Origin of the sequence: Albibacterium profundi (genome assembly GCF_042159835.1) — a bacterium.
Taxonomy (GTDB): domain Bacteria; phylum Bacteroidota; class Bacteroidia; order Sphingobacteriales; family Sphingobacteriaceae; genus Albibacterium; species Albibacterium profundi.
On the sequence record NZ_JBBVGT010000002.1, the window covers coordinates 922,745 to 1,038,087 of the forward strand.

Genomic DNA, 115,343 nt, shown 5'->3' on the forward strand with positions numbered 1-115,343 from the left:
TCAATACGAGACTTTTTTCCCAAATAATTAGCCTAACGCTTCAACGTTTTTACAAAGCGTATATCATAATTTTCAATGTCGATAATGTATTGATTTTGGATGAGGAACTCAAATAACGGCCTTGCCTCTGGCGAGACAGGCATGTTTGCTGTCGTAATCACTTCATCATTCTTTCTGTTCAAATAAGGATAGGCATAGAGCTTAACGTTCTTACTGAACATTCCACTGACGTATGCCAATAACTCGTCTGTATAATTATCTCCGTATAACTTGGAATTGAAAATATTTCGAAGATTCGAAATATTGCTTGAGATACCTACGCTTCTCGGTTTAAATCTAGACAGAAACTCAGCAAGAAAATTATTACGTGAAAAGTTCGATACAATAATGTGATTTCCAGTTGCACACAAATCTTCCGCCCGTTTGGCAAAATAATTTAAATCTTCATGACTCAAATGCAATTGATCTTCCAGGGCATTGGACATCAACACCTCAATCATAACGACTAGATTTGATTCCTTTGTTTTGGTATTCTTTCTAAACTCCTCCACAGCCAAGTTAAAGAGATCAAAATTGGGATTGGACTGTTGTCGATATTTCGTCCGTAAGATCATAATATCCTTTTTATAAAGGAAATCCTTGGCTTGCAGTACATGACCGTCCGGATCAAAGATCGCTGCACTGGAGAAATTCTTCGCTACCAAATATAAATTAAGCAGGCGTTCATTAGTATCGCGGAAAATCGTTCCTTTCACTTTAACCAAATCAATTTCGACAGATCCTGGAGAGAGATTATCAACCAACGATTCAATCATCACCTGCGGATCGTTCCTATAGTAATAGGATGCATACACCAGGTTTACTCCCAAAATACCGAGCACCGACTGTTGTAGACTTGAGTCGCTATCAAGCAGACGGACATGGAAGATAATTTCATTAGGCTTACCACCGGGTTCTACCTGAAAACGAATTCCAATCCATCCATGTGGGTCATTTGTTTTACTAAAGTTAAGGGTCGTCACCGTATTGGCAAAGGCAAAAAGGCTCCTATCAGCGTATTTAGGTCCTTTTAATCTTTCGGTTAGTAAGCGATATTCATGATCAAGCATCTTTTCGAGTCGCGATTGACTAACATAGCGCTTGGAACGCTCTACTCCGTAAATCGAGTCACTAAAAGCCATATCATAAGCCGACATAGATTTAGCGATGGTTCCTGAAGCTGCTCCTGCGGTAAAAAAATTGCGCGCTACCTCCTGACCTGCACCAATCTCTGCAAAGGTCCCATAAATCTCACCGTTTAGATTTATTCTCAAAGCCTTGCGCTTCGTCTCAAAGATTTCTCTTGCCATGTGGCAAAAATAATAATTTAAAAAGATCTCTAGCCTATCAGCTCCAAATGTTTAAGAGCATAAAACAGTGCGGACGCATGCAGGGATTGTCCGAACTTGTTTTCGAAAAGAAACTCCTTAAGCTCATCTGGTGATGCCAAAAGGACATCAATCTCCTCCTGAGAATCCAAAGCTTGTTCTTGCTTCTTCACGCCGCCTCGTGCTAAGAATGTGGTAGTTATATTATTACTCGTAGCAGGGTTCGGATAAAGCTGACAAAGTTCCTCGAAAGACTCAAATTCATAGCCGGTTTCTTCCAACATTTCCCGCACAGCAGCCTCCTGTGCCGTCTCTCCTTCATCAATAACCCCTCCTGGTATTTCCAAGAACACTTCACCAGCTCCGTGTCTATACTGCTTCACTAGAATAAACTGGCCTTCATTCGTCAGAGCAACAACATTAGCCCAATCTGGATATTCTAACACGTAATATTCCGGCACAATATGCCCGTTCGGCATTTGACATACATCCTTTCTTAAGACAGCCCAAGGAGCCTTTACCAAATAGTTAGATTCTAAAACCTTCCAGCTTAACTCACTCATAATCTGCTAATACATTTATTTAAACTGTCTCGCCAGTGGGGAACATCGAGCTTAAAGTTCTTTTTTAGCTTTGCTTTATCCAATACCGAATATTTGGGTCGTTCTGCCTTTGTAGGATAAGCAGCAGAAAGCACCGGATGTAGTTTCACATTCATATTTGAAGCAGTAAAAATAGCATGTGCGAAATCATACCATGAAGCCACTCCTTCATTGCTATAATGATAAATACCGTAAACTGGTTCATCCATGAGAGCTATTTTTACGATTGCATCTGCAAGATCCATAGCATAGGTCGGTGTACCCGTCTGATCATAAACCACCGACAGCTCTCCACGGTCCTTAGCCACTCGTATCATGGTTTTAAGGAAGTTATTCCCATACTCTGAATATAACCAACTAGTGCGAAGGATAACAAACTTCTCCATCGTATGCGTAATCGCTTCTTCTCCGGCCAATTTTGTTTTCCCATAGGCGCCGATCGGGTTGGGCGCATCACTCTCTTTACGAGGAGTTGGCGAATATCCATCAAACACAAAATCGGTTGAAATATGAATCAGAAGAATATTATATTCTAAACACAATTGAGCTATCAGTTCAGGTGCTTGTGCGTTAACTGCAGCCGCTCTCAAGGGCTCATCTTCTGCTGCGTCAACCGCCGTATAGGCTGCACAGTTAATGATAACATCCGGTCGTTCGCGACTAAAAACAGTACGAAGCTGGTCTTCCTCAAGCACGTTTGCATCCTGCGAATTACAGTAGATGATTTCCAATCCGCCGGTATCTGCAGCTTGAATACATTGACCTAATTGGCCGCTCCCTCCTAATACTATCGCTTTTTTCATATCGTTTTAAACAATGGCAAGTTCATATCTTTATCAGTAAGGACACGCTTTTCATCTACAATCCCCCAGTCGATACCTAAGTCCGGATCATCATAAAAAATGCCGACTTCAGCATCTTTTCGATAAAAATTATCACATTTATAAAAGAATTCGGCCGTATCACTCAAAACAGCAAAGCCGTGAAAGAAACCCCTCGGAATATAGAGCTGAAACCTATTCGCTGCATTTAGTCGCACCGTATAACTCTGGCCGTAGCTTTTACTATCCTTTCGACCATCCACAATCACATCCAACACCTCACCGCTTAACACGCGGACTAACTTCGCCTGGGCGTGTTCCGCTGCCTGGGCGTGTAAACCACGAATGACTCCGTATGATGAATAGGATTGATTATCCTGAACAAAATGAGCAGCTTGCCCCGTCAAATCGTGAAATGTACGCTCATTGAAACTTTCGTAAAAATAACCGCGTTCATCTTTTATAACGTTTGGCTCAATAAGAAATACTCCTTCAAGCGGATTTTCTATTATCTTCATAGGTTAAGCAATTGTTTTTGTTGTTTTAATAACCCGATCAATCGAATCGTTTCTTTCGCTTCTTTAACATCATGCACTCGTAAAATATTCGCAGATTGCAGTAAGAGTACTGTGTTCAATACGATCGTACCGCTCAAGGCATCATTTGCAGAAACATTTAATGCATTGTATATCATAGATTTGCGGGATACTGCTCCCAATAATGGGAGCCGGAAACCCTTCAATTCTTTAAATCGACCGATAAGTTCATAATTCTGTTCGATGGTTTTTGCGAAACCCGGCCCCGGATCTAAAATAATGTCGTGCACCCCGTGCCTCCTCAATTTCGGAATTCGTTCTGCAAAATAATCAGAAATATCTGAAATAAGATCATCATAATCCGTCAATGATTGCATCGTCTGAGGGTTTCCTCTCATGTGCATCAAGATATAAGGAACTTGTAGCCGTCCAGCGGTCGCAAACATTTCTTCATCGAGACTTCCTCCTGAAATATCGTTTATGATATGAGCCCCATTTACAATGGCTTCGGCAGCGACTTTCGCACGGAACGTATCAACCGAAATAATACTGGTCGGATGCAACTCCTTCAATCGTACAATAAATGGAATAAGACGCGCAAGCTCTTCATCTTCACTTACGTACTTTGCATTGGGCCTCGATGAATACGCTCCTATATCTAATATATCGGCCCCTTCTGATAGAAGCTTAGTAGCATGTTCAAGTGCCTTATCGCTGTTTGAATATTTGCCTCCATCGTAAAATGAGTCTGGAGTTACATTCACAATCCCCATAATTTTTGGACTGCTGAGATCCAGTAAGGTTTGACCCGAACGAATTGTTTTGAAACTTGAACTAAGCACCTAATTAATTTTTTATGTGTTCGCTAAATTACATATATTCCGGTAATTTTGTGAAAACAGGAAGCGTCATCGATATCAAAATGAAAGATACTACAAAAGAATACTATTCAGTAATAAATCATTGCAAAGAGTTGTTCTTAAAGAAAGCGAAAGATTATGGTACCTCTTGGAGAATTATGCGACTCACATCGATTACTGATCAGCTATTTATCAAAGCACAACGGATACGCACAATTGAAACCGAAGGCATGGCAAAAGTAGACGAAGATGTCCAATCGGAGTTTATCGCAATTGTTAATTACTGCGTCATTGCTCTGTTACAGGTAGAAATGCAGGACGATGAACCTACTGAAGTCTCATTAGAAGATCTTGAAAGCAAATACGATCTTAAAGTTAAGGAAACATTCGACCTGATGACGGCCAAAAACCACGATTACGGTGAGGCATGGCGAGATATGCGGATCAGTTCATTAACTGACCTTATCTTGATGAAGATTTATCGCACCAAACAAATAGAGGATAACCAAGGCAAAACGCTCGTATCTGAAGGTGTTGCAGCAAACTACCAAGATATGCTCAACTACGCTGTGTTCGCGCTCATTCGGATGGGAATTAATTAGTTATAAATGGCAAAAAATCACATCTCCTATCAAGCGATTTGGATTGTTCGGATCATCGTAGCCGCAGTATTTATTTTTTCAGGTGTCGTTAAAGCTAATGACCCCATTGGTTTTGGATATAAACTTGAAGAGTATTTTACCGTATTCGGACTGCCGTTTTTGAACGACTATAAAGTTGCTTTCGCTATTTTTATCTGCAGTTTAGAAATCATATTAGGTTCCTTGCTGATCTTTGGCTTCTGGCGAAAAAAAGTTGTCTGGGGACTTTTACTATTGACAATTTTCTTCACCTTCCTCACCTTTTATTCTGCTTATTTTGAAGTCGTCACCTCTTGCGGATGTTTTGGAGACGCTATTCCGCTTACGCCTTGGCAATCGTTTATTAAGGATTGTATCCTATTGCTCCTTATAAGCTTCCTTGTCTACCACCAACGGAAAATCACTCCGCTGATCAGTGATTCCTACACTCGCTCAATTTTAACAGCCTGCATCATTGTGATTTCTGTAGGTCTGGGTGTTTATACCTACAACTTCCTGCCTATAGTTGATTTCCTACCATACAAAGTTGGCAATCATCTACCATCGCTTATGACCGTTCCAGAAGGGGAGTCTCTGGACGAGTATGAAACTATCTATACCCTCGAAAACGAGCGTTCCGGCGAAGTCAAAAAAATGACGGACAAAGAATACTTAAGCGAAGAAATTTGGAAGGATGAAGAGTGGAAGATTATAGGTGACCCCGAAACCCGTCTTGTAAAAGAAGGATATCAGGTTCCCATCAGTGATTTAATCATTAATGATCATGAAGGGATTAATCGTACTGATGATATAGTTGCCAACCCGGATAATATTTTATTGATCGTAGCATATGATATTAATAAAGCAAATCAGCCTGCTTTGCTGAAAATGAATAAACTGGCGAAAGACCTTGCACGCGACTACCGGTTACATACGGTTCTGTTAACCGCTAGCACACTTGCCGATGTTGAAAGCGCAATCGGTGACAGTACTTTATACGCCGAGGCTCTATTTGCAGATGCGGTACCCTTGAAAACGATGGTTCGTTCCAACCCAGGCCTTGTCTTATTAAGAGATGGTGTGGTAATCAAGAAATGGCATTTTCATTTAATGCCCGATGCTGAACAACTTTCTTCTAAATACCTTTCTCCGGAATAATGAATAACGCAATACATCTTCCCATCTTTATCATTGGCTTTATGGGTAGTGGCAAGACTACATTGGGCAAAAAGCTATCGCGTCTAGCCGATGTGCCGTTTATTGATTTGGACCAACGAATTGTGGAAACATCGGGTATGTCTATCAGTGATTATTTTGAACTACACGGCGAAAACGCGTTTCGAGACTTGGAGGAAAAAACACTCAAATCAATCGCTCCCGACGCAGGTGCTTTTATCTCAACCGGCGGCGGAGCTCCTTGCTATCGTGATAATATCGACTGGATGAATCGTCACGGTCTAACCCTTTACCTGGATCTAAACCCAAAAGTTATTTTGAGTCGGCTAATCACTTCCGATAGGAGCACGCGACCTCTATTATCCAATATGGATGACAAGCAATTATTAAGCTATATCCACGACAAACTCGAAGAACGGTCGACTTTTTACAAAAAAGCGCGGATTCACATTAACCCACTGAAATTGTCACCGAAAAACATGTTGGAATTGCTCGTTAAAGAAACACAATCGATGTAATAATTTCTTTACCAGCTTGATCGTTGAGCTTTTTCATAATCTGAGTTTTCATCATCATAAGTTCGTTTTTTATAACGGATGATTCGAGTCCAACAAACAGTTTTTTATTAGAAATATAAAGACGGGTGGTTCGATTCGCTATCGCCGTACCCATCAGTTCAGGCCATGCAGCGACAATGGATGTCTCATCAAACTTCTGCCTCAATCGATACACTTCGAGCATCTGATCAATGGCTTCCTTTAATGTCTTATCATTGTTTCGTTTGTTCATACCTTAACCGACTTTCTTAAGCGTGCCCTTCTCAATCTCAAAAGTACGCAAATCAACCGAGATACTCTCGAACAGCTCCTCAATTCTTTCTTTGTTGGTGTGGGTTATAAAGATCTGGCCAAACTCATCCTCTGATATCATGATTAACAGTCGCTTAATTCTCAGCATATCAATCTTATCAAAAATATCATCGAGTAGAAGTAAAGGTTTAAACCCTTTTTCTTGCGTAAGAAAGGTGTATTGCGCAAGTTTCAGCGCAATGACAAACGATTTCTGCTGACCTTGCGATCCAAATTTTTTCAAAGGCATGCCATTTACGCTAAATATCAGATCATCTTTATGAATACCCGTGGTCGTCCTTTCCAATAGCATATCCTTTTCGAGCGACTTGCTCAATAGGTTTTCAAATGAATCGGTATTCAACTGAGACTCATAGTGAAGCCCTGCATCCTCGGCATCGTTCGTCAAAAATGAATAATGCCTATCAAATAATTTGATAAACAACTTCATAAATCGCTTCCGCTCTTTATGAATCCGCTCACCGAGATCAATAAGTTGCTCATTATAGATCGTTAATAGCGCCTCGTCAAGCCTCACACCCCGTGCCTGTTTTAATAGACTATTCCGGTTTTGTAGTACTTTATTATAGGTAATCAGCAAGTCAAGATAAGCCGAGTTCGTTTGTGAAATTACATTGTCGACAAACTTTCTACGCTCTTCACTTCCTTCCATAATTAGCGACGAATCGTTCGGTGTAACCATCACCAAAGGAAATAAACCGATGTGATCTGCTAGACGAGTGTAATCTTTCTTATTACGTTGGAACTTTTTCTTTTGATTTCTCTTCAGACTGCATACAATCACATCCTCCTGATCGTTTTTTTCAAAGCGCCCCTGAATCATAAAAAATTCCTGTCCTTGCTTGACTTGCTGAGAGTCAATCGGGTTAAAATAACTCTTACATAAAGAAAGATAATGCACGGCATCAAGCAAATTCGTCTTCCCTGCACCATTATGCCCGTAAAAAACGTTCACCGTGGGTGAGAATTCGGCTATCAATTCATCGTAATTTTTAAAATTCAAAAGGGAAAGTTCCGTTAGCCACATAGCTAACAAAGATATGTTTTTAATTAATTTCCAAGACCGACAAGCACAAAAACAACTGATTCACCCGGTTACGAGGAATAAACTTCTCTAAAGCCCTTGTATCTCCAAGCTAAAAACGTATTTTTGCAGTCCGAATTATTTTTAAAGATGTCAGCAAAAGCAAAAAACAAAATAACGACTGCTTCTTCGGCTCACGGCGGGGAAAGAAGCTTTATACAAGAAAACCAAAAAAGCTTAGGTTTTATCGCAGGAGGAATTGTCGTCCTAGTTTTATTATATATAGGCTATCAAAACTTCTATTTGGCTCCACGTGCTGAAAAAGCAAGCAACGAAATTTTCAAAGCCGAAGCATACGCACAAATCGATTCACTTCAGAAGCTAGCAATTTCCGGTGACGGTTCATACCCGGGTTTTGAGCAAATAGCAAAAGAATACTCCAATACACCTTCGGCTAATATAGCCAATGCGTACCTTGGCGGCTTGTATTTACGTCAAGGTTCTTATCAAGAAGCAGTTGATGCGTTAGAGAAATATACGTCAACTGGTAGTCCAATTCTTGATCCTCTTGTTATTGGTCTGTTAGGCGATGCTTACTCTGAGCTTGAAGACTATAAAAAGGCAGCTGAACAATACAAGAAAGCAGCTGAGTTAAAGTCGAATGATTTTACATCTCCTTTGTTTTTAAAGAAGTTGGGCTTAGTTAATGAAGCTCAAAACGACTTTAAGGGAGCCTTAGAAGCTTACAAGAAGATTAAAAACGAATACCCAAGAAGTTACGAAGCTTCTGTGGCAGACGCCTATATAGCACGTGCAGAAGCACAGTTATAAACAAGATCCTATAGTCCATGGCAACTTATCTGAAAAGCCTATCTGATTTTTCACATCTTGAAGTCGCTTCAGCAGAGAACCTGAAGGTTGGAATTGTTGTCGCTCAATGGAATGTTGCCATTACAGGCGCATTATATGACGGTGCTTACCAATTGCTTCTAGATAAGAAAGTCGCACCCGAAAACATCAAAACCATTCAAGTGCCTGGAAGCTTTGAATTAATCTCCGGTGCAGACATGCTACTCAGCGACACATCTCTCGATGCTGTGATTTGCCTAGGTTGCGTAATTCAAGGAGAAACGCGTCATTTCGACTTTATTTGTGATGCCGTTGCCAATGGCATAGCCAATGTTTCAATTAAGTATAACAAACCGGTCATATTTGGTGTATTGACCACCGATAACCAGCAGCAGGCAGAAGATCGTTCAGGCGGAAAACATGGGAATAAGGGAGAAGAAGCTGCAATTACGGCAATTCAAATGGCGCATATTCAAGCTAGCCTGACAAAATAATAAAAACACATTCTAAATATAATCGTTTATCTTTGGGTTAAAGGATATTATAATCAGTGATGTTCAATCACCGAAAAACTTTAATATCATGATTTACACAAGAAAATTATATCTCACCGCATTTTTATTTACGCTAACGCTAGGTTTATACCCCACGATCGCTTCAGCGCAAACAAACCCAAATACGGCTGTAAACAGTCTTTCTCGGGGCTTGGGAGATAAAAGTACCGCGGAAGAGGCTAGATACCTTATATTTAGCTACCATTCAGACAATAAAGAGTCTGAGACCAGCTATTTATACGATTGGGAAAGTGGCAATTGCCGCTTCGAAGGACAAACTAAAGACCTAAAAGACCTGGTTGTTCTTTTCAATACTGACGCGGCTGGCGGCCAAGTATTCGTCGACGAAAATTCAGTCACAGACGAAAGCTTATTAAAAGATGTTCGGCAGTCCTTCGAAGATGATTCGTATTTTCTGTTCATCCCCATCCTCATTGCTAAGCAGGAAATCAATACAGTCGAGTTGGAACCTGAAATCGTTGATTCTAAGAAATTCCATGTATTAAGGGTCACTAGCCCTGATTCTAAGTACAAATCAAGTAAGATCTACGTCGACTTCCAAGACGGAACAATTTACAAGTGGAATACCTATGACAGTAAGAACCGACTAAGTCACGAGTTGCTCGTCTCCCAAACAAAAGATTTAGGCGGAGGCTTAATTTTACCAACACAGTTTACCGACAAATCAACCGGAGAAACCTTTGGATATCCAATTGCCGCCGCCCTGTTGAATATAGAACCCCAGAAATTTAAAAAACCTTAATGATGAACTGGATAGCTTTAGAGGACATTAATCAGTTAGAACAAATCAAGACAAGCAGCACACCGTCTATAATATTTAAACATAGTACACGCTGCCCGGTCAGCGGCATGGCTAAAAGAAACTTTCAGTTGGAAGCTCCGCTACTCCCCGAGGAAGTTGATGTTTACTACCTGGATCTCATTAAATACCGCGATATATCCAGTCACATTGCTGAACACTGGAACATCAGACACGAGTCGCCCCAAGTACTGCTTATCCAGAACGGTCAGTGTAGCTACCATGCTTCGCACAGCGATATCGAATTGGCAGAGCTCGTAAAAAATATCAGCGTGACAAGCGGTTAAGGATCAACCCATTGGGTCGTTCCCCGAATCATCAAACACTCATCTTCGACACGTTCCCTTGGTGCACCAAGAATGATCCCGCAGTGGCCCCGCTGGAACGGCCGTTTGACTACGAGCATAGCGGGGTCACTGCCCGGCCACCGCGGAGACGTGTCGAACAAGCCCTATACAAGGTCCATCTCAGAGCAAGATATCATTTGCTGAAGTTCTGTAAGAATTGTTTCGCATCATAATGGATTTATACCAGATTCAATCCGCATTTCATGCGGATTTTACGCTCAAAATGCGGATTTGATGGGTATGGAGCAAGGCCAGATTCTACCTCAAAGTGAAGTAAGGCATTTGCATGTTATTTATCGGTAAAGCGTGTTGTTAAAATTGATTATGAGACTCTGACCTTAAGAAAACTTTTCGTTAAGAAGCTTCTCAAAGGCGAACATCTCGTCACGGTACTTAGCGGCTTCCAGGAAGTCCATTGTTTTAGCAGCCTTTTGCATTTTTTTCTTGGATTCGTCGAGTGCCTTTTGCAATTGGTCTTTACTCATGTATTGTACCACCGGGTCAGCAGCAATATTCACTTCTTCCGGGCCAGCATATGCCTTAGGAATACCCATAAAGTCGGCTACCGAGGTCTGTTCGATAATTGCTTCACGGGTCTTGCCAACGGTTCGCGGCGTAATTCCATGAGCCTCATTATAGTCGACTTGCTTCTGGCGGCGGCGGTTTGTTTCATCAATCGTGATCTGCATGCTTTTGGTAATTGTATCGGCATACATGATAACACGACCTTTCTCGTTCCTCGCTGCGCGACCAATCGTCTGTATCAGTGACCGTTCCGATCGCAAAAAGCCCTCCTTATCTGCATCTAAAATAGCCACCAACGTAACTTCAGGCAAATCCAAGCCTTCTCGCAACAGGTTAATACCCACCAACACATCGAACTCGCCCAAGCGTAAACCTCTTAATATCTCTACCCGTTCCAAGGTCTTGATTTCCGAGTGGATGTAGCGGACTTTGATGTTTAATCTGGCCATGTATTTCGTCAGCTCTTCCGCCATTCGTTTGGTTAAGGTAGTAACCAAGATTCTTCCACCCTCCTTAACAGTTTTGTCGACTTCATCCAGCAGATCATCGACCTGATTGATAACAGGTCGTATATCAATCACGGGATCAAGCAAACCAGTCGGCCGAATTACCTGCTCAACCACCACACCTTCAGTTTGTTGCAGTTCATAATCGCCCGGCGTAGCGCTCACATAGATAGTCTGAGGTGCCAATGCTTCAAATTCAGCAAAATTAAGTGGGCGATTATCTAGTGCTGCGGGCAAGCGAAAGCCATATTCGACGAGTGAAAGCTTCCGTGACCGGTCGCCACCATACATGGCGCGGATTTGTGGAACTGTCACGTGGCTTTCGTCAATGACCATGAGGTAATCATCTGGAAAATAATCCAGTAAGCAGAACGGTCGCATTCCCGGCTGGCGTCCGTCAAAGAAACGAGAGTAGTTTTCAATCCCGCTACAATAGCCAAGCTCACGCATCATCTCCAAGTCATAATTTACCCGCTCCTCTAGGCGCTTGGCTTCCATAGTACGCTTATCGTTCAACAATTGCTCCTTTCTAAGTTCAAGCTCCTCTTGAATATTCCAGATAGCGTCTAAAAAGCGGTCTCTTGGTGTAACAAACAGGTTAGCGGGATAAAGAGCCATGTGAGAAACCTTTTCGATGGTTTTACCCGTAGCCGGATCAATTACGCTTAATTCATCAATTTCATCGCCAAAAAAGGACACCCGGTAGGCATCGTCCAGATAGGCGGGATAGATATCGACCACATCACCTTTCACCCTAAAAGTACCCCGCTTAAAGTCCATCGTCGTACGCGTATATAAGATCTCAACCAGCTTATGTAGAAAAGCATTCCTTGAAATCACAGTCCCTTTGGCGAAGCGGAAAACCATTTTTGAAAAATCCTCAGGATTACCCATACCGTAGATACAAGAAATAGACGACACCACAACGATGTCACGCCGTCCGGACATTAATGCAGAGGTGGTTTTCAGTCGCAGTTTCTCTATTTCATCATTGATGGCAAGGTCCTTTTCTATATATGTATTCGTCGTGGCTATAAAAGCTTCTGGCTGATAATAATCGTAGTATGACACGAAATAGTTCACAGAGTTTTCTGGGAAAAATTGCTTGAACTCCCCGTAGAGCTGTGCAGCCAACGTTTTGTTATGGCTTAAGATGAGCGTTGGCCGCTGAGTCTGCTGAATCACATTAGCCACTGTAAAGGTCTTTCCAGAACCCGTTACCCCCAAAAGATTTTGATAGTGTTCGCCAGCTTTCACTCCTTCAACAAGTTGTCTAATTGCTTCCGGCTGATCACCGGTCGGTTGATATTGCGAGGTAAGTTGAAAATCCATGTACTGCAAAAACTTAAAGAAGTGAAAATTGTTTGTAAAACAAAGATAATAATTCAACCAACAATCGATTTTCTAATGGTAAACATTTTAACGAATCAGAACAGCATCGCCAACCATTATATTGCGGAACTTAGAAACATTGAAGTGCAATCCGACAGGATGAGGTTCAGAAGAAATCTGGAACGGCTCGGTGAAATTTTCGGCTATGAGATCAGCAAAGGATTCGATTATGAAGAGGCCAGTATTTCTACCCCGCTGGGAGAGGCGCAAACTGAGTTAATGAGTAGTCAGCCCGTTTTGGCCACGATCATACGAGCCGGACTTCCACTGCATCAGGGTTTGTTGAATGTATTTGACCAGGCTGACTCAGGATTTATAGCAGCCTATCGAAAGACAAAAAAAAGCGGCGAATTCGAAATTTATAAAGAATATGAAATTACCCCCGATTTGAACAATCGCGTCGTGATCCTTTCAGACCCTATGATTGCTACCGGTCGGAGTATTGTATTAGTCTGCAAGGATCTAGCGGCACAATTCAAAATAAAACAGCTCCACATTGTTGCCGCTATAGCCAGTGAAGAAGGGCTGGAACATGTAAAAGCTTTCGTTCCGGATTGTAAATTGTGGGTTGGCGCAGTTGACGACGAACTAACTAGCAAAGCCTATATCGTCCCGGGACTGGGCGATGCTGGAGATTTGGCATTTGGCAGTAAGGCAGGTGAAGACGGTCATAGCAAATAGTCAGTCTTACTTTTTTAAAACTGGTTGCTGGCCAGTAAAACCAATGTACAGGCATTGGTGGCTTCAATTCCATTCTCCTCAGCCAGTTTATATAACTCGTCATTCTCCGCACCGGGATTAAAAATCAAGCGTTTCGGTTTCGTATCAAGTATATAATCGTAATACTCCTTTTGCTTTTTCTTCCCAATATAAAGTGTAATTGTATGAATATCGTTATAAATATTGTTTGGCTTTTCAATCTGCACACCCGCTGCCTCTCCTTTTTTAATCCCGATATTTACAATTTTATTACCAGTGTAAACCAGCCTCGTCGCAGCTTTATGTGCGTATCGGTCAGGATTGGGGGTGGCACCAATGATCATCGTTTTTTTCATGTCTCCTCCTTTTTACCAATAACAAATAATATGTGCTTATGGTTTTTTCAGAGCTTTGGCACAATTTATCCCGTCAATAGCAGCGGAGACGATTCCGCCAGCGTAGCCGGCTCCTTCGCCACAAGGAAAAAGACCCTCGACATCAGGGTGTTGCAAAGTATCCGTGTCACGGAGAATTCTGACGGGTGAAGAGGTGCGGGATTCTACGCCTATCAAAATTGCTTCATTTGTGAAATATCCCCTCATTTTTTCACCAAACTTCGGTAAGGCTCTTTTGAGAGCAGTGGCCACAAAATCGGGTAATACTTCGTCCAGCTTTACCGAGACAGTGCCTGGTTTATAGGAATTGACCGGGAGGCTGCCCGATACCCTATTTTCGACAAAGTCCACCATACGCTGAGCCGGCGCAACCTGTCGCCCCCCACCCAACCGAAATGCGCGCTGCTCTACCTCCCTTTGGAAGTCCAACAAGGAAAAAACATCCCCTTTTTGATGCGGAACGTCTTGCAGACCGACTTGAACGACCGTACCAGAATTAGCAAAGCTATTATTCCGCTTAGAAGGCGACCAGCCGTTCACGACAATCTCGCCTTCTTCCGTGGCACAAGGAGCTACAATGCCTCCCGGGCACATACAAAAAGAAAAGACGCCTCTTTCTCCAACTTGCTGAACCAGACTGTAATAAGCTGGTGGTAAAAATTCACTCCGCACATCGCAATGATACTGAGCCTTATCAACCAATGCTTGTGGATGCTCAATACGCACACCGAGAGCAAAAGGTTTGGCTTCCAATGCCCAATTATGTTTGCGGAAAATTTCGAAAATATCTCGTGCAGAATGCCCGGTCGCAAGAATAACTGAATCCGCTAAAAGCTGTTCTCCCGATGCTAACCTGACGCCCTTCACCTTACCAAAAGCAGTTTCTATATCAGTTACTTTGGTGTCGAAATGAATTTCCCCTCCAGCTGTTAGGATGGACTCTCTGATCTTCTCGATGATATGAGGCAATTTGTTCGTTCCTATATGAGGTCTTGCGTCTACCAAAATATCAGACGGGGCACCGTGTGCGACAAAAAGTTCGAGAACACGGTTTACGTCGCCTCGTTTATTGGAACGGGTGTATAGTTTTCCATCTGAGTACGTGCCTGCACCCCCTTCGCCAAAGCAATAATTAGATTCGGAATTGACAAGACCCTCTCTGTTTAATAAAGCAAGATCCCTGCGGCGATCTTTTACGTTCTTACCACGCTCAAGAATAATGGGTTTGAAACCGTCCTCGATACATTGCAAGGCTGCAAACAAGCCTGCCGGCCCAGCACCGATAATAATTACGGGCCGCCCTTGTGACACATTTTCCGATTTCCACTGGTAAGTCTGTTCCTCAAGCTCTTCGTCGATTGAGACAACAAGTCGAACACGGAACACCACTTTCTTGCTTCTTGCATCAATCGACCGCTTTCGTATTTTCGCGGTTTTGATGCGTTCAAGGGAGATATTTAATTTTTTAGAAGCTTCTTTTTTTATAAATAGATCGTCAGAAATTTTTTCTGGGATGATTGCTAATTCAATTTCTTTTTGCATATTGTGTCATGTATTCTTACATGGATACGTAAAGGTATAATTTTTGAAGCCGACTGAAATAAACACAACAAACTAAATTTATTTTTTCAAACTTGAATATTATGAGAAAGTTATTATTCGGACTTATTGGCTTATTGGTCATCTCCACGCTAAGTTCTTGTGGATATAATACAATGGTAGAACTTGACGAAAATGTTAAAGCCAAATGGGCTCAAGTTGAAAATGCTTACCAAAGAAGAGCCGACCTCATTCCTAACCTGGTAAACACAGTGAAAGGAGCAGCCGAGTTCGAACAAGAAACATTAACCCAAGTTGTTGAAGCTAGAGCTAAAGCAACCTCCATTCAAGTTGATGCTGATAATCTAACTCCGGAAGCAGTTGCGCAATTCCAACAAGCGCAAGGCGCTCTTTCACAGTCTCTCGGGCGCCTTCTAGCAACGGTAGAAGCCTACCCGGACATCAAAGCAAATCAGAACTTTTTACAACTACAAGCTCAATTGGAGGGAACAGAAAATCGAATTTCAGTAGAAAGACGTGCATTCATTGAAGCTACGCAACAATACAATGCGACCGTACGCAAGTTCCCTAATAATATTACGGCTGGAATTTTCGGCTTTAAGCAAAAGGGTTCATTTACTGCTGAAGCAGGCGCCGATCAAGCACCTGAGGTTCAATTTTAGATATAATGAAACTATTTAATACAGAGGAAGAAGAACGTTTAACACACGCGATCAATCTGGCTGAAAATCGTACATCTGGAGAAATCCGACTATGCGTTGAGAAAAAGTGTGCAGGAGATGTCATTGAACAAGCTACCAAGCGCTTCAGACAACTGGACATGCATAAGACGGCGCTAAAGAACGGAATTCTGATCTTTCTTGCCTTAGACGATCATAAATTTGCGATTATTGGTGACGCCGGAATCGATCAGAAGGTGCCAGAAAACTTTTGGCAGGAAACGAAAGACTTAATGGTCGATTATTTCAAGAAAGATCTTTATGTTGATGGCTTGGTTGCCGGCATTGATCGTGCAGGCAAACAGCTCAAGACTTTTTTCCCCCGTTCGGATGATGATATAAATGAATTACCTGATGACATTGCCTATTTTTAGATTCCTTAGTACCCTCTTTCTTATAACCTTCATTACAAGTTTTGGTTACGGTCAGGATTTCCCAAGTAAGCCGAACCGGCTTGTGAATGATTATACCAATACGCTTAGTTCTGCTCAAGTTCAGCAGTTAGAAAGCAAGTTGGTAGCCTTCAATGATACGACCACTACACAGATTGCGGTCGTATTGATCAACTCACTTGGAGATTACGATGTTGCAGATTACGGTGTACGTCTAGCACAGAAATGGGGCATCGGTGGCGCTGAAAATGACAATGGGATCCTTCTTTTGGCATCGCTGGGTGATCGTAGAGTCACGATCCAAACCGGATATGGGGTCGAGGGTGCAGTGCCGGATGCTATTGCCTACCAAATTATCAACAATGAAATTAAACCAGCTTTTTCTAGACAGGACTATTACACGGGTTTGGATAGGGCGACCGACGCTTTGATTTCCTATACAAAGGGAGAGTATAAAGCGAAGCCAAAAAAGAAACGCGAAGAAAGTTCAGGAGTTCCCTTTATCGTAATCATCGTTGTTATCTTTGTTATTCTTAGTATATTCTCAAAAGGTGGCGGTGGCCGCGGTGGTGGCAAGGTCATCGGCGGCCGTGGAAGCTCGGATCTTCTCTGGTGGACCTTGTTAAGTGGCATGGGTAGAGGCGGCCGTGGTGGCGGCTTTGGCGGCGGGGGAGGTTTCGGAGGCGGCGGTGGCTTCGGAGGTGGAGGTTTCGGAGGATTTGGCGGTGGAAGTTTTGGCGGTGGAGGTGCAAGCGGAAGCTGGTAAATTTGTAGAGCTATGCTGAAAAGAGATTCCATTACTGCTCAAATGCAGCAGTTAAACCAAGTATTGGCGAGGGTTAAGCGACTCATTATTGAAGACAATGAAGCTGAAGCGAAGCTAATGATTGAAGACAAACTATCGGACTACTTCAAGCTTCGAATTGACCAATTGATGTCGATCGACGAAGATACTTTTGCTTACGAGATCAAGAAACTGCAATTTCAGCCAGAAGAGTTGGACACACTAGCTTACTTCATTGATGAGTATGCCGGCCTGCAAGACGAATTGACAGAGCAGTTAAAAATGTACCGATACTACATTGAGCTTGTGGACTTCCTTGAAAAGGAGCATCAATATGTATCCTTTGAACATACTTCCCGAAGAGCGTTACTCAAAAACCAACTAAACGACTTATAAGAAATACTCTGTTAGGCGAATGGAACATTTTTCAATTCGCCTAACAATAAAGGTATCTGGGTTAGCAAGACCGTTGGAAGGACGACTGCATGTCCTTCTAACCGAAGCCTATCGCCGGCGCGTCCGTGAAGAAAACAGCCTAAAATGCAAGCTTCACGTGGCGAATAACCCTGTGCAATAAATGAAGTAAGCATCCCTGTTAATGCATCACCCATTCCTGCAATTGCCATCGCCGGATTACCTGTTGGATTAATCAACACCTCTCCTTTTTCCGTGATAATAAATGTGTATCGATTTTTAAGAACGATTGTAATCTTAAACTTTTGAGCATTCCTTCTAGCTAGTTGCAGACGTTGCCACCAGTTTTCAGACGGTCCAAAAAGTCGGTCAAACTCCTTCATATGCGGTGTTAACACTGTATCCGCAGGAAGCGCATTTAACAACGTATCTTCCTTCGAAAGATAATTCAGGCCGTCGGCATCAATAATTAAGGGCGCATTCGCCTTTTTAAAAAGATCCGAAAGAAACGAAGCCCGGCGACCGAGACCAGGACCAAAAGCAATCGCTGAATATTTCACTCCTTCAAATAGCTCCTCAGAGCTTCCCAGCATAGCTTCGGGGAGACGCGCATACAAAGCGTGTCGCTCCTCCTCGGGCAAACAAACTGTAGCCAAACCAACTCCTGTGCGCAAGCACGCTTCTGTGGCAATCAGCGCCGCTCCGACTTTTCCGGCAGAACCTGCGTAAATTAAAGCATGACCATAGTTTCCTTTGTGGCTGAAGCTTTTTCGTTTATTATAAATTTCTTCAATATCGGCACTATCAATAAGATAATAATCGGATGGTAGTTCTGCTAAAAATGCTTCCCGCAAACCGATATCAACAACATGAAAGTTTTCCATGTACTTGGCCGATTCAGGAAAAAAGAAGTTCAACTTAGGCCGTTGAAAGCTAATAACCTCATGGGCATAAAGAACCGTTCCATCATCATCAAGCTCGCCTTCACAGCGAAAACCAGTTGGCAAATCGACCGCCACCACACGTTTGCATTGTTGATTGATCATTTTTATAATCTCGGCGAGGGCTCTATCCAAAGGCCGATTGATTCCAACACCCAATATACTATCAATTAGAACCGACTCCGTCAGGCGTAAACCCAAACCGTCAAAATCCTGTAAGGACGTTCTTTCTAATTGGTGGATTGAAATTTGCCTTTCTTTAACCCGTTGCATATTGTAGGCAAAATCATCGCTCTGACGATGTCCCGTTGGTATAATGACGATATTGATATCGTCGTAGCCATCACATTGCAGGAGCAGCGATATGGCTAGTCCATCACCGCCGTTGTTGCCCGTTCCACAAAGGATGATAATCGGAGTATTTTTATCAGGGACCAAGCCTCTAAACACGCCTACAAAGGCCGAAGCAGCTCTGTCCATCAATTCATGAGAGCTTATATTTTCCGACACCAAGCAGTCACTGTCAGCTAATTTGACCTGAGAAGCACTTATTATTTTTCGCATTCTTGAATGTACGAAAAAGTCCTATTTTTTCATAAATTTGCATAAGGGTCAAAAGCTTGATGTTTTTGGCTATTAACTATTTACCAGAAAAATTGATTATGTCGAATGTAAAAGAAACGGATCTGATTGGTATTGGAAAAAAATATCAATTAGAAACGAGTTACGGAGATCACGTGGTAATTGTAATACATGATGACGGTCGTCGTGAAATCTATGAATTTGATGAAGTTGAAAGCGAATCGAAATGTGTATTGACTCTGAACGATGAAGAAGCGCGCCAAGTTGCAGGTATCATCGGCGGTCTATCATACAAACCTAAGGCTCTAGAAACCATTGAGGTGGCCTTAGACGATTTAATCATCGAATGGTATAAGGTTCCGAATGAAGCCAAAGCAATTAACAAGACCATTGGTGATTTAGAAGTTCGGAAAATGACAGGGGCATCCATCATTGCCGCGATAGAAGAGGATGAAACAACCATAAACCCAGGGCCAGATTTTGTTATTAATCCGAATACAACTCTAATTGTTGCCGGTAAGAGAAATCATATCAAACTATTAAAACAAATACTATTAGATAAATAAGTAAAGACACTCAAAACGGAACATGAATACGCTCATTTTAGAAATTGGAATTGCAGTTGGTTTGGTAGCCTTGGTGGGCCTGATATCAAACAAACTTCGAGTATCGGTAATTCCTTTTTTTATTTTGATTGGGATGATCCTTGGGCCGAACGCGCCTGATCTAGGAATAATTGACCTCCAGTTCAAGGAAAGCATGCCCTTTATTGAATTCATGGGTCGCTTAGGCGTGTTATTCCTATTATTCTACTTAGGACTGGAGTTTTCTGTTGGGCGACTCATTAAGTCAGGTAAATCAATTGTTACCGGAGGCACCATCTATGTATGTATCAACTTCGTCACCGGTCTACTGGTTGGATGGATGATGGGTTTACCTTTCGCCGAAATCATGGTGATTTGTGGTATCATGACGAGTTCATCCACAGCAATTGTGGCCAAAGTGCTAACAGATTTACGGCGAACGGCAAATCCGGAAACTGAAATCATCATGGGAATGATCATGTTTGATGATCTTTTTATTGCCATGCACATTTCCTTCCTTTCCGGCTTGGTGCTCAGCGGCGGAGGCTCTGTCTGGCAAGTGATCGGAACCTGCCTACTTGCTCTTGGCTTCATCCTTCTTTTCCTAATCCTAGGAAGAAAAGTAGTACCGGCTATCGACAAGCTGCTCTCAGTGAATTCATCTGAAATATTTATCCTTATCATCTTTGCTTTATTATTTATAACGGCGGGATTCTCAGAAAGCATTCATGTGGCTGAAGCTATTGGTGCTTTAATGGCCGGGCTTGTTTTGGCCGACTCTAAATATATTAAGCGTATTGAAGGTATGGTATTACCGTATAAGGATTATTTCGGCGCCATGTTCTTCTTTAGCTTCGGCCTCTCTATAGACCCGACCACGTTAGGCGGTGCAGTACAGTGGGCAGCAATAGCCGCCGGCCTAACGATCATTGCCAACCTTGCATCCGGCTACTTTGCGACAAAGATCTCTAAGATGAAGAAACGTCTCTCGTTTGATATTGGCTTCACCCTATCGGCCCGGGGAGAATTCTCCATCATTATGGCAAATATAGGGAAAGCAGGAGGGCTCAATCCGATTATCCAATCGTTTGTGGTGGTGTATGTTCTTATATTAAGTATCGTTGCACCGATACTCACGAAGGAATCAAGAACCATTTGGAAGCAAACCCTGGGGCGGAACGAGGTTGACAAAACCGTCCAACCAACGAAGACCCTTCAAGATCTTGAGCAAAAGGGGGAAAGAAGAAGTTAACTCCCCTTTACATAAACCCGAGCTCCAAACGAGCTTCGTCGCTCATCATACTTCTATCCCAAGCCGGGTCAAAAGTAAGCTCAACCAATGCATTTTCTACCTTGTCAACGCTTTCTATCTTTTCTTGAACCTCGTTGATGATCCCATCGGCAACCGGGCAGTTTGGTGCAGTCAATGTCATAATAACTTTTGCTGTACCATCCTCTTTGGTAATGATTTCATAAACCAATCCCAGCTCAACGATATTAACGGGTATTTCCGGATCAAAGACACTTTCTAAAGCTTCTTTAATCTGATCCGCTACCCCTAATTTATCTAATACAATCATACTATTTGAATTTAATTAATCATTTCACTATTTATTCCTAACTCCGCGGCTATGAAACGTGCTGTTTCACTTCGTTTACTTTTCGCTAGCTTCTCAGGTGTCCCTGAGAATACGAGCTGACCGCCTCGCATTCCTCCCTCAGGACCCATATCAATCACATAGTCTGCAACTTTAACGACGTCCATATTATGCTCAATCACCAAAACCGTATTCCCCCGATCTACAAGTCTATTGAGAACCCCCAGCAACACACTTACATCTTCAAAATGCAAACCCGTCGTCGGTTCATCTAGAATATAGAACGTTTTGCCGGTATCTTTTTTTGACAGTTCGGTAGCTAACTTAACCCGTTGTGCTTCCCCACCCGATAAAGATACGGAAGACTGTCCCAATGTAAGGTAACCCAAGCCGACATCATTTAACGTTTTAACCTTGCGGTAAATAGCAGGTATAGGTTCAAAAAACTCCATCGCGTCGGATACGCGCATGTCCAATACGTCACTAATCGATTTCCCTCGATATCTTACTTCCAAGGTCTCTCTGTTATAGCGCTTACCTTGACAGGTTTCGCATGGGACCTGGACATCCGGCAGGAAGTTCATCTCGATCACCTTCATTCCGGCCCCTTTACAGGTTTCACAACGTCCGCCCTTCACATTAAAAGAGAAACGACCGGGTTTGTAACCTCTAATTTTAGCTTCTGGTAATTGTACAAATAAATTACGAATATCCGAAAAAACACCCGTGTAAGTGGACGGATTCGATCTGGGCGTGCGACCGATAGGAGACTGGTCAATTTCAATTACTTTATCCACATGCTCCAAACCTTGAATACTTCCGTAAGGAAGCGGTATCTTCTTGGCTCTAAAGATGTATTTATTTAGAATGGGATAGAGGGTCTCTGTAATCAAACTCGATTTTCCACTACCCGACACGCCCGTAACTGCGATAAAAGTCCCTAAAGGAAAGCTTACGGTTACGTTTTTCAAATTGTTTCCTTTAGCATTCTCCAGCGTCAGATAATTCCCGTTACCTTCTCTACGCTCTGCTGGCACGACGATCGACCGACGTTCTGTGAGATAATCTGCCGTTAGTGTGCGACTGTGCTCAATAACTTGCGGGACACCTTGGGCAACCACTTCACCGCCATGAGAGCCAGCTGCAGGTCCCATATCAATCACATAATCGGCCGCGAGAATCATATCTTTATCGTGTTCCACAACGAGAACACTATTACCTAAATCGCGTAACTCCTTTAATGCATTGATTAGGCGTTCATTGTCCCTTTGATGAAGACCGATACTTGGTTCATCTAAAATGTACAGTACATTCACCAATTGCGACCCGATCTGTGTTGCAAGACGTATACGCTGTGCTTCCCCTCCTGAAAGTGTCTTAGCGGTACGATTTAACGTTAAATAGTCGAGCCCTACATCAAGCAAGAAGCCTAGCCGAGAACGGATTTCCTTTAAAATCTCGACGGCAATCACTTTCTGTCGGTCATTCAACCGGTTCTCTAGCCCCTGGAACCATTCAGCTAATCCAGCAATGTCCATCTCCGCTAACTGTGCAATATTCTTATCGTCCACTTTAAAGTGCAGGGCTTCCTTCTTTAGTCGCGCGCCCTGACAAACGGGACATGTCTTCAGCGAACGGAAGTCATCGAAGTCGCCCGCCCCACCTTTCTGCTCATGCTGCTCCTCCCATTGTTTAATCAGCCCTTCGAACGTAATTTTATAGTTCTTTACATTCCACTTATTATAGGAAACAGGTACGCTTATTATATCAGGTGCACCGTGAAAAATCAGATCTAGATGTTCTTCTGATAGATCCTTGATTGGCGTTGTTAATGAAAAACCATATTGTTTACCCAGTGCCTTTAATTGTTGGAAGGTCCAATTGTCTTTGTATTCACCGATAGGCAAGATACCGCCGCGCATAATGCTCAGCGTATCATCAGGGATAACGCTTTCCCGATCCAATTGAAATACGTAACCTAATCCGTCACAGTTACTACATGCGCCATAGGGAGAGTTGAACGAAAATGTATTTGGCTGTGGCTCATCATAGGAAATCCCCGAATCGGGATCCATTAGAAAACGACTAAAGAAAAATTCATCGTTAGCAGCATTGCTGATCTTAATAACCCCGCGTGCATGTTTCATCGCTTGCTGGACGGAACTTATAAGCCGCTTCTTATCTTTGTTGCTTACAAGAAGTCGGTCAATCACCACTTCAATATCGTGAGTCTTATAACGGTCAACCTGCATTTTTGGCTTTAAATCCAATAATTCACCGTCGACCCGCACCTTTACAAATCCTTGTTTTCTAATTTGCTCAAAAAGCTCTCTATAATGTCCTTTTCTTCCTTTTACAACCGGGGCAAGGATATTTATTGCTTGATCATCAAATTGGTCTAAAATCTTTTCTATGATTTGATCCTCTGACAAGCGAGCCATCTTCTTACCTGATGCATAAGAGAAGGCCTCGCTTGCACGAGCGTACAGGAGACGAAGAAAATCATAAACCTCTGTAATGGTACCAACCGTTGATCGCGGGTTCTTGCTCGTAGTCTTTTGCTCAATGGCAATTACAGGACTTAGACCCGATATTTTATCGACATCAGGACGTTCTAGGCCACCTAAAAATTGACGGCTGTAGGCACTGAATGTTTCAAGGTACCGACGTTGGCCCTCAGCATAAATAGTATCGAATGCCAGGGAAGATTTTCCACTTCCACTTAACCCTGTTATAACGACTAGCTTGTTACGCGGAAAGCTGACATCAATATTTTTTAGATTATGAACCCGTGCACCATAAACTTCAATTTCATTTTGCTCCTCTAAATCAGGAATAGTATTATTAACCATATAAGACGCTCATTGATTTCGATCTTTATAAGTCAGATCAATTAAGCAAAAATACGGATAATAAAACGAAATTTTATGGTTGTTACAAGCGCGAGTTGGTGTCCGAATCGTCTAGGTTATCGGCAAGCATGCCTCTTCCACTCGCAGGTCTATATCCGTAGAGTTCAGGATGCTCTATAATTTCCTTCATGGATATAAGCTTATAAACATATACACGCGTCTCAGGGTTTAGAGAAAGCTGATAATAGTTGTCTTTTCTCTGCGTTTTCAACGATCTCAACAAGTTTCCTTCGCCAACGTTATAAGCTGCTGCTACCAAGGTCCAGTCGTCAAACATCCTATACAATGTTTTGATGTATTTTGCGGCCGCCTCAGTTGACTTTACAATATTCTGACGTTCATCAACATCATTGTCTACTCGTAAGCCGAAGGCACGAGCGGTCGCCGGCATAAATTGCCAATAACCGGAAGCTCCTTTATGCGAAGTACCGGATCTTAAACCGCTTTCTACAAGAGGCACATATTTAAAATCTTCTGGGATTCCATGTTTAGCCAAAATAGGTTCAATGACCGGGAACCACTGCTTAGATAAACGATGTAGTTTATGAGTATGAAGATTTGAATAGGAAAATTTATCAAGATTTCTCTTCAATCGTTTCGCCACTTCTTTATGCTCCAATGGGACTGCTTCGTTAGCGAAATTTAAGGAAGAAAGGTACGCTGCTCTTTTCTCGACCTCGATTGCTTCACGATGTCTTTCAACAAACTCCTCAGCATCTATTTGTGCAATTATTTCATCTTTTTCAGATATCGGTGTGCTAGAGATAAACAACTTTGAGCCTATCAACATTACAACCGCTAATGCACATGTGAACATGTGTTTTTTAATCATTTTTTACCTCTCCTGTTGGTTTTGTAAAAATGTGGCGGCAAATGTACAAACTATTTACCTAACTACCAAATAGTTATGAAAAATACGTTTCTATAAGCTTTAAACTATGATTTTCGCTGTGAGCTTTTGTAGGTAAGATAAAACTCTGAATATCGACTAAATTTGAAAAAAATGCTCTACCTTTGCTGATTCATTTATGGGTAATAATATGCCATTCGATAAAAAGTGGAATAGCCGAGACGGCAAATCTAGTAAAGGGGATAAAAAAGGAGGGAGCTCTAACTTCCATAAAAAAGAAGATCGATATAAACGCAATGACGACCCTTCGAACAAAAAACGAGAAGAGCGATCTTTTAAAAAGCGAGAACGTTTTAATCCCGCTGAAAAAAAATCTCCATCAGAGCGATACTCTGGAGAGCAACGCTATCAGAAAGTCGAATCCAACAAAAAGAAACGCCCTCGAACAAAGAATTTCGACAAACCCGAAGGCCCAACATATCAATCTGATCGAATCACAGATGGCTTAATTCGCCTGAATCGTTACATTGCTAATGCGGGGGTTTGTTCGAGAAGGAAGGCAGATGAATTAATTGAGGCCGGCGTTATTACAATCAACGGCGAAGTTGTCACATCTTTGGGAACGAAAGTAAATCCAATGAAGGATGAGGTTCGCTATAATGGTGAACGTCTAAAGAGGGAGAAGCTGGTTTACGTACTCTTGAATAAACCGAAGGACTATATCACGACGACTGATGACCCTCAGGAACGCAAAACGGTCATGCAATTGGTTCAGAAAGCCAGTAAGGAGCGTATTTATCCTATCGGAAGGCTCGACCGCAATACAACAGGACTCTTGCTAATGACGAACGACGGTGAATTGGCCGAAAAGCTTTCTCATCCTCGTAACAACATCACGAAAATCTATCATGTAGAACTTAACAAATCCCTTTCGCAGGGTGATTTCAATAAGATAGAATATGGGCTTGAACTAGAAGACGGCTTTATTAAACCAGATTCTGTTAGTTACATCCAAGGCGCCGGGAAAAATGAAGTCGGCATCCAAATTCATAGTGGGAAGAATCGGATTGTACGACGAATTTTCGAACATCTTCAATATGATGTGATTAAACTCGACCGCGTAATTTATGCTAACTTAACAAAAAAGGATCTTCCACGAGGACGCTGGCGCCATCTTGAGGAAAAAGAGGTTATCCAGTTAAAGCACTTTATTAAATAACTCGCAAGAGACGCAGCTCAAGCTTCTGAATCTCCTGAATCATTCGTCTTTTATAGGCGTCGCTTTCGTTATAAATAGCGGGAATAAGTGCTTTATAATATTCAATGCCCTGTTGTAATTGTGACTTAAATTTAATAAAGTACTTACTTCTCTTGTCGGAAATATCGCTAAGGTGCTGACTCACGTCCTTTTGAAGATATTCGATATATAACTTCAATTCATTGATGAATATATTTGGTCTTATGGCGTTCAGGAGTAAATTTTGCTTACCATAAATATGATTGACCATCTGTTGCAAAGAATACCTTCCAGAAAAATAAGCGATATTAGGTCCGGGACATATAGACACCGCTCGATCTTCACGTGGCTTTAACATATCATTCTTAATATAAACGGAAGTCGCTAACCCTTCACACAAGCACGCTTTTTCTGCAATACGGTCGTATTCCTTTTTATATTCCTCTGCGGACACATTCCGACCTTCTAGTTCTTTTATTTTCAGGCTTTGGTATTCTCTAGACGCAGTACAAATTGGTTTTTCTGTAAATTCCGTATTAGAAACCAGAAACTTTTTCTTGCAGGGGCTTCCTGGTCTGCCTCTTTTAATTCGTTCCAAGCGCAGAGCCTCTGATGAAGAGCCTTTGAAATTATTAAAGGGAACGCCAAGAGGTGAAGAACCGCTTATATAAAAATCAGACTGCTTAGCAACGACTAGTCTGTCCAGGGTATCTTCGTCGACATTTGTAGCTTCCGGAACCAACAAGAATGGACTCCCCCATCCGGTTCCATCAAGATTATAGTAGTCCATTAAAAAACTGTTCTCTTCCGCTGTCCCAATTCCGCCCTGAACGGTCACCTTCATCTCGGGAACTGTAGTAATCTTTCGATTTTTTGACAGAAGAGCTTGTTGATAAATATCAAAAACCACATCAGATAATTCAGCACGCTTTTGTTTGAACTCTTCCAAAATTGGCCCTAATAAAAACCCTTCAGTAGCGAAGGCATGACCTCCACAGTTTAAACCTGATTCAATTCTGAATTCTGATACCCATAATCCCTTTTTTGCAAGAAACTTAGCTTGGATCAAGGCCGAACGAAAGTCACTGACCTTGAGTATAAGTTTTTTTCGTATATCTCCATTCTGATTTGGATAGAAATCATCATAGGCTTCGAGAGAACTATACAGTCGTGGGTTCATTCCTGCTGACAGTACCAAAGCGGACGACAGTTCTGACTCGGCGAAACCCCTTGCTGCCGCAACGGCATCTGTAAACTGATCGCCTAACGAATTACCGTTACGATCGTAGTTCACTTTATCTACTTTCGACATAATGTTGACATCAATTGCCCCACAGCGGAGTCGGTGTCTCAAAGAATCTTGCGTTGTGGATCTAGCCTGTGCATCATTTACAGTCAACATACTCGAGTACACTTTCTTTAACTCTGACCGTTCGGGTAGCAACTCAAAATACTTGGTGATTTCTGAACCTTCAACAAAATCGGATTTCCGAAGCTTATCGAAATTCGAATCAACAATTCTACGAATTAAATTCAGATACGCTGTGATTCTTCTGGTTCGGAAATCTGGCTCACGGTTACTAATAGGCAAAAACGGTTCGTCATATTTTTTCGAATAAAACTCACGCATCCGCTCAAGAAGAATATCGTCGACGATAGAAACTACCGATGAAATTCCATAATGTGCAACCTTAACAGGTGTATCAATAGAGAATGCTAAACCCAGTACAGGAATATGAAAAGAGTGACTCATAATAAACCATTACTTAATATAGCTGTAAAGTGAATGATTATTATGCGTTTAAAACATAACGAATGTCACATTAGAATGTAACTGTACTAACTATTCGTTCAAAAGCTCGTTGATAGTTTGTTCAAATTGAGTAATATAGTCGACATAAGCCTGACCTGTCGCTGGCCCGTTAAAGCCAGTATGGATTGAATGGACTTCTCCCTCTTTATTGATAATAATAGTGGAAGGAAACGCATTAAAGCTTTCCATGGCCGGCAAGCTCTCAAGAACTTGTTTATTCGTATAGCCTGTCAAAAGAACAGGATAGGTCATATCAAAACGATCAATTAAATTGCTGACTGCTTTTTTCGCCTTTTCAATTTCAGCATATCGTTCGTAAGCAAGTGCTATAACCTCAACTCCTCTGTCTCGGTATTTTTTATAAAAAGAGCTTAAATAAGCAGTTTCATCCATACAATTCGGACACCAAGAACCTAAAAACTGAAGAACTACTACTTTATCTTGATAACGTTCATCATCTAAGGAAACCAAATTTCCTTCAGTATCCTGAAATTCAAAAGATAGCGTATTATAACCCTCTTTCAATTTTGTAAGCGAGTAAGCATCTGCTAATTCGGCGTCGGGATCTCTTTCTGCTTCCCATGTTGAATGGCTGCTCGGCCCAGAATAAAGATCGCCCGTCATCACGTTCCCGTCAACCGTCGCCATGAACATAGACGGACTCATCCCGCCGTATGCAGACAATCGAAGAACATCTCCATCGAGTTCTCCGCTTAAAAACCGGTAATCGCCGTAATTTGTTAGAAATGTGCCATAGACCATGCTGCTGTCTTGTTCAAACTCCCCAATCGCCAACGTTGTATCGTTGCTATTCGCTTTGGAAAAAATGACCGACCAACGTCCTGAGACATCCGCACTAGAAGGCTTTGGTTCCTTCACAAAGCGCCAATCGGACTCATGTGTAGCTTTAAAGGGCATACGTTGGGTTAGATTCGGCAACTTCCTCAGCCAAATACCTTCTAAACCATCATTATTTAATTGTGCTCGAATCTCTGTTTCGTATAATGGCGTCTTGAAAAACACTGAATCATCTCGAACCTCTACTTCATTAATATTGAGTCGCTCCTTGCCGTTGATAAATGCGATCTGTTTAACACCAGCTGAGTCATAAATTTCAAAATTAAACGGGATTTCAATGGTCGAGTCCGTTTGAAACGTCCCTCTCCATATTCCGTTTTGCAAGTCGACTGGTTGACGGCCACATCCGATGACCGCTATACATATTATAAGAAAAGCTACTGGTGAAATATATCTCATTGTTACGAATTGTTTCGGTAAATATAGTTATTTAAGTATTTCCCTCGCAATCACTAAGCGTTGTATTTCAGATGTCCCTTCATATATCTGCGTGATTTTTGCATCTCTCATTAAGCGTTCGACATGATATTCCTTCACATAGCCATAGCCTCCGTGGATTTGTACGGCTTCTACGGTCACATTCATGGCCACCTCAGACGCCTTGAGCTTCGCCATGGATGAAGCCTCCCCATAAGGCAAGCCTTGGTCCTTAAGCCAAGCTGCTTTAAAGCACAGGAGTCGCGCTGCTTCGATCTCTGTAGCCATATCTGCTAATTTAAAACTAATGGCCTGTAGATCAGCGATAGGTCTACCGAAGGCCGTTCTTTCTTTAGCGTATTTCAAAGCAAGTTCATACGCGCCGGATGCTATCCCTAAAGCTTGCGCTGCGATACCAATTCTTCCTCCTTCCAATGTCTTCATTGCAAATTTGAACCCAAATCCATCCTCGCCAATCCGGTTTTCTACCGGTACTTTAACATCTGCAAAGTGTAGCGAGTGCGTGTCTGAGCCTCTAATCCCCATCTTATTCTCTTTTGGCCCGATATTAAAGCCTGGGGTATCCCGATCAATAATAAAGGCGTTGACGCCTTTGACACCGAGTTCAGGATGTGTCTGTGCCATGACAAGATATACCGAAGCTGAATTGCCATTAGTAATCCAATTTTTTGTGCCATTTAATAGGTAATGATCACCTTTATCTATAGCAGTTGTACGTTGGGACGAGGCGTCCGATCCTGCTTCCGGCTCCGAAAGGCAAAATGCGCCGATTACCTTGCCAGATGCGAGTGGTTTGAGATATTTTTCTTTTTGTTCTTCTGTCCCAAACTTTTGTAACCCGTAACATACCAATGAATTATTCACAGAGACGACCACTGACGCACTTGCATCTATCTTGGACAATTCTTCCATAACAAGAACGTAGGATACCGCGTCCATACCTCCACCGTGATATTTGGGATCAACCATCATACCCAGGAATCCGAGCTCGCCTAACTTTTTTACTTGTGCAGCAGGAAAGGTTTGATTTTCATCCCGATCGATAACGCCGGGCTTTAGTTCAGTTTGAGCAAATTCACGAGCAGCATCTCGAATCATTTTCTGCTCTTCGGTTAATTCGAACATCATGACAGCATTTTTTTTAAATTTACAAAAAAATGCTATGCACGCATAAATTATTTGATTAATCGATTATTCTCGTCAGGGAAAATAAGCAAAGGCTTATAATTACGACCTTCCTCCATCGTCATTTGTGCATATGAGATAATAATTACAACATCTCCCACCTGAGCTAGGCGTGCCGCTGCACCGTTCAGGCATATTACCCCCGAACCTCGTTCGCCTTTAATAACATAGGTTTCAAATCGTGCACCGTTGTTGTTATTGACAATCTGAACCTTCTCATTGGGAATAATATTAGCAGCATCAATTAGATCTTCATCGATTGTGATACTGCCGACATAATTCAACTCCGCCTGAGTAACACGCGCACGATGAATTTTTGATTTCATTACCTCGATAACCATGGTGCAAATTTACGAAAAAATAAATACAGGATAAATTTACTTTCAGTCGGGCTGGTCAATAAACATATTGTCTATCAGTCGAACCCCTTCTACCCAAGCTGCGACGAGAGCAACCAACTTAATATCATTCTGGGGCCGATCTACAGGCTGCAGGGTTTCACGGTCACAAATCTCGAAATACTCTAATTCTACCCCATCGGCATTCTCTAAAAATGAAATGGCTTCCTGTTTCAGCTTGGAATAAAACTCAGCCCCACCGCGAACTTTCTCTGATACACTGCGTAGGGCAGCAGACAAAGCCAAAGCTTGCTTCTTACCGTTGTCCGTCAAGCGAACATTCCTTGAGCTCATAGCCAAACCGTTGGGTTCGCGAACGGTAGGACAAAGCTTTAATTCAACTGGTAGATTGAATAGCTCGACCATTTTTGCTATAACCACATACTGTTGATAATCCTTCTGTCCAAAACTGGCAAAATGAGGTTCCACTGCATCAAAAAGCTTTTTGACAATCTGCGTGACCCCTTGGAAATGACCCGGTCTGAATGCTCCTTCCAATATTGTATCCATGCCGTCAAGGTCAATATGCCATTGTTCGGGTTCTGAATACATTTCTTCCACGTTTGGCAGAAACAGCACATCACAATCGATCTTTTCTAACAGTGAAATGTCCTGCTCAATAGGTCGAGGATATTTTAACAAATCATCGTCGTTATTAAATTGAGTGGGGTTCACAAAGATACTGCAGACTAACACATCGCTATCCTCTTTGGTGAATTTCATCAATGATAAGTGCCCTTCATGCAAGGCACCCATCGTCGTCACTAAACCAATTCGTTTGCCTTGGCTACGAAGCTTATCCAGATGTTCTTTTAGATCTCTTTTTGTGTTAAATACAAGCACGATTAACGTTTTAGAAAATACCGCCAAAAGTGGTAAATTCTATTGGTAAAGCAAAGCCTTTTTCGTAATTCGTTGATAAATTGACAGATAATGCTTATCTTTGCAGACCGTTCAGCATAAGACTCGATTACAAAAAGACACAAAATACAAATAAATTATTGGAGATGGCAAAAACAAAGATATTGTTCATTACGCACGAGATGGCGCCTTTCCTCGAACTAAGCAAGATTTCAGAAATAACCCGACAACTGCCTCAGGCGATGCAAGAAAAAGGCTTTGAGATTCGGATTCTTATGCCTCGCTTCGGCACGATCAATGAACGTCGAAACCGACTTCATGAAGTTATTCGCTTATCGGGGATGAACATTGTGGTAGACAACAATGACAACCCTTTAATCATCAAAGTAGCGTCAATTCCGGCCGCTAGGATGCAAGTTTATTTCTTAGATAACGACGAGTACTTTCATCGTAAACAAGTTTTTAGAGACAAAAGCAACAAATTCTTTGCCGATAACGATGAAAGGGCAATCTTCTTCTGTAAGGGGGCATTAGAAACGGTTAAAAAATTAGGCTGGGCACCGGATGTAGTTCACTGTCATGGATGGATGAGTGCATTGATTCCTGCTTATTTAAAAACCAGCTATAAAGACGATCCTACATACAAAGATTCGAAGGTAATCTATTCGCTCTATAATGACCATTTCCCCGAATCACTCGGTGAGGACTTTGGTAAAAAAGCGCTTATCTCCTCGATGAAGGAGGAACACATAACGCCTTATGGCAAAGGAGACCACCTTGACCTGTACCAAGGGGCAATTTCTTATTCTGATGCAGTCGTTATTGCAGAAGACAATGTCAGCGAAGATCTGTTAAAATTTGTTAAAAAAGCAGATATTCCTCTTACTAACGCTGAAAATGATGAAGATTTCGAAAATTATTGCAACCTTTACGAGCAATTTGCAAGCGAAGAGCTTGAAACTGCATAATTGTTGGTTAGTTTTCAATTTTAACATATGAAATATTACTTCCGAGACTTATTAACACTGTTGATAAGTCTCTTTATTTTAGGAGGTTGCGACAACCCCTCAAAAGTCGGATTAGATGTAGATCCAGGCGACCAGATTCAAGGATCTTTAATCGACACGCTCGCAATCGAGGCTTCAACTGTTAAATTAGATAGCGTTTTTACGAAAGGACTGGCACAGCTACCATTGGGATACTTGAACGATCCGATTATTGGTGAAAGTAGTGCAAGCATCCAATTCGCATTACAAAATCTTTCTAAGGGTGACTCCCGGATCCCTTTAGACGCAACGATTGACTCCGCAGTCATGATTATCAATTACGGTAAGGATTTCTTTGGAGACTCCCTAAACTCTAGCACCACCATTGAGGTAAAGCAATTAAGTAACCCTTACGAAGTTGGCAAGAACTATCCAACAAACGCCACCTGGGAGGTTGATCCCATTATCTGGGGAAGTAAAACAATTGACAAGTTTGCATATACGGATAGTATCGATGTTAATTCCGTAATCGACGGTAAAGACACCACCGTGACGGTTGTTCCACAACTTCGCGTTCGTTTGGAAAATGAGAAAATTGCTGAACTATTTGACGGCAATATTGATTCTGCTATATTCAATGATCATGAATTTTACCATAGTCGCGTGAGAGGATTCCAAATGAGCATAAATAAAGAGTCTCAACAAGGTATCGGAGGGATTGTCCATTTGGCAATCAGCAGTGAGGGTGGAAACGGTTTGATGGTTTATTACAAAACACCTGACACGACTCTTCAGAAAAGTAAATTCTACACGATATCACCAACCAATGCGGCTGCCTCGGTAAATCATATTTACACAGCCGAAGTTCAGGAGCAATTAGACAATCCGGACAACAGCTATGAAACGGTTTATACACAAGGTATAGGCGGCCTCCGTGTGAAACTATCACTCCCTACGATCTCGTCACTCCAAGATAGAGGTTTAATTATCAATAAGGCTGAATTGGTCATCTTTACAGATGAGGAGACAGCCGGTTCTGCTTTCAACAAACAAGCACCTCGCCTTACTTTATATCGTGAAGATATAGCCAACCAGCGAACACCGATTCCAGACGGAGACACGCGTGATCAAATTCGTGATCCACGTAGTTTTGGCTTGGCGTTTGGCGGAACGTATAATTCAGAAAAAAAACAATACTCATTTATCTTAACGTCGTTTATACAGGATATTTTGTTAGGAAAAATAAGCAATTCGGAGTTTTACATAGAACCCGCTGCCAATATCTACGCGGATGTTGTCCCCTACCAAGCCAATATTTATTCAGCTTCGAGAGCTATTTTAGGGACTCATGAAAACCCTAATTATAAGATGAAGCTAAATATCTACTATACTAAGACAATCGATTGATTAGGGTTAATCAATCGATTGTGTAGTTAGCATAAATTTTCTGTTATTTTTTAAAAAGCTTCATTGAAAGTCGGATTTTTTTCCGACTTTCGACTTTATTAAAAAAATAATAGACAGAATTTATGTGTGGAATTGTTGGATATATAGGTAAACAGCAGGCGTGGCCAATTATATTAAAAGGATTAAAACGTCTAGAGTATCGAGGCTACGATAGTGCCGGAATTGCTTTCGTTTCTTCGAACGGGATTACTTCTTATAAGAAGGCGGGAAAAGTATCGGTATTGGAAGAGTTTGCGGATGGAAAAGATCAAACCGGCACTGTAGGCATTGGACATACGCGCTGGGCGACTCATGGCGAACCCTCAGACAAAAACGCACATCCACATTTTTCTGGTACTGGTCGGCTAGCTTTAGTACATAATGGAATTATAGAGAATTATGCAGTCATCAAGGAGACATTAATTAACGGTGGGCATTCCTTTTTAAGTGATACCGACACCGAGGTTCTTGTCCACCTTATCGAAGACATTCAACAAGCAGAGCAGTGTGACCTCACGGAAGCAGTGCGACTAACCCTGACTCAGGTTGTTGGTGCATATGCTATCGTAGTAATTGATAAAGAACATCCCAACCAGCTAGTTGCTGCACGGAAAGGCAGTCCAATGGTAATAGGCGTCGGCGACGATGAATACATTATCGGGTCGGATGCATCCCCCATTATTGAGTATACAAAAGACATTATCTATCTTAAAGACGAGGAGATCGCTACCATTACGCCGGATAGCATTGAGATTAGAACTGTCGACAACGAGATACAGACACCCTTTGTACATCGCCTGGAGTTAAAATTAGAAATGCTCGAAAAAGCAGGTTACGACCATTTTATGTTAAAGGAAATCTATGAGCAGCCCCGTTCTATACGTGATTGTTTGCGTGGGAGGATTTCTCCATCGGAAGGAACTGTTCAACTAGGTGGTCTAAAGGATTATGATGAAAAGCTGAAAAATGCAAATCGTATCATCATTATCGCATGTGGTACATCATGGCATGCCGGATTAGTAGGTGAATATCTAATAGAAAACTATGCTCGTATCCCCGTTGAAGTTGAATATGCGTCGGAGTTCCGCTATCGAAATCCCGTTGTTTCTGAAAAAGACATTGTAATCGCCATATCGCAATCAGGTGAAACTGCCGACACGATGGCGGCTATTGAACTTGCAAAATCAAAAGGGGCCCTAATTCTGGGAATTTGCAACGTTGTGGGCTCTTCGATAACCCGACTGACCGATGGCGGCGCCTATACCCATGCTGGTCCGGAGATCGGGGTCGCTTCGACAAAGGCATTTACGGCCCAGGTTACTGTTATTAGTCTGATGGCCTTTTATATGGCTCAACTAAGAGAAACCACAAGCCCTACGGTACTAAAAGAATTGATAACAGAACTTGATTCTATTCCAACATTAGTTGAAAAGTGCCTAGCGACTGAAGAGGCAACCAAATACATTGCTGAAGAAATAAAGGATGCAGTGAGCTGCCTATTTTTAGGCCGGGGAACAGGCTTCCCCGTGGCTCTTGAGGGAGCACTTAAACTTAAAGAGATATCTTATATTCATGCAGAAGGCTATCCTGCAGCAGAAATGAAACACGGGCCGATCGCCCTTATCGATGATGAACTTCCTGTTGTAGTCGTAGCTACTAAAACCTCATCTTATAAAAAAGTACTCAGCAACATTCAGGAGGTGAAGGCGCGGAAAGGGAAAGTAATCGCCATTATTACTGAGGGCGATGAGAAGATAAAGAAAGAAGCTGATTTTGTTATTGAAATACCCGATGCGCATGAAAGCTATCTACCTTTACTAGCCACGGTGCCACTTCAACTCTTATCCTATCATGTTGCTCTTTTACGTGATTGCAATGTTGACCAACCTCGTAACCTTGCTAAATCCGTCACTGTTGAATAAAAATCGTATGTTTGAAGCAATTCAATCACATTTTACATGAATATAAAAGTAGGATTTGGCTTTGATGTACATCAATTAAAAGAGAACCATCCATTTATACTCGGAGGTGTCGAACTTGATCACCATTCGGGTACCTTTGGCCATTCAGATGCCGACGTATTAGCACACGCCATTTGTGACGCCATACTCGGCGCCGCTAATTTAGAAGACATAGGCTATCACTTCCCCAATACCGACCCCCAGTGGAAAGGCGTTAATAGTCTAATTTTACTGGAAAAATGCATGGAGCTTCTAGATGGAAAGGGATGGAAACTAGGCAATATCGACGCGATGCTATGTATTGAGGCTCCGAAAATCAAACCTTATATCCCCGAGATGAAAAAAAATATAGCTGCAGCTGCGAAAATCAGTGTAGAAGACATTTCCATTAAAGCTACAACCAATGAAACTATGGGATTTATTGGCCGTGAAGAAGGTGTTGTTGCCTATGCAGTGTGCTTAATTTCGAGGTGATTCCACCTTGTCTAAATCAGTGATGCTGTCACATCCACAACACGACTTACACGCGCCGCTTTTCTTCCCAGGTTTAATGCTGAAATACAACATTCTCCCTAAGTAAAAAAGAGCACCCGTAAAAATAGCTATCACTAAAATTAACTGAATGTCCATAAATACAAAGCTAAGCTTTAAGACAGACATTCACGAAAAAAAATAACAATTACACGAAAAAAACAATGAATCCTGACAAATTTTTCCAATGTGAATACCTATCTTTGCGAAAAATTTCGAGTATCTATTACCGATAAAATGCAGAAAATCAGAAATATAGCAATTATTGCTCACGTTGACCACGGTAAAACCACCCTTGTTGACAAATTATTACACTCAAGCAACCTCTTTCGTGAAGGGGAGGAATCCGGAGACCTTATTCTTGACAACAATGACTTGGAACGTGAACGAGGCATCACCATTGTATCGAAAAACGTATCCATCCAATATAAAGATGTTAAGATCAACATTATCGACACCCCTGGTCACGCTGACTTTGGAGGTGAAGTCGAACGTGTACTTAAAATGGCTGACGGGGTAATCCTGTTAGTGGACGCGTTTGAAGGCCCTATGCCACAAACTCGTTTCGTAACACAAAAGGCGTTGGGGCTTGGTTTAAAACCCATTGTTGTAGTAAATAAAGTTGACAAAGAAAACTGTCGTCCGGATGAAGTATACGAGTCCGTATGGGAGTTATTTTTCAACCTAGACGCCAATGATGAACAGCTAGAATTTCCGGTTCTTTATGGTTCCTCGAAGCAAGGGTGGATGTCTACCGACTGGAAAAAACCTAGTGACAGCTTCGAACCTCTCTTAGACGCTATCTTAGAACATATTCCACCAGCACCTACCAACGAAGGCACCTTACAAATGCAGATTACATCGCTTGACTATTCATCTTTTGTTGGCCGAATTGCGATTGGTCGTGTTGCACGCGGTGTGATTAAGGAAAATCAGCCTATCTCATTGGTGAAACGAGATGGCAAGATTATCAAATCACGTGTAAAAGAACTACATACATTCGTTGGTTTAGGGAAAATGAAAGTCGCTGAAGTTAAAGCGGGCGACATTTGCGCGGTTGTCGGAATCGACGGGTTTGATATAGGTGATACCATTGCCGATTTTGAGAATCCAGAACAATTGGAGGTGATTCATATCGACGAACCGACTATGAACATGTTGTTCACGATTAATAACTCACCTTTCTTTGGTAAAGAAGGAAAATTTGTAACCTCTCGCCACTTGCATGAGCGACTGTATAAAGAGATGGAGAAGAATCTAGCGCTTAAAGTTGTCCCTACCGATTCAGCTGATGCGTTCTTGGTTTATGGACGAGGTATTCTTCACCTTTCGGTTCTAATTGAAACGATGCGTCGCGAGGGATACGAACTACAAGTAGGTCAACCACAAGTGATTTTGAAGGAGATTGACGGGCAAAAATGTGAGCCAGTTGAAATACTTATTGTAGACGTACCTGCCGATGTCTCTGGTAAAGTTATTGAACTTGTTACCCAACGTAAAGGTGAGCTCCTCATCATGGAGAGTAAGGGGACTTTACAGCACTTAGAATTTGAAATTCCTTCTCGCGGCATTATCGGTCTACGAAATAACATATTAACGGCTACCGCTGGTGAAGCTGTTATGGCACACCGTTTTAAGAGCTACGAACCTTGGAAGGGCACAATTCCTGGTCGTCTGAGCGGAGTACTTGTTTCAATGGAAAAAGGTCAAACAACCGCTTACTCAATCGACAAACTTCAAGATCGTGGTCGTTTCTTCGTTGATCCAGGAGTAGATGTCTATGAAGGCCAAATCGTCGGCGAACATATTCGTGAGAATGACTTAGTTGTTAATATTGTAAAAGGAAAGCAATTAACGAACATGCGTGCATCCGGAAGTGATGACAATACGCGTATCGCACCAGCAATTAAATTCTCATTAGAAGAATCTATGGAATATATTCAAGGCGATGAATATATCGAGGTGACACCAAAAAATATTCGTTTACGTAAGATTTTCTTAAAAGAAGCAGATCGCAAAGTAAACGCAAAGAAATTCCAGTAGATACGCATAAGGAAAACAATAAACTTTATGAGTTTTTAACTAGAAAAGCTACTCAGGCGAGTAGCTTTTCTAGTTTCAATAGGTAATAAAATATATTCCTTATAAAATCCTGACTGTGGCTCTATTGCTGCTAAAGTGCAGTTGACTGACGAATACCCACGCCCAAGCTGGCCGCATCGCGATATCCAGCAAAAACATGATTATATGCCCGGCCAATAAAAGCGTTCCACCAATCGGAGTAATCAACCATGTTGCCGGCAGAATTGCGAATCTGAAGACTGCCTTGATCCGAGCCATCAGCTCCGATCAGACGAATTCTGTAGTCGATTCTAGCAGAACCCGACGATTGCTCGACAGTCTTGTTTACTGTTACCGGCTCCCAACCAGTCGCTTCTCCAAACGCTACTGGTTCACCAAGATCAAACCACTCACTTTTCGCGCCAGTCTCATTGTCCGTCGTATATTGCCACTGATACTGAATTGTCAAATCAGTCGGCACACCCGCAGACTCATACATCAAATTAATAAACCTGACCCAGGCTGTAGTTGCTGTATTTTCGGTCGTCACCGACGGCATCGGCATAGGGTGGGGCAGAATTACCGGTGGTTCATCAAAATCATGAATAAAAAGAGCTTGTTTACCAGGGAGCAAATTCACATCCTTATCGTACGCTAATGTCATGTCAGTTACTGCACCTCTGTATAACTTGAGGTTAACACTTCCTGTTTCTGTCGCAAAAAACTTATTCACCGCGCCACTCGGCAAGAAATTAAACGTATTGAGCGGAGTCGTTTCATTAGTTAGCAATTTGCCATTCAGCTCTACCTTGTTGATACTATTTGCAGTACCAGAGGCCAGGGGCACCATGTAAAATAACTGGATTTGAGTCGTCTCATCGCTGATTGGCTCTGCATCCAACTCCACAACATGCTTTTCACATGAAGATTGTACTGCTAGAACCATCACAATGGCTAATATTTTAAATATTTTTTTCATCTCGTCTTAGTTTTGAATATGTCATCGATTAATTAGGCATATCTCCCGGATAAGCAAACCATGGAATAGAAGTCTGGTAATTCGGAGCTGTCCCTGAAATGGGCTTCAATCCTTCCAAAGACTCCAAGTTCCACATATACTCAGAATTATAGCGTGGCCTCAGACGATAACTCGGTGAGCCCTCATTAAAAACATTATATGTCGATTTCCTATTTTGAACCTGTGCTGGTCCCATATATAAACCTTTATACACCTTGGTTGGATCACTATCCCATTTCTGGTCAATTTGCGCCTGAATCCAACCGTTCCCGTTACTTGGGTAATCACCAGTATACTCAATATCATAATGATACTTACGCATGTCTACCCATGCTTCTGGAGCCCCCCATGGATACAGTGCAACCCACTTCTGCATCATAATATGGGACAATGAAAAATCAGTCAATCCCGCTACATATGGGCCATTCAAATATTCGGTAGCCAAGGCGTCAAACACCCCTTTAGTAATCTTATCACCACCGGTTGGACTGCCTTCTTTACCTGGTGTAATGTATCTTGATGTAAACTCCATGTCCGCGCGAACACCGTTCTGAAAGGCAGCAAATGCCTGTCCTGGTTGATCCAATTTCCAATACGCTTCTGCTAAACAGAACTGAATTTCTGCATACGTAGTTAGAATGTAAGGGGCGTTATCTCTGTAGAGCCATCTACCAGCACCATCATGCTCCGTACCACTCCAAGTAGGCGTTACATTCCTTCCATAATAAGAAGGGGCAGTACCTATTGGGCCTGAACGACTTGTAAATGAACCTCCGTAGTAATCATACGCTTTTACACTATCTGCATTATCCAAATTTTCGTAGTCAGGATTGCTAGCTGTCGCCAGCTTCACGGTCACCCGAGGATCAAAGTGCCCGGAAACGTCTTTTAAAGTATCCGTTATTATCTGACTATCAGCAGGTTTAAATGGATATCGGTCATTGTTTTCCTGACGAATTTTATCTCCGGTTTGCTCATCGTACTGAGGCACAGTACCTGTAAACACCTGTACTGCATAATCATGTTGAAAATAGAGTAAACTCAAATTACCACGGGCAGTACCCCAGAAATTATTGTACCCACTATAAGGAGCCCCTTGCGAGCCACCTTCAATGCTAATTGTTGCATCATCGGCTGAAGACTGGAAAGATTTTCCAGCGGCAGTAATCAATTCTTGTGCATAGGCCGAGCTAAAATCATCTTTATTGGTTAATGAGGCTAAATTACGCACGATCACCGCGTAAGCAAACTTAATCCATTGATCTTTATTCCCTCCGTACATAAAATCATTGTCAGTAATCTTAGAGCCATATACGGTCTCATCTGATCTTTCCAACATCTCAATGGCTTCATAAGCCCAAGCCCTTACCTGTGGGTAAATATTTTCCTGATAATCATAATCATGAGAAAGCAATCCAGGAACAAAAGCATCTTCCATCGGCACCTCACCATGCACTTTTGTCAATAGGTCCCAACTAAAAGCTTTCAGAGCCAACCCCATCCCTGCTAAGGTCCATTCTTCTTTTTCGACAGACTGATTGATCATATTCTCTAGGTTCATGCCTTGCAACCAATAAACCACGCGCCAAATCTCCCCACCTGCATCACTACCCGTATTATAATAATGATTAGCGAAATTGACGTAACTGGTCGTTCCCATCATCTGTGTCATCGGGCCCAAAGCCCGGATATCCCAATAAACTCCTTGCAACTGCTGAATATTATTGGCTAAGTAAAGATAGCTTTCTACTTCATCAGGAGCATCTATATTCTTGTTCACATCCAAGTATTTCTCACATCCACTCAGGAGTAGAAATAATGGAATCGCATATAATAATATCTTTTTCATCGCTTTCATTTTTAATTCAGGGTTAAACTAATACCAAATAAGATTCCGCGTGGATTTGGAATTGACCAGATATCCATTCCCTCCCCACCGGTACCTCCCGCAGCAGCAGAAACGGTGTTTCCAACTGCGTCGATACCAGAATAATTAGTCCAAGTCAGCAAGTCGTTACCCACTACAAACACATCAAAGTTGGATGCAATTTTAGTCCAGCTCAAAGCAGATGCCGGGAAACGATACGAAAGACGCAACTCTCTCAGTCTTAGATAATGAACATCTGTTTCAAGCCAATCTTCATTACTTCCGGCAAAAATGGTCGCTCCATAATCTCTAAAATCGGTGATAATGTTATTTTTGGTTGGATTATCCGTGTTTTCCAATCCGTCTCTTAGCACACCATTGAAAATAAAAGGTCCGCTTTCACGACGCTCCACAGACTCCCAACTGGTTCCGGAGGACATCATTTGTCCTTTCGTTCCGTTTAGCACCGTTGCGCCAAAGCGTCCAGCAAACAGAGCGGATGCACGGAAGTTTTTATAGCTCAGCGAAGTACGTATACCAAAGCGCAAAAGAGGCTCCCTGTCTCCGATGACCGACCAAACATTATCTGTCAACGGGAGCCCCGTAGACGGGCTAATCAAGATATCTCCAGCATCATTTCTCATATAGGCCATACCGGTCAATGTAGTGATCGGGTGGCCAACCATAATACCGTTACGAATATTGCCATAGTTCCAAGTATACGGGTTATAATATTCGGTTACATTATCTGGCAGATATACGACTTCAGACTTGCCATGAGACGCATTAACTCCCACATTCCAGGTAAGGCCATTGTCAAGTCTAATGATATCTCCGTCTAAAGCAGCTTCCCATCCCCACGTTTTAAATGTACCCACATTCATATTGTTTAGAACAAAACCAGTGGCATAACTTAAGCGAAAGCCTTTAACAATCTGATCGGCATTTTTTGTACCAAAATAGGTAAAACTACCGTTCAGGCGATTGTTGAAGAGCTGAAAGTCTAGCCCCACTTCGTGTGCAGTGGTCATCTCGGGGCGAAGATTTGGGTTTGGTCCTGTAAATCCGTACTTAAATCCTCCTCCAGTCAGATTAGTGGGCTCCAATTGCGGATCGATCTCCAACGGTCCTGCATCCTTACCCACCTGCGCCACCGATCCACGGAGCTTGATGTAGTTTATATCTTCCACGGATTTGAAAAAATCCAAATCAGACAGTATAATCGATCCTTCAATAGATGGATAGAAGTATCGATTATTATTTACCGGCAATGTAGAGGACCAGTCATTACGTCCTCTTAATGTAATAAAGGCTAGATTGTCGTATCCAAACTGAAATTGGCCCGATAAAGCCTGAATTCTCCGCTTCGTGTTCCGCTGAGAAGCAACCTGCGTGCTCACTTCCGTATTATTTATCGACTGGAAGTCGGCTACAATAAAATCACTACCATGGCTAGCAAGCCTTGTCACTCCATTTTCCATCTGGTGATATCCCAGCTGACCGGAAAAAGAAAGTTTACCGTCCATGAATGTATTATCATATCCTGCTAGTAAGTTGATGGTTGGATCCGAGAAATTAGACTCTACAAGGTTATATTGACCCAAGCCGGCGTTTCTGGCTGCATAGTACGGATGTCTCGACGTCTCAAAATTTTGCATGCCGACATCCCATCCCACCTGTGCCCTGAAAAAGGTATTTTCGATGGGCGTCAAATTGAATGCTATATTACTGATAAAGCGATCCGACTTATCGAAGAACTTGTTTTTATACAATCCGTACAACGGGTTCAGTAAATCCTCATCCAAGTAATAGTCTGGCACCTTCATATAAATCCCGTCCTCAGTCAGGTAATTAGACATGTCGTCTACTACCGGCCATAACATAGCGCGATAAAGAGGACCGTCCGTCCCTCTCATTACTTTGTGGTTGGAAGTATTGGTATATTGCATAGAACCCTCAAATTTCAACCAATCGGTTATTTGAGACTGTCCAGCCAAACTCAGGTTTGTACGCTCATAGTCCGTAGTTTTGATCACCCCTTCTTGCCCTAGAAACGAGAAACCTGCACGGATGGTCGACTTGTCTGACCCTCCTTCCACAGACACATTGTGCCTGTTCGTGAACCCTGTCTGAAGAACCGCCGCGAAGTTATCATAGGTTTTTACACCTTCTGGATACAAGCCACCAAACTTAGAATTATACCAATAATTCGTGGTGCCATAGTAACCATTAGCATATTTTGTCTGCAACTCGGGGTATCCATAAGCTTTATCAAACTTAAAAGAGTTACTGTACTGCACTCGGCCAGCACCAGGACGCCCTTTTTTAGTGGTAATAATAATTGCACCGTTTGAAGCATCGGAACCATAAAGAGCCGCAGCGGCCGCACCTTTCAAAACCGTTATCGATGCAATATCTTCCGGGTTAAAGTCATTACCACGTGAAGAATAATCCATATTCCGTACAGAATACGTATCGACACCCGCGCCAGCCATACCTGTCAATGGATCGAATGTACTATTGTTCATTGGCACCCCATCAACGACATATAAAGGTTGGTTGTTTCCAGAGATCGAAGTGATATTGCGAAGCACAACTGTGTTAGAAGAACCTGGCGTACCACTCGTAGAGGTGACATTCAAGCCCGGCACTCGTCCCGCCAAGGCGGTAACAAATGATTCCCGACCGGATTCACTGATAGTTGCCCCATCTATCTGCTGTACAGAAGAGCCCACTGCACGTGCCGCTCTTTTCATACCGAACTCCGCGGTAACCACTACCTCGCTCAAATCACTAACGCCTTCTCTCATCGTTACCGTTATCTTTGACCGCGAGCCAACAGGCACAGATTGGTCTTCATAGCCGACCGCCGTAAAAACGAGCGCATCACTATTACTAGCGGTGATCGTAAAGTTTCCATTATCGTCCGTAGATGTACTGGTCGTCGTACCCACCACCGTGACGGTTACACCCGAGAAACGAGCATTTTCTTCATTGTACACCGTACCGGTGATTGTTCTTGTTTGTGCGAACGCATTAAATGCACAAAATAAAAACAAAACCGGCAGCAGTGTAGCCATTAGTCTTTGTTTTTTCATATTTCATAATTTTAGTTTACAATTAACTACTATAGCGGGGTTCCGTCGGTCTACACGGAGTAGAACTATTAGCTGGCTCTACATTGCCACTAAGATAAAATGCTTTGTTTTTTCATATCATCGGTTTTGGTTGTAATTTCTTTCAAACGCACTAGTGGTATCTCAGGTATACAATAGATCAGAATCACTGAATAACGTTTATCATTATTGGTTAGACAATAATAATAATAAAATATGAATATTGCGCATGTTTGTGCGTGTTTTTTTCAGAAAGTGCAGAAACCAAAAACACTTAAGGAAAAGCAATCGTAGCGACATCATATTATTCTGCAGCTATGAGATTATCATGAAATATGGTTCTCGCTAACTATTGTTTCCCATCCGGCGCTGGCAAACCAGGCTTACTAGTCAAAAACAACATGATCCATGTAATCGCACCATTAATAACAATCAATTCAAAACTCATCCCATACCCAGCATATTTCTCTAAACCCAATTTTAAAAGATAAAGTAAAATAGGGGACAGGATACATATATATGGCACAAGAGAGTCTGTTACCGAACGCTTTGTAAACATACCGAAAACAAACAATCCAAGTAGAGGACCGTAGGTATAACCAGCTGCGATAAAGATCGCCGTAACTACAGATTCATCATTAATAATTCTAAAACCCATGATCACCAATAGCATCACAACTGAAAAACCGACATGAACCAATGTTCTTGTCCGTACGAGCGAGGGGGCGTTGGGATCTTCCTTTTTATGAAAATTTAAGAAATCGACACAAAACGAAGTCGTCAAGGCGGTCAGCGCTGAATCCGTTGTAGCAAACGTAGCCGCCGTCAATCCCATCATGAAGATAATTCCAGGCAAAATCGGCAAATAATTTAAAGCAATCTCAGGAAATAAATAATCTGGAGTTGGTAAAGCAGAAACATCCAAACCATTCTGTGTAGCGTAAAAATATAACATCGCACCAACCGAAAGGAAAAAGATGTTAATGAGCACAAACACCACTGTAAAGGAGAGCATATTCTTTTGGGCCTCGCCGATGGTCTTCATACTGATATTTTTCTGCATCATATCCTGATCCAGTCCAAACATCGCTAATGTCACGAATATTCCACCTAGGAACTGTTTAAAGAAATTCCGTGTATCCCCTGTAAAATCATCCCAAAAGAAAATTTGGGAATAACTGCTTTCCTTAATTTTATCGAATGTCTCGATCATGTTTAAGTCCATGCTATCCGCAATGAAATAAATCGACAAGATAACCGATAACAGCAAAAAGAAAGTTTGCATCAGGTCGGTTATAATAATCGTTTTAAGGCCTCCCTTATGCGTATAAACCCAAATAAGAATCAGACATATTGCAATCGTAACCGCAAAAGGCACATTCCATGCGTCAAAAATAAAACGTTGGAGAATAATTGCTACCAAGTATAAACGAAAGGCAGACCCAATTGTACGGGATACTAAAAAGATCATCGCACCGCTTTTGTAACTCAGATAACCAAATCGCTGCTCCAGATAGGTGTAAATCGACACCAGATTCATTTTATAATATAGGGGTAGAAGCACAAAAGCTACTATTACGTAACCAACAGCGTTCCCCAGTATAAATTGAAAATAACTAAAACTTCCTGTCCCTACAGCGCCGGGAACCGAGATAAAAGTCACTCCTGAAAGAGCTGTACCAATCATCCCGAAGGCAACAACATACCACTTGGAATTTTTGTTAGCACTAAAAAACGCACTATTATCCGATTTTTTTCTGGATGTAATGTAAGATACACCAACAAGAATTGTAAAATATCCGATTAAAAAGCTTAATAATGTAATTGGAGTCATTCCTTAGTATCTTTACGATCTACAATTATCAATCGAAGCTCTCACACTTCCATGTTTTTCCAGCAACTCGGCTGCACGATCTTCCGTCACGCCAGTTTCGTCCATAATAATCTTAACACCGCGTGCAACCAACTTATTATTGCTCAATTGCATGTCAACCATCTTATTGCCTTTCACCCGTCCAAGCTGAATCATCGCGGTAGTCGAGATCATATTGAGAACCAATTTTTGTGCGGTACCAGCCTTCATCCTCGTAGACCCGGTTACAAACTCAGGACCTACAACCACCTCCACTGGAAATTTCGACGCCGCAGCTACCGGTGAATCTAAATTACATACCACACAACCTGTAACTAGTCCAGCGTCATTTGCTGCATTCAATGCACCGATAACATAAGGCGTAGTACCAGAAGCAGCAATTCCTACGAGCACATCCTTTTCATTAATTGAATACTCCTGCAAATCCTTCCATCCTTGCAGTTGATCGTCTTCAGCAAACTCAACGGCCTTCCTAATGGCAGAGTCGCCACCAGCGATATGACCAATCACCCAATCATAGGGAACACCAAACGTAGGCGGACACTCCGACGCATCCAAAATGCCAAGACGGCCGCTGGTTCCGGCTCCGATATAAAAAAGTCTGCCACCATTCTTCATTTTTTCGACAATAGCGCCTGTTAGTGCCTCGATTTGCGGAATACTCTTCTTCACGGCACCAGGTACACTTTGGTCCTCATGATTGATATTCGTCAACACCTCATGGATACTCATCTGCTCCAGATGATTATAATTCGATTCTTTTTCAGTTACGCGATTCATTTAGCAATTTATCTATTGTGACGGATTGGTATCCATCATTTTTCAATAATTCAATTATTTTGGGGAGTTCATGATAGAATTTGTCCGTTCTTCTCGGATCCGTGCCAGCATGAATCAAAATAATTGTACCATTTAACCCATTTTTATTATTCTTTTTATAATCTTTAATTGACTCAAAAATTGTCTTATTATTTACATAACGGTCGCCCATTTCGGGCCAAGTGTAGTCTGCGGGTGTTCGAATACCCGGCGTAAAATTAACAAGATCCAATCCCATCCCCGCTGCCCAATGCGCTATTGAGTCATTATACCACTCATAAGGAGGCAGAAAAAATCTACTTTTCGACTTGTCGATATTCCATTTCTTAAGCAAGTTATAATTTTCAATAATATCTTTCTTAAATTCCTCTTGCGAAATTAATAATGAATCCCGATTCTCCCACGGTGCATACAATAAATGTTGGTCGGAATGCGCACCCACATAATGGCCCTCGTTCACTAATTCACCCACAACATCCTGGTTTTCAACAACTCTCAAATAGTTACCGGTAAAGAAGAATGACGCCTTTTGATTCTCACTATTAAGAACCTCTGCAATATAAGCGGCTCCTTCACCAAACTCATCCGCTGAAAATATCAACGCGACTTTCTTTTCTGAAATATCTCCTCGTATAAAGGCTCCATGAGAGTCGCGCTTATTCTTGTTCGCCGATTTATTCATTAGCTCTTCGTTCTCCATCGCGGCCAACAGATAAACCAAAGAGGCAGTTCCATCCATCGTCGGTTCATTCGTACTATAGTCACCAAAATCATCATGGTACACGGCCAGATCCGACTGAAACTGCGCGTACTCATCCGGCCTATATAAGGTAATACCAATTAGGTTGCTGTAAATGGACGTATATACCGGTCCGTCAACCAACCCGCCATCCACCGGAAAATCATGTAAATGTGTGAAAGCCGAGTGCGGGTCAACTGGAGTATCACCCCAGGACGGTAAACCATAGACCATACTGGTTCCCCAAGGATTCAGGCCAAAAAGCCAATCTATATTTGCCTGTTCCAATTCCTTATAGCGATCATCACCCGTCATCTTTCTATATAAGTAACACTGTATCGCGAATGATGTCGTCAAATTATTTGAACACCATATAAAAGGTATCCCTCTAAAAAATGCGTTGTTTTTTGCCTTTGCTAACACTTTCTCAATTCCGTGTTTGTAATATGCAGCCGTTTCGTTGCTTCCGATCTCATAATGACCAAAATTATGGAAAGGATACCACTGATAGTGCCTAGCTGTATCTTGTCCTAGCCAAGGAGTCACTTTCTCCAAACGAGCATAATCCAGCGCTTTGTTTAGGTATTCCTCTTCTCCAGTCAGCTTCCAAAGATTCGAAGCCGCCAATTCCATGTCGTCCGCCCAGCTATCCTCTTCATAAAAATAAGGGGCGCGGTTTGGTGCGGTCTGACTCACGCCCAGCTTTCTTAAACCGAACTGATATGCTGAAAGCGCTTTATCATGAAAAGTACTTGCTAGGTTAGCGTCTTTCCCATCATATATTTGAGATGCCAATGCAAAAGCCGATGCAAACTTACCCGCCGTTGATGAAGTTCCCGTTGCCCGATTCTTATGTTTTCCCAAGCCTTGCGGTTCTCCTGTTATAAAATAAACTGGTCTTGCCCCACCAGGTCCCATCCCATAGTCCACCGAGTCAATCGTTGGTAATCGTAATCCTTGATGGTCGCGATCATCTGCCAATTGGTTAAACATCCAATCGGCTCTCGGATGCATCTTCATCAACCATTCCAAACCCCAGCGTGCTTCGTCTAAGACATCCGGAATGTCGTTCTTTCCCTCTAATCCATTAGCTAAATGGGCATCTGCGAACACCTCTCCAAAATCCCGATAAGCCGCCAGCAAATGGTAAGTAGCATTCGCAGAAGTTGTCGAATATTGTAAATAGTCAGATGCATCATGCCATCCGCCAGACACGTCGATCAGCGTCGAATCCGGCATAGGACCATACATTGTATAACCGTCATGCACATGACACGAGTCCTTTAGATACGGATTAAAACCACTTCTTTGTTGTCGGAGGTACCTCAACACGAAATCGGCTGTACCTTTATACACATCGTTGTTAATAGAAAAAACCGGTGACGTTACGTTTCCTGCCACCAAATAAAACGTCCCTGTATCGGTAAATGTACTGAAATCCAAACGATAGGTTTCTGAAAACGGACCATATGCGCCGAATGCCGAACCTGCCTCCGCGTTAAACACTTCTTCATCCGTTTTCGCATCCATCAGCCGAAACGAATCAAGCGCGTTGGATGACTTCGACGCCCATACAGCTACTTTTCCACCATCAGGCGTATATCCTAGTTGATTAATCCGTATCCATGCTCGTGCCTCCTGTTGAGATCCCAACTTTTTCGCAGAACACGCTGTAAACCCGACCACCATCAGCAGTCCAAGAACAGTCAGAATGATATGGTTAATCGTTTTCTCTTTCATGATCAGGTATTCTGTCTTATAAGACCTAATAATATTTTAAACAAAAAATAGTACCATCCATTGAACTCACCAATATCTTATTCTTTCCATACGGCGTGATTGGGTTAACCATGGCATTGGATATTTTATATTGCCATTCAACCGCTCCATTATCAGCATTCACTGCGCTTACCAACCCACTGTGACTTGGAACAAATACAAGTCCATTATGCTCAACAATTGCAGAAGGTGTTAACTCATAAGGAAGATCCAGTTCCGACTCCCAAATAATATCCATATTGTCCGCGCGGGTCGACACACCAAAGAGGTCACCATCCATCGTTTTTATATATACTTTCTCTTTGTCCTCCGCTAAGCCGATCGATTCACGAACTCGAATGCTATCCTTCTTCTCCCGCCAAATGACATCACCTGTTGTAGCATTCAATGCCGTCATATACCGGTCCGGGGCAACAATGAAAATCCGATTATGAGCTTCAACCGGCACCACCGCGGCCGCTGATAACATCCGATTCGTATGGCCATTATCCCATTCCCATTCTTGAATCCCTGTTCTCGCATCCAGAGCGTAAAAATCGTTACCCCAACTTCCAAAATAGAGCCTCCCTTCAGAAAACAACGGCGTCGACGAGATATAATTTTTTACCCTTTCGAAATCCCACTTCACCCGGCCATCTTTTAGGCTCAATGCCCTAAAATGATTATCAGATCCTCCTATATAGACCGTTTTATCTATTATTATAGGTGAACCTAATACAGCCTTATCTGTTTCTATGATCCAATTTTCTTGACCAGTTCTTGCGTTTAAACAATAGATATTCCCGTCCGACGAACCTACCACTACATAGTCGCCAGAAACAGCCGGGGTCGAGTAAATCTTCCCATTCGTCTGGAACGACCAAAGCTTCCTGCCATTCTTCAAATCAAGAGCATACACTGCGCCTTTCGTATTCGCTGTAATAACCGAGTTTTTATAAATTACCAGCCCCGTCCCTAAATCGTTATCATCCTGATATTCCCATTCTACATTTACATTATCATAACGTTCGTTAACGGAAAAGTCTGGTCTAGGCCATTCATTTTTTACCTTGCTAAAACGATGATCCGTCAACTTTACCCTCGTCCAAGGCTCCTTAGTTATCACCCCCGGAATCCGAGTTGCATATACCGCTTCATTGTTTTGTATCGTTACAACATTATAGCCTCCGACGCTATCTTTCGCCCTCAAGTTAGACCGACCCATAACACCCGGAATACCTTCAAAACTCATCACCTTATTATTGTGCCCGTGACCACATAAAGCAAGTTGTATATTTCTAGTTTTTAAATGATCAATCACCTCATACCAATTATTCAACCCATCATCCAGAGGATAGTGGTTAATAAAAATCAGCGGCATATCATTGTTCGCCGCTGCACGGAACACCGAATCCATCCATACCAAATTTTCTCTAGGAACCTGTCCGGGACTCATTCGCATATTAGGCCCTGAATTCGTCCCGATAAACTGATAACCATTATATTTAAACTCGAACGTCTCTGATCCGAAAATTTCCCTGAAACTGTTGCCACCGCTTTCAGACCAATTCGCGTCATGATTCCCTGGCACAATGTACCAAGGTCGTTCCAAGCTATCTAACATTCGTTTTGCCAAAGTCAACTCCTCATCAGACCCAAACTCTGTAATATCACCCGTTATTAAAACAAACTTGATTTCCGAATTTTTATTGATATCCTGAATGGTTCTTCTCAAATCTTCTGCAGCTGTATTTCCTCCAATATGCGTGTCGGTTACATGCGCAAACTTGAAAGGTTGGGCAAGCACTTCTCCGAATAAAAGAAAGCAGCAAAACGTCAAGCTGAGAAGTAATACCCGTTTCATATTTATTTCTTTTCGATAACTTCAGATGGTTTACTCTCAACGTGATCACGATTAATGGTCGAAACAGCGTAATGACCATTCGACCCGACATCAATACTTGTGTCTTCAGTTATGGCAAACACTTCGCCTTCCTCAGAAAGGTCAGAAAAATAGTAAACAACCGACCTTACATCACCTGATGTACTCCATGTCAACTTACTGCCGTCTAATTTAACACCGGTCGCTGGAGTTGGGGCAGGAAGAACCGAGCGACCCACAAATGGCATCACAGCAGGCTTGTCATAAATAGCAGCTAATCTGTCGGTTACACCCACTCTGTTAAGCATGATATACCGTGCACTATACATCGCATTGCCAATTACCTTCTTGTTACGCCGAGTCAAGTCAAATTGCTTTTCCAATTCGGACGCGGATTGAAAAGCCGCAGGTGCTGTAGGGTCACCAAACTTATAGTAACCATGGCCAATCATCAAAGCCGCTTTATAGTTATACTGTGACCACCATCCTAAATTCGTTTGAAAGTCATTATACTGATTACCGATCTCCTGGTATAGCTGAGGTATAACAATATCTACCCAACCTTCTTGATTCCACTTGACTACGTCGGCAAACATTGTATTATAATTATAATCCCGTCCTGGCGCAGGCGATACAGAAAACACCACTTCTGGCTTTGTACCTACAATCATATTATGAACGGCTTCAATTGCCTTGTCAACATTACTTCTCCTGAAATCTTCTATTGAATTGTATCCGGCGCCATATTCTTCATAATCGGATTGATCCGAAACCATTTGTCCAGCCGCAGATGGGGCGGGGTAGAAGTAATCATCGAAATGAACACCGTCAACCTCATACTTAGATATCAAGTCTTTTACAATAGCAACCAAACGCTCTCTCACCTCTGGAAGCGCCGGATTGTATATTTGTATTTTTTCATGGCTAACTACCCATTCAGGTTCAATGGAACTATGTAAAGCAGGATAAGAAGTCCCCGTATTTGCGCGTGTCGCTATACGATAAGGATTCAACCAAGCGTGAAATTCAATACCTCTAGCGTGTGCTTCATCTATCATAAACTTCAACACATCATACCCCGGATCTTGACCACGAACTCCAGTAATCGCAACACTCCAAGGCTCGAATGGTGAATCATAAAATGCATCGCCCATCCCTTTCACTTGGAAAAAGATTGCGTTGATATTTAATTCACTAAACCGATCTAGATAATCTATATATTGTTGCTTCTGTGACTCAATATTATGATCACTTTGTGGCCAATCCAAACCCCATGCCGTAGTAACCCAAACCGCGCGCATCTCCTTTTTCGGAAAAACAAGCTCATCTTCAGTTACCGGCGGGTCAGGCTCTATAGGCTCCGGATTAATATCATCCTTTTTACAGGAGGCAAGAAAAATCGAGAACAATAAAAATGCTATCGAATAAAGTGCAAATCTTTTCATGTATACTTTACTATTTCTTTCATCGATATTATTAAATACCGATTGAGTTTGATACGTTCATCTAGCCCAATCGGTATATCACCTATTAACCCCAACTAATCGTCTAGCTCCATTCTCGGGAATTCAATGATTACAAAGCCTGCATCTGTTGATGCTGTGTATAAAACGAGAGTTTGGTCATTGCCTTCCTCATCTTTTATAATATTAAAAGCTGTCTGCGTTGAAGGAGCCGAATTATTTGGCCCTAGAAGAGAGTATTCATAAACCGGATTACGTTCAGGTAACGCTTCAAAGATATTGAGTGCCTCAACAATATCACCTCCATTCGATATATCGTATACAGATAGAACTACCGGTTCTCCCGCTGCGCGGGCAGCAGTGGTAGCCATTAAGTAACGTTTACCATTAAAGTTAAACACACGTGGATCTGAACTCCGAATCGGAATTGTTGTACTGCCCATTGTGTACGATTTTGTACCACCAGCGTTCACTACACTTATTGGTGAAGAATGTGAAGAGTACAGATAGTTACCTGTATTTCCAACTTGGGTCCAAGTAGCCCAAGCTTGCGCAGCCGGCGAAATAGCAAATGCTGCCGGACTAGAAATCGTTGTATAACCGGTGACCTGCAATCTCAAGCCTTTGTTACCCGCATTGTCTCCGAAGAAGATGTAGCCGTTCCCGTTTTCATCTAGGTTAACCGACATATTATCACCATGACGTCCGCCAGAACCTGATACAGTCGACAAATCCAGGTTGGCAATACGCTGCGGCGCCGCGCTTGGGTCATCCCAATGGTAAATATTCAAAGGGCTTGCCGCTGTACCGCCTGATAAGTTTGCAATATAGGTATGACCATTTACTTGCGCACCCATGTTAATTGTATACGTACCGCCGCTAACACCTGTCATATTCAACGGTATTGGGTTAATATCATTGTTTTTCAAATCTGCAACGCTTAATAAATGAGGTTGAACTGGTTTATCCTTCCGGGTAACAACCAATACATGTTCACCATCGAAACCTGACCCCCGTGTCACCATCCCCGTAAATTCAGGATAAACCGGGCTTCCTAAGTCATTGTTGGTATGGTCAATAATATTTGGCTTACTGAAATCCGCACCAAATACAGGAACTCGTAAACGTAAAGTCACCAAATATTCGCGATATCTTGGTTCGTTTATCACTTTAATCGTAATTGTTCTTGAATCACTTCCTTCATCAAAAGGAAATGCATATGTATTCTTCTCTAAGGATGCGCCCTCTGAGGTTACTGCTTCAAATTGAAGTGCAGACACATCGGTTTCTGGATCTACCCGTGGGAACGAAACTGTTTTCTTATTTTCATCGATTACACCTTCTATTACTGTCGAGCCATCGGCGCCCGCATTTAAAATCTTGATCGACTTCAATACGACCATCTTTGATGACTCAATGTTCTCCGGAAAGTCTTCGGAGCATGAGTTGAGCACTACCATGCCTATCAATACAAATAGTAGTCGTCCCCATTTTGGAAAATTATATAATGTTTTCATATCTGTCAATTTCTAAAAATAATCATTCTAGCATGTCCGATTAATTCTGCGGCCACCCCTCCGTCTGCTTCAACTCATATCCTCTTGTAGCATATTCATCCATCTCAGATTTACTTATCGGCGCCAGATATGGGTTTATATTCGGTTGATTCAGAAACGGCAAGCGCCCTTCGTTACTGGTATGTCTATAAAACCCTTCCATTTCGTCACCGTTACTACCATTATATACCGTAATTGAACCGTCCAAACCTACTACCGATATTTCACCGATATTTGCAGGCTCCAACTCTGAACTCAACTCTTCAGGGAAGTTCACCCAAGAACCCGATAGTAAATCGGCATGAGCGTCGGTATCCATGTAATCAAGTTTATGCCAACGCTCCAAATCGGCAATACGAGAAGCCTCGAACGCAAACTCCATTCTGCGTTCCCTCCTAATTTCCCACAAGAGCGCAGACACTTCAGGATCACGAGCAGGGTCTTGAGGCAATTCACCCAAAACCAGCGGAGCTGTTTTTTCTACACCCCTCTCTATTGCTTGAGCTGCTAAAGGCCTTTCGCGTATTTTATTGATCGTTTCGTCCAAATCTCCCTGAGTTACCGCAGCGCCACCTACGGTTGCCAATTCTGCTTTCGCCTCAATTAGGTTGATCAATACTTCTGAATATCTCAATACAGGATAATCTGTAACATTATCGGCACTTAAAAACTCTGGAGGTACCGGACCACCCGCTGCTACGCTTTCTTCAATATCACGGGGTATGAATTTAGTGATATAAAGAAGTGAACCCCGATTTCTTGACTGTGGTTCAATGTGGTAAGATGCTTCAAACCGTGAATCCCTTGTTTTCATTAGGTTCTCAATTTCAAAATTAGACGGATCTTCCACATCAGAATTCTGCCAAACCTCACCATCCTGACAAATGTATGATTTGATCAAGTCAGTCGACGGACCGAAAATCAATGATTCTGTTAGGTTCGAATTGGTAGCAATAGCATGTGTAACACCAACTGCGGCATCATAGTGCCTGTACAACAGTACATCAGGATTACCTTTCAAGTCATTTGAAGCGAATAAACTGCGATAGTCAGTAACAATATCATATCTACCACTGTTTTTCACCATATTCCCTGCTTCAACAGCTAACTCAAAGAATTTCCTCGCTTGCTCATTATTATTATAGTAATACTTTTGCCAGGTCCCTTCGTGAAGCGCTAATCTCGACACTATACCTGCTACTACGTATCTATTTACAGTCTGGTCCCCATCATTCAACCTCACATTTTCCAATGAAAATTTAAAATCCTCGTACACTGCGTCCATCACTTCATTTCTTGGTGTTCTCGGCTTGTATAAATCATCTAAATCGATGTCGCTCACCACATGATCATAATAAGGAACGTCCCCATATTGGAATACCAGTTGAGAGTACCGAAATCCTCTAAAAAAACGACCGATTCCCATCCAATGGAGATAAGCCTCTTCTTCCAGCTTATCCGCCATATTATTCTCTACCCGATCAATCATAAGATTAATCGACCGAAGCAGAGTATAACTCCAGGCACCTGTATTGGGCACTGCCCGCGTAAAATTACCTTGGCGACCCAGATTGACTGCATCATCGCTAAAAGTGAAACCCATTAGGGCTGCGCCGCTATAGCCATACCCAGTCCCATATCCCGTGAAGAAGCTCGGATAGTATTTGTTCGCATACATTCGAACATTATCCTCGGTTTCCCATGCCGTTTCATCGGTAAATGCTGTCAGCGGCGGTCTGTCTAAATACTCCGTACACCCGCCGAGTGCAAGAGTTAAAAATCCGATTATTATATGCTTGATTTTCATTTTACTATCTTTTAAAATTATAAACCTATTTGAATACCAAACGAAGCCGATTTAAAGGCTGGGTTTGACATACTCGTTCGTCCCAGATTGTAATTACCATTATTATCTGTTAGCAACGAGTGACCCGAAATTGCCTCCGGATCAATCGGAAGTCCACGTAAATTATCAAAGGTGAACATGTTCTCCAATGAAACATAAACACGGGCTCGCGACAGTTTTATAGTTCTTAATATATTTTGTGGAAGAGCATATCCGAAAGTAATATTCTTGATTTTCAGATAAGACATATCTAATAGGTAGCGAGTCTGCGGTCTCATTACAAAGCCACTATTAGCTCCTCCTAGGTTCCAAGCCCTAGGATAGAACGCGTCGGTTCTGTCTTCTTTCCAGAAATCTTCTGCAATCGCCTGCGGCATCGCTCCATCTTTAACATGGTAGCCTGGCGTAGCAAGCTGTCCGTTACCCCAAATTTTTCTTTTTCCTACACCTTGTAGGAATACAGACAAATCAAAACCTTTAAAATCTGCTCCAACACGGAAACCGTATTGATATCGCGGCGTTGAGTTTCCGATCACCACACGATCTCCCGGGTCACCGAAGGTTCCATTACCTGCATCAATGTATCCATCACCGTTCACATCCACAAACTTCACGTCTCCAGGACTAATTAACATCACCTGGTTACCATCTTCAAAGTAAGTTTGATATACTGGGTTATCGCCGGCTAACTGGTTGGTTACTTTAGCACCTCCCTCATAAACAATCGTTACTTGCTGCATATTTCCATCTGCATCATATACAAAATCTTCTTTTTGATATAAACGATCTGTAACGAATCCATAAATATCACCATAGCGTTTTCCAGTGGCAAAAGTGCTGCTTATGAGTCTATTTTCCCATGGCGTGTTCCAATCTGCACTTTTCGTAATCACCGTAGTCGCATCCGAAATGTTTGCATTGAATGTAAGCCGAAGACCATTTTCGAATAAGTGGCTGTAATCGGCTGCCAACTCCCAACCTTTGGTTCTCAAGTTACCGTAGTTCCCCTGTGGTGCACTTGCTCCATAAACTGCAGGTAAATCTTCTCCAGAGATGATCATATTTCGCGTATCGCGTTGAAACCACTCAGCTGTAATGCCCAAACGGTTGTTAAAGAAACGCAAATCCGCACCCAAGTTCAAGTGTTCAATATCCTGCCAAGTAATGCCCATTGAAACAGGTGCAGGAGTGCCTAACTGAAAAAATTGTTCACCAGAACTACTCAACCAAGAATTCTGTCCAATGCCCATCGTCGGTAAATAAAGTGAATTAGACACCGATTGGTCACCAATGCTGCCCCAAGACCCTCTAAGCTTCGCAAAGCTTAAAATTGGATTGAGGGACTGCATAAAATCTTCATTGGTCAATATCCAACCAGCCGAGAACGACGGGTACCATTTCCATTGCAAATGACTAGGGAATTTCGATGTTGCGTCATAACGTAAATTTGCTTCTAAGAGATATTTATCCATGAAAGCATAATTAGCACGTCCAAAAAAGCCGACTTGTGATTCCCAGTTTGCTCCACCACCTACCTCTGCTGTACCTACCGTAAATGGAAACTGGGGGTTTTCTGGGTTAATTAAATCCGTACGACGTGATGAATGACTATTCCATTTATACGCCACCATATTCGTACCCAACATAAATTTAAGTTCGTGATTATCTTGCAAACTCAAGTTATAAGTTGAATACGCATTAAAGGTGTGTTTAGCTGAGTTAAATGAATTTTGATAGAAATATGTATCATTCTTCCCTACATATTCAGTTACTGGAAAACGATAGCCGGCCACACCACCGTCCTCAACTCTATTTCCCGCTTCATCAACATACACACGATTTCCTTCCTCATCATACCATTCCTGTGGTGCATACCAGTGGAAGGCACCGTCCATCCGCGGCATCGAGCTCGTAAACCTATCAAATTCTGCCGTGTATGAGTAATCGGCGATCAAATTCCAGTTACTTGTAAAGTCGACCGTTGTCCCTAAGTTCAAATTGAGATACCGATCTTGCTGAATCGCATCATTGGCATTCTTCGTATCAAAATAGGGGTCTCTTATTTCCTCTCCTAATTCTGTAACACCTGTTGGGAACAAACGGCTCCACCTGTACAAGTACAACCAAGGGTCAGCTCCAAAGCCAGTCGCCGAATTCGCATAGCGTTTAGTACCATCGGTGAACCGTGCACCACCGCGCAGGGTTAAAAAGTCATTCACTGCCGTTGAAGCATTCAGATTGGAAGTAAATCTCTTAAAATCATCATGATTAGCAGGCTTCATCATTCCTTCCTGACCTAAATATCCAACACTAAAGTTATATTTTGTATCTTCTTTTTTACCGTTCAGGCTAATATTATGTTTCTGAGAAAAGCCATGATCCTTAATCATTGTTTTCACTGGGTCATAAATCCGTACACCGAATTTATCCACTCCATCATAATACCAATCTCTCCCATAGACAACCGGATCGTCGTAGTCAACAACGCCGCCGTATAAGGTTTGCCACTCTTTGATCTTTTCAAAACTCTCCCTGCTTACACGCCAAAAACCGCCCGCTGCACCGCTTGCCTTCATATTTTCATGTGCTTCCAGCGTATACTCCAAACCGTCAATCCCAGCAATGTCGATTTCTTTAAACGGACTTTGAAACGAAAGATTCGTTGAATATGAAACTTCGTTACCATCTACCTTAGCACCCTTCTTTGTAGTGATCAATACCACCCCGAAAGCTGCTTTAGCACCGTAAATCGAAGTAGAAGCTGCGTCTTTCAACACACTGATCGATTCAATATCATTGGGATTGATCATTTGGATACTTGGTATCTCAACGTTGTCAACCAAAATCAATGGGTTACTCGAACCTGCTATTGAGCCAATCTGACCACGGATTTTCATTACTGGGTCTGAACCCACTTCGCCACTCGGCACCACTATGGAAAGCCCAGGTACGGTACCTTGTAGACCTCTACCTACATCCGGAATCGGTCTACTTCCCAATACCTCTTCAACATTTACAGATGAAACCGCTCCTGTTAAGTGCTCCTTCTTTTGTGTACCGTAACCCACAACAACTACCTGCTCTAAGGAACTGTGTGACATTTCTAATATAACATTCAGCGTCGCCGAGGAGACCTCAACCTCCTTTGTGCTATAGCCGATACTTGAAAAACGTAAGGTTGAACCAACCGGAGCATCAATACGGTACTGCCCCTCACCATCCGTTACAACCACCGTATTTGTTCCTACTACGGTGACAGTAACCCCCGGAACCGGTCCTTGCTCATCAGTCACAGTACCTTGTACCGTGTTCTGCTTCAATCTATTCTCCGAGTAGATTGCAGTTGTCGATAGGTCTGCTACTGTTCCTGCTTTTGCCCTTGGGACATCTGCAGAAATCATCAAACCTAATGCAACAGAAAAGAGTAAAACTTTGCTCATTTGTTAGTTTGTTAAGTAATTTACTGTAATCATCATTTAGTTTAAACCGTTGTATCCTGCAATACAACAGGACATACAATTGGTTAGGTTATTTATTTATTCAAAATCAGGATATAAAAGATATTTCTCACGCATCTCTTTATAAGCATCCAAGTCTTCTTTCCAAGAAGCGCGAATTTCTTCTTCGCTTTTCCCAGCAATAATCTGCTTCCTCAACTCATCAGTCCCAGCCAGTTTGTCGAAGAATTCGGGTCTTGCAAAAAACTCATCCTTGAAGTCCGCTTTATTATAAAAATCAAGTAAATATTTTAATGTGAATTTTTCGTTCTCAGCATCAACGTCCCTTAAGTCTATACCATAGCACAACTCGCCCTGCTGTTCAACATGTGCAGCCATTCCCGGTCTTGTTCCCGGCGTAAAAGTAAAATCACCGAACACAGGGTCTGGATACCCAATTACCTGAAAAGGCCAATCAGTACCACGACCAATACTAACATCTGTACCTTCAAACAAGCAAAGCGACATATAGAGGCGTACCGATGTGTAATTCGGAAGACTTGGAGATGGAATTACCGGCAATTCATACTTCATACTGTGATCATAGTTCTTAACCGGTATGACTGTTAAATCAACCTGTTCGCCGTTCTCCAACCAACCCTCGCCATTAATCATTTTTGCAAGCTCACCAACCGTCAACCCATGAATCATGGCAATCTTATGATAGCTAACATTCGATTTAAATTTATCATCTTTTCTAACAGGTCCATCTACTTGATCGCCGTTGGGGTTAGGCCTGTCCAATACAATAACCTTCTTTCCGTGGTTTACTGCAAGCTGCATAACCCGGTGCATAGAAGTTATATAAGTATAAAAACGAGCACCTACATCCTGTAGATCAAAGATCATCACATCCACCGAATTGACTATAGAGTCGGCTTTCTCATTTTTCCCATACAGAGAATACAAGGGCAATCCCGTTTCCTCATCAACGTCGTTACTCACTTTCTCGCCACGCTCAATCTTACCACGAAAACCATGTTCCGGTGCAAAGGCAAACTTAACGTCAACTTCATTCTCTAGTAGAACATCAACCAAATGCCGATCCCCAACTACCGAAGTCTGGTTACCCATAATTCCAACCTTCTGTCCTTCCAAAAGCGGCAGGTACAATTCGAGCTGATCAGCGCCTGGTGTAATTTCAGTGCTTTCTTCCGAAGTCTGATTCGCATGATCTTTCGCCGAGGTTCCCGATGAGCAAGCCGTAAAAGTTGCGCAAACTATCAACACGAGAGAAACATATACTGACTGAATTAGCTCTTTTCTTCCTAAAAACATCTTTATTGTTTGTTTACAATGGTTAATAATCCGGGTTCTGTTCTATACAAACATAACGATATTTTACAAATCGTGCATATTTGTGCACGGTTTATTTCAAAAACGGCCAATATTGCACGATAAAACGCTTATCTAGCGTATTCTTTTTGTAACAAAACGCATTAAAACGCAGCACACCAAGCAAATACACCTACACAAACCCGCACAATTAAAAAATATTTCCCTATCAGGGAACACTTTTTTATGTATCTTTAATCCATAAACCAGCCTAAACATCATGCTAAAAGAAGAGCGACAATCATACATACTTAAACAGATTAATCTGCATAACAGGGTTTTATCAGCTGATATGAGCGATAAACTGGGTGTATCAGAAGATACGATCCGACGTGACCTCAACGAATTAGCAGAAAACGGCAAAGTCACGAAGGTATACGGTGGGGCTCTTTCAAAATCCTATCAATTCCCCTTTCAGGAAAACGAGGTATACGCAAGGGATGCGAAGAAGATTATTGGCGTAAAGACTACCAAACTTATTAAGCCAGGAATGACCGTGCTTGCCGGAGGAGGCACAACCATGCTTGAAATGGCCAAAGCCTTTCCAAAAAATTTACAATGCACTTTTTTCACCATCAGTCCGCTTGTAGCACTTGAAATGGCAGAACGGAGCCATGCGGAGGTTATTCTTATTGGTGGGCGACTGTCGAAAAGCAGTAATGTAAGCATCGGGTCACAAGTCATCAATCAGCTCTCCGAAATTAAAGTAGATCTATGTCTATTGGGAACGAATAGTTTATCCGTTGAAGAAGGCTTAACCGATTCAGATTGGGAGATTATCCAAATTAAGAAAGCGATGCTACGCTGTTCGGAAAAAATCGCGCTGCTAAGTATCGCAGAAAAGCTCAATTCCGTGCAAAAAATGAAAGTTTGTAGCCTTAGTAATATTCACTATTTGATTACCGATTTAGACCCGAAGCATCAGAGCCTAGAGAAATTTGCAAATCAAGTGCACGTTATTTGATCCTCAATCCTTACTAGCCTTTAACCAGTCGCGAATCCCCTTGTAGATTTGTTTAGCAACCTGCTTATGGAATTTAGGATCCATAATACGTTGTTCATCTTCCTTATTACTAATAAAGGCTATTTCTACCAGGCAATTCGGATATTCAGTAGGGCCGCTAAGCGAAAAATTGAAACTGCCTATATTACCGAATTCGTTCAATCCCAGATCCAACATCCTGTCCAAGATGTGTTCTGTCATCGGTCTAAATCCTATGTACCGATAATATGTACTCACCCCTTGCGCCGATTCCCTTGAAGCCGAATTCAAATGCAAACTAATCAAAATAGTCGGGTCTTCTTCCAAAAGCTGTGTCAATCGTTCCGTCATAGACACATCCACATCTTCGGTCCGCGTCATGACAGTTTCAATACCCTTTTTATCTAACAGAGCCTCCAATTCCTTCGCAAATAGCAATGTATATTCTTTCTCCATCGCTCCTGTACTTCCCACAGCACCGGTGGCCGAACCACCATGACCAGCATCAATCGCAATCTTCAAATTCTTCATCTTAAATTGCTCTGGATGTCTCTTTACACGCATCACCAAACTGTTCCCCTCATAATACATATGATAACCCCAGTGCTGCTTACCGTTCAGCTCAACCACAACCCGAAACACATCCTCCTCGATCTGCTCATGATAAACATTCTTGATTTCCTCCACAGACCGTAACTGCGTAATCCAGTTCGTGTTACTCGTAGCCCCAAAAATATCGAGCACAATCCGATTCGGATTAATTTGCTGCATTGTCCGATAGGACAACTTCTTATCCAGTGCAATTCGCACATAATCATAATCCTCGTCGCCCGACACGTACCATGACTTCGTTAAACTAATATCGTCACCGCTCAACGACCCACCGGTCAACTCAACCTTATTTTTGGGTATAAAAGCATGATGCAGACGAGAAAGTCGCACTTTATAGCGGCTGCCGACGCTGTCGATGATATTCAGCACAACGCCCGTGTCCAGAAATGTTAACTTCGCACCGCCCAAACGATCCTGCCCCGTCCCATATTCTAAAAATGGAAAGTCGCCAACCGTCTTCGCGACTTTATATTCTACAGGTCGCCGATATTCCAGGGAATCTTGAGCATGCAGATTGGTGCTAGTCAATAACAAGCTACAAAAGACGATGAAAGAATAAGTCAAGTATCTCATATCCTACAAATCTACTTCTGTCAAGTCCCCAATCCGGCCATTCTTATCGACATAGGCCACCTGCACAGCATTTAAGTCTGAACCGCCCTTGCGCAGATTTAGTCGCACCGAAGTAAACTTCTCACCCATAATCTGGTAGCTCCACGCACTACCATACCGATAGTACACAATCGTCTGGAACGATTGCCCTTTCATCGGCGCACCCCATCGGACATCTACATAGTCGGCCGACTTCCCAATCTCCACATCGGGCTTCTTTAACGAAGGCGCACTCAACCAATCGGTCACCGGCACCAATGCCTGCTGCCTGTAAACCCCCTTAAGCAAGCGAGCCTTCAAACTGTCGTTTCGCAGTACCGGAGATACACTCCAATGCACCACACCTGGGCTTTCCGATAAAATGCCTCTCGTTATCATAATTTGATTTTCAACCTCATCAGCACCATCTTCACCGCGCCCACCAGCCGAAACATTAATTCCCGGCCATAAATGCCTTTGATGCGTATTCTGTTCCTGCCACCAATTCAGCAGGACTGGAAAACTCTGTGGAATTCTATTGATTGGCCAATACAATTGGGGCGAAAAATAATCTACCCAGCCCTCATTCAACCACAATTTCGCATCCGCATACAGCGTGTTATACTGATCCATGCCTGCGATCGATGATGGGTAGCCCGGGCGCCAAATACCAAAAGGACTAAGACCAAATTTCACATCCTCCTTCACTTCTTTGATCCCCGCATATACCTTTTGAATAAACTCGTTCACACTCTTCCGGCGCCAATCTGCTCGCGACAATTTCCCGCCGCTCTGCTGATACCGTTCCCAACTAGCATCGTCAGGAAAATCCTTCCCACCGTTATAGGACTCGTAAGGATAAAAATAATCATCAAAATGAATCCCATCTACATCATATCTAGTTACTATATCTTTCACTACCGCCAGCGAATGCGCTTGCGTACTTTCCAGCGATGGGTCAAACCACCAATAACCCTGTTCCAGTCGCACCACCGATTCAGGTATCTTGTGAATAATCGATGTGGCGCCAGGTTCCTTACCACTACTTGTATGATGCGCACGATACGGGTTCAGCCACGCATGCAGCTCCATTCCTCTGGCGTGCGCCTCACGAATCCAAAACTCCAAAGGGTCATAAAACGGGTCTGGTGCTTTGCCTTGCTCACCCGTCAGATAATAAGACCATGGTTCCAGCTCACTTGCATAGAGCGCGTCCGCTTGTGGCCGCACCTGAAAGACCACCGCGTTGAAATTTAATTTCTCTAGAGAATCCAATAATGCGATAGCCTCCTTTTGCTGTTGTTCAACCGAAAGACCAGGTTTACTTGGCCAGTTAATATTTGCTACCGTAGCCACCCATGCCGCTCTAAACTCTCGCGGCACATCAACAGGTCCAGTTTGCAGGTCACGATCTATGCTCTTCTTGTCGCCAGAACCTACAAGAACTTGAGACGATGAACAAGCCCATAAACTCGTTATAAAAATAGCGACCGCTAAATAGCGCGATAAAAGAAGAGGAAATTTCATAATGGTATAGGTTAAATAAGCTTCCCAAAGATGCATGATATTTTTCAACTATGCAAAAACAGGCAAAGAAAAGCTATATATACAACTCGGCTTTAAATAAAGAAAGGATGCTGCCAAGTTACTTGCCAGCATCCTTTGAAACAAAAACATAAGGGTATCTAAATCCCGTTAATCCAATACACCAATCATATAAAAGTCCGGATCATCCGCATCAATGATCTTCCCGAAGACATTCGCTCCGTCAATATGAAAATCAAGCTTAATTCGCATACCATCGAATTTTTCAATGAATGTTAGAGACTCTTCCTCATCATAGCGGCTTCCTGTGATACCATCTTCATTCAACGTCATTGTAAACACACCTTCAGAGTCAAGTGTGTAATTATATGGATAGTAAGTTGTCCAACCACTATTACCACCATTCTGACTTACGAAAAAGCCTAACATTAGACGTTCATTGACCGTATCAAACTCAACAGTTAAATGGCCGTAATCGAACGTGAACCGTCCAGGAGCTCCAGGTCCAATATCCGTAATATACTGATTCCACATGGTATTAAAGCTTTCTGAACCACCTGGAATCAGAGTTTGTGGAAAATACATAGTTGAATATTGCGTCCCCATAAGCATGTATAGCGGTACAAGGGGTGCTGGAGATGTTTTTACTTCCATCTCATCGCCAGCGTAAGTAATGGCCGTAAATCCATCATTCCATAAAACTTCTTGGACATGGATACCATTATAAGACAACGTATCTTTCAAATGAATACCATTAACAGAAAATGCAAAAGGCTGTTTCTCAGACTTAACCTCCCCTGACTCCACCCAAACAAAGCTTGCCTCACGTATTCCCCAATTAATTGAAAGTTGCACCTTTTCATCACTCTCAGTGTCAATATACAGATTTGGATTAGCAGTTAGATACTCCACCATACCTTGTAATCGCTCGCTAAATCCACCATTTAAATACAGTTCCTGCTCTTCTTCCGTAGCCTTAATCAACAAAAACTCGCTTCTCCGCTTTTTACCGATAAGTTTCAGTGTGTCATTAGACTGTTCTCTAAATTCAAACTCAAAATCAGACTCAAAGCCCGATCCTGCAGTTCCACCAGCTTCCGAAGGATCTGGGTTCGCCAACATGTGAATGTAGTTATCGGTATCAAAAAGAAGAGATGGTGCCATGACTGCTTTTAATCGATAGCCACTTTCCCGTAGTTCAGATGCCATCTCCTCCCCGAGATCGGCTAACATTTTCACACGGTCATCATCTGAGAACTCCATGTAATAACCCGAACCAATTCCTCCATCTGAATACAAATAAGCTTTCCAACCATATTCATGATTTATTAATTCTTGTTCGTACTCTGCTAACGCCTTATACATCCGTTCTTCTGGTTTTTCTCCTTTAATTGGAGTGAAGGTATCCTCCTTACAACCTGAAAAGGCAATTAGAGCTATTACAATTAATATAACATATTTTTTCATTGTTCTTTTCTTTAAATTTTAACTATCCAGCCGTTAGGTCACCGTAGAAATAAGAACTTGGGTTATCCTTCTTAGCAAAACCACCCTTCCGATCCCGTGTATTAGGCAGAATATCAGTTACCCACTTAGCGATGAAAACTGAACTTTGTAAATAATCCTGCATTGGTTGAAAGCCGGCGCCTACAACACCAAAATTGCCATATGCTGTTTCATCGCCTCGATTTTCTACCAGTGTGAAGGTAGTCGTCCCATCATCGTCTACTACCATATCAAAATCCACATCCGCATTGAAAGTTGTTCCCGCTGTATTTTGATAGATATATCGAACTCTTAACTCCGTAACACCATCAAAGTGAAACTCCATTCTTTGGAATGATCTACCTGCATTACCTATAGCCGCCAATGCCGCTGTAGTTTCATTCCATACCGCTTCATAGGCAGCAGATTTAACTGATTGGGTCGCGAGGTCAATAGTCATTTGCGCAAAGCCATTATCTTGAAGCCTCTCCGCAAAAGGAGTTGGAGGAGTAACCACTTCCAACTTTTGTTGAATATTGTCTTGCAATGCGCGGAAGTCGATACCAAATGAAAGATTGAAGTAATCCACCACGATTTGTTCCTTTTGCCTCAATCGGTCCTGTGCAGTTTCAGGCGCAGATGCTACGTATTCATCAAACCAATATTGTCCTTCAATAAGTAAATGAGAGGTCATCTCCGCAAAGTCTTCGCCTGGATTCATACGAGCATATTGAGATATAAAACCAAGAGCTTTTGCGTCCGCAGCCGACTCCGATGTCCAGTTACTCGTAAATTCCGGTGATATCACTCCAAATTCTGGCGGGATACTCACCACTTGGTTAATAATATGAGCAAACTCATGATGCACAGTGCGCATCATTCGCTTTACTGCGGCCCCATTAGATTTATCGAAATTATTGATTACTGTGAGATAAATCTTACGCCCGCCTTCGGCCGTTCCTAGTGTGATCGTACCATTATCATTGTATTCAGGACTTCCCACCAATACAATCTGCTTTGGGGCAATGGGTTTAAAAAAAGCAGCACCGGCAACTTCCATATAAGGTTTAATCCAAACGTCCCTGATAGCCTCCATTGCCGGTTGAACTTTTTCCTCCTTCGGCGGTGTGATATCTTTATTCACAGGCGACAATGAACGCTGCCATCTATATTCAACGGATATATTATAAGGGTCTAAAAACTCTTGGGTCAACCAATCGTCTAATGGTCCCTTAACATAGTCGTCTACATTATACTTCGAAAAATCTACATCTAAGGCCTCTTCTTTCTCGCAGGACGCAAGAAACATCCCCGAAAAGAGAAATGAAAATATGAGTATATAATTAATTTTTTTCATCTTCATGATTTATTAATAGTTAGCGAGGGTTTCTTTCGATTCCAGACTTCTCAACTTCTTCAGGCAACTGAAAAAGTCGTCTAGGATCATCTGGTTCCAGAGTGATAAACGTCTCCTTTTTATTTACATCAATTAAATTGTGAGTGACTGGCAACCGATGACGGAGAATATCAAACCATCGAACTCCCTCCTGAATAAATTCTGCCTTTTTGAAGTCCAAAATCGTTTGAACAACACCTTCTTTCGGATCATCCGTCGCATAAAAGTCCGCGATCTTTTCTAAAGTCACCGCATGTTCGCTCTCATTATAATCCCGAATCCTTGTGCTAGCGAACGTGTTAATATCGCTTAAAGCTGCTTCAAAATTTCCGACTTCAGCATATGCTTCTGCACGATTCATTAAGGCTTCATCAGCAGTCAAGACCGGAACAATTGTATAAGGGAAACCAATAGTAGCGTTTGCACTAGTCCGAACAAAATGTTCGCGCCATTTTAACAAAGTATAATTCGGCACCCCATAACTCCAAATACGGTGATCAAAATTGGTCCCCGTCACATTGTCATTAATAAATAACTGCGTGTTCATCTTAATTCCAAAGCCAAAGCGCGGCGAAGTTGTCCGCGCCCAAAGAGAAGCTGTTTCAATCAACAGAAGATTTGAGTTTTCTGTCGCTTTTGTGAAATTAATTTGCATCTCTCCTGAACCGTAGCTATAATAACGAGTAGCCCAAGGACGGAGATTTGATTTAAAGTCGCCACTGGGATAAATATTGTTCACATGCTCAATTACCTTATCGTATTCACCCTTAAACAAATAAAAGCGTGCCGCAAACGCATGTGCAGCAGCAATGTTGAAGTGATATTTCGGCACATTATAAGCTGAGTTCTTTATTAAAGGAAGGCCTTCCTCCAAATCTTTCTCGATCATCTCATAAGTGGAAGCAACCGTTCCACGATCATATTGACCAAACACCACCGTTTCCGGTTCAGTAACATATGGTATTCCCGGTGAGGAATTATCGCCTGCTGGGTCATAAGTCTTAGCATAAAGCACTGCGAGCATAAAATGTGCGTAAGCGCGGGCGACTAAGGCTTCGCCTTTATAAGGCAGATACTCCTCATTGTCCGATTCCTCCGCGATTGCCGCCAAAGCCTGATTTGCTGCGGCGATCGCTTCATAGCTATTATTCCAATAAAACGTTGGAGATCCTTGTGCCCGACTATCTACATCTTCCCAATGATATGGGTCGACATAACGCTGATCTTCACTGCCTACGCCCTCTCCCTTATCCTCTGCGTTATCTGATGCAGATTCAGCGAAAGTTATATAGTCAGCTTTCGGATAAGCGGAAACCAACAGTTCCCCAACTTTTTCTACTGAATTAAGCTTCGTCCTCATATCCGGCGCATGCTCGAGATACTTTTTACACCCTGCTGAAAAGATAAGAGCGGCACCCAGTATATATATAAATGTATATTGTTTTCTATTTTTCATATCCATTACTATTAAAACCCAACTTTTAACGATAGTGTAAATTGTCTTGGCATTGGCAAAGCAACCCCACCAGATCCGAAGAACTCAGGATCCTGTCCATTTAATCTACTATCCGAATAGATTAACCAAAGATTATTTGCCACTAGACTTAAGGATGCATTTGTTACACCTAGCTTCTTAAAGGCATTCGATGGTAGTTGGTAAGATAAGTTAACCTGCTTTAGGCGGACAAAGTCGCCATCAGCTACCCTCACAGATGAATAGTTATAACTATTATATGGATTCTGACTACCTACTCTAGATGCTACATAGCGGTCCATAATCGATGGTACATTCGTCCATTCTTCGTCACCCGGCATTACCCAGCGGTTTAAGAAGTCCTTAGACATTGAAGACTGATCAGTATAGCTGTTTCTAAACGAAGGATCCAGTCGCACCTTGTTCCCCTGTGCAAAGGTCACTAGTGCAGAAAGTGATACGTTTTTAAATTTAACCGAGTTATAGAAACCACCTGTAAAAACAGGATCTACCGGGCCCTCATATGTTAGATATTGAGACTCATCGCTTTGGAAATATACTTCACTACTTTCTTCACCATCTTCATTAATAAAAACTGGATAACCCTCGTCATGATCTAGTCCGACAAATGGAATCGAGAATAATCCTCGGTAAGGATATCCTTCTTTCGGACCGCCGTCTTGCACAATCAAGCTCCAAATGTTAGGCTTGTTTTCCAACTTCGTAATTTCACCCACATGGTATCCGAAGTTAAACTGCGTTCTCCAAGTCCAGTCCGACGTTCTTACTGCAGTTGCACCTAACGTTCCCTCTAATCCATGGGATTCCATATCAGCATAATTGGCCATTTTCACTTCTTCACCACCAATCCCGGAGGTTCGGATTGCTCCAATCAAATCAAAGCTACTTCTCTTGTACCAATCAACTGTTAGAGTGATCCGATTATTGAGAAAGCCAATATCAGCGCCAATATTGGTTTCATATTGTTTTTCCCACGTCAATTCGGAATTCTCCAAACCAGCAATTAACAAGGCAGTTTCCATTTCTGATAAATAAGGTCTTCTTGTACTCTGGTTTTGAAGCACCAAACTAGAATTACTCGCCGCACCCATACTAGCTGTTAAACCATATGTAGCACGAAGAGTAGCTTGACTCACCACATTTTGAGACTGCATAAAGGGCTCTGTATCAATATTCCACGCACCGCTCACGTTCCATGTTGGCAACCAGCGGGCTGTTCGTGACTCACCCAGTAAGTTCGAGCCGTCATAACGTAGAGTTGCATTCAAACTGTATTTCCCATCGTATGAATATGCTGCACGACCCATATAGGCCAAGTAACGATCGTAACGATAGGTCATGCCATAATAGTTCAGATTGCCTTCCACATTTTGTTTCACAATGTTCGGATCGATATAAGGCACACCGCCACGATCAAACTGATAGCCATAGCCATCAAAAAATCGATTCTGCCGATTAGCAAAACGCATTTCCGCTGATGAATATACATTCACCATATGCTTTTCGTCAAAAGTATGATTCCACTCCACACCATGACGCATATAGTAACTAACAAGGCCGTCTGATTCTGTATTATAGAACCCTCCATAAGGGAGCACCGAAACTGGCAATGCAGTGGGATTATCAGGATTACTATATAAAAACCTATTTGCATTTCTAATCGTTGCATCCTCTGGAAAGATACCGGCCCTATAAGCCTGCGGCATATTCGAGTTTTCATGAATCTTATGCTCTTGATCCGTTTTCGCATAACGATAAGCACCGTCGAACGAATAGCGCAGTTCATCAAGAATATTATACTTCAATCCACCTTGCACCTTGAAATCTATCATCGTCAAGTCCATGGTATTATATTCCAATTCATTAAAAATATTAAACGGAGCATAATACCTTGTGAAATATTCCAGATCACCGTTTTCGTCAAAGGCAGTCATGGTACGACTGGTATTCAGCGCATAGCTAAATGGGTTTATGTCAAAATCACGATCATACTCACCAGTTACAGGATTACTTTTACGACCCTGAGATCCCGGTGCCTGCTGATCCCTTATGGAACCCTGAGTAATTAACTCGATCGAGAGGCGGTCGTTAAGCTGGAACGTACCACGAACGTTCCCTGTGAATCGCTTTACTTGATCACCAATAGTCCAACCGTTATCATGCAGAAAAGACGTAGAACCATAGAATTGTGAACGTTCTGAACCAGATGTCAAGCTCACCGAATGCTCTTGCATCAATGAATTATCAAACAGTAGATCAAACCAATTTGTATTGGCTTTCGCATACCGTTGAAGAAAATCAACCTCCGACCCAACATCATTTCGTAGTGTAAAACTATCAGTGTCAGGGTTGTATTCGTACATTTGATTATACATCTTCGAGAAGATCCCCCCTTCAGACGATCTCGATGCACCCGCATGATTCAGAAACCCTTTATTTTTCATTTCAATAAAAACCGACATTTGGTCTGCCGAGTTCAAAATATCGAAGGTACTATAAGTAGGTTTTAAATAGGTCGAGAAATTTCCCGTATATGACACTACTGGTTTACCGTCGGTCTTTCTACCCTTCTTGGTTGTTACAACAATCACCCCGTTCATCGCCCTCGCACCATAAAGCGCCGTAGCAGAAGCATCTTTTAGAATTTCAAAGCTCGCAATATCATCCGGATTTAAGCCTGCCACCGAAGAACCAATCAATGTTGAAGGGTCACCGGTCGACAATTGCTCATTGGAAATATTCACCACATCTTCTAGGATAATGCCATCGATCACCCATAAAGGTTTATTATCACCAGTTATCGACGTCGCACCCCGGATCCTGATTTTAGGAGCAGCTCCGAACGTCCCCGAAACATTCTGCACCGATACGCCCGCTACTTGCCCTTCCAGCATCCGACTCACATCGGCAATTCCATCACGCTTGACGTCCTCTGCCTTCAAGGTTGCTGAAGCTCCCGTAAAAAACTTCCGACTCAAGTTTTGATATCCTGTAGAAACCACTTCCACATCGCGTAAAACACTTACATCCATCTCTAACTGAAGATTAATTGTGTTTGCAGTCCCTACAGAACGTTCAATTGATTTATATCCCAGCATATTGAAAACGAGCACATCGCCTTGCGAAGCATTGATCGCATACCGTCCATTTTCATCAGTGCTGGTAGCCTGCTGCGAACCTTTGATTAGAATAGTGACTCCTGGCATTGGTGAGCCGTTCTCATCAGTAACGACCCCACTTATAAGCTGCTGCTTGAAACTTGTTGCCGACGCAGGAACGGGTGAACTACGTCTTACCACAACTACATTATCTTCAATTGTGTACGTTAGAGGTTGATCTCTAAAGATAGTCTCCAGTACTTCTTCAATAGAAGCATTTTCCACATCAATGTTTACCGGATTCGCCTCGCTAAGCATCTCTGGACTATAAATAAAGTCCAAACCATTTTTTTCGTTCAACTCCGAAAAAATCTGCTTAATTGACGTATTGGTTTCATTTAAGGTGATTCGCTGGGCAAAGCCTTCTGCGCTTACTTGCATTAGCGCTACAATCAAAAAGGCAATCGTTAAATTAACACGCATAATTATCTTCTTATAAATAAGAATGTCTAACAACGCGGGATGCTTCTTTCGAGCAGTCATATGCAGGCGCTTGAGAAAAGCCTGTATCCCCGCCTTGAACTTAAGGTAGAATTTCATACATTTGAATTGTTTGGGTTTAAATTGTAAGTTTTTAACAAACTGGTACTCAACAGTCCGGCGATGGTTGCAACATCTCCGGACATTTTTTTAATATGTTGTGTAAGTTTTATCGCATCACCGTAACCCTCCTTTCCAACCCGTTCGCTTTTTTTACTTCATTCACTTCAAAACGAACGATTCCGGTCAATGCTAATTTTTCCAAAACCTTATCTATATTATCGTATTGAGACAAGGAGCCAGTAAAGTTTACCCCTTTCATGTTCCCGTTATAGACCACGTTTACATCATACCATCGACCTATCCTCTTCATAATCTCTGTGATATTTTCACCGGTAAACACAAATTTACCTTTTGTCCAGGCCACCGCTTTGTCCGCTGGGATCTGTTCGTCTATAAATTCGTTTCTATCCCAACGAACAGTTTCACCAACATTTAAGATTCTTTCCACCTTTGATAAATCATCAGCAATTGCAGTTAACCGCACCTTACCCTCTAGTAGCGTAGTTTGTGTAGAAGCATCGTCCTCATAGGCGGTCACATTAAAATGCGTTCCCAACACTTCTATTTCTTGATTGGCGGTGCTTACAATAAACGGCACCTTTTTCTTCCCATTTGCTGATAACTGTGGTTTAATCTCAAAGTATGCTTCACCTGTCAAATACACTACTCGTTCATTATCATCAAAACTCGTTTGATACCGAATAGATGATGCAGAGTTCAACCAGACGAGGCTGCCGTCAGGCAATGTTACCTTGAACTGGCCACCACGCGGCGTACTCATCGTATTAAAAGGAGCATCCTCTTGTCCCAAAACATGATCTAATACCGTATAAGAAATTGCTCCATCTTCATTTTTGACAACTTTAAAGCCTTCTTCCTGAATTGCTTCACCCACGGCGATCGTTTTTAAATCAATCTTAGTCCCATTTTCCAATGTTAAAATAGCTTTATTCCCACCCGGCGAAACAACAATCTCGTTTTTTACCATTTCATCACTCCCCAAGTCAATACTCTGTTGCAGGTAGAGAAACAGTCCTAGAGACAACACAGCTATTGCTATAACGGCGACTTTTAAAGTCCATCTCCATTCCGTATGTTTCCTTTTTTGCCCATTATTTAGTGATGCTAATTCAGGTCTACTAATAAGTTCACGCCAAATTCGCGAACGGATATTCGTCTGTTCCAATTCGTTAAAACCATCCAGAAAATCCCTTTTTCTACCAAAATGTTTATACCATTGGTCTAGCTCCTCTCTTTCTGAAGAAGTTGCTCGGGGCGTTTTACAGATATCAATCAAATAGGACAGTCGTTCCTTGGTCATAGCATGAGATTCTATAACCTATATCGTTTAAAGTCGGATTACCCCTTGCTTTAGGTAGAAAAAAATTAATAAGGTATATATGAGATAAGAAAAATCAGTGAATAGAGGTATAATTCCGTCATGTAACTTCTAAGAAGTTTTCTTGCATACGAGATATGTCCTTCCACTGTTTTTTCTGAAATCTGAAGCATCTCAGCTATCATCTTATTGCTCAGATCTTGTTGTTTCATTAAAAATACTTCACGACACCTTTTAGGCAAGGTCTCTGAGAATTCAATAATCTTTTCCTTTACTTCCTTTTCCTCCAACAGATCGTGGCTGGAGATAGCAGTCACTGGCGGCTGGACAGAAAGCGTGTCTTGATATTTTTTTGATGAAATCTGTTTACGAATTTCATCAATGACTTTGTTTTTTAGAACCGAATGAAGATACGGTGATAGTGAATCGCTAACTTGTACAGTGTCTCTTTTAACATATAGATTCAAAAAAGTCTCTTGAACCATCTCTTCAGCGAGCGGAGCACTTTGAAGCTTTTGGTAAGCCGAATTATATAGCACCCTCCAGTAGCGATTGTATATCTCTTGAAATGCTAACCCATTGTCCTTTCTTACCAAGGCAAGCAGTTGTAGATCATTCAAGCTCTTCATTTGACTTCAAAAAAGATTGTATCAATAATTTAGTATTGTGAAGTTAATAAAAAATAATTGTAAAACTATTGATACCGAAAAAGATCATCGCCTTTTTCCACGCAACCAATTATGAAATCTTTTCGATGGCGTTTCTTTATCTGGATTACCGATTAATGTTCCATAAGGTTTGAGCGAATCCACATGATCAAAGACAATTTTAACCATGCTCAATAAGGGTACAAACAAAATCATACCGGGTATGCCCCATACAAAACCACCGCAGATAATAATTAAAATCGTAGCTAGAGCACTTAACTTCACTTCGCCACCCATAAAAAACGGCGTTACGAAATAATTATCAATTCCTTGAATCACGCTAAAGGTAATGATTACCCAAATAGCCGGTTCAAAACTATCAAATGTTACCAAAGCCATAATCACTGGAAATACCGCTGCCAATATCGGCCCAACATAGGGAATGATGTTTACGATGGCTGCTGCCCCCGCCAACAAGAGAGCATTTTCAACACCAATCGCAACCAATGCAATATAATAAAGCACAAACAAGATACTCATGGAAATGATGCGACCTAATAAATATTGTTGCGAAACTTTGGTTATCCGATTCAGCACCTCATGCTTCTCACCCTTGTCCTCCATCTTCAAAATCTGGAAAAAGAAAGCACGATATTTCTCCTTATCAAATAGCAATAAGAATGTCACTACCAACGTAATAATGATCTGCACGATTACCCCGGTAACCCCTGTCAACAGCGTAGTGAAATAAGTAGCCGACGATTCCCCCATCGTCTTCACCTGTGATTTAAGGTATTCCTTTTGTGACTCTACCGAATAGTTGAATGTCGTTTGCACATAGTCATGAAGATAGTTTATCAGCTCATTTGCCCGCTGTTCAATTCGTGGAAGCTCATTCTTCAAACTAGCCACCTGACCCACCAGCACCATCATGATCATAAAGATAAAAGCAAGAAGAATGACGATCACAAGAATCGTTGAAAAGACCCTTTTCCAACCTTTACGATCAAGAAAATCAATCAGTGGAACCATCAGCATGGCTAAAACTCCGGCAAAAGCAATGGGTATTAGTATTGGCTTTCCATAGATAAGGACGACCACCAACAATATCCAAAACAAAAGAAAATGGTTAACCTTGGCGATGAGGCTTTTCATAAGAGATAATTCTTGTTAGAATTTAACAGCGAACTGACATGAATGTTTTATCGTCTATTTACAGACAGTGGGTGTCGATCTCAGACCTTTACACGCTATATTGATTAAAAATAAGACAAAAAAAGGGGCTACTTATCGCAGCCCCTTATATTAAATATACAAAAAATCCGGTTTTAACTGTATACTACTTCTTTTTTACAAGTTTTTGTACACCCCAGTGTCCACTTGGAGGTAAATCATAATCTAAATATAGCGTTTCAGTCGCTTCGTCATAATAGTTCTTCGCTGGATCCAACGTACCCGCTGCAACTGAAGATTCACCAAGTCCAGATACCGCTACACTTATAACTTGTGTCGGATTTTCAGGATCTAATGTCACCGTTGTCTCGTTACTATATATTCCGATAAACGGAGCTGTAACAACTAAAGGTGTTACCGTTGAAAATGTTTGTTCATTTTCTCCAGACCCGGCAGACGATTGGAACGTGTTAACATAAGTACCGTCCAAGATTGATTTCGGAGAAACGGCATAGAGTCCAGCCCCAAAGTTACCACTAATTTCTCCAACAGATGCGGATTCGATTCTGATTGGTAACCCGTAATCAGTACTTAAGTCAAACAGACCTAACTTAATTTTAACAGGGATAGTTACTCTTTTTTCACCTTGTTTAATTACTGCGGAACCGCCGTTCGCTATTTCCAACCAGTCGGCGGGAATTACTTCATAATTGGCGTCATTATCCGCGTTATAAGTTTCCGCGATAGTTGGATCAACAACGATTTTAACATTTATGTCACTTGGTGCAGTTTCTGCACCTGAGTAACTAACTACCAAATCTAGTTCAACTTCATCCTGTGGATCAAACGCAAGCGTCCAACTCGGATATGTAGACCCAGTCTCCGGAGATGTAACAGGAGCAATATTATACAATTCGATTACATTCGGAATATATCCGGGCGCTTCTGGTCCAACGATAGCATCGTCTTTCAGACAGGATGAAAATCCGACTGCCAGAAAGAGCGCAATTACATATATTATTTTTTTCATTTTTTTTACTTTTACTATTTAGCCCAAAAGATCTTATCAGTGTCTGGATTAATGGCAATAACATTACTGCTATTATACTTGAATTCACTTTCCGGATACAAGAGTCTTGTAGGAAGACGATCCGGTGTGGATGCTTGTGATACGAGTGACACCATCGAGTTCACGGCGTTCCCCTGAGGGTTCGCAACCGTTGTCGGGTATCCTGTTCTTCGGTAATCGTTCCATGCTTCATGACCCATAATCATATTATAAGCAATATACTTTTGCGTAATGATTGCCTCCAACTTCTGCTCATTCGATCCAGAGAAGTTTACCAAAGGATTATTGCTGTTTGCCGCAAAGTATGCAGCAGCGTCGCCTTCAAAATCTCTGTCTGCGGGAATCGACCCTGCCGCATCTTTATAAAGATACGCGAATGATGCGATCACGCCATTTTCAAAATCTTCCTTTGCATCTCCTGAAATTATTCCTTTAAGAACAGCCTCAGCTTTGTTTAGGTAAACTTCTGCCGCTAGCATTAGAGGTTGACCTGCGTCGTAACCTTTAAAGATTCCCAATTCACTATAGGAAGTCGAACTTGAGCCAATGAACCATGAATTCGGGTTTTCTCCTCTTTCAGCATCCGAACCTTCATAACCTAACTGGTTAGTTGGTGCTGATCCGTTAGAGAAAGCTTTGTATACAGCAGCTCCACGAGCATTGTCGGAAATTTTATCACCGCTATAGAATCCTAACACATATGGAGTAGGTACAAACTGCCCCCCCCTTGTTTGTCTCGTACCTGCTGCATTGTATGCCCAGTTGTTCCATAGTCTGTTTTGTTTGTCTTCAATCTTCGCATATCCCGGGTTAACAATTGCATCGTCTTCTAAAAAACCAATGGATTCGTCGAAGGTTTTGTTCGAAAATGCTACTTTATCTCCGCCTCTGATAATCAATTTTAATTTTAGAGATTGTGCAAATTGAGCCCAGCTCAGCATATCACCACCAAACATCGGATCTTGGGCATCGCCAAGTTCAAGAGTCACCTCTTCATCCGCCTCCATAATGGTCGTAAATGCTTGATCAACGAGATCGGTAATCTCCTTATAGATAGTTACAGCGTCGTCATAAGGAACAGCTAATTGAGCATTTCCTTGAAAAGCTTGACTATAAGGAACATCATTATATGTGTCAACTAATAACTGAAAGTTATAAGCCTTCATAATTTTAGCGATCGCATTGAAATATGCATATTGTTCTTTACCCTCCCCTTCGGTATCGTTAATCACGTACTCAAAGTCATTGAGAATATCGTAAGAAGTATTCCAAAGAACTTGAAAGTCTGTAGTGGTATAATTGTAGGTGATGATTGAGCCCCAACCACTAACTCCTCCACCATTGGCATAATAACCAACTGTTTGACCACCGTAAACATTATAGTTATAAATATGGTTGGCGGTCGCTGTAATAGCCTGAGGTAATATCAACTCAGGAGTCGCTGTTAGCGCTTCGTTGGGATTTTCGTTGATGTCCAGAAACTTCTTACAAGAAGTGCCGGTGACAACAATGAGACCTATTAATAATAAATTAAATATTTTTTTCATTTGTATCAACTTTTAAAAAGTAAGAGAAACGGTTAATCCAAAGTATCTTGATGGTGGCGTCTGTCCTAGGTTTGCTAAGCCAATAGCATTACCGTTATTTAAACCATCACCGTCGCTATATTCAGGATCAGTATAAATATTAGTTTTCGGAGTCCACATAAATAAGTTACGACCTTGTAAGCTCAGACGTGCGCCTTCAATAAATTGACTGCGCGCTAAGAATTCTTTTGGCAAGTCGTAGCTCAAAGCAATCTCTCTCAACTTCCAAAATGCACCAGAGATAACGTAATTTTCATCAATACCAGTACGTGTACCAGCCATTGTCCAGAATCCAGGACCTCCATCTCTCACTGTAATATTTGTGTTCGGCACGTAGTTCCCAGATTCATCTAAATATGAAGAATTTGGAATAACGAAACGATCACGATCATAATAAGTCGTTGCTATAGACGATCCTGAGAAATCGATTGTCGATCCCGCAAAGAAGTAAGAGTATCCACCACGATATTCTGCCAAGGCACTTAATGTTAACTGTCTCCAGGTTACTCCAAGATCTAGCCCTAAAATATGTTTAGGTGCAGCGTTACCCAAAATAGATATATTTTGGCTTTCGGTTGGATAACCAGAGCTTGGATCAACTATAATTCTTCCTTGATCATCGCGCTCATGAGTACTACCCATAAGTACTGGGAATGGCTGTCCTTTTACGGCATATGAACCAGCTCCAGAACCATAAGCTCCTAACTGCAACTGATCGGCGTCATCGGATACTTCCAATACCTCATTATCATAATAACTGAAATTACCACCAACACTTACTTCCCAGTCTGCTGTACGAATAGGAACTAAACGCAATGAGGTCTCAATACCTCTACTGCTTGTTTTCGCAGCATTTAGCAGATATGTCGAGAATCCTGTAGTTGATGAAACCCCCGTACGAACTGTTTGATCAGTCGTTTGATTATCAAAGTAGGTAAACCGCGTCTGGATACGATTTGTCCAAAAGTTCGCGTCAAACCCGAATTCGTAACCATTGGTTATTTCCGGATTTAGATTGGCAGCAACCATGGTATTATTAATGGTAAAGCCACCTGTACCGCTATATGGATAACCTGCACCTTGCCCGAAAGTCGGGTCTAGTTTATATGCGCCAAATTGGCTACGGTTACCGAGGTTCACGTTACCTGTCTTAGATATGCCAGCACGTAATTTAACAAAGTCAATTCCTTCAATGTCTTGTAAACTCTCAATCGCATCCGTTGCAATAAACGAAACGTCCGCAGCAGGATAGAAGAAAGAATTATTATCTGAAGCAAGTGTAGACGTCCAGTCATTTCTTCCAGTGATGTGTAAGAATAAATAATTACGGTAACCGATATTTAAATCTCCGTAAAGACCTACTTGTCTCGCTGTGTAATTTGATTCAGTAGCTGTTGGAGGATTCGTACTGTTCCCTAAGTTGAACAACCCCGGAATAACGAGACCAAGAACTTCCGCATCTGCACTTCTGGTCTGATCTTGACGAACAGCAGCACCAAGAGTTAAACGGAATGTGAAGTCATCCACATCTTTCTTCAAACCAGCCATAAAGTCGCTGTTTACACGCGTTGTAGACATACTGTTTTCATAGGTCAAACCGGCGATATCTTGAACTTTATAAGTTGAAGCTTGTGCTTGATTTTTCGTGAACGGAGAATATGTGTAAATATCCTGGAATTCCTTCGCGGTATAACTTCTAGAAGTTAATCCGATACGATAAGTAAAATCTAACCAATCAAGAGGCGCATATTTTAACTCAACTCCACCAATTACATATTCATTACGTGCGTTCCGACGGTTATTGTCTGCCGTAAAATACGGGTTGTTGTAATAAGCGTTATAGTAACCATCAGGACTAGCAAATGGATCATTTCTCCAATCTTTATATGCAGTTACAGGAATATTAGCCGGCGTCTGCAACAATTGATCATAAAGAGTTGCTGTCGATGTTGTAATATCGTAGTTATTTTGAGTATAACTTGAACTAACCGTTGCAGTTAAATTTTTAGCCATCTCGTACGTACCATTGAAACGAACTGTTGCACGGTTAAATAAATCGCCGGGAGTCGTGCCTTCAACATCTGCGTATTGAGCAGATAAGTACATTGTACCGCGATCGGTCCCAGTCGATACAGCTAAATCAGTTTGATTCGTGTAACCGTTCTGCCAGAACTCCTTCTTCTCGTCTGTTGCTGCGTATGGGACACTTTGTAAAGTAGCATCAGGATATGGTAAAATATACCCGATCTCTCTCATTGAACCATCAAACTTCGGCCCAAACTGCTGATTTTCGTATGGAGTATAAATTTGCAAATCTCTATCGGATCCAGCACCGAAACTCGTTTGAAGATCAGGATAAAACGCGACCTGTTCGAATGTACTCGTATTAGATACTGTTACTCTTGTCGATCCCGCTTGTCCTTTCTTAGTCGTAATAATTAAAGCACCATTCGAAGCCTCTGATCCATATAATGCCGAAGCACCTGCACCATTTAAAACAGTAATATTGGCAACGTCACTCGGATTTAGGTTTCCAAGTACTTCATTCGGAACTACGATGTTATCTAACACGATTAACGCTTCATTATTTCCCGTTAACGAACGCATACCTCGGAGATTAACCCGGTAATTTGGATTAACTCCACCACTTGTCGCATTAATTCTCATACCGGCTACCTTACCACTCAAACCACTCGCGATGTTTACCGGACGAGCGGTGGTCAGATCAGCTGCTTTGATATCAGTAGAAGCGTAGCCTTGCGCTCTTTTTTGAACTTCGATACCACCAGCACTAATGACAACCTCACTCAAAGTACTTGCACTAGTCTGTAGCACAACGGACACATTTGTTCTGTTGCCCACGACAACGGACTGGCTCTCAAAACCTATATAACTAAAGGTCAATGAAGTCGCATTTGATGGCACAGTTAGGGAGTAGTTACCGTTCTGATCGGTTTGCGTTCCCTCGTTAGTACCATCGATCAAAACGGTCACGCCTGGTAAAGGCGAACCATCATCGCTGGCAGTTACCGTACCGGTAACCGTTTTGCTTTGTGCAAATGCTGTACCCACCAGCAACACACTTAGCATGAAAAAAACTAGTAATTTTTGTTTCATGTGTTTAAAATTAATTTGTTTTAGAAAATTTAAAAATGGGAAATCTGGAATCGGAGGGCGCAGTACTACTCCCTCGCAATAAATTCTTTCACTTAATCTGCTATTTGGATGTAACAATCTTTTCTTATATGTTCCTTTCTCTCTTGTAAAATTATTGTTAATTATAAACCAAACTTAAATGAATGTTTTAAGAAAATGCGGTAAGTAACATAATTGTTACGTAATTTTTAAGGATTTATGAACAATTCACGCAAATAATAACCATAAAATGCGAAAATAGCAATAATCATTACTATGCCTGCATTGCAAGTGTGTAACACTAAATACTCATTTGAATAGATGATTGAAAAATTTTAAATTGACAATTAAGGTACTATCATGAAACTGCTTTCATAGAAAATGCCATGTTGATTTGACATGGCATTTTCTATGAAAGCAGTTTAGCGAAATTTATATATCAACAACATCAGCTAGAAATGTCTTAACAATTCTGGTTTTCTTACTTCCGTCTTTAGGTATAACATCAAAACTTACCCGTATACCTACAGTAAGGTCAGTTGTCCGCGGACGAGGCCATCCTCTCGAAAAGAATGGATAAACTCCGGTATAAATGGTTTCTTCGCCAACCTCTTCTTCCGTTCCATAAATTTCAATTATACCGGTATCTGGCATGTCGAATAGAACCACTTCTTTAAATGGAATACCAAAATCTACCTCATCGGACAATGCATTATTAAATATAACGTCAAATGATGAATCGTCCACCGTATAATCTTGCCTTGTCACATAAGTCATACCATCAGACATTAGCTCTGATTGAACTTCTCGATTCACAACAGGTTTATCACTAACATAGAATACCCCTAACGGCTCATCATATAATGGTATATATCCGCTCGCCCCTGAATAATTGGTGCCCGGGGCGTAAATATTGGAAGCAGATACGAGGAAACTGCTTTCCAGCGCACCCTGCATTGATATATCACTCTTAATGCGTAAATTTACATTGTCGCTATTTTCGGCGCTTTTACCACCAAAAATTCCACTTAACAAGTTTTGTATTACGCCCGACACGCCGCTCGTAATATTTTTGGTAACAAGATCTTTAATTGAGTTAAACAGCTTTGTAGATAATTTCGGTTTTACCTTTTCCGCATCGCTCAAACCCTTGATGATTATATTGCCATCACCAATATTGTTAGTGTTGAAGGACGGGCTCACAGTTAAATCAAAACCAGGAAGAGATATGCTCCCTGTCACGGTTCCACTTGATTGCCCATTCATTGTTATCTGTGTAACTTGGTTAGAAATAATGGGCCACTGCAACCACAACGAAGTATAAGAAACATTTGCAAGATCAGGATCATATGCTAACTCATATTCGAAGGCGTACCAAGTCGCTTTTGCAACCTGCCATTGCTCTAATGTCGATGCCATCGTTTCGTTATTGTCAAAGTCGATAAGCGTAGTTGCTGCAAAATTCATAATAGGCGACGACTGTGCATAATTTCCTGCTGTCCCCAGCTTATGGACAATATTTTTCGATTCTATGAAATTACTATTACTGGGGATATAGTAATACATTCTCAGAACCCCTCTGTATTTATTGTACAACATAAAATAGAAATGTTCTGGTACTGCGGTAGGACTAAAGGTATTGTAAACTAGAGTCCAGCCATCCGTTTTTTTATAATCGTGAAGTATTTCTGGGGTAATCTGAGTACTAGCACCCGACGCCCACGGAACTAAAATTTGCGTATTATTGGGCATTGGCATAAAATCAGCATTTTCCCAGTCAAAATTATATGGGTTAACGCTATATAGGGTCATATCGTTACTTTCCATTAAATCGGTATGATCCAATCGAATATCATCTTTCGGAGCCTTTTTACACGAAGAGATGATAAAAAGAGAAATCCAAAAAAGCGGTATTAATAATTTTCTCATAATTTATTTTGGTTTGGTTTTATAATGTAAAAATTTTCGCTATTAATAATACTGCTACCTTTTTTAATAAAGGTGGCAGTATTATTAATCTATCTCCGGGCTTAAAACTTATCCCAGAACACTTTCCCGTCTGCTGCATCGCCACCTTCAACCTTAGCGGCTGCAGCTGAAACATTGTCTTCGTTAAGCGTATATTCGCTGGTTACATATGGCAAACGTGTAGGCATCGGTCCATCCGCATTTTGTGCCGGTGATAGCGCTGGGAAATCCAATCGTCTCCATTCTACCCATGCATCATAACCTCTATTGTATAGTGCAAGCCATTTTTGATTACCTATTGCTTCTTTGTAGTTAGAACCGGAAATCGTTATATTGACGTCGGGTTGCGCAAGGTATGTGGCTATGTCTGCGCCTCCTACACCCCAATACTCCATGGATGCAGTAATAGCATCATTATAGAGCGCAGTAGCATTTCCACCCCAACCTCTTGCAGCTGCTTCAGCTTTTATAAACAATACTTCAGAATAATCTAAAAGTAATGCTTCAAAGGTCGGATCGGTGATTTTATCGCTTACGTGTGAAAAATCATCGGATGGTGAGGTAACGCCCGGCGTTCCACCAACATATTCTCCGTCAATTTTATCTTTAAAAAAGAAATCCATTCTTGGGTCTTCCAAATCCTTCATCTTGTTTACAATGGTAGAAGCAATCACATAGTCCTTCCGTGAGGTAAATGGAGGAACCAAGTTAGCCGAAACCGGATTATTGTTGGGTGATGCTGCTTGATATGCAAACGCCGCATTGTCGGCATTGCTATTGAAAACTTTGTCTGCCGAAGCTGCGAATGCAGACTGAGCTGTAGCAGCATCAGCGTCAGCAATGGTGATCGCCATCTTAATTTTCAAACTATGTGCAAATTTTAACCACGCATTTATATCATCATAATAGATTAAATCAGAAGCTCCGAAGCCTTCGGCAGAAGGATCAAGTGCGGCAATAGCAGCATCTAAGCGACTGAATAAATCGGTGTAAATGGTTGCAGCATCATCATATACAGGTCTTCCAGTCTCCACTAAATTCAATGCTTCGGAATAAGGTACATCACCCCAAGTGTTCACAACAACCGTCCATGCATACACAGAAAGTATTTCGGTTAGTGCTACTTGATTGGCTTTGATTGCCGGATCCAAGAATTCGTCAGCTTCAATGGTTTCTTTACTCGTTTTCAAATCCATTAAAGCCTCACGATAAAACTGTGTCCAGAAATTGAGAGGTATATTTCTCGTGACGAAATCATAACGCGGCTCATCTTGATATGTAGTTGCGGTCCACTGTTGCATCCAAAATCGGAATACATTGCTGTTAACGTTTGGAGTAGTCAATATATCAGAAATAACCTTGGTTGAGTTAGCAAATAATGAGCCCGGCGTAACCTCAGATGGGTTTTTCTGGTCTATATTATAGTCGTCTAGACTCTTCACACATGACCCTAACAGAACCACAGGAAGAATTAATAAAAATATCTTTTTCATGTTTATTTTTTTTTTGAGGTTATTAGAATTTGAAACGTAAATTAAATCCTACTGACCTAACTGTCGGATAAGCCCCACTTTGGTAACCTTGAATATTACCAGAACTTAATCCTGCTTCCGGATCGGCATACGGTAAATTCTTGTGAATAATCCATAAGTTTCTACCGATTAATGACACGTCAATGCCTTTGATAGCTCTCGTTCTTTCTAGCCACTCTGAAGGCAGTGAATAAGTAATTGCTGCTTCTCTTAATTTTACATAGCTAGCATCGAAAAGGCCTACCGCAGTCGGATTGTTCGCATAACCATATGGTGTCACGGAAGAATCGTAGTTTTCAACACGAATGTCGTTTGGTGTACCATCTTCTTTTACTCCCGGCAGAATAACACCTCCACCTTGTGAAATCGGCAATCTAGAAGGGTTTCCTAAATCATTCAACCCAGCTGTTTCAGGATAAAGACCGGTCGCCATACCATAGTATTGATCTAGTGACCACACATCACCACCTTGCTTAATGTCAATTAGGAAATTAAGAGCAAAGTTTTTATAGGTGAACATATTCTGAATACCACCAGTCCAGTCAGGATTAATATCACCCATAACTGTGTTCGGATCTGAACTCAAGTAATACCCATCTTCACCTACAACTTTTTGACCATCTATATACTGATAGTCTACACCTCTAAACGTTCCAAAGGGCTGCCCCACGGTTGCATTTAACGACACACCACCTTGGAAAGTAGCAATCTGGAGATTCTTATTCCCTTCATATAGGTCTATAACCTCATTACGATTTCTTGAGAAGTTTGCATTGATCGTCCAAGAGAAATTATCTGTCTTAACGGGGATACCATAGGCTGAAATCTCAAAACCTTTATTCTCTATCGATCCAGCATTTACGAATTTAAATCCGTAACCGGTTGCTGTCGATACACTAACGCCCATAATCTGATCAAATGAAGTTGTTTGATAGTAACTAGCATCAAAACCCAAACGGGAGTTGAAGAATGCCATTTCAATACCTGCTTCCACACTACGGGTACGCTCAGGCAATAACTCCATATTTTGCTTATAAGAATAAACTGAAGTTTGGTGGATTCCGTTAAAAGGGAAGTTGATGATAAAAGTATCATATAAACTCAATGCAGGTGCATCGGCTCCTACTTGCGCATAATTCAACCTTACTTTACCGTAATTTAAAATGGATTTATCTTCGATTAAATTACTGAAAATAAAACCACCGGCAATAGACGGATACCAATACGTATTATTATCCTGTGGTAAGGTACTCGACTGGTCGCGACGAATCGTAGCGTCTAAGAAGTAAGTATCCTTATAACCAAAATTCGCTGAAGCGAAAATACCATCCACACCTATCCTACGATATTGCTCAACCGGTGCATCCATAGGAGAGAACGAATTGGATAGCGAATATAAACCTGGGAAGGCTAAGCCACCAACGGTTTCAGCATACACGCTAGAAAGCTCGCTTCTGCGAATATTACTACCTAGTAAACCGGTAAATGAAATGTCTTCGCTGATATCTCTGTTGAAATTAATTAATAAATCATAGTTTGTTTCGCTAAAAGTGCGATTAAACAAACTGTACCCAGGAACATCTGCTCCTCCTTGTGCCCAACGCTCCTCTTGCTTTTCTGTAGAACCATCATAGGTTACGCGACCAACAATGTTCATCCATTCCAAAGGAGTCCATGACAATGCGAAGTTTCCGAAATATCGGTTCCTAGTATCATTCTGGTAATTCTCAAATCTGGTGAAATATGGATTATTAGAATAGATCGGCGAAACTGCGGTATGATCTGACCAGTTCCAAGTTATATTTTGTTTATTTCTATAATAAGCAGCCTCCTGTTCTTTCATATCAACATTGGTTTGCCACCATTGTCTGAATTGCTGGTTTACATTATTTCCAGAGTATCCTGTACCAAATCTACCTAGTCCATCAATCTTTGAAAAATTAGCTGTACCAGAAGCTTTTAAGTTTTCAGTAATATCATAGGATCCACCTAAATTGAATATATTCTTAATGATTTTACTGTTCGGAAGAATACCTGTTTCGTCGTTTCTGGTATAACCAGCTTTAAAAGTTGCATTATCGCCACCGCCGTCCAACGTAATACTGTGGGTTGAATTCACGCCAGTCTCAAAGAAAGTAGAAGGATCATTTTTAGCGGCTACCCAAGGTGTTTTCTGTCCATAAGTAGGGGAGCTTGGATCAAATGCATCCCATTGATAGACCATGAGGTTTGGATCAAATGCCCCTCCATAAGAAGCATCTTCTGTGAAAGGCACAATTAGCGAATTCCCGTTTTCAAATGGAGTCCCTCTGAACCAGAAGCTACCGTCTTCCGATCCATACGTAGGAAAGTCAGTGACGTCCATATCATTATCTGGATCTCCATCGGAGTTTGCCAACTCGGCTAATCTTATATATTCGCTTTTAGAATATTCGTTGATATAACCTGCACCGTATTCCGTCTGATATTCGGCAAAAGTTGACTTGTCAATATTCCCGAAAGTAAGGCCAGTATTGACGGTTATATTCATCGAATTCTTTTTACCTTTTTTGGTGGTAATCATAATCACACCATTTGCAGCGCGAGATCCGTACAACGCGGTTGCTGCAGCGCCCTTCAAAACCGTTAAGGATTCGATATCGTCCGGGTTAATATCTGCTGCCGCATTACCGTAGTCATAACCACCACGACCCGTAGTTTGGTTAGATGTGTTGGTATTAGCATTACTGATAGGCGCTCCGTCAACAACAAATAACGCTTGGTTATTTCCTGTCATCGACTTTATACCACGCATTACAACATTCGTCGAGCCACCCATGGTACCAGATTGCTTGATATCCAAGCCGGCAACCTTCCCCGAAAGCGCATTGACAAAATTGTTGTCACGTGTACGCGTTATCTCTTCCGCTTTTACTTCCTGTGCTGCATAAGGCAACTCGTTACGCTGACGCTGTATACCCAAAGCCGTTACGATAACCTCCCCTAGTTGAGTTGCATCATTCACAAGTGTAACATTGATCGTTGTGCGATCACCAATTTGCAAGGTCTGTTTTGTATAGCCTATAAAAGAAAATTCCAGCGCCGTTGCGGATGCTGGAACATCTAAACTATAAAAACCTTCACCATCTGTCGTAGTACCAGTTGTCGTACCCGATACCGTAACTGTAACTCCCGGGATCCCTAGACCATCCTCTTGAGAAGTTACTTTTCCGCTTACTCTTCGATTTTGGGCATAAGCTGAACTAATAATCAGAATACCCGCCACGAAGAACAATAGTAATTGTTTTTTCATGTGTTTGTGATTTGTTTATACTTAATTATCAACGATTGATAAATATTAAACCCTGAAAATCATTATTTAGTATATGTGACTTGGTTTTTATAAAGAAATATTTGATACTAACTCAATATATTTCTTAAAATGATTTAATATTACCTATAAGACAAACTAACAAGAAACGAATTACAATTCCATGACTTTTTTACGAAAATGTTAATGAAACGTTAAATAAAAGAAGCCGCACCATGTTTAAATGATGCGGCTTCTCTTTTGTTGATTTTTTAGAAATTGGAAATTCTAATTTCCTTAAATCTTCAGAATTACATTCCTGGAGTTGGTGCCGGTGTCGGCTCAGAAGGAGTCGGCTCACTCGGAGTTGTCGGCTCAGAAGGCACTGTAGGAGTCGGTTCTGCTGGCTCCATTGGGTCTGCTGGGCTTTCAGTTGCCACTGGCAACTCAACCACTTCACCCGCTTCGTTCAAGTTAACCACTTTTGTTTCTTGATCTTTTTGTAAAGAAATCTCGTAAAAAGGAATTCCGTCTGCCGGAGCTACTGAAAAGGCTTCTTTAACTGACCATTCTGCATACTCTTCACCTGCAAGGGCTTCTTTAACTGCATCAGGTAAATCTTCCGGGTTAACTGGGGTTTTATCTTGAACTCCCATCACAACCTCGCTAGCTGCTGGGAAATTAGTTGTCTCTGCGTTTACATTTGTCGCCGTAAATCCTGCGAATGCCAATACTGCGGCTGATAACATTAACTTTTTCATCTTACTATAATTTTTAATAGTTTTAAATTCTGTTAATAATGTATTTGCCAAGGGTATTGAAAATGCTATGCCAAAACTCGAAAAGCTCGTTTAAAAGCGTTAAAGCGCAATCGCGACCGCTAAACTTAACCTCATAGTGTGTAACGAGTTCTACAATATGAGGTAAAGACCTCAACATCGGACGAAAGTTGTTCGACTCAACTACCAATCAGTTTTCTATTGTGTCCCTATTGGACCCGTTCAACAACGCTAAAACTGAGACCTAACAGAAAACTACCGCCTGGCGACACCCGTCTTACCTAGAACAGATCCTTTACCGACACGATAGCTTTAGGCTGCAAAATTTGTGCTGAACATGATAATCCCATGGCTCACATGAAAATGGATTCAGGGCACAAAAAAAGAGGTTATTTCACAACAACCTCTTCTCAGATACTAAAACAAACTATACTTAAATAAAGATTTTTCAGTGAATCTTTTAAACACGATTACCTACCCAATAGATAAACTTTGTGCCACGAATCGGATTTATGCTAATCCTATTGATCCTGACCGCTTTAGTATAATTTGGCACTCAACACCAAGAAAGCAAAGTGTAGAACAAATTCCACACTTTGTCCCTTTATTCCACAATCGCAATTGAGTATCTTTGCGAAATGGATTTAGCAACAGTAAATAAAAAATGGGCGGAACTGCAAATGAAGATCGTCGAAGACTTCGATGTAGACACACCTGATATACAGAATTTCTTGTTTTTAATCGGCATTCAAGAATTAGGACAAGGGCCAAAAAAGTTTAGTAAAAGACAGAAAGAGGAGCTTATGCATATAGCAAACTGCCGATTATTTAGCTCGATGGGCTTCTATGAGCTAATTGGTACCGATCAGGATGGATGGCCGCATTGGAAATTAATAAAACCAATTCCCAACTATACACTCCTAGAACAGGAAATGGTAATGAAATCACTAATCGTGAATTATTTTGAGGAAGAAATGAGTCAGGATTTTTAACTTCGTAACATGATAAGAAAAATACTTGTACTTTTTATTCTGAGCATACTGGTTGTACCCGCATGGGCTCAGTTCTCAATTTTCGGAAAGAAAGACAGAAACACGTACGTGGAAATCAGAACAGATTATGGTGTTTCTATTGTCAAATTATATAATCAGACACCCAAACACCGGGACAACTTTATCAAATTGGTGAAGGATGATTTCTACGATGGCTTATTGTTCCATCGGGTGATCGAACAGTTTATGATCCAAGGCGGCGATCCAGATTCAAAGAATGCAGAAAAGGGGGCGCAACTTGGCGACGGCACACTGGGATATACGATTGAGGCCGAATTCCGTGATAGTTTGTTTCATAAGAAAGGGGCTTTGGCTGCTGCCCGTGATGACAATCCGGAAAAGGCATCAAGCGCTAATCAATTTTACCTGGTTCAAGGGAAAGTTTTTACGGATGAGGAGCTGGACCGTTTGGAGGAAGTGCGACTGAAAGGTCGGCAGATTCCTGAATACCAACGTGAAGTGTATAAAACAATAGGAGGGGTACCGCATTTGGATCAGAATTATACGGTTTTTGGCGAAGTGGTTCAGGGTATTGAAATAGTGGATCAGATAGCAGGGGTGCCGACGGACGAATTTGACCGCCCAGTGGTTGACCAAAGAATGCAGATGCGGGTGTTAAGACGCGGCGAGGCTAGGCGGCTGGAAAGACAATTAGAGGAGGATAGATAATTATGAAGATTGTTACCTACAATGTAAATGGTATTCGGGCCGCCATGCGGAAAGATTGGCTGAGCTGGGTGAAAGAAACGGATGCCGATGTTATCTGTTTGCAGGAAATCAAAGCTTCGCCAGATCAGCTGGTCGATTTGCTGCTGCTTGAACAGCTGGGCTATGAACATTATTGGTATCCGGCAGAAAAAAAGGGGTATAGCGGTACGGCTATTTTAACCAAGAAGAGCCCTAAGCATGTGGAATATGGCTGTGGAGAGGAATTGTACGATAAGGAAGGTAGAATTATTCGTGCCGATTTTGATGAGTTCTCGGTAATCAGCGCTTATTTCCCATCGGGATCTAGCGGCGACGTGCGACAAGATTTTAAATTTCGCTTTCTGGACGATTTTCAACTTTACAGCAACAAACTGCTGCAAGAACTGCCAAACCTGATTGTGTCGGGCGATTATAATATCTGTCATCGGCCGATTGATATTCATAATCCGAAATCAAATGCAAAATCGTCTGGCTTCCTGCCGGAGGAACGGGCGTGGATGGAAAGCTTTATTAATTCTGGTTATGTAGACTCATTCCGACACCTTAACCCTGAACCGCATAATTATACGTGGTGGAGCTATCGGGCAAATGCTCGTGCGAAGAATTTGGGTTGGCGGATTGATTATAATATGGTGAGCAAACCGCTGGAAAGTAAAATCAAGAAGTCTACAATCTTAACGGATGCCCTGCATTCGGATCATTGCCCAGTACTGCTTGAATTGGAGTTAGGACGTTAATTCATTCGAAATGGAGCAACGAGACTGAAACGGGGAATGTGTACTTCAAACATTACGCCGTCAACTTCACGCATCATTTGATAAGTTCCCTCCATAAAGCCCATTTCACTTTGAAGGTTACAGCCTGAAACATAATCGTGGGTTTCACCGGGTGCGATAACCGGTTGAACACCAACAACGCCCTCGCCTTCTACTTCGCGCTTGGCGCCTGCGGAATCAAAAATAACCCAATGTCTACGCAATAGCTGCACGCTATGTTCGCCCAAGTTTTCGATGGTCACGTGGTAGGCAAACATATAATGGTCGTTCTGAGGATTGGAGTACTCAGACTGATATACCGTTTCTACAGAAACTTTAACATTCTCTGTAATTTGTGTAGCCATTCATCACTTTTTTCCACAAGTTAATAAATGACTTCCAAATTCGCAAAATTCGACTCGATCTCGCTTAGAACTTCTTCTATGTCAGCTATGTTATCGAGCTTGACAAGCTTCATGCGATATTCTTTAAAGTGAGGTATGCCTTTGAAGTAATTAGCATAATGTCGGCGCATTTCAAAAATGCCCGTTTTAGGGCCTTTCCATTGAATGGATTTCTGAAGATGAATACGGCAGGTTTCAACGCGCTCTGTAATGCTTGGCCCCGCTAAGCGCTCACCGGTCTGGAAGAAATGTTTGAGTTCACGGAATATCCATGGATAACCGATGGAAGCACGGCCAATCATGATACCATCAACCTCATACTCCATTCTCCAGGCAGCTGCCTTTTCAATACTGTCGACATCTCCGTTACCAAAAACTGGGATTTCGATACGCGGGTTACGCTTAATGTCACGAATCATCGTCCAGTCGGCCTGACCTTTATACATCTGAGAGCGGGTGCGACCATGAATACTGAGCGCCTGGATGCCAACATCTTGTAAACGCTCGGCTACCTCATAGACATTCTTGGTGTTATCATCCCACCCTAGGCGCGTTTTCACGGTAACGGGTAGATGGGTTGATTCTACTACGGCCTTGGTCATCGCCGTCATTTTATCGATATCTTGGAGCAGACTAGCGCCGGCACCACGGCAAGCCACGTTTTTAACGGGGCAACCGTAGTTAATATCAATCAAATCTGGTCCTGCAAGACTAGCAATCTCGGTTGCTTCGCGCATCGTATCAATATCACTACCAAAGATCTGAATGCCGATAGGTCGCTCATACTCAAAGATATCCAGTTTTTGTTTGCTTTTTGCTGCGTCACGGATAAGTCCTTCAGACGAAATGAATTCGGTGTACATCATGTCCACGCCGTTCTGTTTACAGACAAAACGGAAGGGCGGATCGCTGACATCTTCCATCGGCGCTAAAAGCAATGGAAATTCTCCTAAATCTATATTTCCTATCTTAACAGACATTCCCTATCTTGAACCAATTTTTAATTAATTGCAGATTAATGGCGCAAATTTACGAAAATCAAAAGGCATTTCATTATAAATATCCTGAAAATCACCCGATCGTGTCGCTGATATACTTATTGCTCTTTGTGATGATTGGCGCTTTCGTGTTCTCTTTACTAGGAATCGGGATCGGCTTCGCAATGCATGGAGTGGATATATTGAAGGATCTGCCAGCGTTAATGGGCGGAAATTCGGACGAAGGTATTTTATTCTTAAAGATCTTTCAGCTGGTTTCCAGTATCGGTGTTTTTGTTGTACCCAGTCTGCTGTTGCGAACATTTGAGCGAAAGCGTTCGTTTTATTATGATTTTTCAGGTCCCAAAGAACGTCAACTTATTTGGTTGACCATCGGGATTATGCTCTTGGCGGGGCCAGTAATTGAAATTTCAGGTTATTTGAACCAACAGATGAAACTGCCCGAGAGCTTGGCGAATATGGAAGCTTGGATGGAGGCCAAGGAGCTTGAGATGAAGCTGGTAACTGAAAAAATGCTTCACGGTGTCAGTTTTTTGGATCTGCTTTTAAATCTAATCGTGGTAGCCGTTGTACCCGCCATCGGCGAGGAATTGCTCTTCCGGGGTTCTTTGCAGCCGATTTTGACACGCTGGTTTAAAAACCCACATGTTGCCATTTGGGTGGCGGCGATTGTGTTCAGTGCCATCCACGTTCAATTCTACGGATTTATACCACGACTGCTGATGGGTGCTGCTTTTGGATATTTATTTTATTGGTCGAAAAGCATTTGGTTGCCTATCTTAGCGCACTTTTTGAATAATGCAGCTGCGGTTATACTCTTCTTTGTGGGACAGCGGCAAGGCAAAACCTATGAAGAGCTTAGCGAAGCGGACCTGTCGTACTGGCCGGTGGCAATTGTATGCGCTGGCATCTTGGTTTATTTATTTATCCGTTTCAAGAAGCTAAGCGAGGATGAAGATACCGGTGAAACGGGCGGATTAACCGATAACAAAGAGAAAAACGAGCTAGAGTCTTAAAAAAAACAAAAACGTTTCTAAAGAAATATTGTATGGAAAAAGATTGGAAAAAAATTTACACCGGTACTAACTTTTACAAAGTGGAGCTGATCAGACAGGTTTTGGAGGACCGAGAAATTTCTGCAGTGGTCATGAACAAGCAAGACTCTTCGTATAAATTTGGTCAAATAGAACTCTATGTTCATGAGCGCGATGAGGAGGGTGCGAAAGCAATTATCGAAGAAATGTCGGAAATTGAAGATTAAGTAGCATGAAAACAAGGGCGATAACAGGTATTGTATTTGTCATAGTGCTGGTGGGCTCCTTTTTATTGGGTCCGTGGGTATTCTCACTGTTTTTTGCTCTGATCGCACTTTTAAGTCTGAATGAGTTTTACGGTATTGTCGATAGCAATTCCGAGAAAATAAGCACCAACCGGGTTGTGGGGATTGCTGCGGGAGCTGGCTTGTTTGGCGGGGCTATTTTATTCCAGATGCACGTCATTACCTCTTCAGTCCTCTTGGCTCTGATTCCTTTGATCACCCTGCTTTTCTGGACGGAATTGTTCCGTAAGACCGGAAATCCTTTCGGCAATATTGCCTTCACTTTTCTGGGAATTATCTATGCGGTGGTTCCATTCGTTTTCTTCTATTTGCTAGGTTTTATTGACGGGTCGTATGATTACCAATACCCATTGGGTTTTCTTATTTTGTTATGGGCAAGCGATACAGGCGCCTATCTGGCTGGCCGAAGTTTAGGGAAAACGAAGCTATTTGAAAGACATTCTCCTAAAAAGACATGGGAGGGCAGCTTTGGCGGACTGCTGATCAGTCTCCTAGCCGCGTTTATTTTATCACGTTATTTCGTAGGTCTGGAAACGTGGGAATGGATGATCACGTCGGTTATTATAGTGGTTTTCGGCACCTATGGCGATTTGACCGAATCGATGTTGAAACGGAGCTATGGCATCAAGGATTCAGGGAATATCCTTCCGGGTCATGGTGGTTTTCTAGATCGCTTTGACGGGCTGTTATTATCGGCTCCTTTGGTTTATCTGTTTTTGATGTGGGTTGTGTGATCACGCTTTTTTTTAGGTCGCTTTTTTAACACCGATGCATCGGTATAATAACGGTACTCTTTATCACGATAGAATGGCATCTTATCGCCCAAGCCATGCCGGCTAGTTTGGTAAACAGCTTTGAAAAGCTTCTGCGCTCTCGGCTGGAAACGGATGACAGAATCGGCCCGAAAAGCCATCCCTTCATCGCGATTAAAAGCGAGGTGTTGAATAGCTTCAGGATTGTTGGCGGCCGCGAGTACATAAGCAACAACATTAGAAGGTCCGGAAATTCGCTTACCATCGCTTTCTCGTTTGACCGATCGGATGAGTAATCCTCCATAAGCTTCTTGTACGGCAGAACCATAGGTTAAATCGAGACCTCGACGGGTATGTGTGTACTTTTCTATGCCGATAAAACGATGAAAATACCAAGAACCGGTAACTGACATCTTGGGGATAACCCGCTTAGGATATTGAAAAGCATGTGAATAGGGATCAGGATGTATTTCCTTTTGATAGAAATAAAATTCAAGTTCAAGTACTTCGAAGCTTTCATTACCGGCAATAAGCTGATAATCGATTAATATAAGCTTAGCCGCTTCTAGAAATCCGGCTTCAACTTCTTCGGTTGTGCGACTCGTTTCGGCAATGCTCGACAGCGTTTTGTATAGTAAATCCATTTATACTAAATTTACGAAAAAAGAGAGCCGACCGCAAATTATCGCTATTTTTGATCAAATGAAAGTATTTCCTAGTACCTTTAAATTTCTTAAAGACCTCGCTAAAAACAATAATCGGGAATGGTTTAACGAACATAAAGAAGCTCGCTACGAAAAGGAACGGGAGCTGTTTATTGACTTTGCCGGTAGCATTCGCGATGGATTGGCTACGATGGACAATCGTATCCCACGAGATTTGCCGGTTTCTAAGTTTGTATACCGGATCTACCGTGACATACGTTTTAGCAAGGATAAGACACCTTACAAAAGATATTTTTCTGCTGCCTACTCGTCCGAAGGGCGAGTAACTGACATTCCTGGATACTATCTTCATATCCAACCGGGAAACAGTTTTATGACATCTGGATTATGGCATCCTGACAAGGAGAAGCTAGCAGCTGTGCGACAAGAGATTGATTATAATAGCGAACATTTCCGTTCCATTGTAGAAAATACCGACTTCAAGAAATACCTAACACTAGATCAGGAAGATAAATTAAAACGTGCACCGGCCGGTTATGCGATTGACGATCCAAATATAGAGTACTTACGATTGAAGAGCTTTACGGCAACTGCGGCTTTATCGGATGATGAGTTAACAAGGGACGATGCTGATAAATTGGTGTTGGAACGATGTCGATTGATGCAGCCTTTCATACAGTTCCTGCATGAGGCACTGGAGGAGGTGAAATAAGGTCTGTATTATATTTTCTTTGTCAAAGTACAATCTTTACACCTTATGATAAATATATACCGTTCTAAAGAAATGGGCATAGAGCAGTAAATTATTTCATTTTCAAAAGATGGAATCGTAGTAAACATCCAGTGTCCTTCGTCAAGCAAAACAATATGCTATAAAGTCGGGCAACTAATTTTTTAGTTAATAACTTGCTGTTAATAAACTAAAAGATTAGTTTTGGTAATAGCGAGATTTATATGAAATATTTACGGTTACTTTTATCTCTTTTATTATGCTTAACGGCAAACAATATATTTGCGCAAAGTGAAGCAAATGCCTCCTTCACAAAAGCTATGAGTATTACAGATGCAGATCCAGAAAACTATATTGCTCCTTTAAAAGCATTAAAGAACATTCCAGTTGACGAAGACGACTTAGGAGGATTAAGTATGTGGCTCCAAGCAATGATGACGTATAATTCATTTTTGGGTGATTATGATAGTACGTTGTATTATTCGGACGCTAGACACCGAGATTTAATAGATACTATTCAAACTAAAGTCGATACAAACTTTGTTCTTGAACATGAATTTATTGATGCAACTCACTATATAACTGATAAAGCGAAACAACATCAAGTAACAATGATCAATGAAGCACATCATAGTCCATTTCACCGTGCCTTTATCATGGAAATGTTAGTCGACTTTTGTGAGGCGGGATACGACTATCTTGCAATAGAGACTCTACAAGACTCATTGATCAATGTCAATCAAAAATTAACATACCAAACAGGATATTATAGTCGAGAGCCTCTTTTTGGTGAGCTGATACGTTACGCTTTACGACTTGGCTTCCATCTTGTTCCATATGAATCTCAAGAAAAGTGTGACAATAAGAGCTCGGAGCGGAATTATTGCAACAGCTTCCGCGATTCCATTATGGCAGTCAATCTGAGCAAAGTTATAGAGAAAGACAATCAAGCGAAAATTCTAGTCTATGCTGGGTACGATCATGTGCATAAGGGCAATAGCAACGGCTGGAAAAAGATGGCCGAATACTTCTGGGAGATGACAGGCGTCGAACCTTTCTCTATCGATCAGACGGCACAGATAGAACATTTTTATCCGCAACGAGAAGAGAAGGAATTTGCAGCAGTAAATTCATTAAAACAGATAAAAAAACCAGTTGTAGCTATTAAAAATGGAAAAGCGTGGCATGGTAAGTTTGTTGATGTTTCTGTGATATATCCACGCTATCGACAAAAAAACACCGTCCGAGCTTTTATCAAATTGGAGGGTTAAGGTACCCGTACGAAGTCGATGACATAAATTTGGCGAACGGCTATATCGTTCAAGCTTTTTATAAAAATGAAGAGCCTGGTATCCGTATTCCTGCAGATCAATTAGTAATCGGAAAGAAGAAAGGAGAATTGTATCTTTTCCCAGGGGACTATATCCTTGAAATAAAAGACGAACTGGGCATCTTGAAGGAAAAAAGAGAAATCTGTATAAATTAAGACCTTATTTTCTCAAAGGTTTAAGCAAATATTCCAGACCGTTGAGCTTGATTTCATACATGGTAGCCATTAGCCCGCCGAGTTTCCCTGCGGGGAAGCCTTTTTCTTGATACCAAACCAAATAATGTTCGGGGAGATCGCATATCAAACGATCTTTATATTTGCCATAGGGCATACGAGTTTGGACAAGCGCCATCAAAAGTTCTGGATTCATGCGTCGGCGAGTATGATTATTTTGTTTTTTCGATATTCTCCAATATCCCCTGTATCTTTACCTTTAGGTCAGGCAAGTCATGGGTCGCAATCTCCCAAACAACATGGAAATCAACACCAAAATATTCATGTATAGATACGTTTCGGAAACCTTTAATTGCCTTCCAGGGTATATCTGAGTGTTCTGTTTTAAGTTTTTCTGACAAAGCATTGCATGCTTCTCCAATAATTTCAATCTGCTTAACAGTAGCAAAACGTTTTTCTGAGTTTTCCAAAAATTCATTATAAAAAACATGGAGAATATATCTTTCAACTGAATTTATAGCATCCAGAATATGGAGTAACCTAACCTTATCTCCCAACTCACTCTTCATAGATTAGCACTTTATCCTCGTCGATGATATTCTTGATATATGGTGATATACCCTCAGAACTTATCAAATCGACTTTACGTTTCAAGATATTTTCAAGTTCCTCCTTAAATATAAAAAACTTCAATCCAATAGGCTGACTATGATCTAACTCAACAAGAATATCGACATCGCTATCATTTAAGGCCTCATTCCGCGAATATGATCCAAATAGATAAGCCCGTTTCACTGGTCTACTAGTGAAATATTTTTTTAATTGGGCGATATGTTTAGCAGTCAATTTCATACAATCGAATAACAAAGATATCAAAACCAGTTGAATAAATTTTAGAAAAGGGCTATATAACCACAAATCTCTGGATTCATGCGCCGGCGAGTTCTTTTAAAATATCTATCGCTTGTTTGATGTCAAAGATGCGATCGAAACCGATGCGGAGCGTGCCTTTGACTTCCTTTAAATTACAAATCGAAGGGTTCCGCTGTACAAAGTCGAGCACCATGCCAAAACGGTCACTTTCGAAATAAGACGACTGCTTATCGCTGACAAAATAACCTCTTAGAACATTCTTTTTATAGGACACCTTTTCGAATCCGATTTTCTTACCATACCACTGCAAACGGAGGGTATTGAAAAGTTCATTGACTTCAATCGGTAGAGGCCCAAAGCGGTCGAGCAGCTCTTTTTTGAACGACTGTAACTGTTCCTCGTTCTCTAGCGTAGAAAGCTGTGAGTACAAGTTGTAGCGCTCGGTAATATTGGTGACATAATCGCTCGGGATATGCACCTCTAAGTCGGTATCCACTTGGGTAAAATTTACAAATTCGCGTGGCTTGTCATCGGTAAAGAGCCCGCTAAACTCTTCGTCTTTCAACTCCTGGATGGCTTCGTCGAGTATCTTATGGTACATCTCAAAGCCAATTTCTGCAATGAACCCGCTTTGTTCTGCGCCCAATAAATTACCGCTTCCCCGGATATCCAAGTCGCGCATAGCCACATTGAAACCACTCCCTAAATCGGAAAATTCTTCGATTGCACTAAGTCGCTTACGTGCTTCGCTGGTTAGTGTGGATAATGGTGGGCTCAATAGATAACAAAATGCTTTTTTATTGGAACGACCGACGCGACCACGCATTTGGTGCAAATCGCTCAAACCAAACATATGGGCATGGTTGATAATAATTGTATTGGCATTTGAAATATCCAATCCGGCTTCGATGATGGTGGTCGCAACCAAGACATCATAGTCGTGGTTAATGAACTTCAACATCACATCCTCCAGCTGATCGCCTTCCAACTGCCCATGCGCAATGCCGACACGTGCTTGGGGAACCAACTTTTTAATCATTCCGCCCAACTGCTCCAGGTCGTTAACGCGGTTATGGATAAAGAACACCTGTCCTCCACGGTCTATTTCATAGGCCACGGCCTCCTTAATCAGGGTTTCATTAAACACATGCAATTCGGTTTGCACCGGAATCCGATTAGGTGGAGGCGTACTGATAATACTCAGGTCGCGCGCGCCCATTAATGAAAAATGCAAGGTCCGCGGAATAGGCGTTGCCGTTAGTGTCAGGGTATCTACGTTAGCTCGCAATTGCTTCAACTTTTCCTTTACGGAAACACCAAACTTCTGTTCCTCGTCGATGATGAGCAGTCCGAGATCTTTGAATTTCACATCTTTACTGACCAGACGGTGGGTACCGATAATGATGTCGATCTTACCTTCTTTGAGTTTCGTGAGAGTTTCCTTAATCTGCTTGGATGTTTTAAAGCGATTGATATAATCGATGGTCACCGGAAAACCGTTTAATCGTTCGGAAAAAGTCCGATGATGCTGTGAAGCTAAGATCGTTGTAGGAACCAGAATGGCGACTTGCTTACTGTCGGCTACCGCTTTAAAGGCAGCACGAACGGCAATCTCCGTTTTTCCAAAACCCACATCCCCGCATACGAGCCGATCCATCGGGTGCGGCGATTCCATATCTTTCTTTACATCGACCGTCGCTTTCTCCTGATCTGGTGTATCTTCATAGATAAAAGATGCTTCCAGTTCGTTCTGCAAATAAGTGTCGGGTGAGAATGAGTTACCTGTTTCTGCTTTTCGTTGTGCGTATAGCTTGATTAGGTCACGGGCAATGTCTTTAACTTTTTTTTTCGTCGTCCGTTTAAGCTTCTCCCAAGTATCCGTCCCCAGCTTATTCATTTTCGGCACGGTACCTTCTTTACCAGAGTACTTCGATATCCGGTTCAATGAGTTGATGTTAACGTATAGAAGATCGTTATCGGCATACACCAAACGAATCATCTCCTGAGTTTTTCCGTTGACTTCAATCTTTTCTAGTCCCGCATATTTTCCTACGCCATGATCTATATGCGTGATATAGTCGCCCGCTTTCAGATCCCGAAGATCTTTCAGCGTGATAGCTTGTGAACGCGAATAACCCTTATTTAGCTTATATTTATAATAGCGATCGAAGATCTGATGATCGGTATAAGCCATGAGCTTCAGCGTGTCATCTGAAAAACCCTGACGCAATGCTAAATGGATGGGCGTGAAGGAAACCGACGGGTCGATATCCTCGAGTATGGTCAGCAGGCGTTCAATTTGCTTTGTCGAATCACTAAAAACATAGGTATCAAACTTCGCACTCGTGCCCTCTTTCAGATGATGGATCAACAAGTTGAAGTCTTTATTGAACGATGGTTGAGGACGTTGGTCGAATTGAATCTGCACATCGGCTTGATAAAAAAACTGTTTACCAAACTCGATAATTGGAAAATCTTGGACTTGGACGGCAAGTAAGCTGTCGTCAGTAAAATTAAACTTAGGATCAATCCATTCTGGGTTTTGTTCTTTCTCTTCGGCCGACAATGCTTGCCACAGAGCGGTTGCTTTTTTATAGCCTGCTTTGAGGATATCGAGCGTGAACTGTACGTCTTTGAACCAGATCACGGAATGAGGATCGATATACTCTAACAAGGAAATATTGCTTTCCGTCAAAAACTTGGCTTGTACATTGGGAAGGATGGTAACGTGATTGATTTTGTTGACAGAAAGCTGACTTTCTATATCAAAGGTTCGAATGCTTTCAATGGTGTTGCCAAAAAACTCGATCCGGTACGGGTGGTCATTTGAAAATGAGAAGATGTCGACAATACCCCCACGAATGGCAAATTGTCCCGGCTCATAAACGAAATCGACCCGCTCAAAGTCGTATTCAATCAGAAACTCATTGATAAAATCAATATCGAGCTGAGTATCCTGTCTTATCTCCAGCGTGTTTTTATCCAAGTCCCCCCTGTTAATCACCTTTTCTGCCAAGGCTTCCGGATAGGTGACTACCAACTTCGGACTGTCGCTATCCTGATTGAGCGTGTTGAGTGTCTCCGCTCGCTGCAAAACCTGTGCACTGTCTAATTGCGTAAAATCGTATGATTTCCGGTACGAGGATGGAAAGAACAGCAAAGGCCGATCTAGTATATTTTCGAGATCGCTGAGGAAGAATGAGGCCTCTTCATGGTCTGGAAGAATAAAAACAAAGGGGGTTTGGTGTAGCTGATAGGCGCTAATAGCCACCATAGCATCCGCAGAACCGATTAAGCCTTTAAGAGCTATTTTGGGCTTGCTTGCTTCTTGTAAAGCTTTTACCAATTCGTCGACCTTGGTATTGCTTTTAAATTGGTCTAATATAGTAGTAATATTCACGTAACAATGCAAAGATAGTTATCTTGCGAATATATCGTCAATCTTGGGGTAAATTCTTATTTTTGCGTACTATGAACGAGGAAAGATCACTCAATTTTATCGAGGAAATTATAGAGGCTGATTTAAAAAGCAACAAGCATGGCGGACGCGTGTTAACTCGCTTTCCACCAGAGCCTAATGGCTATCTACACATTGGACATGCGAAGTCGATTTGCCTGAATTTTGGTTTGGCGGATAAGTATGGTGGAAAAACGAATCTCCGCTTTGATGACACCAACCCCTTATCGGAGGATGTTGAATATGTTGATAGTATCAAATATGATATAAACTGGTTGGGTTTTGAATGGGAAGAAGAGCTTTATACATCGGATTATTTCGAGAAATTATATGAATTTGCTGTCATCCTGATCAATAAAGGTTTGGCCTATGTAGATGAAAGCGATCCCGATGAGATCGCGAAAGCTAAAGGTACACCAACAGAACCAGGAATACCAACACCGGCGAGAAGCCGAAGTGTGGAAGAGAACTTGAGGATATTCAGGGAAATGCGTGAGGGAAAATATAAGGACGGGGAATGGGTTCTCCGTGCGAAGATAGACTTAGCCAGCCCAAACATGCATATGCGTGACCCACTGTTGTACCGTATTAAACATGCGCATCACCACCGTACAGGCGATGAATGGTGCATTTATCCGATGTACGATTTTGCACACGGACAAAGTGACTCGATAGAGGAAATTACGCATTCGGTCTGCACATTGGAGTTTGTTCCGCACCGACCTTTATACGATTGGCTGATCGAAAACATCGGTATCTATGAGTCGAGACAATATGAATTTGCGCGTCTGAACATGACCTATACGGTTATGAGCAAGCGCAGGCTATTGCAATTGGTGAATGACAAACTGGTGGAGGGCTGGGATGACCCTCGGATGCCAACCATAAGCGGTTTGCGGAGACGGGGTTATACACCGGCGAGCATACGTGATTTCTGTGATCGGATTGGTGTTGCCAAACGGGAAAATAAGATTGATTTTAGCTTGCTAGAGTTCTGTGTTCGTGAGGACTTGAATAAAACAGCTTGGCGCAGAATGGCCGTATTAGATCCGCTAAAATTAATTATCACCAATTATCCCGAAGGTCAGGAAGAGGTTTTGATTGGTGAGAACAACCCAGAAGTGGAAGGCGGCGAAGGGCAAAGAGAGATCCCTTTCAGCAGGGAGCTCTGGATTGAGCGTGATGATTTTCTGGAAGATGCTCCGAGAAAGTTCTTCCGACTGAGCCCTGGGAAGCAAGTTCGCTTAAAGCATGCTTATATCATTCAGTGTGACGATTTTAAAAAGGATGAGAATGGCAACATTACGGAGATCTATTGCAGCTATGTCCCTGAGTCGAAAAGTGGAGAGGACACAAGCGGATTGAAGGTAAAGGGTACAATTCACTGGGTAAGCGTACCACATGCTAAAACAGCCGAAGTGCGGTTGTATGATCGCTTATTTCAAGTAGAAGATCCTGCTGCGGAACCTGATTTCAAATCAACACTGAATCCGGATAGCTTAACCATCATCGATGCCTTTATTGAACCGGATTTACTAAACGCGGATACTAAAAGAGGGTATCAATTTATCAGGAAAGGTTATTTTACATTGGATAAGTTATCTTCCGACGAGAAACTGGTTTTCAACCGTACCGTTGGTTTGCGCGATAACTGGGCGAAAAAATAGACTTATTGCTGTAGATAGATACTGTAGAGTACACGCAAATCAAACGGTGTGAGTTCGGGACTGATATCCGATTGAATATAATGTCTCTTGAAAGCAACGATGGCTGCATTCAGGTTACGGGTGTCATAGCCGATAATTTGAAGCGCCATCCCCGGATTGAAATTAGCCGGTGGAACAGGCAGTGGATTTTCATACCAAAGACCGAAACCATGATCTGCTAACGTTTTCCATGGAAAGTGGACACTCGGATCCTGTTTCCTCGTTGGCGCGATATCCGAATGACCAATGAAGTTTTCTTTCGGAATCCGGTAATTCGTTTTCAGCGTATCTAATAAACGCAGAAGACTCTTTATCTGCACATTGGTGAAAGGTTCGCGACCGTTGTTGTCTAACTCGATGCCGATAGACTGAGAATTCATATCGGTAACCTTCCCCCATTTGGATGCGCCGGCATGCCAAGCCCGAAGATAATCGTTTAACATCTGGACCGTTCTGCCGTCGCGACCGATTACATAATGAGAACTCACCTGCGCATGTTCTAAGGTAAAGGTACGAATCGTCTGTTCCAAACTTTGCTGCGCGGTATGGTGTATGATTACGTAGCTTGGACGCCGCATATCAAAATTAACGGTGCCGACCCAATCGAGGTCACTTCGCTTGCCTTCTACATCAGCAACAAATACTTCAGGGGATGGAGATGAGGAGTCAACAGGTAACTGTGGAGGAGGAAGAGGCTTCTTGATCGTTTCCGCAGCTTCTTCCACATGCTGTGTGTGAACTTTATTGGTTTTAGCATATTGGTTTTTCTTCGCTGCGCAGGAACTTACCAAAAGCAATAGGATGTATCCGAAAATTAATAGATTCGCACTCTTCTTCATATCAACTCTTTTTCTATTTTTCATTCTTAAAAACGCAGGTTTGAACCTTATCCTACAAGTGTTGGACCACTATCGGGGAAATTTGTATGTTAGTCCGAGGGCGAGCGACTGGCTTCGCTGTAAGACGTCTTCACCTTCCTCTACAAGGTTTTTATCATACCAAAGAATAGTACTTAGAGCAACATGGATAACTCTACTGACCCTGGCAGTAAGTGTAGCATCTAAACGGTGACTGGCATCAGACCATTCATTGTAATTTGCGAAGAAGGCATAACGGCTCTTAATATTGAGGTTCTTGCCTAAATCGCGATCAAGGTTGGCCACCAGCTGGAAGGCGAGCTCATTTCTAAAATTTTTACCTGTATCCACACCGAAGCTCTCTCGATCATCATAAACCAGTCGATCGTCCAAAATAAACGTCTGACGTGCTGTACCCGTACCAAAACGTACGGAGAAGGTTTTATCAGGTGCAAATTCGATACCGATCGATTCAGTTAGGTAACCCGGTGCCATAAAGTTGGAGATGACATGCGACCGGAACTCTTCACCGGTTTCCGGATCTTTCTCATATTTATAACCTTCGATAAATTGGGTTTCCCAAGCTAACGAAGCAAAGAAAGACCAGGATTTAGACATCTTTACGGAGAACTTATTATCCCAAAAAATCCGGTCATTACTCTTTTTTGACAATTGATCTTTGTTTTTGATGGTACCATAGCGTAATACCAACTGTGTTGTAAAATTTTTATTGTCTTTGTTGTATTCCGACTTATGGTCAAAGTTTGCCCCAAGTGAGAGCGAGTTTACTCCCCCACCGTTCCAGTTATCACTGAACGAGGCTTGGTTGGCGTTAAGGCCGATCGTTGTCCAACTTCGCCAATAATTAATTTTCAAATCAAGTGTGCTTTGCGGTATCTCAACTTCTTGAAGTTCCAGCGCAGGTGTTTTTACTGGTAAACTTTCGGTTTGCGGAACTTGACGTAGTCGGTCTAAGTCGGGTTCCTGTGCAAAAACTGCGCTCTGGCAAAGAAAAATGGCAATTATTGAAAGAGTAAAGATGTGCTTCATACAGCAAAAATAAGGAAAGGGTTTGTATTATCTATATGTTATTTAGGTGTTTGTGTTTCTTCAAGGCTTTCAATCGGTATTTCCTCTAGAGAGGGTAGCCTTCTGGCCTCGGGGTTCCGGCGATATTGCCGATAGCTTTGGCGAACAAATAAGGCCAACTGATAATCGTTGCTCTGTAAGACAAAATAATAGGACGGACGATACTGTAGCATAAATTCTTCTAATGCATCGCCTTCCAAGCCCGTGTTTGCGTGAACAAATTCAGGTGTGTAGCGATAGTCAATTATATCATTCTGGTAATCTCGTTCGATGATTTCCTGCAAATACCGTGCATTTTTACCTTCGCGACTCAAAATAGAATACAATGCATCAATACTGAGTCCGGCTCCTGAGTGTCCGCTTGATAGTAAGGAACCAGGGTCACCACGACGATAAGCAATGTTATAATCCTCCTTTTTCTGTTCAAGAACCTCTTGTGGCGATTTTCGTGCGACGATGCTTACTTCCTTTAACATGATGGACGAACGCTTCAGATATAACACTAAGACATCCTCTTTCGATACCTTCAGGGTGTCCGGAAAATAACCTTCGGTAGCAGCTATCAGCACATCGCCGGGACTAGCCGATAATGTAAACTCGCCTTTTAAATTATTAAAAATCCCCTTGTCGGTGTTGGTATTGTAGATGTAAACTTTTGCAACACGCTGTTTGGTATCTTTATCAAAGATAATTCCACTGACTTCTTGCTGGGCTAAAAGAAGTCCGGAACACATACAAAGAATGATAACGAGGATTAAATGCTTCAATAAGGTAAAACTAAGAAGTTTCATGAATTGAAGAAACATTTTCACAGTTTTTAACAAATGTACCGATAAAAATACCGGCTATTTGGAAACCAACAGCAATTGACCGGGACTCAACGCGTCATCGCTAAGGTTATTAAGTGTCTTGATATCCTCTATAGAAATGGAATATGTTTTTGAGATTGCCAAGAGAGTATCTCCCGACCGGACTTCATGAATGGACATAGCTACCGGCGGTTTTGCCATTTCTTTGTTTTTATCTTCCGGAATTTCTTCGACAACTTCGGCTAAGACAACTTCTTCACGTTGTATTTTCTCTGTCCTGCTTTCGGGACGATCGTATTGATACAGCTCATATCGTTCAATTAGATTAATCAGCAGTTCCGCATACCTAGGGTTAGTTGCATATCCTGCTTTCTTTAATCCTCGCGCCCATGCTTTATAATCATCCCTGTCCAGTTCAAAGAGAGCAGCGTAGCGCTTGCGCAGTAAAAACTCGGAATGATCTCTATAAGACTCTTCGGGTGATTTGTAAACACGAAAGCGATCGTCCGGACGATCGTCAGCTTTTAATATAGACTTCCCTTGCCAGGAAGGGGTGCTTTTGATTCCAAAGTGATTATTGGCATTACGAGCCAATGCAGAATTCCCGTTTCCAGACTCAAGTAGAGCCTGGGCTAACTTGATACTTGCCGGAATACCATATTGCTGCATTTCCTCGATAGCAATATTTTTATAACGAGCAATATAGGCTTCCGCAGTACTGCTGCGGGGTAAAGGAACATCATCAGATGGGAGGCTGGGTGATGATGGGCGGCCCTTCCAATCGGGATCCTGAAGAACGACGCCTCTTTTCGGCAAACAAGACGTTAAACACAACAATAAAATGATCAGTACTAAAAATCGTTGCATAGACTTTATTTATAACATGAGCTCTTGACCAATTTGCAGGCTCGATGTCGTTAAGCCATTCTTATTTTTAATTTCGTCAACCGTTACGCGATGTCGCTTTGCGATGCCTGAAAGGGTATCACCTTTTTTCACCTTGTAGGCGTCGCTATCGGCTAATTTTTCCGCTTCTTTGCCAGGTGAAACTTTATATTTATCGAGTTCGTACAACTCATATTTGTCGATTATCGCAATTACCCTAGAAGGCCAAGTTTTACTGGCTGCATAACCACCACGTGCAATACCATAGACCCAGTTTTTATAATTTCCAGGGCCATAAAGATCAATCAGCTTGTTGTATTGTCTACGTCGTTCCATCAATTCAACAAAATCACGATAAGAATCACTTACGGAATCATAACCTTTGTATGCCGAGCGAATTTCAGTACTGTTATTTCTGCCCTTAATTCCAAAATGATTGTTTAGATAACGGGCAATTTTACTATTACCTCCGGCACTTTCGTGGTAGGCAATCCCTAGGATGATACTGGCCGGAACACCATATTCTTCCATGTACCGAATAGCAGCTTCTTTATGTTTTTCAATGTATTCTTTAGCGGTTAAACGCTTTTGTCCGTACGAAAGGCTAGGCAGTAAGACCGCTAGACTGATTAGGAAAACAAAGACAGTTCGTACATTTTGTGAAACATTCATTTTTGTTCGTTTTATTTATAGCTTCCGAATCAGAAAAAGTCCGTCTCTCAAGGGAAGGATGACCTTTTCCGCACGTGAATCGGCTGCTATTTGTTTATTAAGTTCTAAAATGAGTTCAGTTTGTTTGTCGTAATCTTCCTGAAGGACTTTACCTTTCCACAAGACATTGTCGATAAGTATGAGTCCACCAGGGGGAACTTTATCAATAACGAGTTGGTAGTAGTTTATATTGTTTTTTTTGTCTGCATCGATAAATACCAAATCGAAAGGACCTTTAAGACCGGGGATAATATCCATCGCATTACCGATGTGATAATCGATCTGCTTAGCATAAGGAGATTCGTCAAAATAAGCCCGTACACGGTCTTCCAGTTCTTCGTTAATATCGATGGTATGCAGCTTGCCTTCTGCTTGTAAGCCTTCTGCTAAGCAGAGAGTAGCATAGCCGGTGAAGGTACCGACTTCAAGAATGGTATTTGGTGATTTGAGCTTACTTAGAAGACTCAATACTCGCCCTTGCAGATGACCCGAAAGCATGTGTGCTCTGGTTTCCTTTAGATAAGTCTCCCGGTTAATTCGCTTCAGGAGATCGGTTTCAGGATCTGTATGGCTCTCTAGATAGCTTGTTAAACTCTCAGTAAACAACTCCATAAGGGGCAAAAGTAATAATAAAACCTAATGAAGATAAGAACTTTCCATGTAGCTTTGCAATATTATTACGGCAGAAATTTTATCAACCAGTGATTTTTCCTGTCTTTTAGCCCTTCTCATCCCACTTTGAGCGATTGTAGACGAAGCCATCTTAGATGTAAAACGCTCGTCCATTGTAACGACGGGAACCTGGGGAAAGTTCTTTTTTAAACTACGAACAAAACCTTTGACATGGGGCATGGATTGAGAATCACTACCATCCATCCGCAAGGGCATGCCGACGATGAATTTTTCAACGCTCTCCTTGTTCATGTATTGCTTAATAAACTGAATAACCTCATTAGGGTGTATGGTTGTTAATGCCGTAGCGATAATCTGTAGAGGGTCGGTCACAGCGATACCAATTCGTTTTGTTCCATAATCAAAAGCCATTATCCTCATTTTTATTATCTTTGTTTGGACACAAATATACCGCTTACAATTTAAAACAAAGCCATTAGCTAATGCGATTCAGCGAGATAGCCGGTCAAGCGACCTTAAAAAAACAACTGATACAGACGGTTAAAGAAAATCGGGTAAGTCATGCTCAATTGTTTTTAGGCCCAACAGGTTATGGTAGTTTAGCTTTGGCACATGCCTATGCCCAATACATCAATTGTGAGAATAAACAAGAGGATGATAGTTGTGGTGAATGTCCGTCCTGTCGAAAATACAGCAAACTGATTCATCCGGATCTCGACTTTTCATATCCTTTTTTTGCAAAAAAATCAGACGAGACGACAGTTAACTATTTGGAGCAATGGCGTTCTGCATTTTTAAAAAACCCTTATCTGAGTCTTGATACATGGCGGCATGCAGTAGGTGAAGAGAAAAAACAAGCCAATATTAATATCGCCGAATGTCATCGGATCATTAAGAAGTTAAGTCTGAAAAGTTTTGAAGGTGGGTACAAGGTATTAATCATGTGGCTCCCAGAATATCTGGACAAACAAGGGAATGCACTTTTAAAGCTTATCGAAGAGCCACCTGCAAAGACACTTTTTTTGCTGGTAAGCGAGAACCAGGACCAAATATTAACCACCATCCTGTCGCGGACACAACTAGTTAAGGTTAACCGATTAAAGGACGCTGAAATAACCGACTATCTAATGCAGGAAAAAGGCTTAGAGAAAGAACGCGCTGAGCAAATTGCCTACCTTAGCGAAGGCAATATTCAGCGAATTCAAGGTTTGATTGGCGAAGAAACAAGCAACCATTTCGAGTTACTTCGGAGTTGGATGAATGTTTGTGCACGTGAAAAAGGTTTGGACATTATTGCTTTTGTTGAAGGAACTTTAGCTAAATTGGGCCGTGAGAACCAGAAGAGTTTTCTGCTGTATGCAATTAACATGATGCGCGAATCGCTTTTGCTCAAAGAGGGCTTGGCGGAATTGGTTACGCTTCCGGAGCTAGAGAACAGCTTTGCAGAGAAGTTTAGCTCCATGTACAAGCATGAGCAAATTGAAGCTGTTATCAATGAGTTTGAGAAAGCTAGCTATCATATTGAACGGAATGCAAATCCGAAAATCTTATTTTTAGATGTATCTTTGCAAATAGTATTAGTTTTAGAATATCAAACGCTCCCGAAAGGGACTCTATATATATAAAGAAATGGGATGTAGTAGTTGTTCATCCGGAGGAGGTTGTACTCCGAAGGGCTGCCAAGGTAACGGTAGCTGCCCAACAAATGGGTGTAATAAATTAGATGTTTACGATTGGTTGGCCGACATGGACCTTCCTTCTAACTATAAACCCTTCAACATCGTTGAAGTTCGATTCAAAGGATCAAGAAAAGAGTTTTTTATCAATAAGGACAATCTATACCTAGAGATGGGAGAGATTGTAGTGGTTGAGTCATCTACAGGTGGCTATGATGTGGGACATATTTCTCTGATGGGTGAGCTGGTAAGGCTACAACTAAAAAAGAATAAAGTACAGGAAGATGCTGTGAACAAAGTTATCTATCGGAAACCGACCCAAATCGATATAGACAAATATTTAGCCGCCAAAGACTTGGAATGGGAGACGATGCATAGGGCTCGCACGTTGGCACTGGAGCTGGGGCTATCAATGAAGATTAGTGACGTAGATTATCAGGGAGATAAAACGAAAGCAACCTTTTATTATACTGCCGACGGTAGAGTTGATTTCCGCGAACTTATTAAAAGAATGGCTGAGGCTTTTCATATACGAATTGAAATGCGGCAGATTGGAATGCGCCAAGAGGCTAGTCGTCTCGGCGGAATAGGTTCATGCGGGCGGGAGCTTTGCTGTTCTACTTGGCTGACCGACTTTAAAACGGTTTCAACCTCGGCTGCTCGTTATCAGAATCTCTCTTTAAATACATTGAAATTGGCCGGCCAGTGCGGTAAGTTAAAATGTTGTTTGAATTACGAGTTGGATACCTACATGGATGCCCTGAAAGACATCCCAAATGATATCAACAAAATTGAAACGAAGCGGGGATTCGCTTTTCTGCAGAAAACGGATATCTTTAAAAAATTGATGTGGTTTAGCTATCAGGGAGATGACAGCTGGATTCCTTTACCGATTGATCGGGTAAAGGAAATTCAACAAGAGAATCTGCTTGGTAACAAACCAGAGGATATCAAAGATATGACGGCGGAGGTTGAGGTCAAGGAAAAGGAACGGACCTACGACTACGAAAACGTGGTTGGCCAAGACAGCTTGACTCGTTTGGATGACAACAAACCGAAGAAAAAAGGGAACCGTAAGAAAAACAGAAATCGCAAGCGCGGAGACAAACCGAAAGGTGCAGAAACAGCCCAGGCTGGCGAAAGTAAAAGTGATGCGGGAAACAGTGGACAAAGACCCGGAAAGCCTAAGTCGGGCGGCCCAAAAGCGAAGGAGGGTAAAGCTGAAAACCGCACGAAAGATAATCTGAATACGAGAAATACTGCTAGCAAGCCGAAAGACGGCACAGAGCGTCCAGATAATAGAAGAAAGAAACGCTATTCAAAGCCAAGACCTAAAGGGAATAGCAAACCCAATAATACAAATGAAGGCTAAAAGCTGGTCGATTGTTGTTTTTATTATACTGAGTCTAGCGTCTTGTCGGAAGCAGTCTATATTAGATGAAAATGAGGCAATTCATGGACGTCGTTGGTTTCGGGAGCAGGAACCAGCCTTTAACGTTAAAATAGACAGTCCAACGACTGCTTACGATCTGTTTTTAAATATTCGCAACTCGGTCAATTTTCAGTTCTCAGATTTATTTTTAGAAATAGAGCAACTAAATCCGGACAATAGTAAGGTCAACTATGTTGTCAAAATAAAAATGACAAACGGTGAAGGGCTCTGGATCGGAAAAGGCTCTGGAAATATTTATTCCCAGCAAGTTAGGTTTCTAAGCGACTATCATTTCCCAGATTCAGGGATGTACACTTTTAAAGTGAAACAGAATATGCGTGCCAATCCTGTAGAGGGAATTCATGACGTAGGAATTCGTATTGCCGCGAGCGACTTCTAAAAAATGGCAATGTTATTGTATTGAGGAGTGTATGCTAAACTCAATAAAAAAGATACTGCTACAAAAAAGACCTATAAACATTCTTTTCGGAATTTTATTTATTTCGATTTTGGTAGCCTCCTGTAACCGTGAGGCCACGATCGATCGGGTTCTTTCTAAAGAGACGAAAAATAAGATCTATAAAGATATCGAAGAACCGCGACTAGCGGAATCAATAAAAAATAGTATCGAATCAGAGGATTTTAAGAATAAAGCCGTACTGAATAGCTATTATCAAAAAAATGGCTATCAGGCATCGCTTATCATAAAATTTATGCCGGACGGCAAGCTCGCTATTCTAGCTGATCACTTATCTGCCGCCGCTGAACACGGCTTAGACGAGAATCATTTTGCTGCTAAAGAATACAGAGCTCAATATGACTTAGTTCATTCTAAAGATGGTGTCCAATCGCTCGATGAGGCGTATCAACAGGTAGCAGCACTTGAGCTTGCGACAGCCAAAGCATTATTGGATTATAGTTCAACCCTCCAGTTTGGTGTGGTTAATCCCAATAAGATACTATCACGCTATTATATGGAAACGAAGCAGGCTGACTCCAACTTTATGATGGATATTTTAAGGAGTCAGGATCTGGCGACCCTCCTGGATAGTGTTCAGCCTAAATCTGCCAATTATATGCTCCTTCAAGAGGCCCTGAAAGCTGGTGGCGATCAAGATCGAAGCAAGACGATCAGAGTCAATTTAGAACGGGCACGCTGGCAGCATGATATAGACAGTAGCAAACTGATCTACGTTAATATACCAGCTTTCCGTCTGGACATTTATAAAGACGGGAAAGTGGCAGGTAGCATGAAGACTGTGGTGGGCACCGGACGAAACAATGGAGATAATGCTTCCTTTTCCGATCAGAAAATTAAGGATGCTCCGCATTCTCATGAAACTCCGATACTGAGCAGTATGATCCATAGTGTTCAGGTGAATCCGGTATGGAACATCCCAGAAAGCATCGCTGGTAAAGAAATTTTGAAGCATGTCCAAGCAGACCGTTTTTACCTTTCCAACGCAGGTATTGACGTCATTCAGGATGGGCAAGTAATCGAGGATCCCGAAAATTTGGATTGGTCCTCTTATTCCGCCGGCAACCTACCTTTCCGTTTTAGACAAAGACCCGGAGACGAGAACGCCCTTGGAAAGATTAAATTCTTGTTTAAGAACAATAGTAGTGTTTATCTTCACGACACCCCGGCACAAGCTGCATTTGATCGAGATGTCAGAGCCTCCAGCCACGGCTGTGTTCGGGTTAAGGAACCCTTAGAATTAGCAAAAGCGCTGTTTGGCGCGGGAGATAAATTCGAAACTATAAAAGGCGACATGGAATCAGATGAGCAGAAAAGTGCTAGAAATATTGAGCTTTCGCCACAGATTCAGGTTGTTTTAGACTATGTTACTGCGGAAAACAGAGATGGTAAGTTAGTAATTCACCCTGATGTATATGGATTAGATCACGTTATATATCCGTATCTGTAGTACTATTCTCTCGTGGCCAGATAGAAGTGGGCAACCTTCGTTTTGTTTATAGCCCCGAATATTGTATTTCGTCTAGACCTTCGGATGCTAGAAGAGTTCTTCCTGCTTTTTCACTATCCAAGTAAACAGATTGATACTGAGGTGAATCTCCGTGAATGTACAACACGGTTTTATTCTTAACCAAATCAATAATTTCATCAGTTAATTCAAGTGG

General features: G+C 41.9%; 97 protein-coding genes and 1 pseudogene (2 of these 98 running past the window's edge). 36 read left to right on the top strand and 62 right to left on the bottom strand.

The genetic code is table 11. The features are described 5' to 3' along the window. A protein-coding gene (locus WKR92_RS05505) for a hypothetical protein (protein WP_375556817.1) crosses the window boundary here: on the top strand, window positions 1-31 show its 3' portion. It extends 167 nt beyond the left edge of the window; 31 of the gene's 198 nt are visible here — the last part of the coding sequence; the start codon falls outside the window, past its left edge; its stop codon occupies window positions 29-31. Window position 32: 1 nt separating this feature from the next. On the opposite strand, the gene WKR92_RS05510 is transcribed toward WKR92_RS05505, so the two are convergent. Genes WKR92_RS05510 through folP form a run of 5 tightly spaced genes read right to left on the bottom strand, consistent with a single transcriptional unit; the run spans window position 33 to window position 4,168 of the window. Continuing rightward, window positions 33-1,349: a nicotinamide mononucleotide adenylyltransferase gene (locus WKR92_RS05510; protein WP_375556818.1), complete on the bottom strand. Its 1,317-nt coding sequence runs from the start codon at window positions 1,347-1,349 to the stop codon at window positions 33-35. Window positions 1,350-1,378: 29 nt separating this feature from the next. Next, a complete protein-coding gene (locus WKR92_RS05515) occupies window positions 1,379-1,930 on the bottom strand; it encodes an NUDIX hydrolase (protein ID WP_375556819.1) in 552 nt (183 codons plus the stop codon). Continuing rightward, entirely contained in the window at window positions 1,927-2,772 is an 846-nt protein-coding gene (gene rfbD, locus WKR92_RS05520) for a dTDP-4-dehydrorhamnose reductase (RefSeq protein WP_375556820.1), read from the bottom strand. The genes WKR92_RS05515 and rfbD overlap by 4 nt, the downstream gene beginning before the upstream one ends. Then, window positions 2,769-3,308 carry a dTDP-4-dehydrorhamnose 3,5-epimerase gene (rfbC, locus tag WKR92_RS05525; protein WP_375556821.1) on the bottom strand — a complete coding sequence of 180 codons (540 nt, stop codon included), beginning with the start codon at window positions 3,306-3,308 and terminating at the stop codon, window positions 2,769-2,771. Before rfbC ends, rfbD begins: the two co-directional genes overlap by 4 nt. After that, window positions 3,305-4,168, bottom strand: coding sequence for a dihydropteroate synthase (folP, locus tag WKR92_RS05530; RefSeq protein ID WP_375556822.1), 864 nt, complete (start codon window positions 4,166-4,168; stop codon window positions 3,305-3,307). The genes rfbC and folP overlap by 4 nt, the downstream gene beginning before the upstream one ends. An 80-nt stretch (window positions 4,169-4,248) precedes the next feature. Between folP and WKR92_RS05535 the strand changes: the two genes are divergently transcribed. The 3 genes from WKR92_RS05535 to WKR92_RS05545 are packed head-to-tail and all read left to right on the top strand — an operon-like array spanning window position 4,249 to window position 6,500. After that, complete coding sequence (locus WKR92_RS05535) at window positions 4,249-4,788, top strand: DUF1599 domain-containing protein (RefSeq protein ID WP_375557960.1); 540 nt, start codon at window positions 4,249-4,251, stop codon at window positions 4,786-4,788. A 6-nt stretch (window positions 4,789-4,794) separates the two neighbouring features. Then, entirely contained in the window at window positions 4,795-5,964 is a 1,170-nt protein-coding gene (locus WKR92_RS05540) for a BT_3928 family protein (protein WP_375556823.1), read from the top strand. Beyond that, a complete protein-coding gene (locus tag WKR92_RS05545) occupies window positions 5,964-6,500 on the top strand; it encodes a shikimate kinase (RefSeq protein ID WP_375556824.1) in 537 nt (178 codons plus the stop codon). The genes WKR92_RS05540 and WKR92_RS05545 overlap by 1 nt, the downstream gene beginning before the upstream one ends. Here WKR92_RS05545 and WKR92_RS05550 read toward each other — a convergent pair. Together WKR92_RS05550 and recF are read right to left on the bottom strand one after the other, a co-directional pair. Further along, the gene (locus WKR92_RS05550) at window positions 6,478-6,771 is read right to left on the bottom strand and encodes a DciA family protein (RefSeq protein ID WP_375556825.1); all 294 of its coding nucleotides are present in this window, start codon (window positions 6,769-6,771) and stop codon (window positions 6,478-6,480) included. The genes WKR92_RS05545 and WKR92_RS05550 overlap by 23 nt on opposite strands. Window positions 6,772-6,774: 3 nt before the next feature. Beyond that, complete coding sequence (gene recF / locus WKR92_RS05555) at window positions 6,775-7,878, bottom strand: DNA replication/repair protein RecF (protein ID WP_375556826.1); 1,104 nt, start codon at window positions 7,876-7,878, stop codon at window positions 6,775-6,777. Between the two features lie 147 nt (window positions 7,879-8,025). Between recF and WKR92_RS05560 the strand changes: the two genes are divergently transcribed. The 4 genes from WKR92_RS05560 (at window position 8,026) to ytxJ (ending at window position 10,385) form a co-directional block, all read left to right on the top strand. Further along, window positions 8,026-8,706, top strand: a complete 681-nt coding sequence (locus WKR92_RS05560) for a tetratricopeptide repeat protein (RefSeq protein ID WP_375556827.1) — start codon at window positions 8,026-8,028, stop codon at window positions 8,704-8,706. Between the two features lie 17 nt (window positions 8,707-8,723). Further along, window positions 8,724-9,218 carry a 6,7-dimethyl-8-ribityllumazine synthase gene (ribH, locus tag WKR92_RS05565; protein WP_375556828.1) on the top strand — a complete coding sequence of 165 codons (495 nt, stop codon included), beginning with the start codon at window positions 8,724-8,726 and terminating at the stop codon, window positions 9,216-9,218. Between the two features lie 88 nt (window positions 9,219-9,306). After that, a complete protein-coding gene (locus WKR92_RS05570) occupies window positions 9,307-10,041 on the top strand; it encodes a hypothetical protein (RefSeq protein WP_375556829.1) in 735 nt (244 codons plus the stop codon). Further along, complete coding sequence (ytxJ, locus tag WKR92_RS05575; protein ID WP_375556830.1) at window positions 10,041-10,385, top strand: bacillithiol system redox-active protein YtxJ; 345 nt, start codon at window positions 10,041-10,043, stop codon at window positions 10,383-10,385. Before WKR92_RS05570 ends, ytxJ begins: the two co-directional genes overlap by 1 nt. A 398-nt stretch (window positions 10,386-10,783) precedes the next feature. On the opposite strand, the gene uvrB is transcribed toward ytxJ, so the two are convergent. Beyond that, window positions 10,784-12,808 (bottom strand): excinuclease ABC subunit UvrB, encoded by a 2,025-nt coding sequence (gene uvrB, locus WKR92_RS05580; RefSeq protein WP_375556831.1) that lies wholly within the window; start codon window positions 12,806-12,808, stop codon window positions 10,784-10,786. A gap of 75 nt (window positions 12,809-12,883) precedes the next feature. On the opposite strand from uvrB, the gene upp reads away from it, so the two are divergent. After that, complete coding sequence (gene upp / locus WKR92_RS05585; RefSeq protein ID WP_375556832.1) at window positions 12,884-13,549, top strand: uracil phosphoribosyltransferase; 666 nt, start codon at window positions 12,884-12,886, stop codon at window positions 13,547-13,549. 14 nt (window positions 13,550-13,563) lie between these two features. Here upp and WKR92_RS05590 read toward each other — a convergent pair whose 3' ends face one another. Then, window positions 13,564-13,923 (bottom strand): CoA-binding protein, encoded by a 360-nt coding sequence (locus tag WKR92_RS05590; protein ID WP_375556833.1) that lies wholly within the window; start codon window positions 13,921-13,923, stop codon window positions 13,564-13,566. A gap of 36 nt (window positions 13,924-13,959) precedes the next feature. Further along, a complete protein-coding gene (locus tag WKR92_RS05595; protein ID WP_375556834.1) occupies window positions 13,960-15,504 on the bottom strand; it encodes an NAD(P)/FAD-dependent oxidoreductase in 1,545 nt (514 codons plus the stop codon). Between the two features lie 101 nt (window positions 15,505-15,605). Here WKR92_RS05595 and WKR92_RS05600 point away from each other — a divergent pair, with 101 nt between their 5' ends. Genes WKR92_RS05600 through WKR92_RS05615 form a run of 4 tightly spaced genes read left to right on the top strand, consistent with a single transcriptional unit; the run spans window position 15,606 to window position 17,813 of the window. After that, window positions 15,606-16,184 carry a LemA family protein gene (locus WKR92_RS05600; RefSeq protein ID WP_375556835.1) on the top strand — a complete coding sequence of 193 codons (579 nt, stop codon included), beginning with the start codon at window positions 15,606-15,608 and terminating at the stop codon, window positions 16,182-16,184. Between the two features lie 5 nt (window positions 16,185-16,189). After that, window positions 16,190-16,615 carry a TPM domain-containing protein gene (locus WKR92_RS05605; protein ID WP_375556836.1) on the top strand — a complete coding sequence of 142 codons (426 nt, stop codon included), beginning with the start codon at window positions 16,190-16,192 and terminating at the stop codon, window positions 16,613-16,615. Next, window positions 16,596-17,399 carry a TPM domain-containing protein gene (locus tag WKR92_RS05610; RefSeq protein ID WP_375556837.1) on the top strand — a complete coding sequence of 268 codons (804 nt, stop codon included), beginning with the start codon at window positions 16,596-16,598 and terminating at the stop codon, window positions 17,397-17,399. Before WKR92_RS05605 ends, WKR92_RS05610 begins: the two co-directional genes overlap by 20 nt. A 12-nt stretch (window positions 17,400-17,411) precedes the next feature. Beyond that, window positions 17,412-17,813, top strand: coding sequence for a hypothetical protein (locus tag WKR92_RS05615; protein WP_375556838.1), 402 nt, complete (start codon window positions 17,412-17,414; stop codon window positions 17,811-17,813). 11 nt (window positions 17,814-17,824) lie between these two features. On the opposite strand, the gene WKR92_RS05620 is transcribed toward WKR92_RS05615, so the two are convergent. Then, the gene (locus WKR92_RS05620) at window positions 17,825-19,336 is read right to left on the bottom strand and encodes an NAD(P)H-hydrate dehydratase (RefSeq protein ID WP_375556839.1); all 1,512 of its coding nucleotides are present in this window, start codon (window positions 19,334-19,336) and stop codon (window positions 17,825-17,827) included. A gap of 98 nt (window positions 19,337-19,434) precedes the next feature. On the opposite strand from WKR92_RS05620, the gene WKR92_RS05625 reads away from it, so the two are divergent. Further along, window positions 19,435-19,920 (top strand): cation:proton antiporter regulatory subunit, encoded by a 486-nt coding sequence (locus tag WKR92_RS05625; protein ID WP_375556840.1) that lies wholly within the window; start codon window positions 19,435-19,437, stop codon window positions 19,918-19,920. Between the two features lie 22 nt (window positions 19,921-19,942). Then, the gene (locus WKR92_RS05630; protein ID WP_375556841.1) at window positions 19,943-21,190 is read left to right on the top strand and encodes a cation:proton antiporter; all 1,248 of its coding nucleotides are present in this window, start codon (window positions 19,943-19,945) and stop codon (window positions 21,188-21,190) included. A 7-nt stretch (window positions 21,191-21,197) separates the two neighbouring features. Here WKR92_RS05630 and WKR92_RS05635 read toward each other — a convergent pair whose 3' ends face one another. The 3 genes from WKR92_RS05635 to WKR92_RS05645 all read right to left on the bottom strand — a co-directional run bounded on the left by WKR92_RS05635 (window position 21,198) and on the right by WKR92_RS05645 (window position 25,280). Then, window positions 21,198-21,518 carry an iron-sulfur cluster assembly protein gene (locus tag WKR92_RS05635; RefSeq protein ID WP_375556842.1) on the bottom strand — a complete coding sequence of 107 codons (321 nt, stop codon included), beginning with the start codon at window positions 21,516-21,518 and terminating at the stop codon, window positions 21,198-21,200. Between the two features lie 11 nt (window positions 21,519-21,529). Next, on the bottom strand, window positions 21,530-24,388 hold the full coding sequence (gene uvrA / locus WKR92_RS05640; protein ID WP_375556843.1) for an excinuclease ABC subunit UvrA: 2,859 nt from the start codon (window positions 24,386-24,388) through the stop codon (window positions 21,530-21,532). Window positions 24,389-24,470: 82 nt separating this feature from the next. Continuing rightward, window positions 24,471-25,280 carry a lytic transglycosylase domain-containing protein gene (locus tag WKR92_RS05645; RefSeq protein WP_375556844.1) on the bottom strand — a complete coding sequence of 270 codons (810 nt, stop codon included), beginning with the start codon at window positions 25,278-25,280 and terminating at the stop codon, window positions 24,471-24,473. A 514-nt stretch (window positions 25,281-25,794) separates the two neighbouring features. Here WKR92_RS05645 and WKR92_RS05650 point away from each other — a divergent pair. Next, window positions 25,795-26,517: pseudogene (locus WKR92_RS05650) on the top strand (pseudouridine synthase); the annotation flags it as partial. On the opposite strand, the gene WKR92_RS05655 reads toward WKR92_RS05650, so the two are convergent. From WKR92_RS05655 to panC, 5 genes are all read right to left on the bottom strand, one after another. Beyond that, window positions 26,510-28,288 (bottom strand): hypothetical protein, encoded by a 1,779-nt coding sequence (locus WKR92_RS05655; protein WP_375556845.1) that lies wholly within the window; start codon window positions 28,286-28,288, stop codon window positions 26,510-26,512. The pseudogene WKR92_RS05650 and the gene WKR92_RS05655 sit on opposite strands and share 8 nt — an antisense overlap. 90 nt (window positions 28,289-28,378) lie before the next feature. Beyond that, window positions 28,379-29,605 (bottom strand): peroxiredoxin family protein, encoded by a 1,227-nt coding sequence (locus tag WKR92_RS05660; protein WP_375556846.1) that lies wholly within the window; start codon window positions 29,603-29,605, stop codon window positions 28,379-28,381. Window positions 29,606-29,632: 27 nt separating this feature from the next. After that, window positions 29,633-30,772 (bottom strand): acyl-CoA dehydrogenase, encoded by a 1,140-nt coding sequence (locus WKR92_RS05665; protein ID WP_375556847.1) that lies wholly within the window; start codon window positions 30,770-30,772, stop codon window positions 29,633-29,635. A gap of 47 nt (window positions 30,773-30,819) precedes the next feature. Continuing rightward, complete coding sequence (gene panD, locus WKR92_RS05670; protein ID WP_375556848.1) at window positions 30,820-31,170, bottom strand: aspartate 1-decarboxylase; 351 nt, start codon at window positions 31,168-31,170, stop codon at window positions 30,820-30,822. Between the two features lie 42 nt (window positions 31,171-31,212). After that, on the bottom strand, window positions 31,213-32,070 hold the full coding sequence (gene panC / locus WKR92_RS05675) for a pantoate--beta-alanine ligase (protein ID WP_375556849.1): 858 nt from the start codon (window positions 32,068-32,070) through the stop codon (window positions 31,213-31,215). A gap of 164 nt (window positions 32,071-32,234) precedes the next feature. Between panC and WKR92_RS05680 the strand changes: the two genes are divergently transcribed. The 5 genes from WKR92_RS05680 to typA all read left to right on the top strand — a co-directional run bounded on the left by WKR92_RS05680 (window position 32,235) and on the right by typA (window position 39,055). Next, window positions 32,235-33,056 (top strand): glycogen/starch synthase, encoded by an 822-nt coding sequence (locus tag WKR92_RS05680; RefSeq protein ID WP_375556850.1) that lies wholly within the window; start codon window positions 32,235-32,237, stop codon window positions 33,054-33,056. A gap of 27 nt (window positions 33,057-33,083) precedes the next feature. Continuing rightward, window positions 33,084-34,481: a DUF4270 family protein gene (locus WKR92_RS05685; protein ID WP_375556851.1), complete on the top strand. Its 1,398-nt coding sequence runs from the start codon at window positions 33,084-33,086 to the stop codon at window positions 34,479-34,481. 122 nt (window positions 34,482-34,603) lie between these two features. Further along, a complete protein-coding gene (gene glmS / locus WKR92_RS05690; protein ID WP_375556852.1) occupies window positions 34,604-36,442 on the top strand; it encodes a glutamine--fructose-6-phosphate transaminase (isomerizing) in 1,839 nt (612 codons plus the stop codon). A gap of 36 nt (window positions 36,443-36,478) precedes the next feature. After that, complete coding sequence (gene ispF / locus WKR92_RS05695) at window positions 36,479-36,955, top strand: 2-C-methyl-D-erythritol 2,4-cyclodiphosphate synthase (protein ID WP_375556853.1); 477 nt, start codon at window positions 36,479-36,481, stop codon at window positions 36,953-36,955. Between the two features lie 294 nt (window positions 36,956-37,249). Next, window positions 37,250-39,055 (top strand): translational GTPase TypA, encoded by a 1,806-nt coding sequence (gene typA / locus WKR92_RS05700; protein WP_375556854.1) that lies wholly within the window; start codon window positions 37,250-37,252, stop codon window positions 39,053-39,055. Window positions 39,056-39,185: 130 nt separating this feature from the next. Here the strand turns inward: typA and WKR92_RS05705 are convergent, their stop codons facing one another. The 12 genes from WKR92_RS05705 to WKR92_RS05760 all read right to left on the bottom strand — a co-directional run bounded on the left by WKR92_RS05705 (window position 39,186) and on the right by WKR92_RS05760 (window position 61,785). Continuing rightward, window positions 39,186-40,052: a hypothetical protein gene (locus WKR92_RS05705; protein WP_375556855.1), complete on the bottom strand. Its 867-nt coding sequence runs from the start codon at window positions 40,050-40,052 to the stop codon at window positions 39,186-39,188. Window positions 40,053-40,080: 28 nt separating this feature from the next. After that, complete coding sequence (locus WKR92_RS05710) at window positions 40,081-41,940, bottom strand: SusD/RagB family nutrient-binding outer membrane lipoprotein (RefSeq protein WP_375556856.1); 1,860 nt, start codon at window positions 41,938-41,940, stop codon at window positions 40,081-40,083. 11 nt (window positions 41,941-41,951) lie between these two features. Continuing rightward, entirely contained in the window at window positions 41,952-45,056 is a 3,105-nt protein-coding gene (locus WKR92_RS05715; RefSeq protein ID WP_375556857.1) for a SusC/RagA family TonB-linked outer membrane protein, read from the bottom strand. A gap of 367 nt (window positions 45,057-45,423) precedes the next feature. Next, window positions 45,424-46,908: a sodium:solute symporter gene (locus WKR92_RS05720; RefSeq protein ID WP_375556858.1), complete on the bottom strand. Its 1,485-nt coding sequence runs from the start codon at window positions 46,906-46,908 to the stop codon at window positions 45,424-45,426. Between the two features lie 12 nt (window positions 46,909-46,920). Beyond that, a complete protein-coding gene (murQ, locus tag WKR92_RS05725; RefSeq protein WP_375556859.1) occupies window positions 46,921-47,727 on the bottom strand; it encodes an N-acetylmuramic acid 6-phosphate etherase in 807 nt (268 codons plus the stop codon). Continuing rightward, window positions 47,711-50,245 carry a bifunctional glycoside hydrolase family 9 protein/polysaccharide deacetylase gene (locus WKR92_RS05730; protein ID WP_375556860.1) on the bottom strand — a complete coding sequence of 845 codons (2,535 nt, stop codon included), beginning with the start codon at window positions 50,243-50,245 and terminating at the stop codon, window positions 47,711-47,713. Before WKR92_RS05730 ends, murQ begins: the two co-directional genes overlap by 17 nt. 25 nt (window positions 50,246-50,270) lie before the next feature. After that, entirely contained in the window at window positions 50,271-52,127 is a 1,857-nt protein-coding gene (locus WKR92_RS05735) for an outer membrane protein assembly factor BamB family protein (RefSeq protein WP_375556861.1), read from the bottom strand. A gap of 2 nt (window positions 52,128-52,129) precedes the next feature. Continuing rightward, window positions 52,130-53,590 (bottom strand): glycoside hydrolase family 10-like protein, encoded by a 1,461-nt coding sequence (locus WKR92_RS05740; RefSeq protein WP_375556862.1) that lies wholly within the window; start codon window positions 53,588-53,590, stop codon window positions 52,130-52,132. A 95-nt stretch (window positions 53,591-53,685) separates the two neighbouring features. Then, window positions 53,686-55,125, bottom strand: coding sequence for a DUF4623 domain-containing protein (locus tag WKR92_RS05745; RefSeq protein WP_375556863.1), 1,440 nt, complete (start codon window positions 55,123-55,125; stop codon window positions 53,686-53,688). A 40-nt stretch (window positions 55,126-55,165) separates the two neighbouring features. Beyond that, window positions 55,166-56,971 carry a RagB/SusD family nutrient uptake outer membrane protein gene (locus tag WKR92_RS05750; protein ID WP_375556864.1) on the bottom strand — a complete coding sequence of 602 codons (1,806 nt, stop codon included), beginning with the start codon at window positions 56,969-56,971 and terminating at the stop codon, window positions 55,166-55,168. Window positions 56,972-56,988: 17 nt separating this feature from the next. Further along, entirely contained in the window at window positions 56,989-60,450 is a 3,462-nt protein-coding gene (locus WKR92_RS05755; protein ID WP_375556865.1) for a SusC/RagA family TonB-linked outer membrane protein, read from the bottom strand. Between the two features lie 96 nt (window positions 60,451-60,546). Further along, on the bottom strand, window positions 60,547-61,785 hold the full coding sequence (locus WKR92_RS05760; RefSeq protein WP_375556866.1) for an exo-beta-N-acetylmuramidase NamZ family protein: 1,239 nt from the start codon (window positions 61,783-61,785) through the stop codon (window positions 60,547-60,549). A 277-nt stretch (window positions 61,786-62,062) separates the two neighbouring features. Here WKR92_RS05760 and WKR92_RS05765 point away from each other — a divergent pair, with 277 nt between their 5' ends. Continuing rightward, window positions 62,063-62,806, top strand: a complete 744-nt coding sequence (locus tag WKR92_RS05765; RefSeq protein WP_375556867.1) for a DeoR/GlpR family DNA-binding transcription regulator — start codon at window positions 62,063-62,065, stop codon at window positions 62,804-62,806. Window positions 62,807-62,809: 3 nt separating this feature from the next. Here WKR92_RS05765 and WKR92_RS05770 read toward each other — a convergent pair whose 3' ends face one another. The 16 genes from WKR92_RS05770 to WKR92_RS05845 all read right to left on the bottom strand — a co-directional run bounded on the left by WKR92_RS05770 (window position 62,810) and on the right by WKR92_RS05845 (window position 90,148). Beyond that, window positions 62,810-64,009, bottom strand: a complete 1,200-nt coding sequence (locus WKR92_RS05770) for an N-acetylmuramoyl-L-alanine amidase (RefSeq protein WP_375556868.1) — start codon at window positions 64,007-64,009, stop codon at window positions 62,810-62,812. 3 nt (window positions 64,010-64,012) lie between these two features. Beyond that, the gene (locus WKR92_RS05775) at window positions 64,013-65,554 is read right to left on the bottom strand and encodes a glycoside hydrolase family 10-like protein (RefSeq protein WP_375556869.1); all 1,542 of its coding nucleotides are present in this window, start codon (window positions 65,552-65,554) and stop codon (window positions 64,013-64,015) included. 168 nt (window positions 65,555-65,722) lie between these two features. Then, the gene (locus WKR92_RS05780) at window positions 65,723-67,039 is read right to left on the bottom strand and encodes a DUF4302 domain-containing protein (RefSeq protein WP_375556870.1); all 1,317 of its coding nucleotides are present in this window, start codon (window positions 67,037-67,039) and stop codon (window positions 65,723-65,725) included. A gap of 22 nt (window positions 67,040-67,061) precedes the next feature. Further along, a complete protein-coding gene (locus WKR92_RS05785; RefSeq protein WP_375556871.1) occupies window positions 67,062-68,414 on the bottom strand; it encodes a zinc-binding metallopeptidase in 1,353 nt (450 codons plus the stop codon). 19 nt (window positions 68,415-68,433) lie between these two features. Continuing rightward, window positions 68,434-69,909 (bottom strand): RagB/SusD family nutrient uptake outer membrane protein, encoded by a 1,476-nt coding sequence (locus tag WKR92_RS05790; RefSeq protein WP_375556872.1) that lies wholly within the window; start codon window positions 69,907-69,909, stop codon window positions 68,434-68,436. Window positions 69,910-69,920: 11 nt separating this feature from the next. Then, complete coding sequence (locus tag WKR92_RS05795) at window positions 69,921-73,646, bottom strand: SusC/RagA family TonB-linked outer membrane protein (RefSeq protein WP_375556873.1); 3,726 nt, start codon at window positions 73,644-73,646, stop codon at window positions 69,921-69,923. A 109-nt stretch (window positions 73,647-73,755) separates the two neighbouring features. Further along, window positions 73,756-74,970, bottom strand: coding sequence for a FecR family protein (locus tag WKR92_RS05800; RefSeq protein WP_375556874.1), 1,215 nt, complete (start codon window positions 74,968-74,970; stop codon window positions 73,756-73,758). Between the two features lie 65 nt (window positions 74,971-75,035). Further along, on the bottom strand, window positions 75,036-75,608 hold the full coding sequence (locus WKR92_RS05805; protein WP_375556875.1) for an RNA polymerase sigma factor: 573 nt from the start codon (window positions 75,606-75,608) through the stop codon (window positions 75,036-75,038). A 93-nt stretch (window positions 75,609-75,701) separates the two neighbouring features. Further along, window positions 75,702-76,790, bottom strand: a complete 1,089-nt coding sequence (locus WKR92_RS05810; protein ID WP_375556876.1) for an AI-2E family transporter — start codon at window positions 76,788-76,790, stop codon at window positions 75,702-75,704. Between the two features lie 184 nt (window positions 76,791-76,974). Then, window positions 76,975-77,838, bottom strand: a complete 864-nt coding sequence (locus WKR92_RS05815) for a DUF1735 domain-containing protein (RefSeq protein WP_375556877.1) — start codon at window positions 77,836-77,838, stop codon at window positions 76,975-76,977. Between the two features lie 14 nt (window positions 77,839-77,852). Beyond that, window positions 77,853-79,424: a SusD/RagB family nutrient-binding outer membrane lipoprotein gene (locus tag WKR92_RS05820; protein WP_375556878.1), complete on the bottom strand. Its 1,572-nt coding sequence runs from the start codon at window positions 79,422-79,424 to the stop codon at window positions 77,853-77,855. 12 nt (window positions 79,425-79,436) lie between these two features. Next, window positions 79,437-82,580, bottom strand: a complete 3,144-nt coding sequence (locus WKR92_RS05825) for a SusC/RagA family TonB-linked outer membrane protein (RefSeq protein ID WP_375556879.1) — start codon at window positions 82,578-82,580, stop codon at window positions 79,437-79,439. A gap of 450 nt (window positions 82,581-83,030) precedes the next feature. After that, complete coding sequence (locus WKR92_RS05830) at window positions 83,031-84,527, bottom strand: hypothetical protein (protein ID WP_375556880.1); 1,497 nt, start codon at window positions 84,525-84,527, stop codon at window positions 83,031-83,033. Between the two features lie 101 nt (window positions 84,528-84,628). Beyond that, entirely contained in the window at window positions 84,629-86,059 is a 1,431-nt protein-coding gene (locus tag WKR92_RS05835) for a SusD/RagB family nutrient-binding outer membrane lipoprotein (RefSeq protein ID WP_375556881.1), read from the bottom strand. Window positions 86,060-86,081: 22 nt separating this feature from the next. Next, a complete protein-coding gene (locus WKR92_RS05840) occupies window positions 86,082-89,390 on the bottom strand; it encodes a SusC/RagA family TonB-linked outer membrane protein (RefSeq protein WP_375556882.1) in 3,309 nt (1,102 codons plus the stop codon). Between the two features lie 308 nt (window positions 89,391-89,698). Next, on the bottom strand, window positions 89,699-90,148 hold the full coding sequence (locus tag WKR92_RS05845) for a hypothetical protein (protein ID WP_375556883.1): 450 nt from the start codon (window positions 90,146-90,148) through the stop codon (window positions 89,699-89,701). A gap of 656 nt (window positions 90,149-90,804) precedes the next feature. On the opposite strand from WKR92_RS05845, the gene WKR92_RS05850 reads away from it, so the two are divergent. The 3 genes from WKR92_RS05850 to WKR92_RS05860 are packed head-to-tail and all read left to right on the top strand — an operon-like array spanning window position 90,805 to window position 92,663. Then, window positions 90,805-91,158, top strand: a complete 354-nt coding sequence (locus WKR92_RS05850; RefSeq protein WP_375556884.1) for a hypothetical protein — start codon at window positions 90,805-90,807, stop codon at window positions 91,156-91,158. Between the two features lie 9 nt (window positions 91,159-91,167). Beyond that, complete coding sequence (locus WKR92_RS05855; protein WP_375556885.1) at window positions 91,168-91,887, top strand: peptidylprolyl isomerase; 720 nt, start codon at window positions 91,168-91,170, stop codon at window positions 91,885-91,887. A 2-nt stretch (window positions 91,888-91,889) separates the two neighbouring features. Next, entirely contained in the window at window positions 91,890-92,663 is a 774-nt protein-coding gene (locus tag WKR92_RS05860) for an exodeoxyribonuclease III (RefSeq protein WP_375556886.1), read from the top strand. On the opposite strand, the gene apaG is transcribed toward WKR92_RS05860, so the two are convergent. Continuing rightward, window positions 92,660-93,046, bottom strand: coding sequence for a Co2+/Mg2+ efflux facilitator ApaG/CorD (gene apaG, locus WKR92_RS05865; RefSeq protein WP_375556887.1), 387 nt, complete (start codon window positions 93,044-93,046; stop codon window positions 92,660-92,662). The two genes, WKR92_RS05860 and apaG, sit on opposite strands and share 4 nt — an antisense overlap. A gap of 20 nt (window positions 93,047-93,066) precedes the next feature. Beyond that, entirely contained in the window at window positions 93,067-94,065 is a 999-nt protein-coding gene (gene dusB / locus WKR92_RS05870) for a tRNA dihydrouridine synthase DusB (RefSeq protein WP_375556888.1), read from the bottom strand. Window positions 94,066-94,103: 38 nt separating this feature from the next. On the opposite strand from dusB, the gene WKR92_RS05875 reads away from it, so the two are divergent. Genes WKR92_RS05875 through WKR92_RS05885 form a run of 3 tightly spaced genes read left to right on the top strand, consistent with a single transcriptional unit; the run spans window position 94,104 to window position 96,156 of the window. Beyond that, window positions 94,104-95,099: a CPBP family intramembrane glutamic endopeptidase gene (locus tag WKR92_RS05875; RefSeq protein WP_375556889.1), complete on the top strand. Its 996-nt coding sequence runs from the start codon at window positions 94,104-94,106 to the stop codon at window positions 95,097-95,099. Window positions 95,100-95,131: 32 nt separating this feature from the next. Continuing rightward, complete coding sequence (locus tag WKR92_RS05880; RefSeq protein ID WP_375556890.1) at window positions 95,132-95,344, top strand: putative signal transducing protein; 213 nt, start codon at window positions 95,132-95,134, stop codon at window positions 95,342-95,344. A 5-nt stretch (window positions 95,345-95,349) separates the two neighbouring features. Beyond that, window positions 95,350-96,156, top strand: coding sequence for a phosphatidate cytidylyltransferase (locus tag WKR92_RS05885; protein ID WP_375556891.1), 807 nt, complete (start codon window positions 95,350-95,352; stop codon window positions 96,154-96,156). On the opposite strand, the gene WKR92_RS05890 is transcribed toward WKR92_RS05885, so the two are convergent. Further along, the gene (locus tag WKR92_RS05890) at window positions 96,129-96,818 is read right to left on the bottom strand and encodes a hypothetical protein (RefSeq protein ID WP_375556892.1); all 690 of its coding nucleotides are present in this window, start codon (window positions 96,816-96,818) and stop codon (window positions 96,129-96,131) included. The genes WKR92_RS05885 and WKR92_RS05890 overlap by 28 nt on opposite strands. Window positions 96,819-96,876: 58 nt before the next feature. Here WKR92_RS05890 and WKR92_RS05895 point away from each other — a divergent pair, with 58 nt between their 5' ends. The 3 genes from WKR92_RS05895 to WKR92_RS05905 all read left to right on the top strand — a co-directional run bounded on the left by WKR92_RS05895 (window position 96,877) and on the right by WKR92_RS05905 (window position 99,055). After that, a complete protein-coding gene (locus tag WKR92_RS05895) occupies window positions 96,877-97,551 on the top strand; it encodes a DUF2461 domain-containing protein (protein ID WP_375556893.1) in 675 nt (224 codons plus the stop codon). Window positions 97,552-97,889: 338 nt separating this feature from the next. Then, the gene (locus WKR92_RS05900) at window positions 97,890-98,840 is read left to right on the top strand and encodes a hypothetical protein (protein ID WP_375556894.1); all 951 of its coding nucleotides are present in this window, start codon (window positions 97,890-97,892) and stop codon (window positions 98,838-98,840) included. Between the two features lie 29 nt (window positions 98,841-98,869). Continuing rightward, on the top strand, window positions 98,870-99,055 hold the full coding sequence (locus WKR92_RS05905; protein ID WP_375556895.1) for a hypothetical protein: 186 nt from the start codon (window positions 98,870-98,872) through the stop codon (window positions 99,053-99,055). 4 nt (window positions 99,056-99,059) lie between these two features. Here WKR92_RS05905 and WKR92_RS05910 read toward each other — a convergent pair whose 3' ends face one another. From WKR92_RS05910 to mfd, 4 genes are all read right to left on the bottom strand, one after another. Next, window positions 99,060-99,269, bottom strand: a complete 210-nt coding sequence (locus WKR92_RS05910) for a DUF3820 family protein (protein WP_375556896.1) — start codon at window positions 99,267-99,269, stop codon at window positions 99,060-99,062. Between the two features lie 16 nt (window positions 99,270-99,285). Continuing rightward, window positions 99,286-99,642 carry a HepT-like ribonuclease domain-containing protein gene (locus tag WKR92_RS05915; protein ID WP_375556897.1) on the bottom strand — a complete coding sequence of 119 codons (357 nt, stop codon included), beginning with the start codon at window positions 99,640-99,642 and terminating at the stop codon, window positions 99,286-99,288. Next, window positions 99,632-99,925 (bottom strand): nucleotidyltransferase family protein, encoded by a 294-nt coding sequence (locus WKR92_RS05920; RefSeq protein WP_375556898.1) that lies wholly within the window; start codon window positions 99,923-99,925, stop codon window positions 99,632-99,634. Before WKR92_RS05920 ends, WKR92_RS05915 begins: the two co-directional genes overlap by 11 nt. Window positions 99,926-100,001: 76 nt before the next feature. Continuing rightward, window positions 100,002-103,346 (bottom strand): transcription-repair coupling factor, encoded by a 3,345-nt coding sequence (gene mfd / locus WKR92_RS05925; RefSeq protein ID WP_375556899.1) that lies wholly within the window; start codon window positions 103,344-103,346, stop codon window positions 100,002-100,004. Between the two features lie 71 nt (window positions 103,347-103,417). On the opposite strand from mfd, the gene WKR92_RS05930 reads away from it, so the two are divergent. Further along, the gene (locus WKR92_RS05930) at window positions 103,418-105,070 is read left to right on the top strand and encodes a glutamine--tRNA ligase/YqeY domain fusion protein (protein WP_375556900.1); all 1,653 of its coding nucleotides are present in this window, start codon (window positions 103,418-103,420) and stop codon (window positions 105,068-105,070) included. A gap of 2 nt (window positions 105,071-105,072) precedes the next feature. Here the strand turns inward: WKR92_RS05930 and WKR92_RS05935 are convergent, their stop codons facing one another. Genes WKR92_RS05935 through ruvX form a run of 7 tightly spaced genes read right to left on the bottom strand, consistent with a single transcriptional unit; the run spans window position 105,073 to window position 110,513 of the window. Continuing rightward, window positions 105,073-105,972 carry an N-acetylmuramoyl-L-alanine amidase gene (locus tag WKR92_RS05935; RefSeq protein WP_375556901.1) on the bottom strand — a complete coding sequence of 300 codons (900 nt, stop codon included), beginning with the start codon at window positions 105,970-105,972 and terminating at the stop codon, window positions 105,073-105,075. 45 nt (window positions 105,973-106,017) lie between these two features. Continuing rightward, window positions 106,018-107,016 carry a DUF3078 domain-containing protein gene (locus WKR92_RS05940; protein WP_375556902.1) on the bottom strand — a complete coding sequence of 333 codons (999 nt, stop codon included), beginning with the start codon at window positions 107,014-107,016 and terminating at the stop codon, window positions 106,018-106,020. A 38-nt stretch (window positions 107,017-107,054) separates the two neighbouring features. Further along, a complete protein-coding gene (locus tag WKR92_RS05945) occupies window positions 107,055-107,846 on the bottom strand; it encodes a peptidase associated/transthyretin-like domain-containing protein (protein ID WP_375556903.1) in 792 nt (263 codons plus the stop codon). Between the two features lie 54 nt (window positions 107,847-107,900). After that, window positions 107,901-108,731, bottom strand: a complete 831-nt coding sequence (locus WKR92_RS05950; protein ID WP_375556904.1) for a glucosaminidase domain-containing protein — start codon at window positions 108,729-108,731, stop codon at window positions 107,901-107,903. Between the two features lie 9 nt (window positions 108,732-108,740). Continuing rightward, window positions 108,741-109,421, bottom strand: coding sequence for a glucosaminidase domain and LysM peptidoglycan-binding domain-containing protein (locus WKR92_RS05955; RefSeq protein WP_375556905.1), 681 nt, complete (start codon window positions 109,419-109,421; stop codon window positions 108,741-108,743). 15 nt (window positions 109,422-109,436) lie between these two features. Continuing rightward, on the bottom strand, window positions 109,437-110,072 hold the full coding sequence (locus WKR92_RS05960; RefSeq protein WP_375556906.1) for an O-methyltransferase: 636 nt from the start codon (window positions 110,070-110,072) through the stop codon (window positions 109,437-109,439). A gap of 24 nt (window positions 110,073-110,096) precedes the next feature. After that, complete coding sequence (gene ruvX, locus WKR92_RS05965) at window positions 110,097-110,513, bottom strand: Holliday junction resolvase RuvX (protein ID WP_375556907.1); 417 nt, start codon at window positions 110,511-110,513, stop codon at window positions 110,097-110,099. Between the two features lie 62 nt (window positions 110,514-110,575). Here ruvX and WKR92_RS05970 point away from each other — a divergent pair, with 62 nt between their 5' ends. The 4 genes from WKR92_RS05970 to WKR92_RS05985 are packed head-to-tail and all read left to right on the top strand — an operon-like array spanning window position 110,576 to window position 115,129. Next, the gene (locus WKR92_RS05970) at window positions 110,576-111,718 is read left to right on the top strand and encodes a DNA polymerase III subunit (protein WP_375556908.1); all 1,143 of its coding nucleotides are present in this window, start codon (window positions 110,576-110,578) and stop codon (window positions 111,716-111,718) included. A 4-nt stretch (window positions 111,719-111,722) separates the two neighbouring features. Further along, complete coding sequence (locus WKR92_RS05975; RefSeq protein WP_375556909.1) at window positions 111,723-113,141, top strand: PSP1 domain-containing protein; 1,419 nt, start codon at window positions 111,723-111,725, stop codon at window positions 113,139-113,141. Further along, the gene (locus WKR92_RS05980; protein ID WP_375556910.1) at window positions 113,131-113,601 is read left to right on the top strand and encodes a gliding motility lipoprotein GldH; all 471 of its coding nucleotides are present in this window, start codon (window positions 113,131-113,133) and stop codon (window positions 113,599-113,601) included. The genes WKR92_RS05975 and WKR92_RS05980 overlap by 11 nt, the downstream gene beginning before the upstream one ends. Before the next feature lie 31 nt (window positions 113,602-113,632). Continuing rightward, the gene (locus WKR92_RS05985) at window positions 113,633-115,129 is read left to right on the top strand and encodes a L,D-transpeptidase family protein (protein ID WP_375556911.1); all 1,497 of its coding nucleotides are present in this window, start codon (window positions 113,633-113,635) and stop codon (window positions 115,127-115,129) included. A 46-nt stretch (window positions 115,130-115,175) separates the two neighbouring features. On the opposite strand, the gene WKR92_RS05990 is transcribed toward WKR92_RS05985, so the two are convergent. Continuing rightward, window positions 115,176-115,343, bottom strand: partial view of a murein L,D-transpeptidase catalytic domain family protein gene (locus WKR92_RS05990; protein WP_375556912.1) — the 3' end only. Its footprint extends 636 nt past the window's final position; 168 of the gene's 804 nt are visible here — the last part of the coding sequence; the start codon falls outside the window, past its right edge; it ends in the stop codon at window positions 115,176-115,178.

Excerpts from the sequence above, each read along its gene's own strand:
- WKR92_RS05510 (WP_375556818.1), bottom strand. The coding sequence starts at position 1,349 with ATGGCAAGAGAAATCTTTGAGACGAAGCGCAAGGCTTTGAGAATAAAT.
- WKR92_RS05515 (WP_375556819.1), bottom strand. The coding sequence starts at position 1,930 with ATGAGTGAGTTAAGCTGGAAGGTTTTAGAATCTAACTATTTGGTAAAG.
- rfbD (WP_375556820.1), bottom strand. The coding sequence starts at position 2,772 with ATGAAAAAAGCGATAGTATTAGGAGGGAGCGGCCAATTAGGTCAATGT.
- rfbC (WP_375556821.1), bottom strand. The coding sequence starts at position 3,308 with ATGAAGATAATAGAAAATCCGCTTGAAGGAGTATTTCTTATTGAGCCA.
- WKR92_RS05535 (WP_375557960.1), top strand. The coding sequence starts at position 4,249 with ATGAAAGATACTACAAAAGAATACTATTCAGTAATAAATCATTGCAAA.
- WKR92_RS05540 (WP_375556823.1), top strand. The coding sequence starts at position 4,795 with ATGGCAAAAAATCACATCTCCTATCAAGCGATTTGGATTGTTCGGATC.
- WKR92_RS05545 (WP_375556824.1), top strand. The coding sequence starts at position 5,964 with ATGAATAACGCAATACATCTTCCCATCTTTATCATTGGCTTTATGGGT.
- WKR92_RS05550 (WP_375556825.1), bottom strand. The coding sequence starts at position 6,771 with ATGAACAAACGAAACAATGATAAGACATTAAAGGAAGCCATTGATCAG.
- recF (WP_375556826.1), bottom strand. The coding sequence starts at position 7,878 with ATGTGGCTAACGGAACTTTCCCTTTTGAATTTTAAAAATTACGATGAA.
- WKR92_RS05560 (WP_375556827.1), top strand. The coding sequence starts at position 8,026 with ATGTCAGCAAAAGCAAAAAACAAAATAACGACTGCTTCTTCGGCTCAC.
- ribH (WP_375556828.1), top strand. The coding sequence starts at position 8,724 with ATGGCAACTTATCTGAAAAGCCTATCTGATTTTTCACATCTTGAAGTC.
- WKR92_RS05570 (WP_375556829.1), top strand. The coding sequence starts at position 9,307 with ATGATTTACACAAGAAAATTATATCTCACCGCATTTTTATTTACGCTA.
- ytxJ (WP_375556830.1), top strand. The coding sequence starts at position 10,041 with ATGATGAACTGGATAGCTTTAGAGGACATTAATCAGTTAGAACAAATC.
- uvrB (WP_375556831.1), bottom strand. The coding sequence starts at position 12,808 with ATGGATTTTCAACTTACCTCGCAATATCAACCGACCGGTGATCAGCCG.
- upp (WP_375556832.1), top strand. The coding sequence starts at position 12,884 with ATGGTAAACATTTTAACGAATCAGAACAGCATCGCCAACCATTATATT.
- WKR92_RS05590 (WP_375556833.1), bottom strand. The coding sequence starts at position 13,923 with ATGAAAAAAACGATGATCATTGGTGCCACCCCCAATCCTGACCGATAC.
- WKR92_RS05595 (WP_375556834.1), bottom strand. The coding sequence starts at position 15,504 with ATGCAAAAAGAAATTGAATTAGCAATCATCCCAGAAAAAATTTCTGAC.
- WKR92_RS05600 (WP_375556835.1), top strand. The coding sequence starts at position 15,606 with ATGAGAAAGTTATTATTCGGACTTATTGGCTTATTGGTCATCTCCACG.
- WKR92_RS05605 (WP_375556836.1), top strand. The coding sequence starts at position 16,190 with ATGAAACTATTTAATACAGAGGAAGAAGAACGTTTAACACACGCGATC.
- WKR92_RS05610 (WP_375556837.1), top strand. The coding sequence starts at position 16,596 with ATGACATTGCCTATTTTTAGATTCCTTAGTACCCTCTTTCTTATAACC.
- WKR92_RS05615 (WP_375556838.1), top strand. The coding sequence starts at position 17,412 with ATGCTGAAAAGAGATTCCATTACTGCTCAAATGCAGCAGTTAAACCAA.
- WKR92_RS05620 (WP_375556839.1), bottom strand. The coding sequence starts at position 19,336 with ATGCGAAAAATAATAAGTGCTTCTCAGGTCAAATTAGCTGACAGTGAC.
- WKR92_RS05625 (WP_375556840.1), top strand. The coding sequence starts at position 19,435 with ATGTCGAATGTAAAAGAAACGGATCTGATTGGTATTGGAAAAAAATAT.
- WKR92_RS05630 (WP_375556841.1), top strand. The coding sequence starts at position 19,943 with ATGAATACGCTCATTTTAGAAATTGGAATTGCAGTTGGTTTGGTAGCC.
- WKR92_RS05635 (WP_375556842.1), bottom strand. The coding sequence starts at position 21,518 with ATGATTGTATTAGATAAATTAGGGGTAGCGGATCAGATTAAAGAAGCT.
- uvrA (WP_375556843.1), bottom strand. The coding sequence starts at position 24,388 with ATGGTTAATAATACTATTCCTGATTTAGAGGAGCAAAATGAAATTGAA.
- WKR92_RS05645 (WP_375556844.1), bottom strand. The coding sequence starts at position 25,280 with ATGATTAAAAAACACATGTTCACATGTGCATTAGCGGTTGTAATGTTG.
- WKR92_RS05655 (WP_375556845.1), bottom strand. The coding sequence starts at position 28,288 with ATGAGTCACTCTTTTCATATTCCTGTACTGGGTTTAGCATTCTCTATT.
- WKR92_RS05660 (WP_375556846.1), bottom strand. The coding sequence starts at position 29,605 with ATGAGATATATTTCACCAGTAGCTTTTCTTATAATATGTATAGCGGTC.
- WKR92_RS05665 (WP_375556847.1), bottom strand. The coding sequence starts at position 30,772 with ATGATGTTCGAATTAACCGAAGAGCAGAAAATGATTCGAGATGCTGCT.
- panD (WP_375556848.1), bottom strand. The coding sequence starts at position 31,170 with ATGGTTATCGAGGTAATGAAATCAAAAATTCATCGTGCGCGTGTTACT.
- WKR92_RS05680 (WP_375556850.1), top strand. The coding sequence starts at position 32,235 with ATGGCAAAAACAAAGATATTGTTCATTACGCACGAGATGGCGCCTTTC.
- WKR92_RS05685 (WP_375556851.1), top strand. The coding sequence starts at position 33,084 with ATGAAATATTACTTCCGAGACTTATTAACACTGTTGATAAGTCTCTTT.
- glmS (WP_375556852.1), top strand. The coding sequence starts at position 34,604 with ATGTGTGGAATTGTTGGATATATAGGTAAACAGCAGGCGTGGCCAATT.
- ispF (WP_375556853.1), top strand. The coding sequence starts at position 36,479 with ATGAATATAAAAGTAGGATTTGGCTTTGATGTACATCAATTAAAAGAG.
- typA (WP_375556854.1), top strand. The coding sequence starts at position 37,250 with ATGCAGAAAATCAGAAATATAGCAATTATTGCTCACGTTGACCACGGT.
- WKR92_RS05705 (WP_375556855.1), bottom strand. The coding sequence starts at position 40,052 with ATGAAAAAAATATTTAAAATATTAGCCATTGTGATGGTTCTAGCAGTA.
- WKR92_RS05710 (WP_375556856.1), bottom strand. The coding sequence starts at position 41,940 with ATGAAAAAGATATTATTATATGCGATTCCATTATTTCTACTCCTGAGT.
- WKR92_RS05715 (WP_375556857.1), bottom strand. The coding sequence starts at position 45,056 with ATGAAAAAACAAAGACTAATGGCTACACTGCTGCCGGTTTTGTTTTTA.
- WKR92_RS05720 (WP_375556858.1), bottom strand. The coding sequence starts at position 46,908 with ATGACTCCAATTACATTATTAAGCTTTTTAATCGGATATTTTACAATT.
- murQ (WP_375556859.1), bottom strand. The coding sequence starts at position 47,727 with ATGAATCGCGTAACTGAAAAAGAATCGAATTATAATCATCTGGAGCAG.
- WKR92_RS05730 (WP_375556860.1), bottom strand. The coding sequence starts at position 50,245 with ATGAAAGAGAAAACGATTAACCATATCATTCTGACTGTTCTTGGACTG.
- WKR92_RS05735 (WP_375556861.1), bottom strand. The coding sequence starts at position 52,127 with ATGAAACGGGTATTACTTCTCAGCTTGACGTTTTGCTGCTTTCTTTTA.
- WKR92_RS05740 (WP_375556862.1), bottom strand. The coding sequence starts at position 53,590 with ATGAAAAGATTTGCACTTTATTCGATAGCATTTTTATTGTTCTCGATT.
- WKR92_RS05745 (WP_375556863.1), bottom strand. The coding sequence starts at position 55,125 with ATGAAAACATTATATAATTTTCCAAAATGGGGACGACTACTATTTGTA.
- WKR92_RS05750 (WP_375556864.1), bottom strand. The coding sequence starts at position 56,971 with ATGAAAATCAAGCATATAATAATCGGATTTTTAACTCTTGCACTCGGC.
- WKR92_RS05755 (WP_375556865.1), bottom strand. The coding sequence starts at position 60,450 with ATGAGCAAAGTTTTACTCTTTTCTGTTGCATTAGGTTTGATGATTTCT.
- WKR92_RS05760 (WP_375556866.1), bottom strand. The coding sequence starts at position 61,785 with ATGTTTTTAGGAAGAAAAGAGCTAATTCAGTCAGTATATGTTTCTCTC.
- WKR92_RS05765 (WP_375556867.1), top strand. The coding sequence starts at position 62,063 with ATGCTAAAAGAAGAGCGACAATCATACATACTTAAACAGATTAATCTG.
- WKR92_RS05770 (WP_375556868.1), bottom strand. The coding sequence starts at position 64,009 with ATGAGATACTTGACTTATTCTTTCATCGTCTTTTGTAGCTTGTTATTG.
- WKR92_RS05775 (WP_375556869.1), bottom strand. The coding sequence starts at position 65,554 with ATGAAATTTCCTCTTCTTTTATCGCGCTATTTAGCGGTCGCTATTTTT.
- WKR92_RS05780 (WP_375556870.1), bottom strand. The coding sequence starts at position 67,039 with ATGAAAAAATATGTTATATTAATTGTAATAGCTCTAATTGCCTTTTCA.
- WKR92_RS05785 (WP_375556871.1), bottom strand. The coding sequence starts at position 68,414 with ATGAAAAAAATTAATTATATACTCATATTTTCATTTCTCTTTTCGGGG.
- WKR92_RS05790 (WP_375556872.1), bottom strand. The coding sequence starts at position 69,909 with ATGAAAAATAGAAAACAATATACATTTATATATATACTGGGTGCCGCT.
- WKR92_RS05795 (WP_375556873.1), bottom strand. The coding sequence starts at position 73,646 with ATGAAATTCTACCTTAAGTTCAAGGCGGGGATACAGGCTTTTCTCAAG.
- WKR92_RS05800 (WP_375556874.1), bottom strand. The coding sequence starts at position 74,970 with ATGACCAAGGAACGACTGTCCTATTTGATTGATATCTGTAAAACGCCC.
- WKR92_RS05810 (WP_375556876.1), bottom strand. The coding sequence starts at position 76,790 with ATGAAAAGCCTCATCGCCAAGGTTAACCATTTTCTTTTGTTTTGGATA.
- WKR92_RS05815 (WP_375556877.1), bottom strand. The coding sequence starts at position 77,838 with ATGAAAAAAATAATATATGTAATTGCGCTCTTTCTGGCAGTCGGATTT.
- WKR92_RS05820 (WP_375556878.1), bottom strand. The coding sequence starts at position 79,424 with ATGAAAAAAATATTTAATTTATTATTAATAGGTCTCATTGTTGTCACC.
- WKR92_RS05825 (WP_375556879.1), bottom strand. The coding sequence starts at position 82,580 with ATGAAACAAAAATTACTAGTTTTTTTCATGCTAAGTGTGTTGCTGGTG.
- WKR92_RS05830 (WP_375556880.1), bottom strand. The coding sequence starts at position 84,527 with ATGAGAAAATTATTAATACCGCTTTTTTGGATTTCTCTTTTTATCATC.
- WKR92_RS05835 (WP_375556881.1), bottom strand. The coding sequence starts at position 86,059 with ATGAAAAAGATATTTTTATTAATTCTTCCTGTGGTTCTGTTAGGGTCA.
- WKR92_RS05840 (WP_375556882.1), bottom strand. The coding sequence starts at position 89,390 with ATGAAAAAACAATTACTATTGTTCTTCGTGGCGGGTATTCTGATTATT.
- WKR92_RS05845 (WP_375556883.1), bottom strand. The coding sequence starts at position 90,148 with ATGAAAAAGTTAATGTTATCAGCCGCAGTATTGGCATTCGCAGGATTT.
- WKR92_RS05850 (WP_375556884.1), top strand. The coding sequence starts at position 90,805 with ATGGATTTAGCAACAGTAAATAAAAAATGGGCGGAACTGCAAATGAAG.
- WKR92_RS05855 (WP_375556885.1), top strand. The coding sequence starts at position 91,168 with ATGATAAGAAAAATACTTGTACTTTTTATTCTGAGCATACTGGTTGTA.
- WKR92_RS05860 (WP_375556886.1), top strand. The coding sequence starts at position 91,890 with ATGAAGATTGTTACCTACAATGTAAATGGTATTCGGGCCGCCATGCGG.
- apaG (WP_375556887.1), bottom strand. The coding sequence starts at position 93,046 with ATGGCTACACAAATTACAGAGAATGTTAAAGTTTCTGTAGAAACGGTA.
- dusB (WP_375556888.1), bottom strand. The coding sequence starts at position 94,065 with ATGTCTGTTAAGATAGGAAATATAGATTTAGGAGAATTTCCATTGCTT.
- WKR92_RS05875 (WP_375556889.1), top strand. The coding sequence starts at position 94,104 with ATGGCGCAAATTTACGAAAATCAAAAGGCATTTCATTATAAATATCCT.
- WKR92_RS05880 (WP_375556890.1), top strand. The coding sequence starts at position 95,132 with ATGGAAAAAGATTGGAAAAAAATTTACACCGGTACTAACTTTTACAAA.
- WKR92_RS05885 (WP_375556891.1), top strand. The coding sequence starts at position 95,350 with ATGAAAACAAGGGCGATAACAGGTATTGTATTTGTCATAGTGCTGGTG.
- WKR92_RS05890 (WP_375556892.1), bottom strand. The coding sequence starts at position 96,818 with ATGGATTTACTATACAAAACGCTGTCGAGCATTGCCGAAACGAGTCGC.
- WKR92_RS05895 (WP_375556893.1), top strand. The coding sequence starts at position 96,877 with ATGAAAGTATTTCCTAGTACCTTTAAATTTCTTAAAGACCTCGCTAAA.
- WKR92_RS05900 (WP_375556894.1), top strand. The coding sequence starts at position 97,890 with ATGAGTATTACAGATGCAGATCCAGAAAACTATATTGCTCCTTTAAAA.
- WKR92_RS05910 (WP_375556896.1), bottom strand. The coding sequence starts at position 99,269 with ATGAATCCAGAACTTTTGATGGCGCTTGTCCAAACTCGTATGCCCTAT.
- WKR92_RS05915 (WP_375556897.1), bottom strand. The coding sequence starts at position 99,642 with ATGAAGAGTGAGTTGGGAGATAAGGTTAGGTTACTCCATATTCTGGAT.
- WKR92_RS05920 (WP_375556898.1), bottom strand. The coding sequence starts at position 99,925 with ATGAAATTGACTGCTAAACATATCGCCCAATTAAAAAAATATTTCACT.
- WKR92_RS05930 (WP_375556900.1), top strand. The coding sequence starts at position 103,418 with ATGAACGAGGAAAGATCACTCAATTTTATCGAGGAAATTATAGAGGCT.
- WKR92_RS05935 (WP_375556901.1), bottom strand. The coding sequence starts at position 105,972 with ATGAAAAATAGAAAAAGAGTTGATATGAAGAAGAGTGCGAATCTATTA.
- WKR92_RS05940 (WP_375556902.1), bottom strand. The coding sequence starts at position 107,016 with ATGAAGCACATCTTTACTCTTTCAATAATTGCCATTTTTCTTTGCCAG.
- WKR92_RS05945 (WP_375556903.1), bottom strand. The coding sequence starts at position 107,846 with ATGAAACTTCTTAGTTTTACCTTATTGAAGCATTTAATCCTCGTTATC.
- WKR92_RS05950 (WP_375556904.1), bottom strand. The coding sequence starts at position 108,731 with ATGCAACGATTTTTAGTACTGATCATTTTATTGTTGTGTTTAACGTCT.
- WKR92_RS05955 (WP_375556905.1), bottom strand. The coding sequence starts at position 109,421 with ATGAATGTTTCACAAAATGTACGAACTGTCTTTGTTTTCCTAATCAGT.
- WKR92_RS05960 (WP_375556906.1), bottom strand. The coding sequence starts at position 110,072 with ATGGAGTTGTTTACTGAGAGTTTAACAAGCTATCTAGAGAGCCATACA.
- ruvX (WP_375556907.1), bottom strand. The coding sequence starts at position 110,513 with ATGAGGATAATGGCTTTTGATTATGGAACAAAACGAATTGGTATCGCT.
- WKR92_RS05970 (WP_375556908.1), top strand. The coding sequence starts at position 110,576 with ATGCGATTCAGCGAGATAGCCGGTCAAGCGACCTTAAAAAAACAACTG.
- WKR92_RS05975 (WP_375556909.1), top strand. The coding sequence starts at position 111,723 with ATGGGATGTAGTAGTTGTTCATCCGGAGGAGGTTGTACTCCGAAGGGC.
- WKR92_RS05980 (WP_375556910.1), top strand. The coding sequence starts at position 113,131 with ATGAAGGCTAAAAGCTGGTCGATTGTTGTTTTTATTATACTGAGTCTA.
- WKR92_RS05985 (WP_375556911.1), top strand. The coding sequence starts at position 113,633 with ATGCTAAACTCAATAAAAAAGATACTGCTACAAAAAAGACCTATAAAC.